The organism is Serratia nevei (genome assembly GCF_037948395.1).
GTDB classification, from domain to species: Bacteria; Pseudomonadota; Gammaproteobacteria; order Enterobacterales; family Enterobacteriaceae; genus Serratia; species Serratia nevei.
Genome location: NZ_CP149940.1, coordinates 3,797,959 through 3,909,072, shown reverse-complemented (window position 1 = coordinate 3,909,072; position 111,114 = coordinate 3,797,959). Strand labels below are relative to the sequence as shown.

The 111,114-nt window shown below is 60.5% G+C and carries 109 protein-coding genes (2 of these 109 cut by a window edge); 54 read left to right on the top strand and 55 right to left on the bottom strand.

All coding sequences use genetic code 11. The annotated features are described in order from the left end of the window. Together V8N38_RS18815 and V8N38_RS18810 are read left to right on the top strand one after the other, a co-directional pair. Window positions 1–29, top strand: the 3' end of a protein-coding gene (locus V8N38_RS18815) for an aldo/keto reductase (protein ID WP_060441154.1). It extends 925 nt beyond the left edge of the window; only the last 29 of its 954 coding nucleotides appear in the window; the start codon falls outside the window, past its left edge; its stop codon occupies window positions 27–29. A gap of 68 nt (window positions 30–97) precedes the next feature. Beyond that, entirely contained in the window at window positions 98–715 is a 618-nt protein-coding gene (locus tag V8N38_RS18810) for a pyridoxamine 5'-phosphate oxidase family protein (protein ID WP_060424858.1), read from the top strand. Here V8N38_RS18810 and V8N38_RS18805 read toward each other — a convergent pair. After that, window positions 712–1,278 (bottom strand): GNAT family N-acetyltransferase, encoded by a 567-nt coding sequence (locus V8N38_RS18805; protein WP_060441155.1) that lies wholly within the window; start codon window positions 1,276–1,278, stop codon window positions 712–714. The two genes, V8N38_RS18810 and V8N38_RS18805, sit on opposite strands and share 4 nt — an antisense overlap. Before the next feature lie 51 nt (window positions 1,279–1,329). Continuing rightward, the gene (gene yegD, locus V8N38_RS18800) at window positions 1,330–2,682 is read right to left on the bottom strand and encodes a molecular chaperone (protein WP_048234531.1); all 1,353 of its coding nucleotides are present in this window, start codon (window positions 2,680–2,682) and stop codon (window positions 1,330–1,332) included. 164 nt (window positions 2,683–2,846) lie between these two features. On the opposite strand from yegD, the gene alkA reads away from it, so the two are divergent. After that, entirely contained in the window at window positions 2,847–4,337 is a 1,491-nt protein-coding gene (gene alkA / locus V8N38_RS18795; RefSeq protein ID WP_100396705.1) for a DNA-3-methyladenine glycosylase 2, read from the top strand. A 12-nt stretch (window positions 4,338–4,349) separates the two neighbouring features. Here alkA and V8N38_RS18790 read toward each other — a convergent pair whose 3' ends face one another. The 6 genes from V8N38_RS18790 to ppk1 form a co-directional block, all read right to left on the bottom strand. After that, on the bottom strand, window positions 4,350–4,703 hold the full coding sequence (locus tag V8N38_RS18790; RefSeq protein WP_049200678.1) for a DNA-binding protein: 354 nt from the start codon (window positions 4,701–4,703) through the stop codon (window positions 4,350–4,352). A 192-nt stretch (window positions 4,704–4,895) separates the two neighbouring features. Then, on the bottom strand, window positions 4,896–8,222 hold the full coding sequence (locus V8N38_RS18785; RefSeq protein WP_147840172.1) for a diguanylate cyclase: 3,327 nt from the start codon (window positions 8,220–8,222) through the stop codon (window positions 4,896–4,898). Window positions 8,223–8,407: 185 nt separating this feature from the next. Further along, window positions 8,408–9,841, bottom strand: a complete 1,434-nt coding sequence (mgtE, locus tag V8N38_RS18780; protein ID WP_015378729.1) for a magnesium transporter — start codon at window positions 9,839–9,841, stop codon at window positions 8,408–8,410. 103 nt (window positions 9,842–9,944) lie between these two features. Beyond that, complete coding sequence (locus V8N38_RS18775) at window positions 9,945–10,127, bottom strand: YfgG family protein (RefSeq protein ID WP_004941600.1); 183 nt, start codon at window positions 10,125–10,127, stop codon at window positions 9,945–9,947. A 182-nt stretch (window positions 10,128–10,309) separates the two neighbouring features. Continuing rightward, window positions 10,310–11,860: an exopolyphosphatase gene (gene ppx, locus V8N38_RS18770; RefSeq protein ID WP_049200673.1), complete on the bottom strand. Its 1,551-nt coding sequence runs from the start codon at window positions 11,858–11,860 to the stop codon at window positions 10,310–10,312. 10 nt (window positions 11,861–11,870) lie between these two features. Then, window positions 11,871–13,934: a polyphosphate kinase 1 gene (ppk1, locus tag V8N38_RS18765; RefSeq protein WP_033648827.1), complete on the bottom strand. Its 2,064-nt coding sequence runs from the start codon at window positions 13,932–13,934 to the stop codon at window positions 11,871–11,873. A gap of 395 nt (window positions 13,935–14,329) precedes the next feature. Here ppk1 and V8N38_RS18760 point away from each other — a divergent pair, with 395 nt between their 5' ends. From V8N38_RS18760 to V8N38_RS18745, 4 genes are all read left to right on the top strand, one after another. Beyond that, the gene (locus V8N38_RS18760) at window positions 14,330–16,501 is read left to right on the top strand and encodes an ABC transporter permease subunit (RefSeq protein WP_147840171.1); all 2,172 of its coding nucleotides are present in this window, start codon (window positions 14,330–14,332) and stop codon (window positions 16,499–16,501) included. Next, entirely contained in the window at window positions 16,498–18,147 is a 1,650-nt protein-coding gene (gene pstA, locus V8N38_RS18755; protein ID WP_147840170.1) for a phosphate ABC transporter permease PstA, read from the top strand. The genes V8N38_RS18760 and pstA overlap by 4 nt, the downstream gene beginning before the upstream one ends. A 28-nt stretch (window positions 18,148–18,175) precedes the next feature. Continuing rightward, window positions 18,176–18,988 carry a phosphate ABC transporter ATP-binding protein PstB gene (gene pstB / locus V8N38_RS18750; RefSeq protein ID WP_004941613.1) on the top strand — a complete coding sequence of 271 codons (813 nt, stop codon included), beginning with the start codon at window positions 18,176–18,178 and terminating at the stop codon, window positions 18,986–18,988. Between the two features lie 242 nt (window positions 18,989–19,230). Continuing rightward, window positions 19,231–20,055 (top strand): hypothetical protein, encoded by an 825-nt coding sequence (locus V8N38_RS18745; RefSeq protein WP_147840169.1) that lies wholly within the window; start codon window positions 19,231–19,233, stop codon window positions 20,053–20,055. A gap of 53 nt (window positions 20,056–20,108) precedes the next feature. On the opposite strand, the gene V8N38_RS18740 is transcribed toward V8N38_RS18745, so the two are convergent. The 6 genes from V8N38_RS18740 to purM all read right to left on the bottom strand — a co-directional run bounded on the left by V8N38_RS18740 (window position 20,109) and on the right by purM (window position 25,210). After that, window positions 20,109–20,600, bottom strand: a complete 492-nt coding sequence (locus V8N38_RS18740; RefSeq protein WP_060424839.1) for a TIR domain-containing protein — start codon at window positions 20,598–20,600, stop codon at window positions 20,109–20,111. Next, window positions 20,597–22,051, bottom strand: a complete 1,455-nt coding sequence (locus V8N38_RS18735) for an SIR2 family protein (RefSeq protein ID WP_147840168.1) — start codon at window positions 22,049–22,051, stop codon at window positions 20,597–20,599. The genes V8N38_RS18740 and V8N38_RS18735 overlap by 4 nt, the downstream gene beginning before the upstream one ends. A 400-nt stretch (window positions 22,052–22,451) precedes the next feature. Then, the gene (locus V8N38_RS18730; protein WP_060424836.1) at window positions 22,452–22,667 is read right to left on the bottom strand and encodes a hypothetical protein; all 216 of its coding nucleotides are present in this window, start codon (window positions 22,665–22,667) and stop codon (window positions 22,452–22,454) included. Window positions 22,668–22,869: 202 nt separating this feature from the next. Then, on the bottom strand, window positions 22,870–23,421 hold the full coding sequence (gene speG, locus V8N38_RS18725) for a spermidine N1-acetyltransferase (RefSeq protein WP_004941631.1): 552 nt from the start codon (window positions 23,419–23,421) through the stop codon (window positions 22,870–22,872). Window positions 23,422–23,534: 113 nt separating this feature from the next. Next, window positions 23,535–24,173, bottom strand: a complete 639-nt coding sequence (gene purN / locus V8N38_RS18720; protein WP_070913892.1) for a phosphoribosylglycinamide formyltransferase — start codon at window positions 24,171–24,173, stop codon at window positions 23,535–23,537. Continuing rightward, window positions 24,173–25,210 (bottom strand): phosphoribosylformylglycinamidine cyclo-ligase, encoded by a 1,038-nt coding sequence (gene purM / locus V8N38_RS18715; RefSeq protein ID WP_025303843.1) that lies wholly within the window; start codon window positions 25,208–25,210, stop codon window positions 24,173–24,175. The genes purN and purM overlap by 1 nt, the downstream gene beginning before the upstream one ends. 255 nt (window positions 25,211–25,465) lie before the next feature. Between purM and upp the strand changes: the two genes are divergently transcribed. The 3 genes from upp (at window position 25,466) to V8N38_RS18700 (ending at window position 28,220) form a co-directional block, all read left to right on the top strand. Further along, a complete protein-coding gene (gene upp, locus V8N38_RS18710; protein ID WP_004941642.1) occupies window positions 25,466–26,092 on the top strand; it encodes a uracil phosphoribosyltransferase in 627 nt (208 codons plus the stop codon). Window positions 26,093–26,168: 76 nt separating this feature from the next. Beyond that, complete coding sequence (uraA, locus tag V8N38_RS18705) at window positions 26,169–27,458, top strand: uracil permease (RefSeq protein ID WP_021504398.1); 1,290 nt, start codon at window positions 26,169–26,171, stop codon at window positions 27,456–27,458. Between the two features lie 108 nt (window positions 27,459–27,566). Next, a complete protein-coding gene (locus V8N38_RS18700) occupies window positions 27,567–28,220 on the top strand; it encodes a DUF421 domain-containing protein (protein WP_060424830.1) in 654 nt (217 codons plus the stop codon). A gap of 31 nt (window positions 28,221–28,251) precedes the next feature. Here V8N38_RS18700 and V8N38_RS18695 read toward each other — a convergent pair whose 3' ends face one another. Together V8N38_RS18695 and V8N38_RS18690 are read right to left on the bottom strand one after the other, a co-directional pair. Continuing rightward, window positions 28,252–28,500: a GlsB/YeaQ/YmgE family stress response membrane protein gene (locus V8N38_RS18695; protein ID WP_016926728.1), complete on the bottom strand. Its 249-nt coding sequence runs from the start codon at window positions 28,498–28,500 to the stop codon at window positions 28,252–28,254. Window positions 28,501–28,532: 32 nt separating this feature from the next. Then, on the bottom strand, window positions 28,533–29,048 hold the full coding sequence (locus tag V8N38_RS18690; RefSeq protein ID WP_019452428.1) for a hypothetical protein: 516 nt from the start codon (window positions 29,046–29,048) through the stop codon (window positions 28,533–28,535). A 272-nt stretch (window positions 29,049–29,320) separates the two neighbouring features. Here V8N38_RS18690 and hda point away from each other — a divergent pair, with 272 nt between their 5' ends. Continuing rightward, on the top strand, window positions 29,321–30,022 hold the full coding sequence (gene hda / locus V8N38_RS18685) for a DnaA inactivator Hda (protein WP_048325292.1): 702 nt from the start codon (window positions 29,321–29,323) through the stop codon (window positions 30,020–30,022). Between the two features lie 48 nt (window positions 30,023–30,070). Here the strand turns inward: hda and arsC are convergent, their stop codons facing one another. Continuing rightward, on the bottom strand, window positions 30,071–30,424 hold the full coding sequence (gene arsC / locus V8N38_RS18680) for an arsenate reductase (glutaredoxin) (protein ID WP_033648817.1): 354 nt from the start codon (window positions 30,422–30,424) through the stop codon (window positions 30,071–30,073). Window positions 30,425–30,444: 20 nt separating this feature from the next. Continuing rightward, window positions 30,445–31,914 (bottom strand): tetratricopeptide repeat protein, encoded by a 1,470-nt coding sequence (locus V8N38_RS18675; RefSeq protein WP_038873698.1) that lies wholly within the window; start codon window positions 31,912–31,914, stop codon window positions 30,445–30,447. A 339-nt stretch (window positions 31,915–32,253) separates the two neighbouring features. Between V8N38_RS18675 and V8N38_RS18670 the strand changes: the two genes are divergently transcribed. Together V8N38_RS18670 and V8N38_RS18665 are read left to right on the top strand one after the other, a co-directional pair. Then, a complete protein-coding gene (locus V8N38_RS18670) occupies window positions 32,254–32,793 on the top strand; it encodes an RrF2 family transcriptional regulator (protein ID WP_038873797.1) in 540 nt (179 codons plus the stop codon). 160 nt (window positions 32,794–32,953) lie between these two features. Then, window positions 32,954–34,162, top strand: coding sequence for an NAD(P)/FAD-dependent oxidoreductase (locus V8N38_RS18665; RefSeq protein WP_060441166.1), 1,209 nt, complete (start codon window positions 32,954–32,956; stop codon window positions 34,160–34,162). Window positions 34,163–34,196: 34 nt separating this feature from the next. Here the strand turns inward: V8N38_RS18665 and V8N38_RS18660 are convergent, their stop codons facing one another. Then, window positions 34,197–34,658 carry an Lrp/AsnC family transcriptional regulator gene (locus V8N38_RS18660; RefSeq protein WP_033635506.1) on the bottom strand — a complete coding sequence of 154 codons (462 nt, stop codon included), beginning with the start codon at window positions 34,656–34,658 and terminating at the stop codon, window positions 34,197–34,199. A gap of 194 nt (window positions 34,659–34,852) precedes the next feature. On the opposite strand from V8N38_RS18660, the gene V8N38_RS18655 reads away from it, so the two are divergent. Further along, window positions 34,853–35,470 carry a LysE family translocator gene (locus V8N38_RS18655; protein WP_004941674.1) on the top strand — a complete coding sequence of 206 codons (618 nt, stop codon included), beginning with the start codon at window positions 34,853–34,855 and terminating at the stop codon, window positions 35,468–35,470. A gap of 36 nt (window positions 35,471–35,506) precedes the next feature. Here the strand turns inward: V8N38_RS18655 and V8N38_RS18650 are convergent, their stop codons facing one another. The 3 genes from V8N38_RS18650 to V8N38_RS18640 all read right to left on the bottom strand — a co-directional run bounded on the left by V8N38_RS18650 (window position 35,507) and on the right by V8N38_RS18640 (window position 37,148). Further along, the gene (locus tag V8N38_RS18650) at window positions 35,507–35,935 is read right to left on the bottom strand and encodes a TOBE domain-containing protein (RefSeq protein WP_038873689.1); all 429 of its coding nucleotides are present in this window, start codon (window positions 35,933–35,935) and stop codon (window positions 35,507–35,509) included. Window positions 35,936–36,049: 114 nt separating this feature from the next. Then, entirely contained in the window at window positions 36,050–36,502 is a 453-nt protein-coding gene (locus V8N38_RS18645) for a GNAT family N-acetyltransferase (RefSeq protein ID WP_060424825.1), read from the bottom strand. Between the two features lie 43 nt (window positions 36,503–36,545). Continuing rightward, entirely contained in the window at window positions 36,546–37,148 is a 603-nt protein-coding gene (locus V8N38_RS18640) for an XRE family transcriptional regulator (protein WP_100396715.1), read from the bottom strand. 43 nt (window positions 37,149–37,191) lie between these two features. On the opposite strand from V8N38_RS18640, the gene V8N38_RS18635 reads away from it, so the two are divergent. Next, on the top strand, window positions 37,192–37,884 hold the full coding sequence (locus tag V8N38_RS18635) for a B3/4 domain-containing protein (RefSeq protein ID WP_147840167.1): 693 nt from the start codon (window positions 37,192–37,194) through the stop codon (window positions 37,882–37,884). Between the two features lie 6 nt (window positions 37,885–37,890). On the opposite strand, the gene V8N38_RS18630 is transcribed toward V8N38_RS18635, so the two are convergent. Then, window positions 37,891–38,106 (bottom strand): hypothetical protein, encoded by a 216-nt coding sequence (locus tag V8N38_RS18630; protein ID WP_049200497.1) that lies wholly within the window; start codon window positions 38,104–38,106, stop codon window positions 37,891–37,893. 854 nt (window positions 38,107–38,960) lie between these two features. Between V8N38_RS18630 and V8N38_RS18625 the strand changes: the two genes are divergently transcribed. Next, window positions 38,961–40,037, top strand: coding sequence for an AI-2E family transporter (locus V8N38_RS18625; RefSeq protein ID WP_004941690.1), 1,077 nt, complete (start codon window positions 38,961–38,963; stop codon window positions 40,035–40,037). Between the two features lie 44 nt (window positions 40,038–40,081). Here the strand turns inward: V8N38_RS18625 and bcp are convergent, their stop codons facing one another. Then, window positions 40,082–40,546, bottom strand: coding sequence for a thioredoxin-dependent thiol peroxidase (gene bcp, locus V8N38_RS18620; protein WP_147840166.1), 465 nt, complete (start codon window positions 40,544–40,546; stop codon window positions 40,082–40,084). A 2-nt stretch (window positions 40,547–40,548) separates the two neighbouring features. Further along, the gene (locus tag V8N38_RS18615; protein ID WP_369783268.1) at window positions 40,549–41,154 is read right to left on the bottom strand and encodes a glycine cleavage system transcriptional repressor; all 606 of its coding nucleotides are present in this window, start codon (window positions 41,152–41,154) and stop codon (window positions 40,549–40,551) included. A gap of 110 nt (window positions 41,155–41,264) precedes the next feature. On the opposite strand from V8N38_RS18615, the gene dapA reads away from it, so the two are divergent. The 6 genes from dapA to ypfH all read left to right on the top strand — a co-directional run bounded on the left by dapA (window position 41,265) and on the right by ypfH (window position 48,057). Then, entirely contained in the window at window positions 41,265–42,146 is an 882-nt protein-coding gene (dapA, locus tag V8N38_RS18610; protein WP_004941701.1) for a 4-hydroxy-tetrahydrodipicolinate synthase, read from the top strand. Window positions 42,147–42,162: 16 nt separating this feature from the next. Next, the gene (gene bamC, locus V8N38_RS18605; protein ID WP_019453890.1) at window positions 42,163–43,215 is read left to right on the top strand and encodes an outer membrane protein assembly factor BamC; all 1,053 of its coding nucleotides are present in this window, start codon (window positions 42,163–42,165) and stop codon (window positions 43,213–43,215) included. A gap of 170 nt (window positions 43,216–43,385) precedes the next feature. Next, window positions 43,386–44,099, top strand: coding sequence for a phosphoribosylaminoimidazolesuccinocarboxamide synthase (gene purC, locus V8N38_RS18600; protein WP_004941708.1), 714 nt, complete (start codon window positions 43,386–43,388; stop codon window positions 44,097–44,099). 209 nt (window positions 44,100–44,308) lie between these two features. Further along, on the top strand, window positions 44,309–45,178 hold the full coding sequence (locus tag V8N38_RS18595) for a neutral zinc metallopeptidase (protein WP_047730119.1): 870 nt from the start codon (window positions 44,309–44,311) through the stop codon (window positions 45,176–45,178). Between the two features lie 56 nt (window positions 45,179–45,234). Then, entirely contained in the window at window positions 45,235–47,247 is a 2,013-nt protein-coding gene (locus tag V8N38_RS18590) for a tRNA(Met) cytidine acetyltransferase TmcA (RefSeq protein WP_060424821.1), read from the top strand. Between the two features lie 120 nt (window positions 47,248–47,367). Beyond that, entirely contained in the window at window positions 47,368–48,057 is a 690-nt protein-coding gene (gene ypfH / locus V8N38_RS18585; RefSeq protein WP_147840165.1) for an esterase, read from the top strand. 30 nt (window positions 48,058–48,087) lie between these two features. Here the strand turns inward: ypfH and V8N38_RS18580 are convergent, their stop codons facing one another. From V8N38_RS18580 to V8N38_RS18560, 5 genes are all read right to left on the bottom strand, one after another. Further along, complete coding sequence (locus V8N38_RS18580) at window positions 48,088–48,273, bottom strand: YpfN family protein (RefSeq protein WP_004941720.1); 186 nt, start codon at window positions 48,271–48,273, stop codon at window positions 48,088–48,090. Between the two features lie 2 nt (window positions 48,274–48,275). Next, window positions 48,276–48,950, bottom strand: a complete 675-nt coding sequence (locus V8N38_RS18575) for a M15 family metallopeptidase (RefSeq protein WP_060424817.1) — start codon at window positions 48,948–48,950, stop codon at window positions 48,276–48,278. Further along, on the bottom strand, window positions 48,947–50,074 hold the full coding sequence (gene dapE, locus V8N38_RS18570; protein WP_089186282.1) for a succinyl-diaminopimelate desuccinylase: 1,128 nt from the start codon (window positions 50,072–50,074) through the stop codon (window positions 48,947–48,949). Before dapE ends, V8N38_RS18575 begins: the two co-directional genes overlap by 4 nt. Then, a complete protein-coding gene (locus tag V8N38_RS18565) occupies window positions 50,071–50,457 on the bottom strand; it encodes an ArsC family reductase (RefSeq protein ID WP_038873652.1) in 387 nt (128 codons plus the stop codon). Before V8N38_RS18565 ends, dapE begins: the two co-directional genes overlap by 4 nt. A 255-nt stretch (window positions 50,458–50,712) precedes the next feature. Beyond that, the gene (locus tag V8N38_RS18560; protein ID WP_060424811.1) at window positions 50,713–51,264 is read right to left on the bottom strand and encodes a helix-turn-helix transcriptional regulator; all 552 of its coding nucleotides are present in this window, start codon (window positions 51,262–51,264) and stop codon (window positions 50,713–50,715) included. Between the two features lie 529 nt (window positions 51,265–51,793). Between V8N38_RS18560 and V8N38_RS18555 the strand changes: the two genes are divergently transcribed. Beyond that, window positions 51,794–52,219 (top strand): GNAT family N-acetyltransferase, encoded by a 426-nt coding sequence (locus V8N38_RS18555; RefSeq protein ID WP_060424809.1) that lies wholly within the window; start codon window positions 51,794–51,796, stop codon window positions 52,217–52,219. Window positions 52,220–52,226: 7 nt separating this feature from the next. On the opposite strand, the gene V8N38_RS18550 is transcribed toward V8N38_RS18555, so the two are convergent. Then, window positions 52,227–52,658: a GNAT family N-acetyltransferase gene (locus V8N38_RS18550; RefSeq protein ID WP_060441177.1), complete on the bottom strand. Its 432-nt coding sequence runs from the start codon at window positions 52,656–52,658 to the stop codon at window positions 52,227–52,229. Between the two features lie 9 nt (window positions 52,659–52,667). Continuing rightward, the gene (locus V8N38_RS18545) at window positions 52,668–53,147 is read right to left on the bottom strand and encodes a tetratricopeptide repeat protein (protein WP_147840164.1); all 480 of its coding nucleotides are present in this window, start codon (window positions 53,145–53,147) and stop codon (window positions 52,668–52,670) included. Window positions 53,148–53,363: 216 nt separating this feature from the next. Between V8N38_RS18545 and ypfM the strand changes: the two genes are divergently transcribed. Then, window positions 53,364–53,423: a protein YpfM gene (gene ypfM, locus V8N38_RS26095; protein WP_100396732.1), complete on the top strand. Its 60-nt coding sequence runs from the start codon at window positions 53,364–53,366 to the stop codon at window positions 53,421–53,423. Between the two features lie 127 nt (window positions 53,424–53,550). On the opposite strand, the gene acrD is transcribed toward ypfM, so the two are convergent. Further along, the gene (gene acrD, locus V8N38_RS18540; protein WP_060441179.1) at window positions 53,551–56,688 is read right to left on the bottom strand and encodes a multidrug efflux RND transporter permease AcrD; all 3,138 of its coding nucleotides are present in this window, start codon (window positions 56,686–56,688) and stop codon (window positions 53,551–53,553) included. A 293-nt stretch (window positions 56,689–56,981) separates the two neighbouring features. Here acrD and V8N38_RS18535 point away from each other — a divergent pair, with 293 nt between their 5' ends. Beyond that, window positions 56,982–57,260, top strand: coding sequence for a winged helix-turn-helix domain-containing protein (locus V8N38_RS18535; RefSeq protein WP_004941750.1), 279 nt, complete (start codon window positions 56,982–56,984; stop codon window positions 57,258–57,260). A gap of 32 nt (window positions 57,261–57,292) precedes the next feature. On the opposite strand, the gene V8N38_RS18530 is transcribed toward V8N38_RS18535, so the two are convergent. From V8N38_RS18530 to V8N38_RS18520, 3 genes are all read right to left on the bottom strand, one after another. Next, window positions 57,293–57,925, bottom strand: a complete 633-nt coding sequence (locus tag V8N38_RS18530) for a response regulator (RefSeq protein ID WP_049197963.1) — start codon at window positions 57,923–57,925, stop codon at window positions 57,293–57,295. Window positions 57,926–58,086: 161 nt separating this feature from the next. Continuing rightward, window positions 58,087–59,763 (bottom strand): nitrate/nitrite two-component system sensor histidine kinase NarQ, encoded by a 1,677-nt coding sequence (gene narQ / locus V8N38_RS18525; RefSeq protein ID WP_060452039.1) that lies wholly within the window; start codon window positions 59,761–59,763, stop codon window positions 58,087–58,089. Between the two features lie 253 nt (window positions 59,764–60,016). After that, the gene (locus V8N38_RS18520; protein ID WP_147840163.1) at window positions 60,017–61,663 is read right to left on the bottom strand and encodes a M60 family metallopeptidase; all 1,647 of its coding nucleotides are present in this window, start codon (window positions 61,661–61,663) and stop codon (window positions 60,017–60,019) included. Window positions 61,664–61,897: 234 nt separating this feature from the next. Here V8N38_RS18520 and nudK point away from each other — a divergent pair, with 234 nt between their 5' ends. Continuing rightward, window positions 61,898–62,473 carry a GDP-mannose pyrophosphatase NudK gene (gene nudK / locus V8N38_RS18515; protein ID WP_025303814.1) on the top strand — a complete coding sequence of 192 codons (576 nt, stop codon included), beginning with the start codon at window positions 61,898–61,900 and terminating at the stop codon, window positions 62,471–62,473. A gap of 50 nt (window positions 62,474–62,523) precedes the next feature. Here nudK and tkt read toward each other — a convergent pair whose 3' ends face one another. The 3 genes from tkt to V8N38_RS18500 form a co-directional block, all read right to left on the bottom strand. Then, complete coding sequence (tkt, locus tag V8N38_RS18510) at window positions 62,524–64,518, bottom strand: transketolase (protein WP_049274185.1); 1,995 nt, start codon at window positions 64,516–64,518, stop codon at window positions 62,524–62,526. A gap of 18 nt (window positions 64,519–64,536) precedes the next feature. Next, on the bottom strand, window positions 64,537–65,487 hold the full coding sequence (gene tal, locus V8N38_RS18505; protein WP_060419797.1) for a transaldolase: 951 nt from the start codon (window positions 65,485–65,487) through the stop codon (window positions 64,537–64,539). Between the two features lie 258 nt (window positions 65,488–65,745). Further along, window positions 65,746–66,339, bottom strand: coding sequence for a lytic polysaccharide monooxygenase (locus tag V8N38_RS18500; RefSeq protein WP_004936574.1), 594 nt, complete (start codon window positions 66,337–66,339; stop codon window positions 65,746–65,748). Between the two features lie 404 nt (window positions 66,340–66,743). On the opposite strand from V8N38_RS18500, the gene V8N38_RS18495 reads away from it, so the two are divergent. Then, window positions 66,744–67,685, top strand: coding sequence for a LysR family transcriptional regulator (locus tag V8N38_RS18495; RefSeq protein WP_038881234.1), 942 nt, complete (start codon window positions 66,744–66,746; stop codon window positions 67,683–67,685). A gap of 85 nt (window positions 67,686–67,770) precedes the next feature. Here V8N38_RS18495 and V8N38_RS18490 read toward each other — a convergent pair whose 3' ends face one another. Next, window positions 67,771–69,270 carry a glycosyl hydrolase family 18 protein gene (locus V8N38_RS18490; protein WP_060439255.1) on the bottom strand — a complete coding sequence of 500 codons (1,500 nt, stop codon included), beginning with the start codon at window positions 69,268–69,270 and terminating at the stop codon, window positions 67,771–67,773. A 293-nt stretch (window positions 69,271–69,563) separates the two neighbouring features. Between V8N38_RS18490 and V8N38_RS18485 the strand changes: the two genes are divergently transcribed. From V8N38_RS18485 to maeB, 5 genes are all read left to right on the top strand, one after another. Further along, the gene (locus V8N38_RS18485) at window positions 69,564–69,890 is read left to right on the top strand and encodes a phage holin, lambda family (protein ID WP_004936551.1); all 327 of its coding nucleotides are present in this window, start codon (window positions 69,564–69,566) and stop codon (window positions 69,888–69,890) included. After that, window positions 69,880–70,281: a M15 family metallopeptidase gene (locus V8N38_RS18480; protein WP_019453868.1), complete on the top strand. Its 402-nt coding sequence runs from the start codon at window positions 69,880–69,882 to the stop codon at window positions 70,279–70,281. Before V8N38_RS18485 ends, V8N38_RS18480 begins: the two co-directional genes overlap by 11 nt. Next, window positions 70,278–70,658 (top strand): DUF2570 family protein, encoded by a 381-nt coding sequence (locus V8N38_RS18475; RefSeq protein WP_033635477.1) that lies wholly within the window; start codon window positions 70,278–70,280, stop codon window positions 70,656–70,658. The genes V8N38_RS18480 and V8N38_RS18475 overlap by 4 nt, the downstream gene beginning before the upstream one ends. Beyond that, window positions 70,639–70,812 carry a hypothetical protein gene (locus tag V8N38_RS18470; RefSeq protein WP_180547555.1) on the top strand — a complete coding sequence of 58 codons (174 nt, stop codon included), beginning with the start codon at window positions 70,639–70,641 and terminating at the stop codon, window positions 70,810–70,812. The genes V8N38_RS18475 and V8N38_RS18470 overlap by 20 nt, the downstream gene beginning before the upstream one ends. 212 nt (window positions 70,813–71,024) lie before the next feature. Continuing rightward, window positions 71,025–73,304, top strand: coding sequence for an NADP-dependent oxaloacetate-decarboxylating malate dehydrogenase (gene maeB, locus V8N38_RS18465; protein ID WP_038881248.1), 2,280 nt, complete (start codon window positions 71,025–71,027; stop codon window positions 73,302–73,304). Between the two features lie 50 nt (window positions 73,305–73,354). Here the strand turns inward: maeB and mmuM are convergent, their stop codons facing one another. Then, window positions 73,355–74,293 carry a homocysteine S-methyltransferase gene (mmuM, locus tag V8N38_RS18460; RefSeq protein ID WP_142110322.1) on the bottom strand — a complete coding sequence of 313 codons (939 nt, stop codon included), beginning with the start codon at window positions 74,291–74,293 and terminating at the stop codon, window positions 73,355–73,357. Beyond that, entirely contained in the window at window positions 74,283–75,692 is a 1,410-nt protein-coding gene (gene mmuP / locus V8N38_RS18455; RefSeq protein ID WP_047730133.1) for an S-methylmethionine permease, read from the bottom strand. Before mmuP ends, mmuM begins: the two co-directional genes overlap by 11 nt. 177 nt (window positions 75,693–75,869) lie before the next feature. Between mmuP and V8N38_RS18450 the strand changes: the two genes are divergently transcribed. The 4 genes from V8N38_RS18450 to V8N38_RS18435 all read left to right on the top strand — a co-directional run bounded on the left by V8N38_RS18450 (window position 75,870) and on the right by V8N38_RS18435 (window position 82,152). Next, window positions 75,870–76,709 (top strand): ChaN family lipoprotein, encoded by an 840-nt coding sequence (locus tag V8N38_RS18450; protein WP_047571061.1) that lies wholly within the window; start codon window positions 75,870–75,872, stop codon window positions 76,707–76,709. Between the two features lie 102 nt (window positions 76,710–76,811). Next, complete coding sequence (locus tag V8N38_RS18445; RefSeq protein WP_070914519.1) at window positions 76,812–77,609, top strand: energy transducer TonB; 798 nt, start codon at window positions 76,812–76,814, stop codon at window positions 77,607–77,609. Between the two features lie 54 nt (window positions 77,610–77,663). Beyond that, a complete protein-coding gene (locus tag V8N38_RS18440; RefSeq protein WP_147840457.1) occupies window positions 77,664–79,790 on the top strand; it encodes a S9 family peptidase in 2,127 nt (708 codons plus the stop codon). A 121-nt stretch (window positions 79,791–79,911) separates the two neighbouring features. Beyond that, window positions 79,912–82,152, top strand: a complete 2,241-nt coding sequence (locus tag V8N38_RS18435; protein ID WP_060419815.1) for a TonB-dependent receptor domain-containing protein — start codon at window positions 79,912–79,914, stop codon at window positions 82,150–82,152. Window positions 82,153–82,174: 22 nt separating this feature from the next. Here V8N38_RS18435 and V8N38_RS18430 read toward each other — a convergent pair whose 3' ends face one another. From V8N38_RS18430 to amiA, 3 genes are all read right to left on the bottom strand, one after another. Then, window positions 82,175–82,630, bottom strand: a complete 456-nt coding sequence (locus tag V8N38_RS18430; protein ID WP_004936514.1) for a YaiI/YqxD family protein — start codon at window positions 82,628–82,630, stop codon at window positions 82,175–82,177. Beyond that, window positions 82,630–83,550, bottom strand: coding sequence for an oxygen-dependent coproporphyrinogen oxidase (hemF, locus tag V8N38_RS18425; RefSeq protein ID WP_060419818.1), 921 nt, complete (start codon window positions 83,548–83,550; stop codon window positions 82,630–82,632). The genes V8N38_RS18430 and hemF overlap by 1 nt, the downstream gene beginning before the upstream one ends. 65 nt (window positions 83,551–83,615) lie before the next feature. Beyond that, window positions 83,616–84,497, bottom strand: coding sequence for an N-acetylmuramoyl-L-alanine amidase AmiA (amiA, locus tag V8N38_RS18420; RefSeq protein ID WP_070914520.1), 882 nt, complete (start codon window positions 84,495–84,497; stop codon window positions 83,616–83,618). Window positions 84,498–84,701: 204 nt separating this feature from the next. On the opposite strand from amiA, the gene V8N38_RS18415 reads away from it, so the two are divergent. Next, entirely contained in the window at window positions 84,702–85,127 is a 426-nt protein-coding gene (locus V8N38_RS18415) for a GNAT family acetyltransferase (protein WP_004936504.1), read from the top strand. Window positions 85,128–85,169: 42 nt separating this feature from the next. Here the strand turns inward: V8N38_RS18415 and V8N38_RS18410 are convergent, their stop codons facing one another. After that, window positions 85,170–85,568, bottom strand: coding sequence for a YgiW/YdeI family stress tolerance OB fold protein (locus V8N38_RS18410; RefSeq protein ID WP_147840456.1), 399 nt, complete (start codon window positions 85,566–85,568; stop codon window positions 85,170–85,172). A 175-nt stretch (window positions 85,569–85,743) separates the two neighbouring features. Here V8N38_RS18410 and V8N38_RS18405 point away from each other — a divergent pair, with 175 nt between their 5' ends. From V8N38_RS18405 to V8N38_RS18360, 10 genes are all read left to right on the top strand, one after another. Then, window positions 85,744–86,208, top strand: a complete 465-nt coding sequence (locus V8N38_RS18405; protein WP_060439267.1) for a DUF2919 domain-containing protein — start codon at window positions 85,744–85,746, stop codon at window positions 86,206–86,208. A 156-nt stretch (window positions 86,209–86,364) separates the two neighbouring features. Continuing rightward, window positions 86,365–86,952, top strand: coding sequence for an RpoE-regulated lipoprotein (locus V8N38_RS18400; RefSeq protein ID WP_038881279.1), 588 nt, complete (start codon window positions 86,365–86,367; stop codon window positions 86,950–86,952). A 182-nt stretch (window positions 86,953–87,134) separates the two neighbouring features. Next, window positions 87,135–88,034: a Dyp-type peroxidase gene (locus V8N38_RS18395; RefSeq protein WP_147840455.1), complete on the top strand. Its 900-nt coding sequence runs from the start codon at window positions 87,135–87,137 to the stop codon at window positions 88,032–88,034. 201 nt (window positions 88,035–88,235) lie between these two features. After that, window positions 88,236–89,258 carry a sulfate ABC transporter substrate-binding protein gene (locus tag V8N38_RS18390; protein WP_047730138.1) on the top strand — a complete coding sequence of 341 codons (1,023 nt, stop codon included), beginning with the start codon at window positions 88,236–88,238 and terminating at the stop codon, window positions 89,256–89,258. Next, window positions 89,259–90,098: a sulfate/thiosulfate ABC transporter permease CysT gene (cysT, locus tag V8N38_RS18385; protein ID WP_019453852.1), complete on the top strand. Its 840-nt coding sequence runs from the start codon at window positions 89,259–89,261 to the stop codon at window positions 90,096–90,098. Further along, window positions 90,098–90,973: a sulfate/thiosulfate ABC transporter permease CysW gene (cysW, locus tag V8N38_RS18380; RefSeq protein ID WP_025303787.1), complete on the top strand. Its 876-nt coding sequence runs from the start codon at window positions 90,098–90,100 to the stop codon at window positions 90,971–90,973. Before cysT ends, cysW begins: the two co-directional genes overlap by 1 nt. Then, window positions 90,963–92,051, top strand: a complete 1,089-nt coding sequence (gene cysA, locus V8N38_RS18375) for a sulfate/thiosulfate ABC transporter ATP-binding protein CysA (RefSeq protein ID WP_049198410.1) — start codon at window positions 90,963–90,965, stop codon at window positions 92,049–92,051. Before cysW ends, cysA begins: the two co-directional genes overlap by 11 nt. 79 nt (window positions 92,052–92,130) lie before the next feature. After that, the gene (gene cysM, locus V8N38_RS18370) at window positions 92,131–93,012 is read left to right on the top strand and encodes a cysteine synthase CysM (protein WP_033638551.1); all 882 of its coding nucleotides are present in this window, start codon (window positions 92,131–92,133) and stop codon (window positions 93,010–93,012) included. A 257-nt stretch (window positions 93,013–93,269) separates the two neighbouring features. Beyond that, window positions 93,270–93,950 carry a response regulator transcription factor gene (locus V8N38_RS18365; protein WP_038881296.1) on the top strand — a complete coding sequence of 227 codons (681 nt, stop codon included), beginning with the start codon at window positions 93,270–93,272 and terminating at the stop codon, window positions 93,948–93,950. A 6-nt stretch (window positions 93,951–93,956) separates the two neighbouring features. Next, on the top strand, window positions 93,957–95,282 hold the full coding sequence (locus V8N38_RS18360) for an ATP-binding protein (protein WP_060419835.1): 1,326 nt from the start codon (window positions 93,957–93,959) through the stop codon (window positions 95,280–95,282). Window positions 95,283–95,359: 77 nt separating this feature from the next. Here the strand turns inward: V8N38_RS18360 and crr are convergent, their stop codons facing one another. The 5 genes from crr to cysZ form a co-directional block, all read right to left on the bottom strand. Beyond that, window positions 95,360–95,869, bottom strand: coding sequence for a PTS glucose transporter subunit IIA (gene crr / locus V8N38_RS18355; protein WP_004936467.1), 510 nt, complete (start codon window positions 95,867–95,869; stop codon window positions 95,360–95,362). A 49-nt stretch (window positions 95,870–95,918) separates the two neighbouring features. Continuing rightward, window positions 95,919–97,646, bottom strand: coding sequence for a phosphoenolpyruvate-protein phosphotransferase PtsI (ptsI, locus tag V8N38_RS18350; RefSeq protein WP_015378671.1), 1,728 nt, complete (start codon window positions 97,644–97,646; stop codon window positions 95,919–95,921). Window positions 97,647–97,692: 46 nt separating this feature from the next. Next, window positions 97,693–97,950, bottom strand: coding sequence for a phosphocarrier protein Hpr (gene ptsH, locus V8N38_RS18345; RefSeq protein WP_004936458.1), 258 nt, complete (start codon window positions 97,948–97,950; stop codon window positions 97,693–97,695). Between the two features lie 399 nt (window positions 97,951–98,349). Further along, the gene (gene cysK / locus V8N38_RS18340) at window positions 98,350–99,318 is read right to left on the bottom strand and encodes a cysteine synthase A (protein ID WP_038881303.1); all 969 of its coding nucleotides are present in this window, start codon (window positions 99,316–99,318) and stop codon (window positions 98,350–98,352) included. 185 nt (window positions 99,319–99,503) lie between these two features. Continuing rightward, window positions 99,504–100,262 (bottom strand): sulfate transporter CysZ, encoded by a 759-nt coding sequence (gene cysZ, locus V8N38_RS18335; protein WP_049198406.1) that lies wholly within the window; start codon window positions 100,260–100,262, stop codon window positions 99,504–99,506. A gap of 221 nt (window positions 100,263–100,483) precedes the next feature. Here cysZ and zipA point away from each other — a divergent pair, with 221 nt between their 5' ends. From zipA to V8N38_RS18320, 3 genes are all read left to right on the top strand, one after another. Further along, complete coding sequence (gene zipA / locus V8N38_RS18330) at window positions 100,484–101,509, top strand: cell division protein ZipA (RefSeq protein ID WP_147840454.1); 1,026 nt, start codon at window positions 100,484–100,486, stop codon at window positions 101,507–101,509. Between the two features lie 79 nt (window positions 101,510–101,588). Next, the gene (gene ligA, locus V8N38_RS18325; protein ID WP_060419842.1) at window positions 101,589–103,610 is read left to right on the top strand and encodes an NAD-dependent DNA ligase LigA; all 2,022 of its coding nucleotides are present in this window, start codon (window positions 101,589–101,591) and stop codon (window positions 103,608–103,610) included. After that, window positions 103,610–103,825 carry a DUF3820 family protein gene (locus V8N38_RS18320; protein WP_004936441.1) on the top strand — a complete coding sequence of 72 codons (216 nt, stop codon included), beginning with the start codon at window positions 103,610–103,612 and terminating at the stop codon, window positions 103,823–103,825. The genes ligA and V8N38_RS18320 overlap by 1 nt, the downstream gene beginning before the upstream one ends. Before the next feature lie 26 nt (window positions 103,826–103,851). Here the strand turns inward: V8N38_RS18320 and V8N38_RS18315 are convergent, their stop codons facing one another. Continuing rightward, on the bottom strand, window positions 103,852–104,850 hold the full coding sequence (locus tag V8N38_RS18315; protein WP_147840453.1) for a bile acid:sodium symporter family protein: 999 nt from the start codon (window positions 104,848–104,850) through the stop codon (window positions 103,852–103,854). A gap of 96 nt (window positions 104,851–104,946) precedes the next feature. Here V8N38_RS18315 and V8N38_RS18310 point away from each other — a divergent pair, with 96 nt between their 5' ends. Continuing rightward, entirely contained in the window at window positions 104,947–105,867 is a 921-nt protein-coding gene (locus V8N38_RS18310; protein WP_060419848.1) for a LysR family transcriptional regulator, read from the top strand. Between the two features lies 1 nt (window position 105,868). On the opposite strand, the gene V8N38_RS18305 is transcribed toward V8N38_RS18310, so the two are convergent. Both V8N38_RS18305 and V8N38_RS18300 read right to left on the bottom strand, forming a co-directional pair. Beyond that, window positions 105,869–106,336, bottom strand: coding sequence for a FlxA-like family protein (locus V8N38_RS18305; RefSeq protein WP_147840452.1), 468 nt, complete (start codon window positions 106,334–106,336; stop codon window positions 105,869–105,871). A 52-nt stretch (window positions 106,337–106,388) separates the two neighbouring features. Then, window positions 106,389–106,937, bottom strand: coding sequence for a nucleotidyltransferase family protein (locus V8N38_RS18300; protein WP_147840451.1), 549 nt, complete (start codon window positions 106,935–106,937; stop codon window positions 106,389–106,391). Window positions 106,938–107,096: 159 nt separating this feature from the next. On the opposite strand from V8N38_RS18300, the gene V8N38_RS18295 reads away from it, so the two are divergent. Beyond that, entirely contained in the window at window positions 107,097–108,482 is a 1,386-nt protein-coding gene (locus V8N38_RS18295) for an ethanolamine ammonia-lyase subunit EutB (protein WP_147840450.1), read from the top strand. After that, window positions 108,479–109,270 carry an ethanolamine ammonia-lyase subunit EutC gene (gene eutC / locus V8N38_RS18290; protein WP_084827315.1) on the top strand — a complete coding sequence of 264 codons (792 nt, stop codon included), beginning with the start codon at window positions 108,479–108,481 and terminating at the stop codon, window positions 109,268–109,270. Before V8N38_RS18295 ends, eutC begins: the two co-directional genes overlap by 4 nt. On the opposite strand, the gene V8N38_RS18285 is transcribed toward eutC, so the two are convergent. Further along, entirely contained in the window at window positions 109,249–110,151 is a 903-nt protein-coding gene (locus V8N38_RS18285; RefSeq protein WP_060439281.1) for a LysR family transcriptional regulator, read from the bottom strand. The two genes, eutC and V8N38_RS18285, sit on opposite strands and share 22 nt — an antisense overlap. Window positions 110,152–110,602: 451 nt before the next feature. Here V8N38_RS18285 and budA point away from each other — a divergent pair, with 451 nt between their 5' ends. Then, window positions 110,603–111,114 carry the 5' portion of an acetolactate decarboxylase gene (gene budA / locus V8N38_RS18280; protein WP_033643951.1) on the top strand. Its footprint extends 268 nt past the window's final position, so only the first 512 of its 780 coding nucleotides appear in the window; the start codon lies at window positions 110,603–110,605; its stop codon lies beyond the right edge, outside the window.

Here is a 111,114-nt window from a genome sequence, read left to right as displayed (position 1 = left end):
AGGCGCTGAACCACGCCAGCGCCGGGTAAGATGCGTTACCCGGCGGCGATTTTGCTCTATGCTGAAGGGGTCAACATGGCCCATTCAGGAAACCGCAATGTCTGGTGATACCATCAACGACCTCGCGACGCTGGAACAGCTGTACGGCAAACCCGGCGCCCCCTCGGTTTTTAAAGAAGTCAGCTATATCCACCCGGCGTACCGCCCGTTTATCGAGGCGGCGCCGTTTGCCGCCCTCTCGACGGTCGGGCCGGACGGCATGGATGTCTCGCCGCGCGGCGATCCGGCCGGTTTTCTCCACATCGAAGACGAGAAAACCCTGCTGCTGCCGGATAGGCGCGGCAATAACCGCATCGATAGCCTGCGCAATATTCTGCACGACAACCGGGTGGCGCTGCTGCTGCTGATCCCTGGCATCGGCGAAACGCTGCGGATTAACGGGCGGGCGGAGATCGTGGTGGCGCCGGCGGTGCTGCAGCGCTTCGCCCACCGCAATCAGCTGCCGCGTTCGGTGTTGCGCATTCGGGTGGAGGCGGTGTTCTTCCAGTGCAGCCGGGCGATCTTGCGTTCGGGACTTTGGGAAGAGGGCAGCCGCCTCGAACGTTCGGCGCTGCCCAGCCCCGGCCATATTTTGGCCGCGGTGAGCCAAACGCGCTTCGACGGTGAGGAGTACGACCAGGCGCTGCCGCAGCGGCTGAAGGATACGCTGTATTAATCGCCGCGGCGTTCGCGCCACGTTTGCCGGTTCAGCCGGTACAAGACATGTTTTTGCAGCGGGTGCCCCGCCGGCAGGCGTGGGTGCAGGAAGGTTTCGCCGTCAAAGTGCATGCCGATGCGCTCCATCACCCGGCGTGACGGCTGGTTATCTTCGGCGGTGAAGGACACCACTTCCGGCAAGTGCAGCGTGTCGAAGGCACACGCCAGCGCAGCGCGTGCCGCTTCAGCGGCGTAGCCGTTGCCCCAGTGGGCCGCCGCCAGCCGCCAACCGATCTCCACGCAGGGGGAGCAAGGCAGATCGTCGCCCGGCCGCGCCAGCCCGACAAAACCGATAAAGGGCGCGCCGCCTTTCACTTCCACCGCCCATAGCCCCCAGCCATGTTGCTGCATGAAGGCGCGGATGCGTTCGGCCTGCGCGTGGCTTTCTTCGGCCGTCATCGTCGCCGGGAAATAGCGCATCACCTGCGGATCGGCGTTAAGCGCGGCGAAGGCCGGCAGATCGTCGTCGCGCCAGGGGCGCAGCCGCAGCCTGTCGCTGTCGAGGGTAAGGATGGTTGACATGATGCATAGCCTCCAATGAGCAAGGGCGCGGCGAGCCGCGCCCTTGGGCCGTCAACGGAACAGCGTTTGCGCCCAGCGCGCCAGCCCGGCGGTGACCGAGCCGAAGTCGTTGCCGCCGACGATCGGAATGCCCGGCAGCTGCTGTTGCAGCGCGGCGCGCAGCAGCGGCGAACGCGCGCTGCCGCCGGTCAGGTAGATCACCTGCGGCGCGGTCTGGCTGCTGGCCAACGCGGCGCTGACCTGCTCCTGGATGCGCATCAACGGCTGTGAGATGGCGTCGGCGAGCTGATCCTGGCTGATGCTTTCCGCCAGATCGGCCTGGACGAAGCTGAGCGGCGCGCTGATGGCGGTTTGGCCTGACAGGGCTATCTTACTCTCTTCGGCCGCGCGTACCAGCCGGTAACTCAGGCGCTGCTGGTACACTTTCAGCAGGCGTTTGACCTTTTCCGGCTCCGCCGCGTCGAGGATCAGATCGCGCAGCACGCGGCCATTGGCGGCGCTGTAGAAGTCGTTTTGCGCCGGTACGTCGTTGGTCGCCACCGCGTTCCAGTAAGGCAGCGCCGGCAGGGCGATGCCTTTCCCGGTTTCGCCGCCCAGGCCGAACAGCGGCATCAGCTGTTTGAAGGCCAACATGATGTCCAGATCGTTACCGCCGACCCGGCAGCCGCTGTGGCCCAGCAGGCTCTGCTGACGATCGGCGCGGTCGCGCCACTGCGGGCCCATCAGCAGCACCGAGCAGTCGGTGGTGCCGCCGCCGATGTCCACCACCAGCACGGTTTGCTCTTCGCTCAGCGTCGCCTCGAAGTCCAGCCCTGCCGCCACCGGCTCGAACTGGAATTCAATCTCTTTGAAACCGGCGCGTTCGGCGGCGCGCTGCAAAATGCCCTGCGCCTGCCGGTTGGCCTCTTCGCCGCCGATGCCCTGGAAGTTGATCGGTCGGCCGATCACCGCTTGATCGATACCGGCCTGCAGCACGTTTTCCGCCTGGCGTTTGATGTGGAACATCATGGCGCAGACCAGGTCTTCGAACAGGGCGATCTGCTGCGGCTTCAGGCCGTTGGCGCCGAGGAAGGACTTCGGCGAGCGCACGAAGTACACCTCTTCCGGATCTTCCATGTAGTGCGCCAGCGCCTGCAGGCCGAACAGCACGCTGTCGCCGCCGACCGGAATGTCTTCTTCGCGGTTGTAACTGATGGCGCGGCGCAGCAGCTGCTGGTTTTCTTCGCTGCCGGTCGGTACCTGCCAGTGGCGGTGCAGGCACTCGCTCACCGCTTCGCGGGTCGGCGCGCACAGCATCGAAGGCAGATACGGCTCGTTGTTTTCCAGCGTCAGCAGCTCGGGGCCGTGGTCGCGCATCACCGCGACGGAACAGTTGGCTGTCCCATAGTCGAATCCAATAAACATCTCTTTTTTGTCCCCATGCCAATGAAGGGGGGCGACTTTACCCGAGACGGGGCCGGTGGGCAATGCGCTGATGCGCGAGTGTCGAAAAATTTAGCGGGCGCGGCATCGGCATGCTTAACTTAATGTCCGAATTCCGCACGTCAGCGCGCCAGCCGAGCCCCATAATGCAGAAAAAACCGAACCCGAGCGTTGCCATGAATACCCAACAGCAAGCGTTGTACGACGCGCTGCGCGCGCGTGACCGCAAATTCGACGGCCGCTTTTTCGTCGGCGTCTCTTCCACCGGCATTTATTGCCGCCCGGTGTGCAGCGCCCGCACGCCGAAGCTGGAAAATTGCACCTTCTATCCGAGCGCGGCGGCGGCCGAGCTGGCGGGCTTTCGCCCCTGTCTTAAATGCCGGCCGGAACTGGCGCCCGGTCTGGCGCTGATCGATCTGGGCAACCGCTATGCACAGGTGGCGGTGCAGCTCATCGAGCAGGGCTATCTGTCCGAACACAGCTGCGAAGCGCTGGCGGCGCGGCTCGGCATTTCCGATCGCCACCTGCGGCGTATCTTCGCCGAGCAGTTTGGCGCTTCGCCGATCGATTACGCGCAGTCGCACCGGCTGCTGCAGGCCAAACGCCTGTTGGCGGATACCGATCTGCCGCTCAGCGAAGTGGCATTCGCCGCCGGTTTCGGCAGCCTGCGGCGTTTCAACGAGCTGTTCAAGGCGCGCTATCGCCTGATTCCGTCGGCGCTGCGCAGCGGCGGCGCGCGCGGTGAACGGGCCGCCGCCAGCGGCCTGGTGTTCCACCTGGGCTATCGGCCGCCCTATGACTGGGATCGCATGCTGAACTTCTTGCAGGCGCGCGCCGTGCAGGGCGTAGAGCGGGTCGAGGGCCGCCGCTATCTGCGTTCGATCTCAGTCAGCCAGGGCGGTACGGAGTATTGCGGCTGGCTCAGCGTGCAGCCGGAAGAAGCGCGCAACCGGGTCAGGGTAGAGATCGCGCCGGCGCTCAGTTTGGTGACGACGGAGGTGCTGCGCCGCGTACGCTTGCTGTTCGATTTGGACGCCGCGCCGGATCGCATCAATGAGGCGCTGGGTTCGCTGGCGGCCGATGCGCCGGGGCTGCGCTTGCCGGGCTGCGTAAACAGCTTCGAGCAGGCGGCGCGTGCGGTGCTGGGGCAATTGGTCAGCGTGAAAATGGCGGCAACCTTCGCCGGGCGGATGGCCGAACGTTGGGGAGAACCGCTGGCGGCGCCGCACGAGGGCATCACCCACGTTTTCCCTAGCGCTGAACGGGTGGCGCAGCTGCAGCCCGAAGCACTGCGCCCGCTCGGGGTACAGCTGAAGCGCGCGGCGGCGCTGATCGAGATCGCCCGCGCGCTGGGCGAAGGGCGGCTGCAGCTCGATAACGTGCTGGATATCGAACAGGGCATCAAGGCGCTGACCGCGCTGCCGGGCATCGGCAGCTGGACCGCCAGCTATATCGCCATGCGCGCCTGGTCGTGGCCGGACGTGTTCCTGGCCGGCGATTACCTGATCAAACAGCGTTTCCCCGGCATGACGCCGCGCCAGATCGAACGCTATGCCGAACGTTGGCGCCCGTGGCGTTCTTACGCCACGCTGCACCTGTGGCACAACGACGGTTGGGCACCGGAAGGGGAGGAGTGAGGCGCATTCGGGCTAGCGCGGGGCGTCGATCAGCTGCAGCAGGCGGCTCATGCCTTCGCGCATCAGGAACGCCAGCAGCTTTTCCCGCTCGGCCGGCGTCAGATGGTAGTAATACTCGATCCAGACCCGAATAGGATCCTGGCGTTTGATGTCGTAGTCCGGATGGTCGGCCTCGCGTAAGGCCGACAGGCTGCGCGCGCCGAACGGCAGGCTGTCGATATGGTATTCCAGCGCTTTACCCTGCACGCCGCTGCGGCGGCGGCTGACCCAGCCTTCGCGTCGGGCCATCAGATTGACCCCTTGCGGGGTCGAGGGCAACCCCGCCTTCCCCATCAGTTCCCTGGCGGAAAACCATTTCTTTTCCATAGTCCCTTATCCCTGAGCTATCACATGTCGAGGAAAATCAACGGATACGTCGATGTCCGCATGGGAGGTTCATCTTACTTAATCGTTTAAGCTTCAGGTGTTATTTATATCACTAATCTCGTATTGGTTAACATAATGTGAAAGACGAGAGGTGCGGCGCCGCCCGTGAGACGACGCCGGCGAGGGAAGGCGTTAGCGGATGCCGAAGTAGCCGTCGCTGAGCAGAACCGCTAACGGCTGCTCCAGCGCCACCTGGTCGCCGTCTGCCAGATCGACGCCGACATCGCGCAGCGCCTGCAGCGTCACCGGCTGGTGGGCCGGCCCGGCGAGCGTTTGCGCCTTGATCCGATGCGCCGCGCCGTTGAGCATCGAGACCATCAGCTCATCCATCTGGTTGCAGTGCACGTTGGTGATAAAGCGTTCATCGATGCGAATGATGTCTATCTTCTGATCGCCCAGCTCATCGAAGGCATTGATGTTATGCCCAAAACCATTGACGATCAGTCGGCAGCCCAGCTGCTGCAGTTCGCGCAGACACGCTCGGCACTGCGCGGCGTGTTCCAGCACCACGGCTTCATCAACGCTGAACAGCAGTGCCCGCGGCGGCAGCGAGGAAGCGCGCACCGTTTCCGTCAGGAAGCGTTGGAAGTCGGTGTTCAGCAGGCTGTCGGTGGCCAGCGGCAACGCGAGCGACAGCCCCTTGCGCTTGATGTCGTCGGCGTACGATACCAGCAGCTGCGTCACCGCCCAGCGGTCGATGTCCGGCATCAGGCCGTACAGCTGCGCCGCGGCGATGAACGCCTCGTGCGGCAGCGGCCGATCGTCCGGTGCCATCACCTGCAGTTTCACCTGGTGGAACGCGGCCGACAGCGGCGTTGCCGGTGGCGCGACCGCGCGGGTCAGCAGCCGCAGCTGCCCCTCGCTGATGATCGTCTGTACCTCCTGTGGGTTCAGCAATTCATGCTGCCGTTCCAGCAGCTGTTTTTGCCGCGTTTCGTACAGATAAACCTGGCCGCGGCCGTGGTGCTTGGCGGTGTAGCAGGCGATGTCGGCCTGGGCCAGCAGTTCGCTGCTTTTGGCGTCGCCGCCGATGCGCGTGATGCCGGCGCTGGCGCCGACGCGATAAATTTTCCCTTCCCAGTAGAACGGATGCTGGCTGATTTGGTTGACTACCTGCTGCATCAGCGATTTCGCCTGCTCCAGCCGGCAGTCGAACAGGATCAAACCGAACTCGTCGCCGCCCAGCCGAGCCAGGCAGTCGCTGTTGCGCAGCTGATGCCGCATCAGCTGGGCGATGTCCCGCAGTAAGGCATCACCCGCCGCGTGGCCGGCGGTGTCGTTTACCGCTTTGAACCGATCCAGATCGAGGAACACCAGCGAATGCGGCGACGACGGTTCCCCGCCGGCGGCGATCGCCGCCTTCAGCTGCTTCTCGAATCGGGTGCGGTTCGGCAGGCCGGTCAGCGCGTCGTGCGAGGCGCTGTAGCTGAGTTTTTTCATCAGTTCGCGCGAGGCGGTGACGTCCTGCAGCACCATCACCGCGCCCATGGTTTCGCCATCGAGGGTTTTCAGCGGTGAGACCGACTGCTGCACGTCGAAATAACGTCCGTCGCGGCTGTGCAGCACCAGCGCGTAATCTGCCGGCCACTGCCGCGGGTATTGCGTGAGGTTTTCGATTTCCGGGCCGTCTTTGCCGTTGGTCAGGCGCACCACGCCGGCGACCGGCATACCGATCGCCAGGTCGAGCGGCCAGCCGCACATCTGCTCGGCCACCGGGTTCATAAAGGTGATGCGCAGGTGGCTGTCGGTGGAGATCACCCCTTCGCCGATGGCGTCGAGGGTGATGTGCAGGCGCTCTTTTTCTTCGTGCAGCGCCTCGGCGAGGATCTTGAGCTCGGTCATGTCGATATTGGTGCCGATCATGCGCAGTGGCTGGCCCTGGTCGTCGAGGATCACGTTGCCCTGGCCGCGAATATGGCGCAATTTGCCGCCGCGCGTGGTAATGCGAAATTCCATGACGAAAGGCTTGGGATCGGCCAGCAGCGCAGCCAGCTCGCGATCGGTGCGCTCGCGATCTTCCGGCACCAGCAGGGTGCGCCACAGCGCCAGCGTCGGCGTTTGGTCGGGATTGAGATCGTAGAGTTCGAACATGCGCTGATCCCAGGTGAAGTTTTCCTGGCTCATCACCCATTCCCAAATGCCGACGCCGCCCACCTGGTTGGCCAGCGTAATGCGCTCCACCAGCCGGTTGTTCTCCGCCTCGCTGCGTTTGAGGCCGCTGATGTCCTCGACCTGAGAGATGAAGTACAGCGGTTGCCCTTCGGCGTCGCGCACCAGCGAGACGGCCAACAGCGCCCAAACTGTCTGGCCGTCGCTGCGGATATAGCGTTTCTCCATGGTGTAGCTGCTGATGTGGCCGTCGAGCAGATCGTGCAGCTGGCTGAGATCGGCGTTGAGGTCGTCCGGGTGGGTGATCGCCTGGAACGTCAGGCGGTGCAACCCTTCCGGCGTATAGCCGAGCAGTTTGCACAGTGCCTGATTGACCTGCAGCCATTTGCCCTCCGGCGACACCAGCGCCATGCCGATGGCGGAATACTCCAGCGCGCTGCGAAAGCGGCTTTCGCTCTCGACGATGTGCTGTTTCTCCACCCGGAAGGTGTGCATCACCATCGCCATCGCGTGTGCCGGGATCAGGATCAGCAGCATCGGCAAGTACAGGCCAAGCTCACCGAAGACGTGTGCAGAGGCCTGCAGGTGCAGCACGCCCAGCGAGATCAGCACCGTGATCAGTAGCAGGGTGCAGAAACAGACGGCGAAGGCTTCGAAGCGCGGCAGCGCGATGGCGGCCCACAGCAGCGGCAGGATGACGAAGGTGAACGGGAACGGCAGATAGGTCAGCGCCAGGTAGCTGAAGGCCAGGGAGCCCATCAGCGTGAGCAGCAGCGGGTAGGGGTTCAGCGCCGCCAAGGTGCGGCGGTGATAGGTGAGGCCGAGCGGCGCCAGCGACAGCACCCCTATTGCTTCGGAGATGAACCAGATGCCGAACGATTGCCAGAACGTTTGATCCGGCGTGGGCGAGAGCCCGGCGGCCAGCAGCGCGCTGAACAGCGGGGTGAAGATCACGGCGCACACCACAAAGCGCAGCCAGCAGCCCAGATCGCTCAGCGGATCGTTCGCCGGCAGCGTGCGGCGCAGCAGCAGGGCGCAAACCGCCGCTTCCAGCAGGTTGATGGCGGCCAGCTTGACGGGAGTGGCGCTGACGCCGAACAGCAAGAAGCTGGCGAGCACGATGCCGAGGCCGCTGGCCAGCAGCGGCAGGCCCCAGTGGCGCGGGGCGTGGCGGTACAGCACGGCGATCGCGGCGGCGGTCGGGAACCACAGCGGCGTGAAGTGGCGGGCTTCGCTGGACAGCGACAGGCTCAGCAAGGCGAGCAGAAACGTCGCCAACGCCACTAACAGGGAATGCGTCAGCATGACGCCTTTGTGGGTGCCGAACGTGTTCGGCGCGCTGATCTCCATAGACACCCTTACCGATGGCCTCTGTCAGTGATTGGATTCATGACGTGGATGAATTAAGACGATTTATTGGCAAAGGGTAGTACAGCGCGAGAGGAAAACCTACCGGGAAGGCCGACTTTGCTGCGTTAACGCAAACCCGGCGACAGAATGACGAAAAAGCCGGCGCGGGGCCGGCTTTTGGCGTATTACAGCAGGAACAGGGTGGCGAGGCCGAGGAAGATGAAAAAGCCGCCGGTGTCGGTCAGCGCGGTGATGAGCACGCTCGAGCCGACCGCCGGATCGCGGCCCAGTTTGAGCATGGTCATCGGGATCACCACGCCCATCAGCGCCGCCAGCAGCAGGTTGAGCAGCATCGCCAGCGTCATCACGCCGCCCATCGCCGCGTCGCCGTACAGCAGCCAGGTGATCACGCCCATGATGCCGCCCCACACCACGCCGTTGATGATGGCCACCCCCAGCTCTCTGAGCATCAGGCGTGAGATGTTGCCGACTTCGATCTGGTGCAGCGCCAGCGCGCGCACGATCATGGTGATGGTCTGGTTGCCGGTGTTGCCGCCGATGCCGGCGACGATCGGCATCAGCGCCGCCAGCGCCACCAGCTGGGAAATGGTGTGTTCGAACAGGCCGATCACGCGCGAGGCGACGAATGCGGTGCAGAGGTTGATCGCCAGCCAGGCCCAGCGGGTCTTGACCGCCTTGCTGACCGGGGCGAACACGTCTTCTTCCGGGCTTAAACCGCCCATGCGGCGCAGGTTGGTGTCGCTCTCTTCGTTGACGGCGTCGACGATCTCTTCGATGGTCAGGCGGCCCATCAGTTTGCCCTTGGCGTCAACCACCGGGGCGCTGATCAGGTCGTAACGCTCGAACGCGCCGGCCGCTTCATCGGCCTTGTCTTCGGGCTGAAAGGTGGCGGGATCGCTGTCCATCACTTCGCGCACCGGGATCTCCGGATCGTTCAGCAGCACCGCGGTCAGCGGCAGCTCGCCCAGCAGAGTGTTTTTGCGGTCGGTGACGAACAGTTTATCGGTGGCGTCGGGAATGGTTTTGCGCATGCGCAAAAAGCGGTGCACCGCGCCGAGCGTGACGTCCGGCCGCACCGTCACCAGTTCAAAATCCATCATCCAGCCGACGCTGTCTTTGGCGTACTGGCTCATCTCGCGCACCTGGGCGCGCTGCTCCGGCTCCAGCGAGGTCAGCAACCGGCCCATCAGGTTACGCGGCAGGTATTGCGCCAGGTAGGCCTGTTCGTCGACGTCCAGCGTTTTGATCGCTTTGAGCAGGTCTTTGTCGCTCATTTCCTCGATCAGGCTGTCCCAGACCGGCTCGGCGACCTCCACCAGCGTCTGGCCGCGCTTGCTGTTGCCCACCAGCCGCCACAGCGCCATACGTTCATCCTGCGGCAGCGCTTCCAGCAGGTCCGCCAGGTCGGCGGCGTGCATGTCGTCCAACAGGCCGGTGATTTCCGCCGTCTGGTTCAGCAGTTCGCTTTGGCTGAGGGCGTGCTCATCCCCTGGCCGGCCGAGAATGCCGTCGACCAATTCCTTATTGTTCAACAACAGAGTGAGAATGCGCTGGCGGTGTTCAGCGACTTTTTTGACGTTATGGGTTGCGGCTGACATGGTGTTCCTTAACGGGCGCTCGGCGTTCCTGACGCAGGCTCATTAAAAGATAGAGCATAGCGAGTGCCGGAGTCATTTTTATGAAACGGACGGGGCTCGGCGGTTATTCAGAGGAGGCGTCCTGTTGCGGCGCGCTGACTTCGGCGGCGTTTTGCGCAGCGGCCTGCTTTTTTTCCTGATGATGAGGCACCGCCACCACGGCGGCGTACAGCAGTCGGCCGACTAAAATGATAAAGCTGATAAACAACACTATCTTCGTCATCTGTCCGGTGGTTTTCTTGCGCATATATCACCCGGTATGCCGGTATCCTGTGTTATTCGCTCGAGAATTTGTAACCGGATTTTAGGCGCTGATGACAAAAGTTGTCCATTTTTTTCCGGCGTGCGGCACGGCGCATTAGGGTTTCGTTTAGGTTGTCGGGGCGAGGGCGGAAAGAAAAACCCCCTGTCTGGCAGGGGGCGGGGGGATCAGGCGGAGCGCTGTTCGTCTTGCGAGCCTTCTTCGTCGATCAGCAGCTTCCAGCCGACGACGTCGTTCCAGTAGGCCTGCTCGCGTTCGAAATCGAGCTGCACCAGGTTGTTCTGCGCCAGGTAGCCGGCCGGGAAGCGCAGCGTCCAGTGGTTGTCGTCGGTGGTCAGGCGCAGCGTTTCCGGCGTGGTGGTCGACTGACGCTGGTTGTTGAGCAGGGTGCTCAGACGCAGCAGCTGGATCAGCGGCAGGTAGTGTTTCTTCTTGAACAGGTTGAGGCGCGGCAACTCTTCCAGCTTGATCGCCTTGCGGTGGAAGCGCACCAGCGCCGCCAGCAGCAACTGCTGTTCCTGGTTGAAGCCAGGCAGGTTGGAGTTTTGCAGAATGTAGGCCGAATGGCGATGCATGCCGCTGTGGTTGATGCTCAGCCCCACCTCGTGCAGCATGGCGGCCCATTTCAGCAGGGCCTCCAGCTGCGGGTGCGCCAGCTTGGTGTTTTGCGCCATCCACTGCGAGTAGAGCAGCTCGGTGGTTTCCAGCACCCGCTTGGCCTGTTCGCGGTCGATGTTGTAGTGATCGGCCAGGCTCTTGGCGGTGCGGCTGCGGATGTCCTGGTGGCGGAAACGGCCTTCCATTTCATACAGCACGCCTTCGCGCAGCGCGCCATCGGACAGGCGCAGATCGCGGATCGCCAGCGCATCGAACACGCCGCACAGAATAGCCAGCCCCGGCACGAACACCGATTGGCGGTCTTCCGACAGCCCCGGCAGGCTCAGCGAGCTGAAGCTTTTGAACTGCAGCACCTGCTCGGCGAGCATTTCCAGGCGATCCAGGGTGATGAGACCGTCTTTTTCCCCCATCGCCACCAGCACTTCGTGGGCGGCCTTGATGGTGCCCGAAGCGCCCAGCGCATACTGCCAGCCCTGAATGCGGTACTGCCAGGCCAGCGTTTCCAGCTTCTGCGCCGCCGCCAGCCGCGCGCGGCGGAAGTTGTTTTTGCTGATCTCGCCGCCCGGGAAGAACAGCTGGGCGAAGCTGACGCAGCCCATGCGGCGGCTTTCCGCCAGCAGCGGCTCGAAGTCTTCGCCGATCACCAGCTCGGTGGAGCCGCCGCCGATGTCGATCACCAGCTTGCGGCCTTTCTCCGGCTGAGTGTGCTCCACGCCCATGAAGATCAAACGTGCTTCTTCCTGACCGGCGATGATTTCTATCGGGTAGGGGATCACTTTGGCGGCGCGCTTGAGGAACACTTCGGCGTTCACCGCCTGACGCAGGGTGTGCGTCCCGACGATGGTGACGTTATCCGCCGGGAAGCCCTGCAGCCGTTCGGCAAACAGGGCCAGACAGGCCAGGCCGCGTTCTATCGCCTCTTCACTGAGTACGTTGTTGCTGTCCAATCCGTCGGCGAGATGCACCCGCTGTTTTAAACGGCCCAATACCTGTAAGGCGCCGTTGACGACGCGGGCGATCACCATATGGAAACTGTTCGACCCGAGGTCGATGGCGGCGATTTCCTGCGGTTTGTTCGTTGCAGTGTTTTTTAGCGGCATAGTTGCTGGCCTACTGTCCTGGTTGTTCCAGAGCTTTTAAATACTCGTAAATAGCCACCTGGGCACGCACTTTGCGGCGGTTGCCGCGCGGCACGTACTGGTTGCTCAGTTCTTTATCCACATAACGGGCCTTGACCGTATCGCTGAACAGGATCTCCAGGATGTCCAGAACGCGCTGTTTCAGCGCCGGATCCAGCAGCGATACCGCCACTTCGATACGGTAATCTATGTTGCGGGTCATCCAGTCGGCGGAGGACAGATACACCCGTTTGTCACCTTTATTGTCGAAAACGTACACCCGATCGTGTTCCAAAAAGCGATCGACGATGCTGATCACCTGAATATTGTCGCTGATCCCCGGCAGGTTGGGAATCAGGGAACACATGCCCCGCACCAGCAGGCGGATCTTCACGCCGGCGCCGGACGCGGTATATAACCGATCTACCAGCCCTTTATCCACCAGATTATTTATTTTCAACATAATGCCGGCCTGTTCCCCGGCCTGGGCGTTGGCGATTTCGTTGTCAATCAGCTCATACAGTTTCAGGCGCGAGTTCTGCGGCGACACCATCAGGTTGTCGAAGGTGACCGGCCGGTAGGGGTTCTCGATAAAGTTGAATACCCGGCGTACCTCGTTGGTGATGCGTGAGTCGGCGGTCAACAGCGAATAGTCGGTGTAGATGCGCGCGGTTTTTTCGTTAAAGTTGCCGGTACCGATATGAGCATAGCGCACAATTTCATCACCTTCACGGCGCGAAATCAGGAACAGCTTGGCGTGGATTTTCAGGCCCGGCGCCGAGAAGATCACGTGTACGCCGGCTTCGGTCAGGCGCTTCGCCCAGTGAATGTTGGCCTCTTCGTCGAAGCGCGCCTGCAGCTCGACCACCACCGTGACCTTTTTGCCGTTGTGCGCGGCGTGGATCATCGATTCGATGATGCGCGAATCTTTCGCCACCCGGTAGATGTTGATCTTGATAGCCAACACGCTCGGATCGAACGACGCCTGGCGCAGCAGCTCCAGCACGTGCTCGAAGGTATGGTACGGGTAGTAGAGCAGCACGTCTTTTTCGCGAATGGCGTCGAAGCCGTTGCGGAAACCGTCGAACCAGATGTGGCGCAGGCGCGGCAGCGGCTTGTTGACCAGGTTGGCCTTGCCGACGTTCGGGAAACTGATGAAATCTTTGAAATTGTGGTAGCGGCCGCCGGCGATCACCGAATCATAGTTGGAGATGCCCAGCTTGCCGCGCAGCAGCTCCACCATTTCGTTCGGCATGTCGCGCTGATACACGAAGCGCACCGGCTCGGCGGTCAGGCGCTGTTTCAGGCTGGAGGACATCAGTTCCAGCAGGCTGGATTCCATTTCGGTGACCAGATCGTACTCCGCGTCGCGGGTCATTTTCATCGAGTAGGCGTTGAGCGCGTCGTAGTCGAAGAAGCCCTTGAAGATATCGTCCAGGCAGTAGCGCAGAATGTTGTCCAGCAGGATCATCGGCTTACGGCGGCGCGGCGCTTCCGGCGGCAGATTGACGAAGCGCGGCACCTTGTCGGACGGGATCTCCAGCAGCGCATAGTCGATGCGCGCGCCGCGAATGATCTCCACCGCCAGGTAGGTGTAATCGTCTTTCAGGAACTGCACCAGGTTGGTGTCGTGGTTGATCAGGATCGGCGTGATGTGCTGGCGCAGATGCTGTTTGAAATATTGCCGCAGCCAGATTTGCTGGTTCTCGGACACCTGGCGTTCGTTGATCAGGAAGATCTGATTGCGCGCCATTTCCAGCAGCAGATCGTTGTACAGGCCGTCGAACTCCTGATCGGTTTTCAGCACCTTGGCCTGGATCTTTTTCAGCAGGTGGCGCGAGGCGCCGGCGGAGCCTTGCTCTTCGCTGATCAGGATGCGCCGTTTGAGATCGGCGAAGCGGACTTTATAGAACTCGTCGAGGTTGTTGGAGTAAATGCCCAGAAAACGCATACGTTCAATCAGGGGATTGCTCTTATCTGCGGCTTCCTGCAACACGCGTTCATTAAAGGATAACCAGCTTAGTTCTTTTTCGATGTAGAGCTTTTCCTGACCCATTGCCACTCCAGTTCAAATTTAGAATAGGATCCGGGACGCAGCGCCCGGATGCCGCTCTAGTGTCCTTCATCATTATTGCGAGAGATTGACAGGAAAGTCCAACATATCCATTGCGTTGGCGCGCGGCGTTTTTTGGCGGCAATAAATTTTCGCCGATGCAGGGCGCAGGGGGGGGAATGAGCAGCATGAAATGAAGGTTAGCAGGCTTATTCTTGGTGATATTAAGCGTGTTTGCGTTCATTTTTCAGCAATATATCAACGCCATATTGTCTGTTTGCAGTGTAAAAAACCTGGGTTATGGTGGGTAACTTTGTCATGCAAACGTCATAAAACTGACATAAGATGCCCGGTTATCTTACGGCGCAAGCCCGATTACATCAGCGACAGCGAGACACATGACACAGACGACGGCCAATCAACATCCCCGAGATCGCATGCGCGGGCGCATCGACCGCGGCGTGCAGGCGGCAGTAACCGCCAGCGGGCTGATGGTGCTGATGACGTTGATGCTGATCTTCGTCTATTTGCTGTTTGCCGTGCTGCCGCTGTTTAAACCGGCCTCGCTCGGCCAGGCGCAGCCACTGCCGATCGCGGCGTCGGCCCCGGCGCTGGCGCTGGGCATGGATGTGCAGCAGCGCGTCGGTTACCGCATCGACGCGCAGGGCGCGGGGCAGTTTTATCGCCTGACCCCGGCACCGAACGGCCAGCCCCAGGCGCCGCTGGCGCAGCAGACGCTGCTGGCCAAACCGGCGCTGCTTGCCCAGGCCGCCGGAGAGCGCGATCTGTTTGCGCTGGCGCAGGCCGACGGCCGGTTAGTGGTGACGCGCGCGGATTTCGCGACGGCGGAAAACGGCCGGCCGCAGTGGTTGTTCCCGCTCGGGCAGCAGCCGTTGGCGCTGGATCCGCAGCGCAAGCCGCTGAAACTGCTGTCGCTGGCGGATGCCCATCGCGGGCAGTATCTGCTGGCTGGGGTGACCGACGATCGGCGGCTGGTGTTCGGCCGTTTCAGCCCTGACCGGCCGCCGCAGTTCAGCGAGCGGCCGCTGGAACAGGATGCAGAACAACTGGTGCTGACGCCGGATGGCCGCCAGCTTTACCTGCTGACCGGCAACCGGCTGGCGCGTTATCAGATCGACGGCGCGCAGCTGCAGCTGCGTGAAACGCGCACCCTTGGCGAACATGCCCCGTATCAGATGACGGCGCTGCCCGGCGGCAGCGCGCTGCTGATCAAGGGCGCCGACGGCAATCTGCGCGAGTGGTTCGAAGTAGAAAAAGAGCAGCGCTGGCGCCTGACGCCGGTGCAGCATTTCGACCATGGCGCCGACGGGCAGGAGCTGACGGTGGCTGAGCCCTATCGCCGGGTGTTCGCCACCCTGCGGCCCGATGGCGGCTTCTCGCTGTTCTCCACCATTCAACCGCAGCCGCTGCTGAATACCCGTTTGGGCGCCGAGGTGCAGCAGATGGCGTTTGCGCCGCGCGGCGATGGCCTGCTGCTGGAGAGCGCGCAGGGCTGGCAGCGCTATGCGCTCGACAACCCGTATCCGGACGTTACCTGGCGTTCGCTGTGGGGCAAGGTGTGGTATGAGAACTACCCGCAGCCGGCCTATGTTTGGCAGTCCACCTCCGGCGAAGACAGTTACCAACCCAAATTCAGCCTGATGCCGGTGATCTTCGGCACCTTCAAGGCGGCGGCTTACGCGATGCTGTTCGCTATTCCCCTGGCGCTGGCCGGCGCCATCTATACCGCTTACTTTATGACGCCGGGGCTGCGGCGGGTGATCAAACCGGCTATCGAAGTGATGGGCGCGCTGCCGACGGTGGTGATCGGGCTGGTGGCCGGCATTTGGCTGGCGCCGATCATCGAGCAGTATCTGTTGGCGGTGCTGGCGTTGCCGCTGCTGCTGGCGGCGGCGGTACTGCTGTGCGGCGCGTTGACCCATCGCTTTATGCCGCGTTGCCGGCCGGGTGTCGATCTGCTGTTGCTGTTGCCGCTGCTGGCGTTGACGGTGTGGCTGGCGCTCAGCCTGGGGCCGCGGCTGGAGGTGGCGCTGTTCGGTGAGCCGCTGCATTTCTGGCTGGGGGATAATTACGACCAGCGCAATGCGCTGGTGGTGGGCGTGGCGATGGGCTTCGCGCTGGTGCCGATCATCTTCTCGCTGGCGGAGGACGCGTTGTTCAGCGTGCCGGCCACCCTGAGCCAGGGCTCTTTGGCGCTGGGCGCCACCCAATGGCAGACGGTGATCAAGGTGGTGCTGCCTTCCGCCAGCGCCGGCATTTTCTCCGCGCTGATGATCGGCTTTGGCCGCGCGGTGGGGGAAACCATGATCGTGCTGATGGCCACCGGCAATACGCCGATTATCGACGGCAGCCTGTTCCAGGGGCTGCGGGCGCTGGCGGCCAACATCGCCATCGAGATGCCGGAGGCGGTCTCCGGCAGTAGCCATTACCGCGTGCTGTTCCTGACCGCGCTGGTGCTGTTTGTCTTCACCTTCGTGTTCAACACGCTGGCGGAGGCGGTGCGCCTGCGGCTGCGCAAGCGCTACACGCCGAATCAGGAGGCACCATGAAGAACTGGGTGAAGAGCGGCTCGCCGTGGATTTGGCTGACCGCCGGTTCGGTGGCCGTCAGCCTGTTGGCGCTGATCGGCATTCTGTTGCTGCTGGCTGGGCAAGGGATGCGTTATTTCTGGCCGAGCCCGGTTTATCAGTTTGAGCTGAATCAGAACGGCGCCGGGCCGGTGACGGTGATCGGCGAGCTGTATCAGCAGCAAAGCATTTCGCGCCGCCAGCTGACGGAAGCGGGCGTGACGCCGCCGGGCGAGGCGCAAAACGTCGAACGCTATCTGATCAAGGTCGGTAACCGCGAGCGCGAGGGGCAGGATTTTCGCACGCTGCTGGCCAGCGACATCCGCAGCCAAAGCACGCCGCGCGGCCTGCTGGTACTGGAGCGCGACAGCCACGGTACCGCCTACGGCTATCTGGCGGGGCTGCTGGAGGATGGGCAACCGCTGACCGGCCGCAATCTGGGGCAGGCGTTGCAGCAGCGGCTGCCGCAAATCGCCGCGCTCTCGCGTCAGGCGCACGATATTCAATTCCGCGATATGGCGCGCATCAATCAGCAGTTTGACGCGCTGCGGCTGCGGGAAAAGCGCCTGCAGCGCGACGATAAGCTGGACGCCCGTGCGCAGGACGCCATCAAGGCCGAGCGGCTGGAGTTACAGCGGCAATACCAGCTGCTGTCCGAACGCCTGACGGGGCTGAACCGCGATCGCCAGCGCGATGCGCTGCTGCTGCGCGACATGCACGGCCAGACGTTGACCATTCCGCTCAGCCAGGTGCGCGATGCCTGGTACCCGAACGCCATGAACACCACCGAGAAGCTGGCGCACTGGGGCGAGCAGGTGAAGAAGTTCCTCACCGACAGCCCGCGTGAGGCGAACACCGAAGGCGGGGTGTTCCCGGCCATTTTTGGCACGGTGTTGATGGTGATCCTGATGTCGATCGTAGTGATGCCGTTTGGCGTGATCGCGGCGGTATATCTGCACGAGTATGCCGGCAACAATCTGCTGACGCGGGTGATCCGCATTGCGGTGGTCAACCTGGCCGGCGTGCCCTCGATCGTCTATGGCGTCTTCGGCCTCGGCTTTTTCGTTTATATGATAGGCGGCACGCTCGACCAGCTGTTCTATCCTGAATCCTTGCCCAACCCGACCTTCGGCACGCCCGGCGTGCTGTGGGCGGCGCTGACGCTGGCGCTGCTGACGCTGCCGGTGGTGATAGTCGCCACCGAGGAAGGGCTGTCGCGCATTCCCACCTCGCTGCGGCAGGGCTCGATGGCGCTGGGTGCCAGCCGGGCCGAGACGCTGTGGCGCATCGTGCTGCCGATGGCGGCGCCGGCGATGATGACCGGCCTGATTCTGGCGGTGGCGCGCGCCGCCGGGGAGACCGCGCCGCTGATGCTGGTGGGGGTAGTGAAATCGGTGCCGGTGCTGCCGGTGGACGAGATTTTCCCGTATCTGCACCTGGAGCGGAAGTTTATGCATTTGAGCTTCCAGATCTACGATATGGCATTCCAGAGCCCGAGCGTAGAGGCGGCGCGGCCGCTGGTGTTCGCCACCGCCTTCCTGCTGGTGACGATCGTGGTGAGTTTGAATCTGGCGGCGATGGGTATCCGCCATTCGTTGAGGGAGCGGTACCGAGCATGGTCGCAGTAACAATGACGCTATTTTTGGGGAGTGCGTAATGGGTTTGATGACGCCAGGCAGTTTGCCCCGGCTGGATGTCCAGCATCTCGACGATGAACAGACCGCGCTGGCGGTCAACGGCCTGAACCTGTTTTATGGCGATAAACAGGTGCTGCACGATATTTCGCTGCGTATCCCGAAGCACCGGGTGACGGCCCTGATCGGTCCCTCGGGCTGCGGTAAATCGACGCTGCTGCGCTGTTTCAACCGCATGAACGATCTGGTGGACAACTGCCGCATCGAGGGCGAGCTGCAGCTGAACGGCGCGGCGATCTCCGGGGCACAGATCGACGTGGCGGCGCTGCGGCGGCGGGTGGGCATGGTGTTCCAGCGGCCGAACCCGTTCCCGAAATCGATCTATGAAAACGTGGTGTACGGCCTCCGGCTGCAGGGCGTGCGCGACCGGCGCTTGCTGGATGAGGCGGTGGAGCGTTCGCTGCGCGCCGCCGCGCTGTGGCATGAGGTGAAGGATCGGCTGCGTGAAAATGCGTTCCGCTTGTCCAGCGGCCAGCAGCAGCGCCTGGTGATCGCGCGCGCCATCGCCATCGAGCCGGAGGTATTGCTGCTCGACGAGCCGACCTCGGCGCTGGATCCGATCTCCACGCTGACCATCGAAGAGCTGATTTCCGCGCTGAAACAGCGTTACAGCGTGGTGCTGGTGACGCACAACATGCAGCAGGCGGCGCGAGTCTCCGACTACACCGCCTTTATTCATCAGGGCCGGCTGGTGGAGTATAACGACACCGACGCCATCTTCACCTCGCCGCGCCAGCGGCGCACCGAGGATTATATTACCGGGCGGTATGGGTGAGGAGAAAGTAACGGAAGTCTCAGGCTTCCGTCATATTGTGAAGTGAAAAATCAAAAATGGTATCGACAACCAATATCTTTTATCGATTTCATGCCGATTAATGCTATATAAATGAGAATAGCCGAACGTTTACTGATTGCCTGAGTAACGTTATTACGTTGCAGAGCAATACCATTTGCATTCAACCATAAATATCAGGCTGATAACGATTTTATAATACTGTTAATATAAGGGTGTTACGCATGAATATTGACGATAATTATATTAAAGAAATTATTATTCCTCTGATGACTTTATTATTGCCGGTATTGATATCGGTAATAAAATGGTGGTTCTCGCGCTGGTCAAAGGGGCAAGACAACCGACGTAATCACCGATTTGATGCTGTCAGTGCAGATAAACGGATCTCCGTGTTGGCACATATTGAGAGATTGCGAGCCAAGCCGCAGGAAGGCATCACGCAATTGCAAATCAAGGCGCTGTATGAAAGCATCGGCATTCGCCTGCCGGTCTGGATCGCGCATCAACTCACGGAGTATCTGGGTAAGGCGCCTTTGCCGTTAACCAGCCCCATTCTTAACAGCTTTTTACGTCATGTTTTGCTCTGTGTAGTGAAAAACGGTGTTTTCTCTTTCAGTGCCGAACGGTGGAAGCGTCAGCGCCGGGGACTGCTGGGATTCCTGATACTGAGTTTAGCTGCCATCGCTTATGGTTTCTTTGTTACCGTGCCGCCTTTAGGCATGAGTGCACCCAGCGCCGGCAACACGTTCTGGTTTTTCTTTTTCCTCTTAACCTATCTCGCCATGGCGATTTTTGTTGTGGCCTGGTCGATCGACGAATGGGTTTCGCTTAACGGCGCCAAAGCTTTCTGGTTGATATGGCAACCGAATCTGTGCCAACAGGAAGAGGAATATCAGGCGCGTTGCCGGCATCAGCAGGAGCAAGCGGTGAAAGAACATGTGGATTCAGCCTTTATTCCGCTGAGTGAAAGCGATGTGTGCGAAAAACCGCTGCGTAGTTGGCTGTTGCGGCGATTGGGAGGGCGTAAGGCGGCTGTGAATATATGATATCCTAAAAAAGGGGCATATATGCCCCTGTATTCATTGTAATTGCCCATGTGTCAGTAGTTTTTGCGAATGCGGATCGCTTCTTCTACCCACTCAGCCAGGTTTTCTTTGATGTGGTTATAGACATTGGTGCTGGTTGAATAAGGCGGATCATAGGCTTTGGCGATTGTGGAAAGCTTTGCGTCACCCAGCTTGATGTGATCCAACGGGTTGTTGCCTTTTTGGGTTTTTTCGCCGGCGCTGTCTTTCAGGTTATGGATATATATCACCAGCACGCCCATGCCTTTCTTCCAGGCCTCGCAGATTTCGAAGTTGATCCACTTACGATTGGCGGTATCTTTACCGGCGAGAATTACGGCGCAGCTGCGATTGTCCAACTGGCCTTTGATCCAATCAGCGATGGCGTCGTTACCGCCCTTTTTAACTTCCTCCCAATCATTATCCGTGGCCGGCCGATTACCTTCCAGCGTGCCCATTTCACGTATCTGAGAAGCGCGCCAGTTGTCCGGCTCATAATGGAAACTGTAAAAACATTTTCTGGTCATCGGGGGTTATCCTTAGTAATGATATCGATAAGTGCCAACAGGCATTTTTTCTTCTCCGCCAGGCTGCCCGGTTCGTTAAGCTGATCCAGCAGATTCATGGCGGTGGGGTTGCGGTGGTAGAGGGTTTCTTTCATCTCCTCCTTGATTTTTCTGTAGATCTCGGCGGATGCGCTGCCGGTACAACCGATAGGAATGCAGACGCAGCCTTGTTCCGTGGCGATTTGGAACTCTTTCAATAAACCGTCGGCCAGCACGTATTTGTCCTCGGCGTTACGTTTGTTGCCGAACAAAAAGATCGCGATGCCGCTGAGCGAAATCATGTTCTGACGGTATTCGTGCCAAAGCTCCGGCAGCGTTATGCTGCCGCTGGCGAATTGGGGGAAAGGACGCAGCACCAGCTGGCTTTCGCTGATTTTTCCTTGGCTGTCGTAAATGGCTTCCAATGCGCCGTTGATCACCGCCGTGCCTATACCCCAGCCAAAGCCATTGACGATGCGGTACTGTTTGCGGATAAGCTGGCGCGCCAGACGATGTATGAACTGGATGGATTCTTCACGGGAATAGGGCTGGTAGTTGTCGGCGCTGCCGGAGATAAACACCGTGCTTTTCTTGAACTGCGTTTCGATGGCATACAGCAGGTCGGTGATTTCGCGATAGTCGTTTACCAACAGCGTTTGAATGCCGTAGCGGCGAAGATCGTTGATCATCAAGCCTTGTTTGCGGCTGTTGTAATCGCAAGACGCCTGCTCTTCGCTGCCGCTGTCGCCAAGCTGGACGCGCCGCATGATGCAGTAGTGGTTTCTTTTCCCTTCGCCGTACTGCGCATAGAGCCGACTCAATACATATTGCAGGTTAGGGTCTTCGAAACTGAAACCGATAAACAGGAAGGTTTTGGCAGTCAGCTCCGCCATCAGCATATTGACAAAAGGCTGGTGTGAGCGGGAATAGGTTTCGTATTGCTCTCGGGTGATAACCGCTTGGTTGGGGGTTTTATAGTCACCATGCATTTTATATAAAACCACATCACGTTTATGAATGTTATTAGTCAGGCTTTCCGGCGTGGTTTTGACGTCGCAGACGCGATTATAACGGGCATAGGTTTTTTCAATCAGATCGTCGTAGTTGGTAGTCCAAAGTGACGCTATCGGCAATCTGGCAATGATTCGATGGTTTTCTGTTTCTTCCGCTTGCTCAGCGAATTCTGTAATTATTTTTTGATTTATCTTATGCCGGTTGCCTTTTTCATTGAGATGATATTGTGCCAGAGAAATAAGGTCGCTCTCTTTTTCTATGTCCAACCCCAGTTCATAAGCGATATCGCTTATGAGCTCTTTCCAGCTGACGAAGCCGGCGGGTATGGACAGCCCAGCGCCGGCAAAGAGCGCAGCGCTGCCGCTTTTAATATCATTAACATAGTCACGAATAAATAGTTCTATATCACGTTCGGGCATGAGGGGATATCCTGATATTATCTGGTATTTATATTTGATTTATTTTTATTCATTTCATGAATATATAACTCAATGCAATCAATCATTACATTAATTTGATAAGCTGACTTTGTAAACTCTATTTTGTTTCTTGCTTGATGTCGGTTCTATATTTTTATTTTGGTGTTCGATTTCTTAATTTAAAATTAAATTCCTGAAGAATAATAAGTGAGATAATGTTGGTATGCCGAGCCCATTATATACTCCCCTGACAGGGGTACCTTTCGAGCGTTGTCATCAAGCTTTGCGGCTCAGCGGCGTAAGAGGGAGCCTTTCAGGCCGTGCGGACACGGCGTAGATACAATACTTGTTGGATAACAACGCAAGAAACCGTATGAAAAGAAAACTGTGCCCGTGGCCTTCAGTGTGTTCTGGCCGAAATTCGCAACACCACCCCCACCAACAGCAACGCGGCCCCCGAGGCATAGAGCGGGAACCAGCGCGTCCACCAGAGCGGGGAAAATAGCGGGGTGCTATTGGGATCTGCAGGCGCGTAGCCGCTATAGGTATTCAGACCGGCGGCGATGGCGAGCATCGCCAGGCCGATAAAAAGCAGCAGGTTTGAGACGGTTGTCATGGCATTTTTCCTTTGTAGAGGCAGAGGGTAACTCTTACTATCACTATTAATTATTGTTCGATTAATTATCTCGTCTGAATATTATTTATTTCCGCATTCATCAGGCTATTTCCTGACGATAAAATAGCATCCATTAATACTAGTCGCTTATTTTCCAATAAAAAACCCGCTTTCGCGGGTTTTCTCTTTTTCTTGCTAAGCGTCACTTCACCAGCGGCTTATCATTGGGCGTTTTGAACTTCGCCAGATATTGCGGCTGGAAGATGCACATGCGCAGCACGGTGCGGTATTCGCCGTTGACGAAGAACTCGTCGATCAGCTCGCCTTCCACGTTGAATCCCAGCTTGCTGTAGATGTGGATCGCTTTCGGGTTCTCCTTGTCGACGATCAGGTACAGCTTGTACAGGTTCAGCACCGAGAAGCCATAGTCCATCGCCAAGCGGGCGGCGGTGCTGGCGTAGCCTTTGCCCTGGTGGGCGGGATCGATGATGATCTGGAACTCTGCGCGGCGGTGGATGTGATCGATCTCCACCAGCTCCACCAGGCCGACCTTGGCGCCTTCGTGCTCGATGATAAAGCGGCGCTCGCTCTGATCGTGGATGTGTTTATCGTAGAGATCGGAAAGCTCGACAAAGGCTTCGTAGGGTTCTTCAAACCAATAGCGCATGACGCTGGCGTTGTTGTCCATCTGGTGGACGAACGACAGATCGTCCCGTTCCAATGGGCGTAACCTGACGCTGGCAGTGCTGGACATGTGGGCTCCTCTGTGCCGTGAAATTGTGCAAAGTATAACTTCACAGAATGGATGAAGGCGAAAAAAAACGGCGCCGCATGGGCACCGTTTAGGCAAGGTTCAGGCTGCGCGCCTCAGTCGGCGGCGTGACCCTGCTCAGGCAGGCGTTCGCCGTCCAGCCAGGCGGCGCCATCGCGCATTGCCAGGCGGCCATCGACGAACCAGCTCACCACCAGCGGATAGATCGTGTGTTCCTGGGTTTGCACCCGTTCAACCACGTCATCCTCCTCGTCGTCAGCGAAAATCGGCACCTTGGCCTGCAAAATCACCGGGCCGCCGTCGAGCTGTTCGGTCACGAAGTGCACCGAGGTGCCGTGTTCGCTGTCGCCGTTGTCGATGGCCTGACGGTGAGTATGCAGCCCCGGGTATTTCGGCAGCAGGGAAGGGTGGATGTTCAGCAGGCGGCCGGCATAACGCTGCACGAACTGCGGGCTGAGGATGCGCATGTAGCCGGCCAGCACCACCAGATCGGGCTGGTACTGGTCGATAGCGTCCGCCAACGCGGCGTCGAACGCCGCGCGATCGGCGTAAGCCTTGGCATCCAGCGCCTGAGCGGCGATGCCCGCCGCCTCGGCGCGCTGCAGGCCATAAGCCAGCGCCTTGTTGCTGAACACCGCCACGATCTCGGCGGCGATGCGGCCCTGCTGGCAGGCGTCAATCAGCGCCTGGAGATTGCTCCCCTGGCCGGAGACCAACACCACGATCTTTTTCATCAGTTGATGACCACTTGTTGTTCGTCGGAAGAGGCGGTCAGTTTACCGATTTTCCACGCTTTTTCACCTGCCGCGGTCAGCAGCGCGATGGCCGCTTCCACTTCGGCTTCCGGCAGGGCGATGACCATGCCTACGCCGCAGTTGAAGGTGCGGTACATTTCATGACGGCTGACGTTACCGGCCTGCTGCAGCCAGGTGAACACCGCTGGCCACTGCCAGCTGGCTTCGTCGATCACCGCCTGCATGCCTTCCGGCAGCACGCGTGGAATGTTTTCCCAGAAGCCGCCGCCGGTGAGGTGAGCGATGGCGTGGACGTCCGCCTTCTCGATCAGCTCCAGCACGGACTTCACGTAAATCTTGGTCGGCGCCAGCAGGTGGTCGGCCAGCGGTTTGCCTTCCAGCTGGGTGGCGGTCGGATCGGTGTTGCTCACTTCCAGGATTTTGCGCACCAGCGAGTAGCCGTTGGAGTGCGGGCCGGAAGCGCCCAGGGCGATCAGCGCGTCGCCGGACTGCACTTTGCTGCCGTCGATGATCTCGGATTTTTCGACCACGCCGACGCAGAAACCGGCCACGTCGTAATCTTCGCCGTGGTACATGCCCGGCATTTCAGCGGTTTCGCCGCCCACCAGCGCACAGCCGGACTGTTTGCAGCCTTCGGCGATGCCGGTGATCACGCTGGCCGCGGTGTCCACATCCAGCTTGCCGGTCGCGTAGTAGTCGAGGAAGAACAGCGGCTCGGCGCCCTGAACCACCAGATCGTTGACGCACATCGCCACCAGATCGATGCCGATGGTGTCGTGGCGTTTCAGATCCATCGCCAGACGCAGCTTGGTGCCCACGCCGTCGGTACCGGAAACCAGCACCGGCTCGCGGTATTTCTGCGGCAACGCACAAAGGGCGCCAAACCCGCCCAGACCGCCCATCACTTCCGGGCGACGGGTCTGTTTAACTACACCTTTGATGCGGTCTACCAATGCGTTGCCTGCATCGATATCGACACCTGCGTCTTTATAGCTGAGAGAGGTTTTGTCGGTCACTGCGCGATTCCCCACGACGGTTTGCGGTTTGAAAACTGTGCTTCCGATGTTGATTCCGGAATAAGGCGCGGCAATTCTAACAGCGCAGGCAAACGTTTGCGAGCGGCTTGTGAACCGGCTCCGCTTTTTCGTCATCTATACTGATATTCAAACTTTTGTTGATCCCGATCGGGCTATTGTGGGTGGCGCGGCGAAAAAAAGGAGGTATAATCCCGCGATTTTTTTGGCCGCAACCACCTTAATAGGAGAAAAATGATGAAGATCGTTGAGGTGAAACACCCGCTGGTAAAACACAAGCTTGGCCTGATGCGCGAAAATGACATCAGCACCAAACGCTTCCGTGAGCTGGCCTCAGAAGTGGGTAGTTTACTGACCTATGAAGCGACCGCCGATCTGGAGACGGAAAAAGTCACCATCGAAGGCTGGTGCGGGCCAGTTGAAGTGGATCAGATCAAAGGGAAAAAGATTACCGTAGTGCCGATCCTGCGCGCAGGCCTGGGCATGATGGAAGGGGTGCTGGAGCACGTGCCGAGCGCGCGCATCAGCGTGGTGGGCGTTTACCGCGACGAAGAAACCCTGGAGCCGGTGCCGTACTTCCAGAAGCTGGTTTCCAACATCGAAGAACGCATGGCGCTGGTCGTCGACCCGATGCTGGCCACCGGCGGTTCGATGATCGCCACTATCGATCTGCTGAAGAAAGCTGGCTGCCACAGCATCAAGGTGCTGGTCCTGGTGGCGGCGCCGGAAGGCATCGCCGCGCTGGAGAAAGCGCACCCGGACGTTGAGCTGTACACCGCCTCCATCGATCAGTGCCTGAACGACAAGGGCTACATCGTGCCTGGCCTGGGCGATGCGGGCGACAAGATATTTGGTACCAAGTAAACATTTGAGCCGACTTAACGAGTCGGCTTTTTTTTGACTAAAACCTATAAAACCAATAAACCGAGGAAAAGCACACATGACCCGTCGCGCCATCGGCGTCAGCGAGCGCCCGCCGCTGCTCCAGACCATTCCGCTCAGCTTCCAGCACCTGTTCGCCATGTTCGGCGCCACCGTACTGGTGCCTATCCTGTTCAAGATCAACCCGGCGACCGTGCTGCTGTTCAACGGCATCGGCACGCTGCTGTATCTGTTCATCTGTAAAGGCAAGATCCCGGCCTACCTCGGTTCCAGCTTCGCGTTTATCTCGCCGGTGCTGCTGCTGTTGCCGCTCGGTTATGAAGTAGCGTTGGGCGGTTTCATCATGTGCGGCGTGCTGTTCTGCCTGGTGGCGCTGATCGTGAAAAAGGCCGGCACCGGCTGGCTGGACGTGATGTTCCCGCCGGCGGCGATGGGGGCGATCGTCGCCGTCATCGGGCTGGAGCTGGCGGGCGTGGCGGCCAACATGGCGGGGCTGCTACCGGCGGAAGGTACCAGCGCCGACTCGACCACCATCACCATTTCGCTGGTGACGCTGGCGGTCACGGTGCTCGGCTCGGTGCTGTTCCGCGGCTTCCTGGCGATTATCCCGATCCTGATCGGCGTGCTGGTGGGCTATGCGCTGTCGTTCTTCATGGGCGTGGTGGATTTGACCCCGATCCGCGAGGCGCACTGGTTCGCGCTGCCGACCTTCTACACCCCGCGCTTTGAGTGGTTCGCCATCTTCACCATTCTGCCGGCGGCGCTGGTGGTGATCGCCGAGCACGTCGGCCACTTGGTGGTGACCGCCAACATCGTGAAAAAAGACCTGATCCGCGATCCGGGGCTGCACCGTTCGATGTTCGCCAACGGTATCTCGACGGTGTTCTCCGGCTTCTTCGGTTCCACGCCGAACACCACCTACGGCGAGAACATCGGCGTGATGGCCATCACCAAGGTCTACAGCACCTGGGTGATCGGTGGCGCGGCGGTGCTGGCTATCCTGCTGTCCTGCATCGGCAAGCTGGCGGCGGCGATCCAGGCGGTGCCGGTGCCGGTGATGGGCGGCGTTTCGCTGCTGCTGTACGGCGTGATCGGCGCCTCGGGCATTCGCGTGCTGATCGAGTCCAAAGTGGATTACAACAAGGCGCAAAACCTGATTCTGACCTCGGTGATCCTGATCATCGGCGTGAGCGGCGCCAAGGTGCATATCGGCGCGGCGGAGCTGAAAGGCATGGCGCTGGCGACCATCGTCGGCATTGGTCTGAGCCTGCTGTTCAAGGTCATCAGCCTGTTCCGCAAGGAAGAAGAGGTGCTCGACGCGCCGGACGAACCGGCGGAGCAGAAGTAACGAAAAGGGCAGCCCAGGGGCTGCCCTTTTTATTCGTGTTTCTGCATTATATCCGTTGGGATAAAGTAGCTGATAGCATTAACAACATCGGTTAAAAGGAAAGAGGGTATGGAGTACTACGGCTATATTTTGCTCAAATTTGTGATTGGCTTTGTCATTGTTATCACCCACCTGAACCTGTCGGGAAAGACACAGCTATCGCAGATGACCCCAGTGGATTTTATCGGTAACTTTGTGCTCGGGGGCATTATTGGGGGCGTTATCTATAGCGACAGCATCCCCTTGTACCAGTATGTCGTTGTATTACTTATCGGTGTAGGACTAATTTCTCTGTTGAATGCAATCAGTAAACACTGCAACTTCTTTCGTTCGGTCACTATCGGCAACCCGATACCAATTATAAAAAACGGCCGCTTTTTGATGGAAAATATTTTAGCCAAGAAAAATAAAATCGACATCTTGAACGTTTCCTCACAGCTGCATGCGCAGGGGATTCACGCCTTTCAGGAGATTGTCTATGCGCAAATTGAGCCGGGCGGTCAGATAACTGCGGTATGCGAGGGAAATGAACTGCCTTCAGTTATCATTATGAAAAATGGCAGGGCCAGGCCTTATGAGCTGCAGGAGATTAGTAAAGATGAGGAGTGGTTGAACCAAACTATCCGTGAACATGGCATAGAACCGAAAGATATTTTTATTGCTGAGTTTTGGGACGGTAGGACAGCATTCATTCTTAATGACGGACGTATAGTTAAAGAGTGAAAAAGGGGAGCCTCAGCTCCCCAATGTCATATTAGCTGCGAATTTTGCGGTACACGAACAGCACCACGATGGCGCCGATAACCGCTACCACGAAGCTGCCGAAGTTGAAGCCGTCAACCTTGCCGTAGCCGAAGAAGGTGCTGATATAGCCGCCGACTACGGCGCCGATGATCCCCAGCACAACGGTCAGGATAAAGCCGCCGCCGTCTTTGCCGGGCATGATCCACTTAGCCAAAATACCGGCGATCAGGCCGAAGATAATCCAGGAAATAATCCCCATTTACTGCTCCTCTCTTGGTGGCTGAGTATGGCTTACTGCTGGGTGGCCGGCTGCGTATTGCCGTTCACCGCCGCATCGGTCTCTTGTTTCAACTCTTGCGCTTTGTTTTCGGCGCTGTTCTTGATGGCTTCGGTCTTCGCCTTGGCCTGCTCGGTCAGATCGTTAGCGCCGTTGATGGCGTCGTTTTTGATGGCCTTGGCCTGATCCACCAGCTGCTGGCTTTGTTTGCCGGCGTCATCCTTGATCGCGGCGGCCTTGGCCTTGGCGTCGTTGGTGATGGCGTCCGCCTGTTTGGCGGCTTCATCTTTAATCGCCGAGGCTTTGTCCTTCAGCTGGTCAGCCTGCGTGGCGGCCTCTTTTTTGATTTCATCCGCCGTCGCTTTCGCCTTGTCCGTCAGATCGTCCGCTTTTTTCTGGGCGGCGTCTTTCATCTGCTCGGCGCTGTCTTTGGCTTTATCCAGGTTGGCGTCAACCTTGGAAGAGTCATCACAGCCGGCAACCAACAACCCGATAAAGGAGGCTAACAGCACTTTATTCCATACTTTCATCGTCTATATCCTTGCAGAAACCTTGTTGATGGTGATTGCGTTTTGCCTACCTATACTAGGTCAGGTTTTACTTAAATTACAAATTTAACCTGCGTAGGCATGAGGTTAGGGTTTGATATCAGACTATTCTTGCCGGTGAGGGAGCCGCAATCGATTAAACGGCGCTAAGGCATTGCTCACTATTGCGGCATAAGATCCTGCCGGTTCAACAGCGCCCGTTTTCTGTGTTAAACTGCCCGCGTTTTTCTGCCAGTTTTGGTTGAGGTGCTTCTCTGAATACGCCGGCACAGCTTTCACTGCCACTTTATCTTCCCGATGATGAAACTTTCGCCAGTTTTTATCCGGGCGAGAACCCATCCCTATTAGCCGCGATCCAATCCGCCGTCCGTCAGGAACATGGCAGCTATATCTATTTTTGGTCGCGTGAAGGCGGCGGGCGCAGCCATCTGCTGCATGCGGCCTGCGCCGAGCTTTCGCAGCAGGGGGAAGCGGTGGGCTATGTGCCGCTCGACAAACGCGCTTACTTCGTGCCCGAAGTGTTGGACGGCATGGAGCAGCTGGCGCTGGTTTGCATCGACAATATCGAATGCATCGCCGGCGACGAAGAGTGGGAGATGGCGATCTTCAACCTCTACAACCGCATCCTGGAAACCGGCCGCACCCGTTTGTTCATCACCGGGGATCGCCCGCCGCGCCAGCTGAACCTGCGTTTACCGGATCTGGCTTCGCGCCTGGACTGGGGGCAGATCTACAAGCTGCAGCCGCTGTCGGACGAAGAGAAACTGCTGGCGCTGCAGCTGCGCGGCAAACTGCGCGGCTTTGAGCTGCCGGAAGACGTGGGCCGCTTCCTGTTGAAACGGCTGGATCGCGAGATGCGCACGCTGTTTATGACCCTCGATCAGCTCGATCGTGCCTCGATCACCGCCCAGCGCAAGCTGACCATCCCGTTCGTTAAAGAGATCCTGGGGCTGTAGCGGCTACCGCAAAAGAAAGGGCGCGACAGTCCGCGCCCGAATTCGAATTTATAAAATCTCCAGCACCTGCTCCGGCGGCCGGCCGATACGCGCCTTGCTGCCTTTCACCACGATCGGGCGTTCGATCAGTTTCGGGTTCGCCGTCATCGCCGCCAGCAGCTGTTCTTCGCTCAGACTGTCGTCCGCCAGCTTCAATTCTTTGTACAGATCTTCTTTTTTGCGCATCAGATCGCGCGCGGATGTGAAGCCTAATTCTTTCAACAGCTTTTTCAGCTCATCGGCCGACGGGGGCGTTTCAAGATACAGCACCACCTTGGGATCGACACCGTGCTGCTCCAGCAGCGCCAGGGTTTCACGGCTCTTGGAGCAGCGCGGGTTGTGGTAAATCGTGACGTTTTTCATGGCGTTCATTCCTTGTTGAATCAGCTGCGCTGGTATTGGCGGAAGCGCTGTTGCAGTTGGCGCAGCTGGTCGATGCGCGCATCGTAGCGCGCCTGTTTCAGGCTGCCGAGTTTCTGCAGCGAGCTGGCATTGCTGAGCAGGCCGATGGCCTGATCGAGCCGGCCGGTCAGCGCCAGGCTTTCGGCGCGGGCCGACAGCTCTTCATCGCGCAGCCCCTGGGCGGCGCTGGCCTGCGCCAGCAGATCCCAGCCGTTCGGATCGTCCGGATGGGCAAAGGTATAGCGGTTCAGGATCTTCGAGGCCTGCGCCGGCTGGTTGCCTTCGACATAGGCATTGGCCAGGTTGAGCTGCAGCACCGGGTTGTTGTTCTGGGCGGCGTTGGCCGCCTGCAGGCGGGCGATGGCCTGTGGCGCGCGTTTCTGGCCGAGATCGATGTCGGTCATCAGGTCGATCAGCCAGACGTTTTTCGCATCCTGCGCCAGCATTGGTTGAATGATGTTGCGTGCGTCGTCGTATTTTTTCGCTTCATAGAACAGGATGGCGCGGCCGTATTTGGCGGCCGCCTGTTCGCGCACGTTGCCCTTGCTGAGTGAGCCGAGCAGCTCTTCGTTCAGGCCATAGCCTTCCGAGCTGTACATGCCCAGTGCGCGCACCTTGGCCATCAGGTAGTCCTGCGAAGACTGCACGATGTGTTTCGGCATCTGGTTGGCGCGGTTGCGCGCGTCGGAAAGGCGGCTGTCCGGCAAGGGGTGCGTCAGCAGCATTTCCGGCGGCTTGGAGGCATAGCGCGACTGATCCGAGAGTTTTTGCAGGAAGTCGGGCATCGCTTCGGGATCGAAACCGGCGCGCTGCAGCACCTGAATGCCGATGCGGTCGGCTTCCTGTTCGTTCGACTGGGTAAAACTGATCATGCCCTGCTGGGTGCCGGCCAGGGTACCGCTCAGCGCCGCCATGCCCATGGTCGGGTTGGCCATCGCCAGCAGGATGGAGCCGAGTGCGCCCACCCAGGTCAGCGGGGCGTTGCGCTGCTGGTCTTCCATTGCGCGCGCCAGGTGGCGCTGGGTGACGTGCGAGATTTCGTGCGCCAGCACCGAAGCCAGTTGGCTTTCGTTGTCGCTGACGCGAAACAACGCGGAATGCAGCACCACGTTGCCGCCGAAGAAGGCGAAGGCGTTGATCTCGTCGTTGCGCACCAGATAGAAATGGAACGGCGTGCGCACCGAATAAGCGCTGGCCACCAGCCGGTTGCCCAGCTGGTTGATGTACTGGCTCAGCAGCGGATCGTTGATCAGCGGGGCGCTGGCGCGCAGTTGGCGCACGTAGAAATCGCCCATCGCCAGCTCTTGTCCGATGCTCAGGGTGCCGCCGGCGGAGGTGCCCATATCCGGCAACTGGTCTTGGCTTTCCGCCTGTGCTGGCGCCAGGGCGGTGGCGTTCAGCGTGCCGAGCAGCAGCACCGCTAACGCGGTTTTGGTCAACCGGTTGGTCATAGTCAGGCGTTTCCCTTAAATAATCATTTCTAAGACGTCAGCAGCAGACAAGAGTTCTTTATTCCCACGGCGCAATCCGCGCGAAAGTGCGGCGGCTCACAAACCGCGGCGGCGGCACCCATCACATCATAGTCAGCCGCAGCCGACAAGGAAACGTTAGCCGGGCGCGAATCGGGCAAAAAGTTTTATTTTTCATTTTGAAGGGCGCTTTCTACGTCGCCGGCGGCGTGCATTGTCAATAAAACGCGGACAAAGTTGATCCGTGTTTTGTTGACAAGATAAACGCAGACTCATATAGTCTGCGTTATTGAAGGTTCATTGACGGTCGAAAACGGACATATGGCGTACATCACAACCAGCGTTGAATATGGCATCCACTGCCTGCTGTGGCTGGTCGGCGATAACCAGCGCGCGCTCAGCAGCCGCGAACTCGCCGAGCTGCAGGGCATCTCCCCCAGCTTTCTGGCCAAGATTTTCCCCAAGCTGGAAAAGGCGGGGATCGTCGTCGCCAGCGAAGGGGTGCGCGGCGGCTACCGGCTGGCGCGCCCAGCGGATGAGATCAGTTTTCTGGCGATCATCGACGCCATCGAAGGGCACAAGCCGCTGTTCGATTGCCAGGAGGTGCGCGGGCGCTGCGCGGTGTTCGACGATTCCCCGCCGGATTGGGCGGTCTCCGGCAAATGCGCCATCCACGCGGTGATGCTGCAGGCGGAGAAGGCGATGCGCGATGCGCTGGCGGCGCAGACCCTCGGCGCCGTCGCGGCCCGCTTTGGCCGCAAGGCGCCGCAGGGCTTCTTCGGTGAGGTCAACCTCTGGCTCGATGAGCGCATGACGGAACGCACCGCGCGCAGCGGCAAAACGGCGCGGGCCAAAACCTAACCACCGCCTTTCCTTAAAGCCAAACACACTTTTTCCCGCCTCTTCGGAAGGGGCGGGCGGGCCTTCTGCACCCTGCTACGGGAGCGGAACGGCATCGTTCATCCGAAAAAACTGCGGGCAGCCTTATCGCCCGGTTAACCCTGTATGAAGGAGTCATCCCATGACGCAGAAAATAGTGATTGCCGGTTCCGGTTTTGCCGGTTTTTGGGCCGCCGTGTCCGCCATGCGCGCCATTACCCTCGCCGGTAAGCATGACGATATCGAGGTGCTCATGGTTTCGCCGACGCCAACGGTCACCATCCGGCCGCGCCTGTATGAAGCGGTGTTGGAAAACATGAATCCGGACATTTCCGCTCAGCTCGCCGCCGTCGGCGTGCACCACCTGGCCGGGGCGGTAGAGCGCATCGATGCCGCCGCCAAGACGCTCACGGTGGCGCAGGCGACAGGGGGATCCCTTGAGCTGGCCTACGACCGCCTGGTGTGGGCCACCGGCAGTCGGCTCTCCGTGCCTGCGGTGCCGGGCTTTGCCGAATACGGTTTCAACGTCGATACGCTGGAAAGCGCGCAGCGTTTGGATGCCCATATCAAAGCGCTGGCGGCCAAGCCGTCTACGCCGGCGCGCAACACCGCCGTGGTGGTGGGCGCGGGGCTGACCGGGCTGGAGAGTGCGGCGGAGATGCCGCAGCGGCTGCGGGATGCGCTGGGCAAAGACGAGAACGTGCGCGTGGTGATCGTCGATAGCGCCCCGGAAGTGGGCGCCGGAATGGGCGCGGAGCCGGGGGCGGTGATTCGCCAGGCGCTGGCGGAGTGCGGCGTGGAAGCGCGAGCCGGCCTGCGCGTCTCGGCTATCGACGCTGAGGGGGTGATGCTGTCGAACGGTGAGCGTATCGCCGCCAACACGGTGATCCTGGCAGCGGGCGTGCGGGCGCATCCGCTGACCGAGCAGATCCCCGGCGAGCGCGACGGCAGCGGCCGGGTGATCGGCGACGCCTTCCTGCGCGCGCCGGCGGCGGCGGGCATTTTCGTGACCGGCGATACGGTGAAGGCGGCGACCGACGATCTCGGCAATCACAACCTGATGACCTGCCAGCATGCGATGAGCCTTGGCCGGGTGGCCGGCCACAATGCGGCGGCGGAGCTGGCGGGGTTGCCGACTCACCCGTACAGCCAGCCGAAGTATGTGACCTGCCTGGATCTGGGGCCCTGGGGCGCGCTGTATACCGAAGGCTGGGAGCGCCAGGTGCGCTTTACCCGTCAGGAAGGCAAAAAGATTAAGCAGGAGATCAATACGCAGTGGATTTATCCACCGGCGGCGGATCGCGAGGCGCTGTTTGCCGTCGCCAATCCGGATTTCGTGATTGTGCCTTAAGGAAGTCAAAACGGGAGCGGCAACGCTCCCGTCGTCATTTTCCCAGCGGCAGGAACGAGCGCTCCGGCACCACGGTTTTCATCACCAGCGTGGAGCTCAGGCGCTGCACGCCCGGCAGAGCGGAGAGTTTCTCGTCGTAAAGCTGTTGGAAAGCGGGCAGATCGCGGGCGATCACGTGCAGTAGATAGTCCGGATCGCCAAACAGCCGCTGCGCCTGCACCACCTGTGGAATGTCCATCATGGCGTTTTCGAAGGTTTCAACGGCGCGGCGATCGCCTTCGCGCATGGTGACGAACACCAGGGCGGAAAAGTTATAGCCCAGGCTGCCGGGATCGAGCTGGGCGCGGTAACCCCTGATCACCCCGGACTCCTCTAACGCCCGCACCCGGCGGTGGCAGGGAGAGACGCTCAACCCGATCCGCTCGGCCAGCTCGGTCACCGACAAACGCCCGTCGGCCTGCAGTTCAGCAAGAATCTTGCGATCAATCTTATCCATTTGGAAAAGTTTCCCTGCTTATGCCGGTTTCAGGCAAGTAATTGAAAGCACATTTTAACGCCTTGAGGATATTCTTGCCATCTATTGAACGGTTTTGACGGCCGCCGCGGTAGGCGGAGGCCGTTCTTCTTCCAAGAGGAAAGCGCAATGGTTCTTTGTTCGGAATGGCGCGGCGCGTTTGAGAGGGGGCCGGCATGACGCTCGCTCTGTTCGCCGCTTTTTGGGCGGTGTCGATTTTGTTAGTGATCACGCCGGGTATGGATTGGGCCTATGTGATCTCGGCGGGCATTCGCGGGCGGGTAGTGGTGCCCGCCGTCGCCGGCTTGCTGTTTGGCCACCTGCTGATGATTGCGATCGTGGTGGCAGGCGTCGGCGCGCTGCTGGTCGGCAACCCGCTGGCGCTGACGGCGCTTACCTTGCTGGGGGCGGCTTATCTGTTGTGGATCGGTTTCAACATGCTGCTGCACCCGCCGGTGCCCGGCGCCGGTGAAGATCAGCGTTCCGATTCCTGGCTGCGCTGGGCCGGCAAGGGCGTGTGCGTCAGCGGGCTGAACCCCAAGGTGTTTCTGCTGTTTCTGGCGCTGCTGCCGCAGTTTACCGACGCCCGGGCCGAATGGTCGGTGCCGATGCAGATGCTGGCGTTGGGCGTGGTGCATTTGATCAGCTGCGGCCTGGTGTACCTGCTGGTGGGATTCGGTTCGCAGTCGGTGCTGCGCACGCGCCCGCAGGCTGCGAAGGTGGTGGGGCGCATCTCCGGCGCGGCGATGATCGTCATCGCCCTCGGGCTGCTGGCCGAGCAGGCGCTGAAATAGCGCCTTGAAAGGCCCGCTTGTGCGGGCCTGGCGGTATCAGGCTTTGACGGCGAGCAGCACCGATGAGGCTTTGATCAGGGCGATGGCGCGCGAACCGTTCTTCAGCGCCATCTCCTGCAGGCTTTCATTGGTGATCACCGACGTCAGCACAAAACCGGCATCCGCTTTGAGGTGCACGGTGCTGTTGACCGCGCCGTGCTCAACCGCAATCACTTCCCCGGCAAACTGGTTGCGGGCGGAAAAACGCAAACCGCAATCCTCCGTCGCCAGGATCACCCACGGCGCTTTAATCAGCGCGACGGCCTCTTTACCGATGGTTAATCCCAGCGACTGTTGGCTTTGTACCGTGACGATGGCCACCAGTTTTTCACCGCCCTGCAGGGTGATCTCCACTTCGTCATTGACGGCGCCTTTGGCGACGGCGGACACGGTACCGGCTAACTGGTTACGGGCTGAAACGGGCATAGATTCTCCTTGAAAGGGGCAAACGGTAAAATTTGTCGCCAGCATGGGCCCTAACCGCCGCGATTGCCAATGTCGCGGGGGAAGAGTGTGAACTGGGGCGGCCTTGCTGAAAAATTAACGTCGGTAGATGTCCGGTCGGGCGATCTGCCACACAAAATCGGGACAGTTGATGGCGGTATAGCCCACTTTTTCATAGAGCCAAGGGGCGGTGCTGGTGACCAGCATGATTCGCCGCAGCGTCGCCATCAGCGGATGGGCCTGGCAGCATTCCGCCAGCCACAGGCCCAACCCGCCTTTTTGATGCGCCTCCAGCACGTAAACGTCGCACAGATAGCCGAAGGTGGCGTAATCGGTGACCAGCCGGGCGAAACCGATTTGTCTGGTGCCGTGATACAAGCCGAAGCACAGGCTGTGGGAGAGGGACTGGCGAACGGTCTCTTTATCAATGCCCTCCGCCCATGACGAACGGGTCAGAAATGCATGAATGGCGTCAATATCCAGCAGGCTGGGCTCGGTGCTGACGAGATAGTCAGCACGCCGCCACTCCAGTGGGGCAGGGATTGTCATGAGGGCTCTTCTCCTGTGCAAGCGTTAAGGTCTGGGCCGCCGTTCAGGCGTGCAGTTCGGCGACCGTCATGGTGAAAATCAGCGTGTCTTCGCCCTCGTTGGCGTAACGGTGCGGGCTGTCCGTTCTGGCGACCGCCGAATAGCCTGGCGTAATCCTGAGCTCGGTTTGTTCGACGGCAAGGCTCAAGACGCCTTGTTCAACGTGCAGCAGCTCGAAGGTGCCCACCGGATGGCCGCCCGATGCATAGGCTTCCCCCGGCGCCATTTCCCAGCGCCACAGTTCTATCATGTTTGGGCCGCGGGTGCCTGCCAGCAAGCGGGCCGAGCCGCCGCGATCGCCGTGCCACAGCGTGGGAATGTCTTGGCTTTCAATCAGGTAGGCGGCGGGGGCGCGGGTCACGTTGACGATGTCCGCCACCGACAGGCCCAGCGCTGCCGCGAGTTTGCACAGGATGGCGATGCTGGGATTGGCGCTGCCTTTCTCGATCTCCACCAGCATGCCCTTGCTGACGCCCGCCCGGCGCGACAGTTCGTCCAGCGACAGTTTTTGGCTTTTTCGCTGCTGTTTGATGCGGTGCGACACCGCTTCGCTGACGGTTTGCACGTCGGCGCCGAACTCGGTCGGTCTGTTGACTTTTTCGCTCATCGGTCAATATTATGAAATAAAATGGTCAATATAGGATTATTCAATGATTTTAGTCGATCCGTCAATCGATCCGGCCGTCTCTGCGCTGGCGCCCGGATTCCGGGCGTTAAGCATTACCGTGGCTGCGGCTCCCATAACCAACCCGGACGTGGGGGCGCTGGCGTTGGCGCAGGCCTGTCGCGCCCTCGGCGAGGAGGACGCGCCCTGGGCTGAGGCGCATCTCTCGGCCTGGCGCGATGTCTTCATGCGGTTTGGCGCCAAACCCAAGCGTACGCCCTGTTCCGCCGATGCCTTGCGCAAGCGCGCGCTGCGCGACGGCACGATGCCCAGCATCGATCCGGTGGTCGATCTCTACAACGCCGTCAGCATTCGTTATGCGGTGCCGGTGGGGGGCGAGAATATCGCGGCTTATGTCGGCGAGCCGCGGCTGATCGTCGCGGAAGGCAGCGAGCTGTTCGATACCGTCAAGGAGGGTGCGGTGATCCATGAATCGCCGGAGGCGGGGGAGGTGGTCTGGCGCGACGATCGCGGCGTGACCTGCCGCCGCTGGAACTGGCGTCAGGGCGTCAGAACCCGGCTGAGCGCCGAGGCCGAACGGATGTGGTTCATCCTGGAGAGCCTGCCGGCAATGCCGTTGGCGGCGCTGCATGCGGCGGGCGACGAATTGATTGCCGGTTTACGACAAATGATGCCCGGCGTTGCGATAGAGCAACGGCTCATCGGCTGCACCTCGTAACCGGCCTCAGCACTGGCGGCGGACCAAACCGGTGATCAGATCCAGCGCGTCGTCCGCCGCCGCGACTTCGCTCTCGCTGAGCGCCTGCCGTTCGATAAAGCTCTCGATGGCTTCCAGCAGGGAGAAAACGCTGATTTCGTCTCCTATCTTCACGACTTCGCAGACGCCGCGCCCAATGGCCAGGCAGATGGCTTCATCAAATTCAAACGGCTTGTTGTTCATCTCTCCCCCTACGGCGTTTGGGATTATGCCGGTTATGCTACCGGTTTTTGTCCGGCGACGGTCTGACGAAAATCCCATTTCTTCTCGTTGATGCTTACGGGCGTACGATCGCGTGTATTGGGGAAATTCTGATTTCCTTACGGCAGTCAGATTTCCCTTGTGACCGCCGTGGCGGCGCGGTATTGTCGCCAAATGACGACAATACCGCCTCATTGTCCGCATAAAAAATTTATGACGTTATCATCCCTTCATCCCGCTGCCGTGCGGGATTTTTTTATGAGGTTTATCTCAAAGTGCGGATAACCTCGACGCGATCGCTTGCCATGTTCTGGGAATAATCCTAGCTTGAAATAGTCATTTAGGGTTAGCAATCCCTCATGACCTCCTTGTAATACTTGATGCACCAGAACGTCTTCTCCCCCGCCCTGGCGGGGGTTTTTAATGACGTGCATCGGCAAAGGCCGTCAACGTAGAACCGACAGAGTTCGTGACGATAATCACTTTAAGCATCAGGGGACGGGACAATGAAAAATGATTTGGCGGCGGCAATCGCGATTGGCTGTGTGCTGTTGTTCGCACTGGCGGTCGGTTCGCCCCTCTCCATCAGCGCCTCGCTGTAATCTGCCACGGCCCCGTTCGGGGCCGTTCACCCAGTCTGTCGCCGCGTCTGCGGATTTTTGCGCCAATCGTTCGCCGGCGCGATAAATTCAGCCAAATCGCTGTTGATGTATGGCCAACTTTGAGTACTCTGAGTGCTTTGCACACCCCGCGTGCGCCCGTTCTATCTATGCTTTAATCAGGCCCATCACAGGAATCGCCATGCCCGCCCGCCAAATCTCGAGGAGCCCGCTCTGATGCTGGAGATGTTATTACAGTGGTACCGCCGCCGCTTCACCGATCCGCAGGCTATCGCGCTGCTGGTGATCCTGGTCGCCGGCTTCCTCATTCTCTATTTTCTGCACGGCATTCTGACCCCGTTGCTGGTCGCCATCGTGCTGGCCTATCTGCTGGAGTGGCCGACCGCGCGCCTGCAGCGCATCGGCTGTTCGCGCACCTGGGCGGCGAGCATCATGCTGCTGGTGTTCGCGGGCGTCGCCATGCTGCTGGTGTTCGTCGTCGCGCCAACCGCCTGGCAGCAGGGCATCAATCTGATGAGCGATCTGCCGGGCATGCTCAATCAGTTCTATAACTTTGCCGCGACGCTGCCGAAGCGTTACCCGGCGCTGGTGGATGCCGGCATCATCGACATGATGGCGGAAAACCTGCGCAGCCGGCTGTCCGGCATGGGCGAGTCGGTGGTGAAATTCTCGCTGGCGTCGCTGGTCGGCCTGCTGACGCTGGCTATCTACCTGATCCTGGTGCCGATGATGATGTTCTTCCTGTTGAAGGACAAAGAACAGCTGCTGAACGCGGTGCGCCGCGTGCTGCCGCGCAATCGCGGCCTGGCGGGGCAGGTCTGGAACGAGATGAATCAGCAGATCACCAACTACATTCGCGGCAAGGTGCTGGAGATGGTGATTGTCGGCGTGGCGACCTACCTGGTGTTCGCCGTGCTGGACATGCGCTACTCGCTGTTGCTGGCGGTGCTGGTGGGCTTCTCGGTGTTGATCCCCTACATCGGCGCGGTGCTGGTCACCATTCCGGTGGTGGTGGTGGCGCTGTTCCAGTGGGGCGTAGGCGCCGATTTTTGGACGCTGATCGTCGCCTATCTGGTGGTGCAGGGGCTGGATGGCAACCTGCTGGTGCCCATTTTGTTCTCCGAAGCGGTCAACCTGCATCCGCTGGTGATTATCCTGTCGGTGATCGTGTTCGGCGGAATGTGGGGCTTTTGGGGCGTGTTTTTCGCCATACCGCTGGCGACGCTGGTGAAGGCGGTGATCCATGCCTGGCCGGATGAACTGCGGGTCGAAGTGGAAGACAAGGCCGACTGACAGGGAAGAAACGAAGCGCAGCAGGCCGCTGCGCTTCGTGAGAATTACTGCTGCAGGTAGTTCAGAACGATGTCATGGTGATTGGTGGTTTTGAAATCATCAAACACTTTCTCAATCTTGCCTTTGCCATCGATCAGGAAACTGATGCGGTGAATACCGTCGTAGGTCTTGCCCATGAAGGTTTTCTCGCCCCATACGCCAAACTGTTGCGCTACCTGATGATCTTCATCAGACAACAGCGTGAAGTTGAGCAGCTCCTTTTCAGCGAAGCGCGACAGTTTTTCCGGTTTGTCGGTGCTGATGCCCAGCACTTCGACGCCGACCTTTTTCAATTCGTCCATGTTGTCCCGCAGGCCGCAGGCTTGCACGGTGCAGCCCGGCGTCATCGCCTTCGGATAGAAATAGACCAATACTCGCTGTCCCTGGAAGTCGGCCAAATTAATTTCCTCACCGTCCTGGTCAGGCAAACTAAATTTCGGCGCTGTGTCACCGGCTTTCAATGGGCTCATCACTACTCTCCATCTTTCTCGTCATGCTGTGGATAGTTCACCACGCTAATACTGCCTTGCGCGTTCAATTCTGTACATAGGCGATGGAAGGCTTGCTCAATATTTGAGGCGTCCCGATCGCCGGAGCTGTGGGCGGTGATTTGGATATACAGCTGCGGCGGCAGATCGCCGTCCGCCGGCTGCGTGCGCGAGACCAGTTCGGCGATATTCATCTGGCTGGAGTCGAACAGATCGGTAAAGCGTTCGATGATGTGCGGCGAGTCCTTCACTTCCACCTGCACCCACACCGTGGCCGGCATCGGCGGCCTTTCGTGCGAGTTTGTGCGCTTCATCACGATCAGCAGATCCAGCTCCGCGCCTTTTTGCGGCAGGGTGGATTCGATCAGGGTGATGGCGTTCCAGCTGCCGGACAGCAGCATGATGAACGTGAACTCCTCTCCCAGCATGGCCAGACGGCTATCTTCGATATTGCATCCGCAACTGCTGACGTGGCGGGTGATGGTATTGACGATTCCGGGGCGGTCGGCGCCGAGCGCGGTAATCACGAGATAGTGTTCGTCTGACTGAGGCAAAATAGCGCTTCCTGTCGTGCTTAATGGGGTTACCATGGTAAACATAAAAAAAACCGCCTGCCAAGCGCTTACAACGCGGTTGTGCGCTTGCTTTTGGATAGGCAGCAAAAGTACCATGAGTGACTTGTTTGTGGAGGGGACGGCCAATGTTTACGGGAAGTATTGTTGCACTGGTTACGCCGATGGACGACAAAGGTGCTGTCGATCGCGCGAGCCTAAAAAAATTGATCGATTATCATGTAGCCAGTGGCACCGCGGCGATCGTTTCCGTAGGGACCACCGGCGAGTCCGCAACGCTTGCCCATGACGAGCACGTTGACGTGGTGCTGCAGACGCTGGAGCTGGCCGACGGCCGCATCCCGGTGATCGCCGGCACCGGCGCCAACGCCACCGCCGAAGCCATCGCGCTCACCACCCGCTTCGCCAATACCGGCGTAGTGGGCTGCCTGACGGTGACGCCGTACTACAATAAGCCGACGCAGGAAGGGCTGTACCAGCACTTCAAGGCGATCGCCGAGAGCACCGAGCTGCCGCAGATCCTGTATAACGTGCCATCGCGCACCGGCTGCGACATGCTGCCGCCGACCATCGCTCGGCTGGCGAAAATCAAGAATATTGTTGCTGTAAAAGAAGCGACGGGGAACTTAAGTCGCGTTAGTCAGATCCAAGTGCTGGTTGACGATGAAGACTTCATTTTGCTGAGCGGCGACGACGCCAGCGGGCTGGACTTCATGCAACTGGGCGGCAAAGGGGTGATTTCCGTGACGGCCAACGTGGCCGCGCGCGAGATGGCGGAACTTTGCGCGCTGGCGGCGCAGGGCAAATTTGCCGAAGCGCGCCGCTTAAATCAGCGCTTGATGCCGTTGCATCAGGATCTATTTGTAGAAGCAAACCCAATTCCGGTGAAGTGGGCCTGTAAGGCGTTGGGATTGATGGCAACCGATACGCTGCGTCTGCCGATGACGCCGTTGAGCGAAGCCGCCCGCCCGGTGGTGGAGCGCGCGCTGAAAAGCGTCGGTTTGCTGTAACTCTAAGGGAAATTTGATGGCTTATTCATTGCAAAAGTCGACGGTAGCAAAAGTAGTGGGCATCTCTTTGGTGATGATGCTGGCAGCCTGCAGCAGCGATCAGCGCTACAAGCGCCAGGTCAGCGGCGACGAGGCTTACCTCGACGCGGCTCCGCTCAAGGCGCTGAACGCGCCGTCCGGCATGATCCTGCCGGTGCAGAGCGGCAACTATGACGTTCCCGCCACGACGCTGCAAGGCAACGTCGGCAAGCAACTGGACATTCGTCCGCCGGTGCAGCCGTTGGCGCTGCTGAGCGGTTCACGCGCGCAATACGCCGGCGACAGCGGCACGCTGCTGCTGGAAAACAGCCCGCAGAACCAGAACCTGTGGTCGCGCGTGGTCAGCCTGCTGCAGGCGAAGAACATCGCGATCGCTTCCCGCCAGGACGCCGGTCAGACCCTGACCACCGACTGGGTGAAGTGGAACCGTCTGGACGAAGACAACCAGTACGAAGGCCGTTATCAGATCAGCGTGCAGCAGCAGGGCTACCAGCAGGCGCTGGTGGTGAAAAGCGTTGGCCTGCAGCAGCAGGGCAAGACCGAGCAGGTGACCGACCAGTCTGAGATTCAGCGCTACAACGGCATGATGATCAACACCCTGATCGAAGGCCTGGACAAGCAGGATAACCTGGCGAGCAGCCAGACCGCCAGCCGCTTCGGCGCGCTGGACGTGCAGAGCGGCGCCGATGACACCGGCCTGCCGATGCTGGTGGTGCGCGGCCCTTACACCGTGGTGTGGGATCGCCTGCCGGCGGCGCTCGAAAAACTGGGGATGAAAGTGGGTGACCGCAGCCGTCCGCAGGGCACCGTCGCCGTGACCTACAAGTCCCTGAGCAGCAGCGATTGGGATGCGTTGGGCGTCAAGGATCCTGAACTGGCGGAAGGCGATTACAAACTGCAGGTCGGCGATCTCAACAACCGCACCAGCCTGCAATTCATCGATCCGAAAGGCAAACCGCTGACCCAGTCGAAAAACGACGCACTGGTGGCGGCATTCCAGTCTGCCTTCAGTAAAACCAGCGTTAAATAATCAAAAAGGGGCTTCGGCCCCTTTTTGTTTTGTCGATACGGTATCGTTTGCGTCGCAGGTTTGGCACAATAGTGTCCGGCACGCCAAAGAATTCATTAGGTCAATTCTATACCCCCTAATTTCGGGCCGCGCTCGGGAGACAACGGGGATACATCACTGGAGTAAGTAAGATGCAAAAGCTAGCTGAGCTGTATCGCGGAAAGGCAAAAACCGTTTACACCACCGAGAATCCCGATCTGTTGGTGTTGGAGTTCCGCAACGATACGTCAGCACTGGATGGTCAGCGCATTGAGCAGTTCGATCGCAAAGGCATGGTGAACAACAAGTTCAACCATTTCATCATGAGCAAACTGGAAGAAGCCGGCATCCCGACCCAGATGGAGCGTCTGCTGTCCGACAACGAAGTGCTGGTGAAGAAGCTGGACATGGTGCCGGTGGAGTGCGTGATCCGCAACCGCGCTGCCGGTTCGCTGGTGAAGCGTCTGGGCATCGAAGAAGGCCTGGTGCTGAATCCGCCGCTGTTCGATCTGTTCCTGAAAAACGACGCCATGCACGATCCGATGGTCAACGAATCCTACTGCGAAACCTTTGGCTGGGTGAGCAAAGAGCATCTGGCGCGCATGCGCGAGCTGAGCTACCGCGCCAACGACGTGTTGACCCAGCTGTTCGACGACGCGGGCCTGATCCTGGTCGACTTCAAGCTGGAGTTCGGCCTGTTCAACGGTGAAGTGGTGCTGGGCGATGAGTTCTCGCCGGACGGCAGCCGCCTGTGGGACAAAAACACCCTGGACAAGATGGACAAAGACCGTTTCCGTCAAAGCCTGGGCGGCCTGATCGAAGCCTATGAAGAAGTGGCGCGCCGCATCGGCGTGAAGCTCGACTAAGCATTGGCACCGCCATTCGGGGCGATCCGGCCGGATCGTCCCGCTATTCTGCGTTTTTCCAGAAAATTTCTACATTTCCTCCGCGGCAGACCATTTATAATGATGGATGCGAGATGACTAAAACCTATCCCACTCAGGCTTGAAGCTGCCTTTGCGCTTACGATCGCGGCGCAACTTCAACGAGCAGGGGAAATATCTGGAGTATATTTATGCGTTGGCAAGGGCGTCGGGAAAGTGACAATGTTGAGGATCGTCGCGGGCAGTCTTCAGGTTTGGGCGGCGGTGGCGGCGGTTTCCGCGTGCCGGTGCGCGGCAAGGGCGGCATCGTCATTTTGGTGGTGGTGCTGGTGGCCGGCTATTACGGCATCGATCTGTCGCCGCTGTTGAACGGCGGTAACGTCGCACCGCAGGGTCAACAGCAGAGCGCCAACATCAGTCCGAAAGACGATGAGCTGGCCAAATTCACTTCGGTGGTACTGGCCTCCACCGAGGATAACTGGAAAGAGATTTTCCAGCGCATGGGCAAAACCTATCAACCGCCGAAGCTGGTGATGTATCGCGGCGTCACGCGCACCAGCTGCGGCACCGGCCAGGCGGCGATGGGGCCGTTCTACTGTCCGGGCGACAGAACGGTGTATATCGATCTGTCTTTCTATCAGGACATGAAAACCAAGCTGGGCGCCGGCGGTGATTTTGCCCAGGCCTATGTGGTGGCGCACGAAGTCGGCCACCACGTGCAGAACCTGCTGGGCATCGAGCCCAAGGTGCGCCAGATGCAGCAGGGCGCCAGCCAGGCGGAAGTGAACCGTCTGTCGGTGAAAATGGAGCTGCAGGCGGACTGCTTCGCCGGCGTGTGGGGTAAATACGCCGAGAAGCAGCAGATGCTGGAAGAGGGCGACCTGCAGGCGGCGCTGAATGCCGCGCAGGCGATTGGCGACGATCGGTTGCAGCAGCAGAGCCAGGGCCGCGTCGTGCCGGACAGCTTCACCCACGGCACCTCGCAGCAGCGCTATACCTGGTTTAAACAGGGCTTCGACAGCGGCGATCCCAATACCTGCAACACCTTCGCATCCCGTTAACGCCTCAAGTGCCGGAGCCTGACTCCGGCATTTTTTTCGGATTGAGATACAGCCTTATGTTACAGGCAGCGCAACAACTCATGCGGCGACAGGGCATCCGGCGCCTGCTGGTGCTCAGCGGTGAGACCGACTGGTGTCGCGAACAGGCGCAGCGGCTGGCGGCGACGCTGCCGGGCGACTGGCCGTGGGTGGGGGAAAACCCGCCGCCCGGCCTGTCGGCGTTGGCGAGCGGCGCAGTGCGCCAACTGCTGGGGCAGGAACGGCTGCACGCGGTGTTCGACGCCGGTCAGTCGCTGGACGTTGAGGCGTTGGCGGCGCTGTGCGGCGCACTGCGTGCCGGCAGCTGGCTGCTGTTGCTGACGCCGCCCTGGCGGCAATGGCCGCAGCAGCCGGACGGCGACAGCCTGCGCTGGAGCGATTGCCCGCAGCCAATTACCACCCCGCATTTCATCCACCACCTGCAGCAGCATCTGGCCGACGACCGCGAAGTGACGATCTGGCGGCAGGATGAGCCCCTGACGTTGGCCGCGCTGCCGGCGCGTGAAGGATGGCAGCCGCCGGACGGCCGGCCGACCGAGGAACAACAGGCGATCTTGACGACGCTGCTGCAGGCCGAATCCGGCGTGTGGGTGTTGACCGCCGCCCGCGGCCGCGGCAAATCGACGCTGGCCGGCATGCTGGTGGCGCAGTCGCCGCTGACCTGTTGGATAACCGGGCCGAGCCGCGCCGCCACTGAGGTGGCCGGGGAATGGGCGCAGGGGCGCGCGCAGTTTTGGGCGCCCGATGCCCTGCTGGCGCAGTGCCGGGAGGGGGACGTCAGCGCCGTGGGGTGGCTGCTGGTGGATGAAGCGGCGGCGATCCCCGCGCCGTTGTTGCAGCAGCTGATCGGTTATTTCCCGCGCGTGCTGCTGACCACCACGGTGCAGGGCTATGAGGGCACCGGCCGTGGTTTTCTGCTGAAGTTTTGCGCCGGGCTGCCTTCCTATCAGGCGTTGAGCCTGCAACAGCCGATGCGCTGGGCGCAGGGGGATGCGCTGGAACGGATAACGGACAATGCGCTGTTGTTCAACGAGCTGCCCGCCTGGCCGGCGGATGGCCAGACGATCGATTACAGCCAGGCGGACCAGCGCGAACTGTGCGCCGATCCGCAGCGGCTGGCGCGTTTCTATGCTCTGCTGAGCAGCGCGCATTACCGCACTTCGCCGCTGGATTTGCGCAGGCTGATGGATGCACCCGGCATGCACTTCGGGCTGGCACAGGCCGGGCAGGAGGTGGTCGGCGCCGTGTGGCTGGTGGACGAAGGCGGCTTGAGCGCCGAGTTGGCGCACGATGTGTGGGCTGGCCGCCGCCGGCCGCGCGGCAACCTGGTGGCACAGTCGCTGGCGGCGCATGGCGGCCAGTGGTGGGCGCCGACGCTGCGGTCACGGCGTATTACCCGCATCGCGACGCTGCCGGCGTTGCGGCGGCAGGGTATCGCGCGTCAGCTGGTCGAGCGGCAACGCCGCCAGGCGCAGGGGCTGGATTTTCTGTCGGTCAGCTTTGGCTATACCGAGCCGCTGTGGCGCTTTTGGCAATCCTGCGGTTTCGAGCTGGTGCGCATCGGCAGCAAGCCGGAGGCCAGCAGCGGCTGCTATACCGCGATGGCTATCTTGCCCCTGAGCGAGCAAGGAGAGGCGCTGCGGCACGCTGCGCACAAGCATCTGGCGCGCGACTGGCCCTGGCTACGGCAGCGCATTGAACTCGCGCTGGCGATCCCGGGCGACGACGGCGACACGCCGCTGGGCGAAGAGGATTGGCGCGAGCTGGCCGGGTTCGCTTTCGCCCATCGGCCGCTGGAGGCCAGCCTGGGGGCACTGCAGCGTTTGCTGTTGGCCAGCAATCTGCCGCTGCCCGCGCTGCGCGGCCATCTGCAACGGCGGCAATCCCCGGCGGCCTGCGCGGAGCTGGCGGGCGTCAGCGGCCAGAAAGCCTTGCTGCGCCACTGGCGGCACGAAGCGGCGCAGGCGCTGGAACAGCTGAATGCGCAGCACTGCCGCTACTGGCGCGACTGGACGCAGTCGTTGCAATAAATTGAATAACTCGCTCAATAAAACCCGATTTTCCCGATTTCTCAACGGCGTATAGTCACTGTCAGCGGTGAGGCGACGACTGTCGCCGCACCAGGTTGGGTTACTATTAAGGAGTCATCGATGAAACATGAGCATTTCGTTGTCCAAAGCCCGGCGACCCCGGCGGCGCAGCTGATCTTGCTGTTTCACGGTGTCGGCGACAACCCGGTGGCGATGGGGGAGATCGGCAGCTACTTCGCCAAAGACTTTCCTCAGGCACAGGTGGTGAGCATCGGAGGTCCCGAAGCGTTCGGCAACGGCGCCGGGCGCCAGTGGTTTTCGGTGCAGGACGTGACCGAAGAGAACCGCGCGGCCCGCATCGCAGAAGTAATGCCGCAGTTTGTGGCGGTGGTGCGCCATTGGCAGCAGCTGAGCGGCGTAGGCTATGCCGGCACGGCGCTGGTGGGGTTCTCGCAGGGGGCGATCATGGCGCTTGAGGCGTTAAAAGCGGAAACCCGGCTGGCCGGGCGCGTGGTCGCGTTCAGCGGGCGTTTCGCCCAGCTGCCTGAGCAGGCTTTCGGCGACAGCGTGGTGCATTTGATCCACGGTGAAGAGGACGCGGTGATCGCGGTGCAACACGCTCACGCGGCGGCAGAAGCGCTACGGGCCGGCGGCGCCGATTTTACGCTGGACGTGGAGGAAAACGTCGGGCACGCAATCAACCAGGGCATGATGAACGCCGCGCTGGAAAGGCTGCATTATTATGTGCCGCAGCGCTACTGGGACGAGGCATTGTCCGGCAAGCGCGGCGAGCTGATCGCCTTTCGCTAAAAATTCAGGGCGCCGATGAGCGCCCTGATGTCATTTCTTTTTCGGCCAGTCGTCTTCGTCATCCCACTGGGCGTTGTTGTCGCGGTGCGGCGGTATCTCCGGCTTGTTGGCCAGATAGCTTTTCACGTCGACGCGGCGCAGTTCCTTAATGCCGCTGACGACCATTCCCACCAGAACCAGCAGGATAATCCACCAGTAATCAGCTAACCATTGCATAGCTACTCCTTTCCTTCACTGCGTATAAAACGCGAAAAAATCGATGGCAGATGGCGTTCGAGCCATTCGGCACCGGCGACCTCCCTATCTTGCCAGGCCGCCAGCAACAGCGCCGGGGTCAGTAAATGCTCGGCTTCTTGCGCCAGCGGCCGGTAGCTCAGATGCCACGGCTCTACCGCCACGCCGCCGCTGTCTTCGGTAAAGGGGCGATAGAAACCGAACTCGGCCATATGCGCCGTCAGCCACTGGTTGAGCGGCGCAAAGTAACCGCCTTCTTCATATTCCCACGGCTCCAGCTGCAGCTTTTGCCCTTCCGGCAGCAGCGACGGGTCATACACGTCGAGATCGCTGCCCCAGTGATGGCGGCTGGCGCCCGGCAGGGCCGACCAGCGCAGGATCGCCTCACAGCGCTCGGCGGCGGACAGCGGCGCAACGTCTATCGGGCGGCTGTCCTTATCTAATACTGGCCGCTGGCCGCAGAATTTGCCATTCCAGATAGCCAACTGCCGGTCGAAATCGCGGAAGGTGCTGGCGGGCTGGAGATCGAATCCCGCCTCACGCGCCGCCTGCTGCATCGCCAGAAAGGCGTTGACCGCCTGCGGCTGCAACCGGTGGTTCCCGCTCAGCGGCGCCAGGTGTTCGGTTGAGCGGCCGGTGAGCATCTCTGCGTTGATCATGCGACCAATTGCTCCATGATGCGTTGATACATGCGGCTCAGCAGCTGCAGATCCGCGGCGTTGACACATTCGTTGACCTTGTGGATGGTGGCGTTGACCGGCCCCAGTTCCACCACCTGCGCGCCCATCTGCGCGATGAAGCGGCCGTCGGAGGTGCCGCCGGTGGTCAGCAGCTGCGGCGTCAGTTCAGAATAGTGCTCGACGGCGTTGACCACCGCATCCACCAGCGCGCCGCGCGAGGTGAGGAACGGTTGGCCGGACAGCCGCCACTCGATGCTGTAATTCAACTGGTGGCGTTCCAGCAGCTCTTCCACGCGCTGCTTGATCATCGCATCGGTGAGTTCGGTGCTGAAACGGAAGTTGAACTGCACGTAAAGATCGCCTGGGATCACGTTGTTGCTGCCGGTACCGGCCTGCACGTTGGCGATCTGCATGCTGGTCGGCGGGAAGAACTCGTTGCCGCGATCCCATTCGATCGCCACCAGTTCATTCAGCGCCGGCATGGCACGGTGCACCGGGTTGTCGGCCAGGTGCGGATAGGCGACGTGCCCCTGCACGCCGTGAATGTGCAGGTTGGCGGTGATGGAGCCGCGTCGGCCGTTTTTCACCACGTCGCCGACGCGCTCGGTGCTGGACGGCTCGCCGACCAGGCAGTAATCCAGGCGCTCATTGCGCGCCATCAGCGTTTCGACCACTTTAACCGTGCCGTGGGTGGCGCTGGCCTCTTCGTCGGAGGTGATCAGAAAAGCCAGGCGGCCCTGGTGATTCGGGTTGGCGGCGACAAAGCGCTCTGCGGCCACCACCATCGCGGCCAACGAGCCTTTCATGTCTGCCGCACCTCGGCCATACAGCATGCCGTCGCGGATCGCCGGTTCAAACGGCGGGTTATCCCAACGCTTTTCATCGCCGGTCGGCACCACGTCGGTATGCCCGGCAAACGCCAGGGTTTGCCCTTCGCCGCGCCAGGCCCAGAAGTTTTGGGTGTCTTCGAAGTCCATCGCCTCGACGGTGAAACCGATCGCCAGCAGGCGATCGATCATCAGCTGCTGGCAGCCTTCGTCATTTGGGCTGAGGGAAGGGCGTTTAATCAGCTGCTGGGCCAGTTCGATAACCGGGCAAGTCATACGGCGACCTCGGCGATAAATTGCTGGTAAGCGTCGGCGTTGAAACCGAGCAGGGCGTGGCCGTTGCCGTCGTCCAGCAGCGGGCGTTTGATGATCGCCGGCTGCGCCAGCATCAGCGCGATGGCGGCGTCGGCGTTATCGCAGGCGTTGCGTTGCGCTTCATCCAGCTTGCGCCAGGTGGTGCCACGAGTATTGAGCAGCGGCTCCCAACCCAGTTGCGCGATAAAACCGCGCAGCTGCTGTTCGGTCAGGCCGTCGGCGCGGTAGTCGTGAAAATGATAGGCCACGCCCTGATCTTCCAGCCAGCGGCGGGCTTTTTTGATGGTGTCGCAGTTTTTGATGCCGTACATCGTCAGCGTTGTCTGTTGCGGTTTGTTTGCCATGGCGTAAAGCTACCTGTCTCGTCGAGTCGATACTGAGCGGCGGGCGCGATCTTTGGCCCTCTCGCCGCCCGGCGATAGCAGAGATAATGCCAGTAAAGCGGCGGCGAGATCCAGACAACGATGCGGGCGAGGTGCGATTGGGTGCCTGGGAGAGGGAGAGGCAACGTGGCGGAGCGGCGGCCTTCGCCGGCGGTGCTCTCGAAGAGATGCCGGCGAAGGCGTTCAGCCGCAAATGCGAATCTGAAGAAGAGGGCGTTACTCTTTATTTATTCTTATGTTTAAACGATCGGTTAAACAGCGCACGCGGGTAATGTGCAATAGCGGTTTTATCCGGCTGGCGCCGAGTTTTTTCATTATTCGTGACTTGTAATGATTGGCGGTTTTATTTCTGATATTCATGGCACTGCTGATATCGGCCAGCGATTTTCCCGTCGACCATTCCGAGAGGAAAAGTGACTCACGCTGGGACAGTTGCGGCGGCTCGGTATAGTGGCTGTAACGTTTATATAAGTCGCCGATCAGGTGGCTAAAACGGCTCAATGATATAAGGTTTGATAATATAATGGTCTTTCTGTCGACAATCACCATTTCATGCGGGCAGTCAGTGATAATGACTATTTTGTAGGTGTTGGGGTTGGCATATTCATCGCGGTAACGCGCTTCAAAATTGGCGATGGTGACATCGATGAAGCAGACTCTTTTGCGGCTAAAGCCGGCCGGTGCGCGTTTTTCCGCCCAGGTTTGCTTAATGAGTTGTCGGATGCCGACGCTGGTATAGGCACAATCGCTGAAAATATCAATTTCCATTTTATTATAGTCCTTTACTTTCTATTTCCCGGTGAGGATCGATATCTTAAAACATAAAAAAAGAAACAATCTAAATAATTTCACATTGAACTTATCTTGTCGCGTAGGCAGAAGCCCTCTCTCGGCGGCGGCAAATAAGGAAAGTCTCATATACTAACATGATTTATAAAGAGTAAATCTGCTTTTTAGCCGGCCCTTTGGCCGGAGACGGTTTAATAGAATAGAAATCCTCTATTAATACTCAGGTTATTAAAAGGAATTAACATAGATATCACCTATCACAAAAGTAAATTCGATCGTTTTTATCGATACTTGTAGCGTGGCTGATTTCGTTAATGGGTTAATAACTAAGATATTTCTTGTTTTCTTGCCGCGATGGCGATTTTATTTTGAACGGTGGAAAGACAGTCTATGAGTTTATGCGGAAATTCGGTTTAAAATTGAGATAAAGATAAATCTAAACAAAGAAAATGCGATGTTTTGAGCGACGAACAGCGCGTAATGTGGGCGGTTGATACGGAGAGCTGGCGTGAAAGAATGTCATATCGAAATTTCCGATCGGGTAACGCCGGAAATAACGTCTTGTATTGCGGAGGGGTTGGACCGCTTTAATGATCAACAGATCGGCTACGGCGATCGTCTGCCGCTGGCGGTGGTGGTAAAAGATCCCGACAGTGGGGAGGTTCTGGGGGGAATTACCGGGCGTTCATCGTTAGGGCTGCTGTTTCTCGATCTCTTTTATCTGCCGGAAGCGCTGCGCGGCGCGGGGCTGGGCAGCGAACTGTTGCGCCGCTTCGAACAGGAAGGTCGCCGGCGCGGTTGCCTTTCCGCCGTGTTGTACACCATCAGCTTTCAGGCGCCGGACTTTTATCAACGGCATGGCTGGCAACGTATGGGCGAAGTGCCTTGCTTGCCGCCGGGGACTAGCCGTATCTTTATGAGCAAAACCCTGTGAAGCGCGTTTAACGCACGTAGCCTCCCTGTTGCAGGCGCTGCAGGGAGGCGCCGTCCGCATACACCATGCCGGTGGTCAAATCGTGAAAGCCGTACTTTTTATAAAAGGCCAGCTTTTCCGGGACGGAATAGATGAAAATCTTGCCGAGCGGCGCCAGGTCTTGCATCACCCGATCCATCAACCGGCGCCCCAATCCCTGTCCCTGAAAGCGCGGATCGATCGCCACGTCGGCCAGGTAGGCGACCGAGGTCAGATCGCTGATGGCGTGCGCGGTGGCGATCAGCTCGTCGCCGATAAACCCCCAATAGCAAAACTGGCTGTGTTGGTAAACGCGCCGCAGGGTGTGCGGATCGCGCTTGCCCAGTCCGGCTGCCTCCAGCAATTCGCACAGCCGCTGCCAGTCGATGGCGCGGCGGTTCAGATCGGTGACAATTTCCATCGTTTTCCTCTAACCAATAAGATTGAGATCGGCGGCATAGTGCCGAATGGCGCGCTGATAGCCGCGGATGTTGGGGTCTGACGAGGTGTCCGCCAACAGCAACAACAGATCGGCCACGGCCCGTTTATTTTCGCCCAGGTTGTACAGCGCCATAGCGCGAAACAGCATCAGCTCGTTGGCCTGCGGGAACTCGGTCAGGCCATCGTCGAAAGCCCGTAGCGAAGCCGGGTATTCTCCCAGGGCGCGGTAGGTGCTGCCGAGGCCCAGCCAGGCCTCGCGGCGCTGGGCGGACGGCAAATCGCGGGCCAGCGCCGCGAGATAGCAGGGAATGGCCTGTTGCTCCAGACCCTGTACGTCATACAGGCAGGCCAGCTGAAAGTGCAGCATCGCCGCTTCCGGTTCTGCTGCCAGCTGCCGTAGCGCCAGTGCAGTGGCTTCCTGATAGCGGCCCTGCGTTTTCAGCTGTGAAAGAGACAAAGAGGTGGACATGATCGGCGCTCCATTGGCGTATTTTTATACCTTTTACACGCTATCGTGGAGAAATTGATATCACAAGGGAATAGCTGCACTGAGTATTGATCAGATAAATACGAAAATGTGCGCTAACCCCGGTTTCCGGGCCCGGCATCGTTCCCGTTTCCCTTCACATGGTCAAAAAACAGGCGTAGAATCCGCTTCGTCAAATAATTGAGGTTGTAAAGTATTATGGTTGATCGTGAATTAGGAAACTGGAAAGACTTCATTGATGAGATGTTGGGCAACTGACACAGCGTTGAAGCAGATGGCAAGGTTGAGTCATTGGAGCGTCACTGAAACACCTTGGGAACGAGATTATCGTTCGAAATAAAGCAGCATCGGTTCACCCGACGCTGCTTTTTTTATATCCCGCGGGTCAGTCCCCGGCGGCCGTCGTATTGCCTGCCGGATGCGCTTTACCCGGGAAACGGCGGCGCACCAGTACGAAGAACAGCGGCACGAAGAAAATGGCCAGCAGGGTGGCGGAGATCATGCCGCCCATGACCCCGGTGCCGACCGCATGCTGGCTGCCGGAACCGGCGCCGCTGCTGGTGGCCATCGGCAGCACGCCGAAGATAAACGCCAGCGAGGTCATCAGGATCGGCCGCAGACGCATGCGTGACGCATCGAGCGTGGCGGACATCAGATCCTGCCCTTTATGGTTCAGCTCATTGGCGAACTCGACGATCAGAATGGCGTTTTTCGCCGACAGCCCAATGATGGTCAGCAGGCCAACCTGGAAATAAACGTCGTTCTCCAGGCCGCGCAGCCAGGTGGCGGCGACCGCGCCGATCACCCCCAGCGGCACCACCAGCATCACCGAGAACGGGATCGACCAGCTCTCATACAGCGCCGCCAGGCACAGGAACACCACCAGCAGCGAGATGGCGTACAGCGCCGGCGCCTGCGAGCCGGACAGCCGTTCCTGATAGGACATCGCGGTCCATTCCAGGCCAAAGCCGGTCGGCAGTTGGCTGACCAGTTTCTCCATTTCCGCCATGGCAGTGCCGGTGCTGACACCGTTGGCCGCCTCGCCGACGATCTCCAGCGCCGAGCTGCCGTTATAGCGCTCCAGCCGCGGCGAGCCGTACTCCCAGTGTGAGGTGGCGAAGGCCGAGAACGGCACCATGCCGCCTGCGCTGTTGCGTACATACCATTTGTTGATGTCATCCGGCAGCATGCGGAACGGCGCCGCGGCCTGCACGTAGACTTTTTTCACCCGGCCGCGGTCGACGAAGTCGTTGACGTAGGTCGAGCCCCAAGCGGTGGAGAGGGTGTTGTTGATGTCGTCGATAGACACGCCCAGCGCCTGGGCCTTGCGCTGATCGATATCGATTTGCAGCTGCGGGCTGTCGTCCAGGCCGTTGTGGCGCACGCGCGACAGCAGCGGGTTTTGCCCGGCCAGCTGCAGCAGCTGATCGCGCGCCGCCATCAGCTTGGCGTGGCCGAGCCCGGCGTGGTCTTCCAACTCCATATCGAAGCCGGAGGAGTTGCCGAGGCCGGTGATCGCCGGCGGGCTGCTGGCGATCACCCGCGCTTCGTTAATCTTGTTGAATGCCAGCGTGGCGCGATCGATGATGTCGAACGAACTGTTGGCGCCCGAGGTGCGCAGATCCCAGTCTTTCAATCGCACGAACAGGCGCGCCACGTTCTGGCCGTTGCCGCCCGGGCCGGAGCCGATGATGGCGAACACCGACACCACATCCTGTTTCTCTTCGGTCAGGAAGTACTGCTCGACCTTTTCCACCACCTTAGAGGTTTGCTGCAGGGTGGAGCCCGCCGGCAGTTGCACCTGTACGGTGAAGATACCGCGGTCTTCCTGCGGCAGAAACGAGGTCGGCAGCTTGATGAACAGCAGCGCCATGCCGCCGAGCAACAGCAGATAAATCACCATGTAGCGGCCGCTGGCGTGCAGGATCCGCCCCACGCCGCGCTCATAGCGTTCGGCGTTGCGGTTGAACATGCGGTTGAACCAGCCGAAGAAGCCGCGCTTGCCGTGATGGTGCCCCTTGGCGATCGGTTTGAGCAGCGTGGCGCACAGGGCCGGGGTCAGGATCATCGCCACCAGCACTGACAATACCATGGCGGAGACGATGGTAATGGAGAACTGGCGATAGATGGCGCCGGTGGTGCCACCGAAGAACGCCATCGGCACAAATACCGCCGACAGCACCAGCGCGATGCCGACCAGCGCGCTCTGGATTTGCCCCATGGATTTGCGCGTGGCCTCACGCGGTGGCAGGCCTTCCTCGCTCATCACGCGTTCGACGTTTTCCACCACCACGATGGCGTCGTCCACCAGCAGGCCGATCGCCAGCACCATGGCGAACATGGTGAGGGTATTGATACTGAAGCCGCAGGCGGAAAGGATGGCGAAGGTGCCCATCAGCACGACCGGCACGGCGATGGTGGGGATCAGCGTGGCGCGGAAGTTCTGCAGGAACAGGTACATCACCAGGAACACCAGCAGGATGGCTTCCAGCAGCGTTTTCACCACGTCCTTGATCGAGGCTTTGACGAACGGGGTGGTTTCATAGGCCACCTTGGCCTCCAGCCCGTGTGGGAAGTACTGCGACAGCTCGGCGATCTTGTCCTTCACCAGCTGGTCGGTCTGCAGTTCGTTGGCGCCGGAGGCCAGCTTGATGTTCATGCCAGCGGCCTGCATGCCGTTGTAGCGGCTGAGGTAGTTGTAATTCTCGCCGCCCAGTTCGACGGTGGCGACGTTGCCCAGCGTCACCAGCGAGCCGTCCTGATTGACCCGCAGCGTGATCTGGCGGAACTGTTCCGGCGTCTGGAGCTGCGACTGGGCGTTGATGGTGGCGTTCAGCGCCTGTTTGTCGACCGACGGCGTGCCGCCCAGCTGGCCGACTGCCACCTGGGCGTTCTGCGACTGAATGGCCTTGACCACGTCCTGGGTCGTGAGCTGGTAGCTGTTGAGCTTGTTGGGATCGAGCCAGATGCGCATGGCGTATTGCGAGCCGTACACGTCCATGCTGCCGACGCCGTTGATGCGGCTGAGCGGATCCTGCAGGTTGGAGACGATGTAATCGGCGATGTCCTGCTTGTCCATGCTGTTGTCGGTGGAGACGAACGCCACCATCATCAGCGTGGTGTCGCCGGATTTCGACACCGTGACTCCCTGATTCTGCACCGCCTGCGGCAGACGTTTGATCGCCGCCTGCAGCTGGTTTTGCACCTGCTGCATCGCCTCGTTGGGATCGGTGCCGGCTTCGAACGTCAGCGTGACGGTGGCCTGGCCGGTATTGGTGCTCTGCGACGACATATACATCATGTTGTCGAGGCCGGTCATATTCTGTTCAATGATTTGGGTAACGGTGTTTTCCAGCGTTTGCGCCGAAGCACCTGGGTAAGTTGCGCTGATGCGCACGTTCGGCGGCGCCAAATTCGGGTATTGTTCTACCGGTAGGGAAGAAATCGCCAACGCCCCGGTCAGGCAAAGAATAATTGCCAGCACCCAGGCAAAAATCGGGCGATCAATAAAAAAATTGGCCATGCAGCGCGAACCTCGTTATGACTTGTTCTATCTTTAAAACGCATCAGAATTATGCATTTCAGCGGCAGGGAAGGATTCCGGCGCTATTGCACTTTACTCGGGATAGCCGAGGAAAGCGTGGAGAAAAAAAGGAGATAGTGTAAATAACGGTAGCGGAAAACGGCGTGGGTGTACTGGCGTCGGTAATTGTACGCTATTAAGACATTTTTATTACTATCAAAGGCCTTGCGCATCTCTTCGCCGCAGGGAACCGGAAAGTAAAAACTGGACTTACCTTACAGCAGGAGCTTGGCATGGGAATTAACCCGGTATTTGCCCGTCGGCTTTATTTGTGCTGGCTGATCAGCCACAGTGAGCGGCCCAATGTGCCGCGGTTGATGGCGCTGACCGGCTGGCCGCGCCGCACGTTGCAGGATGTGCTGAAGGCGCTGCCCGGCATGGGCGTCGAGCTGCAGTTCGTGCAGCAGGGCGTGCGCAACAACGACGGTTTTTATCAGTTGGAAAGCTGGGGGCCGTTCAACAAGAGCTGGGTGCACCAGCATCATCAGGCGCTGCTCAGCGCCATCGAGTAAGCTGCCCCGGCGCATTGGCCGGGGCGGGGCGATCATTGACTTTTGTGCTCCAGGTACATCACCGTCGCCGCCACGCGAGAACGCACGTCCAGCTTGCGCAGTATGTTGCGGATGTGCACCTTCACGGTTTCTTCAGAGATATGCAACTGCGCCGCCACCTGCTTGTTGGACAGGCCGCGCGCCACCTCTTGCAAGACGTCCAGCTCGCGTTCGGTCAAGGCGGCGAAGGGATCGCGTTGCTCGCCGCGCGCCAACAAATAGTCGGCCATGGCGTCGCTGATCACGTTCTGCCCTTCGGCGGCGGCGCTGATGTGTTCCAGCAGCTGTTCCGGCTCGCTGTCCTTCAGCAGGTAGCCGTCTGCGCCGGCGTCGATCAGCGCATACAGATCGCTGCGCGCGTCGGAAACCGTCAGCACGATGATGCGCGCATCCACGCCTTCGTCGCGCAGGGCCCGCAGCGTGTCCAGCCCGGACATGCCTTTCATGTTCAGATCCAACAAGATCACGTCCGGCGTGTGCTGCAGTGCCAGCGCAACCGCCTCACTGCCGTTGCCGGCCTCTGCCACCACGCCAAATCGCGCATCCAGTCCCAGCAGTTGTTTGATGCCGCGCCGCATCAACGGATGATCGTCAACGATCATGACTCGGTATTGCTTCATCACCATGAAATATGCTCCCTGTAGCAAGTAAAGCCACTCAAACGCGCCCTGGGGCGTGCTTCACAGTGGGACTGTCTCTTCAAAAATAGCGGCAATCTTCGCCGCAAACCTCCCCGGGCGGCCTTCTGCCCGGCGGCAGCCGTAACGCAAAGTGAACAGCGGCGAGGTCAGGGCGGGAATGTCAGGCAGACCGCCGTGCCGCCGCCGTTTCTGCGCCGAATGTGCAGCGTTCCTCCCAATCGCGCCGCGCGTTCGCTCATGATGGTCAAGCCGTAGTGCCCTTCCGGTTCCTCCAGACTGGCGATGCCGCAACCGTCGTCGATAATGCTGAATACGTTGTCGCCTGCGGCGTTGACTTCGCAACACAGGGTGATTTCATTCGCCCCGGCGTGCTTGACGGCATTGAGCACCGCCTCGCGCACGATCTGCAGCGCGTGCACCTGCTGCTGGGCATTGAGCGCCTGCGAAGGTAGCCGACAGTGTAACTGAATCCGCGCGGGGGTTAGAGCCTTTAATGGCTGCAACAGCTGCTCCAGCGCGGCGTTCAGGTCCGCCTCCTGAATATTGAGACGGAAGGTGGCCAGTAATTCTCTCAGTTGGCGATAGGCATCGGCCAGTGTGCGATCGAAATCGTCGATAATCACCTGCGCCGCCGGCGCATCGGTGGCGCGCCTGAGCAGCGTAAGCTGAATGCGCAGGAACGACAGCGTCTGCGCCAGCGAATCGTGCAGCTCGCGGGCGATGGTCGCGCGCTCTTCCATCAACAGCAAATATTGGTGCTGCTTTTGCGCCCGGTTGAAGTAGACGCCGCGGCCCAGCATGTTGGCCAGGCTCTGCATCAGATGAGGATGCGGCGGGTGCGCCTCGGGCTGCCAACGCAGCTCGCCCAGCGGTTTGTCGCTCTGGGTGATCGGCAGCGTGTTCCAGGCTTGCGTCGGCGCCGGTTCCCCTTCATTCAGTTGCCACTGGCCGTGGTCGTCCGCCACGTTCAGCCGGATGCAGCGCAGCCGTTCGCTTTGGCGCACGATGCGCAGCACATTCTCGAACGCCTGCTGATCGATCTGGCGCACGCTCAGCGCCTGCGAACAGCGATACAGTACCTCCAGCGTTTCGTTGGCCTGCTGCAGGCGCCGGGTCTTTTCCTGCACTTTCAGCTCCAGCGACTGATAGAGCCGGGCCAGCTCGTCCGACATGGCGCTGAAGGTTTGCGACAGCACGCCGAGCTCGTTCGGCAGCGCCACGTCCAGCTGCGGGTGGCTGAAGTCGCGCTGCTGCACGCGCTGGCTGGCGTCGACCAGATGCTGCAGCGGCGTGACCACCTGGCGGCGCATAAAGCGAATGCAGAACAGCACCAGGCCAATGATGGCGGTGTAACCGATCACGCTGACGGCGGCCACCAGGGTGAGTTTCAGCTCGGAATAGCGCTGCAGGGCAGAAACGAAATGATCGACGCGGTTGACGTAGCCGGCGACCTCCGCCCGGTAGGCGGCCGCCTGCCCGCCGCGGATCTGGCGCTCCATCGTTTGCCATGCCCGTTGCAGCGCCAGATAGTGATTCCGCACCTCGGCCGGTACGTAAAACCGCGCCAGCTTTTGCAGCGCCGGCGCCTGTAAAGATTGCCGGTACTGCTGCAGGTGCAGCTCCAGCTCCGGGCTCTGCTGGTCGAGATCGAAGGCCAGCCGGTAGCTTTGCATGCGCAGCGAACCGGCGATATTGATCGCTTCGGCGTCGCTCTGGCTGCCGGCGACGGTGGTCAACGCCAACCCGGTGGCGAGCACCGACAGTATCACGATGCCGAACAGCGCTCTGGCCAGGCTGCCGGTCACGGAACGTTTAACAAGCAATCACGGATCCTTCTCTCAGGTGAGGCGCTTCGCCAGTTTCATTCGAAAGCAAAACTATAACTTTTGCAACTAAAATGCACCGCGATTTGTATCAAGTTGTCAACAAAACGGGAACAATTGTCGTCGTATAATCAAATGAATAGCGAAATGCCCGCCGATGTTCAGCGGCGGGCTGGTTTCCTCCGGCGATTTGTCTTTAGCGTGGATCAAATCTTGCGCAAGGCTCCTCGTCGGCGGTTTTTGTCACTGCCGGTCAAGGCGTCGGCAGATGCATCGCGGCAACCTGTTTCGCCGCAGCATCGCTGAAGCGCAACCCCCAGCGGGTAAAGTACTCGCGCAGATCCTGCCCCGCCTCCCGGCTGTAGACGACCACGCTGAAGTCGATGACCTTCTGCGGCGTGCCGAAGACGTATTTATATTTATCCTGCATGGTGTTACCCGGTGCCGCGAAGGCCTGCTTCAACCGTTCCTGATTGATGCGCGGGAAGAAGGATTCATCATAAGCGTGCAGCAGATGGGTAAAGAATCCCAGTGCGAGATCGTGCTGCTGCTTCGGGAACTCGTCGTAGCGCACTTCCGAAGCGAGGAACTTACGCACCGCATCCCGATCCCACTCTTTGTCTGCCCCCAGTTTGCAGGTCGGGCCATAGTCAAAATCGTTACGTTCCGACAGCATGCGGCAGGCCAGTACCGAATAGCGGTTGACCTGCACTTCGGGGAACACGTTGTATTCCCACTGCGGCTCGTTCTCGTGCCCCAGTTCGTGCCAGAGCCCCCAGTGAGCGGCATTGGCGCGGGTGGTCTTGTCGGCGAAGAAACCTACGTTGACCGCGCCCTCGCGGTATTCCGCGCTGCAGCATTTGCTGTAGTTGAGGAACAGGGAGCCCTGTGACGCCGTGAACATCTCGTGGGTACCATCCATGCCGTTCACCGCTTCATACAGCGCGGCAATGCTGAGGCTTTCCCCCAGCGATTTATTGATGATCTCCTGCGTTTTGTCGGTGATTTTCTTCGGTACGAAGTGATTGGATTTACCGTCATACAACACGACGCCGCCCAGGATGCTGGCGCCGGCCTTCTGTTGCTCCCAGTCGCCTTGCGTATTTTGACCGAGAATGTGCAGGTTGCTGTCGCCCCCGCCGCTCACCTCAAACCGGACCAATTCGCCGTTTTGCTGTTTTTGCGGATGGCTGCAGCCTAAGGCCAGTACGCCGGTTTGCGCGAAGGTATAAGTGGTCTCCTTGTTGGCATCAAGCTTTCGTTTTTCCGAGTAGATGCTGTCGACATTATCGAAACGGGCGCTGGTCGCCGCAAAACATGAGCTGCCTGCCGGAATGGCCCCGGTCTTGATCGTGACGCTGTCGCCCTGATTCCCCAGCGTACGGGTGTAGAAGAAAATTCCGCGCGCCATGCTGCCATACAAGGAGTTGTACCAACTTGCGGCGTGAACGATCGGCAGCCGGTAGACATTTGGCGTGTCTGACGGGTACATCTGCATGGTGCGCTTGAGCCAATACAGCGGCGTGCGGGCATCTTGCGAGTCCGCCAGCGCCTGTTCGGCGTCTTGATTCAGCGCGTCCAGGCTGGTGCCGATGTAACGCAGCGCATCGTTGAATCCCTCCTGCTCGGCGTAGGCTTGCCACCAGGGGGCTTCCTGGGCGGTACACTGGCCGAGGTTTTGCCAGGGTTCGCCGACCCAACCGGCTACGCCGGGGATATGGTGCTTTTCTGCCCACCATTTATTGGCGAACAGCGCATTGTCCTTGATGACCTGTGTGCCTTTGATGGCGCAGGTTTTAGCCGTCCATTCCGGCACGTTGGCGCAGTCCGCCGCGTGGGCGCCGGCGCTGGCCATCAATAAAAGGCTTAACGGTAACAAACAGCGATGAGTCAGTTTCACGTTGGTTTTCCCTAAAGAGGCGTTGAAAAATAAAGTAGGCGCGTGTTATTAGGATGATATTGGCGCTCTTCCTTATGGTTTTTTTTCAGGTTTTCCGCTACTTAGATGTACTTACTTTAAGATGATTTCAGGTTGGGGTACCGTTGGGAGCGATGATGTTTTGTTGCAAATCGTCTGCCGCGGCGCGGCGCAATCGCGGTATGATCTTCAGGTTGCTACTCAAGGGAAAAGGGCATGTCGTCGAAAATTGAGAATGTGAAGAAAGAGCTGCTGTCGGACAACTGGTATGTGCTGCACAAGTACACGTTCGATCTGAAACGCAAAAACGGCGGTTCGGTGCAACAGGTGCGTGAGGTCTACGATCGCGGCAACGGCGCCACCATTTTGCTGTACAACCGCGCCAAGGGCACGGTGGTGCTGACCAACCAGTTCCGCATGCCGACCTATGTCAACGGCAACGAAAGCGGCATGTTGCTCGAGGCCTGCGCCGGCCTGCTGGACGCCGATTCGCCGGAGCAGTGCGCGCGCCGCGAAGCGGTGGAGGAAACCGGCTTCCAGGTGAGCGAGGTCAAGAAAATCTTCGAAGCCTACATGTCGCCGGGCGGCGTGACCGAGATCGTGCACTTCTTTATCGCCGAATACCATGACGATGAGCGGCGCGCGGCCGGCGGCGGCATTGAAGATGAAGATATCGAAGTGATCGAACTGCCGTTCAGCGAAGCGGTGGCGATGATCGCCGACGGCCGCATTAAAGACGGCAAGACCATCATGCTGCTGCAATATTTGCAGATTCATCGGGTGATGGCATAAAAAAAGCCGGTCACGATGACCGGCTTTTTTATCGGCTTGCGCCAGGCCGCTTACTTCAGCAGCGCCTGCGCCTTGGCCACCACGTTGTCCACGGTGAAGCCGAACTCGGCGAACAGCTGCTCCGCCGGCGCCGACTCACCGAAGGTGGTCATGCCCACGATGGCGCCGTTCAGGCCCACGTACTTGTACCAGTAGTCCGCAATACCCGCTTCCACCGCCACGCGCGCCGTTACCGCCGCCGGCAACACCGACTCGCGGTACGCCGCATCCTGCTTGTCGAACGCGTCGGTCGACGGCATCGACACCACGCGCACCTTGCGGCCCGCCGCGGTCAGCTTGTCCGCCGCTTCCACCGTGATGCCCACTTCGGAGCCGGTGGCAATCAGGATGACGTCCGGCGTGCCCGCGCAGTCTTTCAGCACGTAGCCGCCGCGGTACACGTTCGCCAGCTGCTCTGCGGTGCGCGGCTGCTGGGTCAGGTTCTGACGCGAGAACACCAGGGTGGTCGGGCCGTCGTTGCGCTCGATGCCGTACTGCCACGCCACCGCCGACTCCACCTGGTCGCACGGGCGCCAGGTGCTCATGTTCGGGGTCACGCGCAGGCTCGCCAGCTGCTCCACCGGCTGGTGGGTCGGGCCGTCTTCGCCCAGACCGATGGAGTCGTGGGTGTAGACGAACACGTTGCGCAGCTTCATCAGCGCCGCCATGCGCACCGCGTTGCGGGCGTATTCCACGAACATCAGGAAGGTCGCCGAGTACGGCAGGAAGCCGCCGTGCAGCGCGATGCCGTTGGTGATGGCGGTCATGCCGAACTCGCGCACGCCGTAATGAATGTAGTTGCCCGCCGGGTCAACGTTCAGCGCTTTCGAGCCGGACCACATGGTCAGGTTGCTCGGCGCCAGGTCGGCAGAGCCGCCCAGGAACTCCGGCAGCACCTTGCCGAACGCTTCCAGCGCGTTCTGCGATGCCTTGCGGCTGGCGATGTTGGCCGGGTTGGCCTGCAGTTTTTCCACAAACGCCTTGGCGTCGGCTTTCCAGTCGGCCGGCAGCTCGCCGTTCATGCGGCGCTTGAACTCGGCAGCCTGCTCCGGGAAGGCCTTGGCGTAGGCGGCGAACTTGTCGTTCCAGGCCGCTTCTTTGGCCTGACCGGCTTCCTTGGCGTCCCACTGGGCGTAGATGTCCTGCGGGATTTCAAAGGCGGCGTATTTCCAGCCCAGCGCTTCGCGGGTGGCGGCCACTTCGGCGGCGCCCAGCGCGGCGCCGTGCACGTCATGGGTGCCGGCCTTGTTCGGCGAACCGAAGCCGATAACGGTCTTGCACATCAGCAGCGACGGCTTGTCGGTCACCTTGCGGGCTTCTTCAATCGCGGCCTTGATGGCGTCCGGGTTGTGGCCGTCAACGTTGCGCACCACGTGCCAGCCGTAGGCTTCGAAACGCAGGGCGGTGTCGTCGGTGAACCAGCCGTCGACGTGGCCGTCGATGGAGATGCCGTTGTCATCGTAGAAAGCGGTCAGCTTGCCGAGCTTGAGGGTACCGGCCAGAGAGCAGACTTCGTGCGAGATGCCTTCCATCATGCAGCCGTCGCCCATGAAGGCGTAGGTGTGGTGGTCAACGATGTCGTGGCCCGGGCGGTTGAACTGCGCCGCCAGGGTGCGTTCGGCGATGGCGAAGCCGACGGCGTTGGCGATGCCCTGGCCCAGCGGGCCGGTGGTGGTTTCAACGCCTGGGGTGTAGCCGTACTCCGGGTGCCCTGGGGTTTTGGAGTGCAGCTGACGGAAGTTTTCCAGCTCGCGCATCGGCAGGTCGTAGCCGGTGAGGTGCAGGAGGCTGTAAATCAACATGGAGCCGTGGCCGTTGGAGAGCACGAAACGGTCGCGGTCAGCCCAGTGCGGGTTAGTCGGGTTGTGGTTGAGGTAGTCACGCCACAGGACTTCGGCGATGTCCGCCATGCCCATAGGGGCACCCGGGTGGCCGGAATTTGCTTTTTGTACGGCGTCCATGCTGAGTGCGCGGATGGCGTTGGCAAGCTCTTTACGAGAAGACATAACGAAACTCCAGTACGGTTACAGTTGAGCGACCAACATGTCTTCCAGCTTCTGCTGGTCGACGGCGAACAGGCGAATGCCTTCGGCGAGTTTTTCCACCGCCATGGCGTCCTGATTGTGCAGCCAGCGGAATTCCGCTTCGGCCAGCGGGGCAGGTTGGTGGAAGCCCTCGGTAGACGGGGTCAGCTTGCGCTCGACCGGCTGGTCGCTGTTTTTCAGCTGTTCAAGCAGGTTCGGCGCGATGGTCAGGCGATCGCAGCCGGCCAGCGCCAAAATCTGCTCAACCTTACGGAAGCTGGCGCCCATGATCACCGTCTGGTAACGATGACGCTTGTAGTATTCATAGATGGTACGCACCGACTTCACGCCCGGATCCTGATCGGCATCGTAGTCGGCGGCAGGCTGTTTGGCCTGGTACCAGTCATAGATGCGGCCGACGAACGGCGAGATCAGATACACGCCGGCTTCGGCGCAGGCGCGGGCCTGGGCGAAGGAGAACAGCAGCGTCAGGTTGGTGTTGATGCCTTCTTTTTCCAGCTCTTCGGCGGCTTTGATGCCTTCCCAGGTGGAAGCCAGTTTGATCAGGATGCGCGATTTGTCGATGCCCTGTTCCTGATACATGGCGATCAGCTTGCGCGCTTTGGCGACGCACATGCCGCGATCGAACGACAGGCGGGCGTCCACTTCGGTGGAGATGCGGCCCGGCACGCTTTTGAGGATCTCGACGCCGATATTGACCGCCAGCTTATCGCTGGCGTTGATCAGTTGGGTTTCCTTGCTGCCGCCCTGACGACGGGCGTAATCCAGCGCTTCGGCGATCAGCGCCTTGTACTGCGGCAGCGCGGCGGCTTTCAGGATCAGCGAAGGGTTGGTGGTGGCGTCCTGGGGTTCGAACTGGCGGATGGATTCGATATCGCCGCTGTCGGCGACCACCGTGGTCAACTGCTTGAGTGCGTCTAATTGATTCATTAATAAGCTCCTTGACCAAGCTCAACGTAGGGAAATGAGAACCTTTTTCATCATAGGGGGAACACACTGCATCATCGGGTCGGGAATGAAAATGCGCTTTTTCTGATTGTTGCGATGGATAATAACAATGAATGCCGAATAAACCCAGGCGGGGCGCGGCTTACGGCGGTGGCAGGCGAAGGGGGCGGTAGCGCAAGAGCCAAAAAAAGAAGGGTTCAGCGCCAGGCTGAACCCTCAAAGATCGTCTCATTTGGCCGATTATTTGCTCAGGTTGACATCGATCGCCTGGTAGAAGGCGTTGGCGGTGTCGGCTATATCCCACACGGCAAGGATCACGTGCGAACCGCTGCGGTCTGCCGGTATATTGCACTGGTGGGTTACCTGTGCGGCTGGGATGGCGCCGCCGTCGTTGAACTGGCAGAACGGCGTCAGGTCAAAGGAGGCGCGGGTCAGCGGCTGGGAAGCGTCCCAGTTCGGTTTGGTGATGAAATAGCGCCAACTGGTGGTGCTGTGACGCGCGGTCAGCTTCCAGGTAAAGGAGTTTGGGCCGGTTTTCAGGTTGAGCTTGTTCCAGCGCGTCGGCGTTTGCTGATCCAGTTCGAAGAAGGTGGACTTGTCGGCGCTGGCGATATGGCCGTCAGCCGGGCCGGCCTGCGGGAAGCCTTTCAGGCCTTCGACGCTCTGCGGTTCATACTGCACGCTGCCGCACTGGGTGTTGAGCTGCAGTTTGCACTGATAGGCACGGCTGGCCGGCGATTCGACGTAACCGTGGGCATTCGCCTGTTGCGAAACGCCGAACATGGCCGCGCTCAGCAGGCCCAGAGAAAGCAGGGTACGGGAAGTTTTGTTCATAAGTCACTCCTGACTGAAATTATGTTGTAAGTTGAGCGTATTTCACCGACAAAATGAGAGGCTAATAACGCAATTAGAAATAACCCTGTTTGTCGGCTTGTTTTATTTTTATCATTCTGGTTGTGCAGCAGAGCGGAATGTTTTAGCGGCTATTAACGAAAATTATTATGATGACGATCTTTGATCGTTAGGCTGAATTTATTTAACTGTCACAGTGTAAAAGCACGGCGCTATGATGAAATTTATATCATGTAGTGATGAATAGTATTTAAGATAGCGCTCTCATTTATGAAGTATATTGCTTGTTGCCTTGAGTACCCTTGTTCGACTTGATCGATTTTTGTGCGCCACCACCTCGGGAATTTAGTGTCATTTTTCTTATTTTATTTTAAAGAGGAATTTGTATGACTAGATTATCCCTGGACGCGATTAAAATAATCAGCACCATCAAGAGCACCGGCTCTTTCTCTATGGCGGCGGAGGCGCTGCATAAAACGCCTTCGGCGATCTCTTATCGGGTTTCCAATATTGAAAGCAAACTCTGCGTGAAACTTTTTCATCGCAATGGCCCCATGATTACCCTGACGGATGAAGGGGAATTTCTCCTGCAGGAGGGCAGCTGGATATTAAATGCGGTGCAGGATTTGGAAAGTCGGGTAAGAAACATCCCCAAGCTGGACAATAATATCCGCCTGGCGGTGGACACCTTCTTCCCGCTGGAGACCCTGACGCAGGATATCCGCGACTATATTCAGCATTGCCCGAACGCCAATATCTCGGTGCAGCGGGAAGCGCTGAACGGCACCTGGGATGCGCTGAAGAACAACCGGGCGGACCTGATCATCGCCATCGGCCAAATTCCCGACAGCGTACAGGCCAAAACCCTGATGCTCGGCAAGCTCAACTTCGTGCTGTGTGTGTCGCCTTCGCACCCGTTCGCGGCGCAGAGAAAGCCGGTGTGCAAGAAGCAGCGCTTGAACGACATCGTGGTGGTGATCGCCGACAGCAGCCATGAACTGCCTAAACGCAATCACGGCACGCTGCCTCTGCAGCGCCAGCTGGTGGTGTGCGACGTGGAAAGCAACCTGGCGCTGCTCAAACGCGGCATCGGCCACGCTTTTCTGCCGCCTGCGCTGATCGAAAAGGAATTGGCCAGCGGCGAACTGGTGACGGTGCCGGTGGAGATGCAAAAGGGCGACGAAATGATTTGGCTGGCGTGGCATCCGGCCAGCAAGGGCGCCGGGTTTAGCTGGTGGCATGAGCGGCTGACGCGCAAAAGCGATGTTTACAGCCTGATGGGCCGGGAAGTGGTGCGGGATGGCGGCTATCCTTGGTGCCACAACTGAAGGAATAGAGACGAAGGGACGCGAAAATCAAACGGTTAACTCAATGAAAACCCCGCAGCGTTCGGCTACGGGGTTTTTTTATGGCTTACGCCACGCGGCCTACCTTCAGCCAGGCGCTGTCGGAGCCGGGCGCCGAGGTGATATAGCCCCACTTGGTCTGCCAGACGTAACCCTGATAGGACACCAGCGCGCCCTGCGCGTAAATGGTGCCCGGCACGTAGGCCGGCGCGGTCATGATCGGCAGGTTGCCGGGGCCGACGCCGGTGTAGCGCAGGCCGGTGCCCATATCCAACTGGCTGTCGTCGTAGTCCGCGGCGTTGAAATAGCGATCCAGCGCGGCCAGCAGATCGCCGTTGCGGTTGTCTTGCCCCAGATGCCAGAACATCACGCCGCCCAGCTGCTGCTGCTTGATGTACTTCGCTTTGTATTTGAAGCTTTCGGCATCGTCATAGGTGACGAACAGCCCGTTCTGCGCATGATACAGGTAAGGGGTTTTGGTCTTGTCGTTCCACAACCGCTGATAGCCGTAGTTGCCCTGCAGCATCTGTTCCAGCTGGCGATAGGAGGCGATGCGCGGATCTTTGTCGCGCACGCACTCTTCGCAGCCCACCAGCCAGTAGTCGGTGCTCGGATACGGATCTTCGCCCGGCGTGCTGTGGCTGCTGTACTGGCCGCCGTTGCTGCCGCTGACGCCTTTGAAGGCGCGGCCGTAGAAGGGAACGCCCATCACGATCTTGGCGCTCGGCACGCCTTCCATCATCAGGTGTTGCTGCACCGCGGCGTCGACCGTCAGGCTGAACGGGCTGGGGAAGGCGCGGGTCAGCTCTTCCCAGCTCCAGCCCAGATTGGCTTCGCGCAGCGCGTTGTAGAAGGTCGGCCCGGCCGCGTCGCCGAACAGCGCCGCCTGGTGGTTGGTGATCTTCTCCCAGGGGCCGGCCAGATCGTAGGTCATCAGGTTGATGTAATCGAGCGGCGCGACGATCTGCGCCAGCTTGCTGTAATAGCGCGACAGGAAGAAGGCGCCGCCGGCGCCGGCGATGGTCAACTGATACGGCAGCGCCTGGCGGCCGTCGGCGACGGTTTGCTGATTCAGCAGGGTGCGGATCTCTTGCAGCGCGGCGATGAAACCCTCCACTTCTGAGGCCTGCGGGTACTCCCAGTCGATGTCCACGCCGTCGAAGCCGTAATCCTTCATGATGCGCACGCAGGATTGGGCAAACTTGGTGCGCGACGCCGGGGTTTTCACCGCGTTGACGTAGTTGGCGTGCGACACGCCCAGATCGTTGGAGTAGTACCAGCCGCCGATGGAGAACATGATGCGCAGGCTGGGGTTGTGCGCTTTGAGCGCGGTCAGGCGATTGACCACATCACGCGCCTTGGCGTCGTTGGTGGCCGGATCCCAGGCGCATTCCAGATTGCTGTTGATGTCCAGGAACGAGAAGTTGATGTGCGTCAGCTGTTTGGCTTTGGCCGGCGTGATGTTGGAAACCGGGAACGGCACGACGGACGTATCGGACTCGGTGTAATTATTGATTTGGTTGGTTGGAATAAAATAATACCCAATAACGGCTTTGCGTGTGGACATGATATTTCTCCAGAGTGGATGTTTTTATGATGGGGAACTATTTCCCGTAGCCATTAATGTTTATTTTTGATGAAAACAAAAGTCGAAATAAATCACGATAACAATGAATTTTTATTCACTGCCGTACACATTGGCGGTTATGCGTTGTGCCAGCGCTCAGCATGAATGAATTCGACCATAGGGTCTGTATTTATTCATTTGCTTTGTCATAGCATCCTTAACTAGATTCTGATTATCCGATGTCCCACCGGCCGTGATTGGCATTTAATTAAAAATAAAAAAGGAGATGAGCTATGTCCAGCATAGAGCCTGACGCTGTTGGCTTAATAGTCCAGCGAGTATGTGAATATCTTCAGCCGGTATTAAACGCCATTTTGGCCGGCGTAATGGCGTTATTGCACGGCGCCTATCGCAACGTGGGTATTCGGCGGCGTTTATTGAATGCGGCGATGTGTGCGTTATTGGCCTGGACGGTGCGCGATGCGCTGGCGCTGATGGGCCTGGAATTAAAGTGGGCGAATTTAGCCAGCGTGCTGATTGGCTTTATGGGGGCGGATTACATCAACGCCTTAATTAAGAAATTCATTGGCAAAAAAACGGGGTTTAAAAATGTTAAATGACATCGAAGATATTCGTTTTACCGCCCGCAGCGAAGAGAACCTGCGCGGCGTACACCCGGATCTGGTGCGCGTTATTCGTTTGGCGCTGCGTTATTCGCTGGTGCCGTTCTCCGTCAGTGAGGGGCTGCGCAGCATGGCGCGCCAGCGGGAAATGGTGCGCGCCGGCAGCAGCCAGACATTACGCAGCCGCCATCTGACCGGCCACGCGGTGGACGTGGTGGCGATGCCGGCGGGCGTGGTCTCCTGGGAGTGGGATTACTACGCGCAGATTGCGGTGGCGGTGCGGCGCGCGGCGCGTGAATGCGGCATCAACGTTGAATGGGGCGGCGAGTGGAAAACCCTCAAGGATGGCCCGCACTTCCAACTGCCTTTCCGGGACTATCCGGCATGAGCGGTTGGCTGCAAAAACTGATGCAGGGCGGCTTGCTGCTGCTGTTGCTGGCGGCTATCTGCCTGGGTGGCTACAGCTCGCTGCTGTCGCACCAGTTGGCGTCTGCGCGGCAACAGGCGGCAGAGCTGCAGAAAAGCCTGGCGCAGCAGGCCGGGCTAATCGCCACCCTGCAGACTCAGGATGCGCAAAACCGTGCGCTGATGGCGGCGCAGCAGCGGCAGGAACGGCAGCTGCGCCAACAACACGAGGCTTATCAGAGGAAATACCGTGAAGCGATTAAAAACGATCCCTGTGCCGCTCAGCCTCTGCCTGGCGCTGTGCTTGAGCTCCTGCGCCCGGCCGCCGGCGCCGCAGGCCGTGCCGCTGTTGCCCCCTGAGTCGGTATTCGCGCCCTGTGAGCAACCGCAGCTGCAAGGGGAGACCTGGGGCGATGCGGTAAGCTACACCCTGGCGTTACAAACCTCGTTACACATTTGCGCCGGCCAGGTGGAGACGCTCAACGCCTGGCGCGCCACGCTGCCGCCATACTGATGGCGGCACTTCTGCGACTCGTCTTGCGATCCTTTTTTTACTTTTAAAACGGTCTTTCGGCCAAGGTTATGGCCCGCTTCAAAGTTTGTGATGTTTCTCTCACTATACTTCAAGGCTGCGCCCTGTCATTGTACCTGGGCGCCATGGCCCACGGCAGGGCGCAGCCTCAAAGTCTTACCTCAACATAAAAGCAAAAAACAAAGGAATCCATAATGGACGAACAACTCAAACAGAGTGCCCTTGATTTCCATCAGTTTCCTGTCCCAGGGAAGATCCAGGTTTCCCCCACCAAACCGTTGGCGACCCAGCGCGATCTGGCGCTGGCCTATTCGCCGGGCGTCGCCGCGCCTTGCCTCGAGATCGCCGAAGATCCGTTGGCAGCCTACAAATACACCGCGCGCGGCAACCTGGTGGCGGTGATTTCCAACGGCACGGCGGTACTGGGTCTGGGCAATATCGGCGCGTTGGCCGGTAAGCCGGTGATGGAAGGCAAGGGCGTTTTGTTCAAGAAGTTTTCCGGTATTGATGTGTTTGATATCGAAGTGGATGAGCATAACCCTGACAAGTTAATCGACATTATCGCCGCGCTGGAACCGACCTTCGGCGGCATCAACCTGGAAGACATCAAGGCGCCGGAGTGTTTCTACATCGAACAGAAACTGCGCGAGCGCATGAAGATCCCGGTGTTCCACGACGACCAGCACGGCACGGCGATCATCACCACTGCGGCGGTGCTCAACGGCCTGCGCGTGGTGAAGAAGAATATCTCCGACGTACGCCTGGTGGTGTCCGGCGCCGGCGCGGCCTCCATCGCCTGCCTGAACCTGCTGGTGGCGCTGGGGCTGCGGCAACAGAACATCACCGTTTGCGACTCCAAGGGCGTCATCTATAAAGGCCGCGACGCCAATATGGAGCAGACCAAAGCCGCCTACGCCATCGAGGATAACGGCCAGCGCACGCTGGGCGACGCCATCCCGAATGCCGACATCTTCCTCGGCTGCTCCGGCCCGGGCGTTCTGACGCAGGATATGGTGAAAACCATGGCGCGCGATCCGCTGATCATGGCGCTGGCCAACCCGGAACCGGAAATTTTACCGCCGCTGGCCAAAGCGGTGCGCCCGGACGCCATCATCTGCACCGGCCGCTCCGATTACCCGAATCAGGTGAACAACGTCCTGTGTTTCCCGTTCATTTTCCGCGGCGCGCTGGACGTGGGCGCCACCACCATCAACGAAGAGATGAAGCTGGCCTGCGTGCATGCCATCGCCGATCTGGCGCTGGCGGAGCAGAGCGACGTGGTGGCTTCCGCCTATGACGACCAGGATCTCTCCTTCGGGCCGGAATACATCATTCCGAAACCGTTCGATCCGCGTCTGATCGTCAAGATCGCGCCGGCGGTCGCCAAGGCGGCGATGGAGTCCGGCGTAGCGACGCGCCCGATCGAAGACTTCGACGCCTACGTCGAGAAGCTGGCGGAGTTCGTCTACAAAACCAACCTGTTCATGAAGCCGATCTTCTCGCAGGCGCGCAAAGAGGTGAAGCGGGTGGTGCTGGCGGAAGGCGAGGAAGAGCGCGTGCTGCACGCCACGCAGGAGCTGGTGTCGCAGGGGCTGGCCTTCCCGATCCTGGTCGGCCGCCCGAGCGTGATCGAGATGCGCCTGAAAAAATTGGGCCTGCAGCTGACGCCGGGCAAAGATTTCGAAGTGGTGAACAACGAGTCGGATCCGCGCTTTAACGAATACTGGGGCGAGTACTACCAGATTATGAAGCGTCGCGGCGTCTCGCAGGAACAGGCGCGCCGTGCGGTGATCGGTAACCCGACGCTGATCGCCGCCATCATGCTGCACCGCGGCGAAGCGGATGCGATGATCTGCGGCACCATCGGCAGCTACCATGAGCATTACGACGTGGTGAAGAACGTGTTCGGCTTCCGTGAAGGCGCGCACGTCGCCGGCGCGATGAACGCGCTGCTGCTGCCAAGCGGCAACACCTTTATCGCCGACACCTACGTCAACGACGATCCGACGCCGGAACAGCTGGCGGAGATCACCCTGATGGCGGCGGAAACCGTGCGCCGCTTTGGTATCGAGCCGAAGGTGGCGCTGCTGTCTCACTCCAGCTTCGGCTCTTCCGACTGCCCGGCGGCGCGCAAGATGCGCAAAACGCTGGAGCTGGTGAACGAGCTGGCGCCGGAGCTGGAGATCGACGGCGAAATGCACGGTGACGCCGCATTGGTGGAAAGCATCCGTCACGATCTGATGCCGGACAGCCCGCTGAAAGGCTCGGCCAACCTGCTGATCATGCCGAACATGGAAGCGGCGCGCATCAGCTACAACCTGCTGCGCGTCTCCTGCTCGGAAGGGGTGACCGTCGGGCCGGTGCTGATGGGGGTCGCCAAGCCGGTGCACATCCTGACGCCGATCGCCTCGGTGCGCCGCATCGTCAACATGGTGGCGCTGGCGGTGGTAGAAGCCCAGACCGAACCGCTGTAAGTCCGGGTTGAGTGACTGGCCCCCTACGCCGTTGGCGCCGGGGGCTTTTTTTATGCCTTGCAGCGTGCGGCGATGGCGCGGATATCCTGCGGGGTGGTGCGGCAACAGCCGCCGATCAATTGCGCGCCGAGCGTGCGCCACTCCGTCGCCTGATCGGCCAGGCTGCCGTGCTCGCCGCCGCAGGCGTGCCAGGTTTTGCTCACCGCATCGTAGTGCTCGCCGGAGTTGGGGTAGACCAGCAGCGGTTTGTCGGCCAGCGCGCCCAGTTGGCGCAGCGCCGGGGCGACCTTGTCCAGCGCGATGCAGTTGATGCCGATGGCCAGCACCTGCGGGTTGCCGCGCAGCGCGGACAGGACCTCCGTCAGCGGCGTGCCGTCGCTGAGGTGTTGGCTGTCGCGCAGGGTGAAGGCGAACCAGGCGCCGAGCGTCGGGAATTCCTGCAGCAGCGTCAGCAGCGCCTGCAGTTCGGCGAACGACGGCAGCGTTTCGCAGGCCAGCAGATCGACGCCGGCGGCGGCCAGTGCGGCGAGGCGCGGGCGGTGGAAGGCGATCATGTCATCCTGCGCCAGCCGGTAGTCGCCGCGGTATTCCGAGCCGTCGGCCAGATAGGCGCCGTACGGGCCCACCGAACCGGCGATCAGCAGCGGTGCGGCCTGCGGGTGCGCGGCCAGATAATCGCGGCGCGCGCGTTGCGCCAGCTGCACGCTTTTGGCGATCAGCGCCAGCGATTGCTCCTGATCCAGGCCGCGGCGCAAGAAGCCCTGCGGCGTGGCCTGATAGCTGGCGGTGATGGCGCAGTGGGCGCCGGCGTTGAAATAATCGAGATGCACCTGATAGATAAGCTCGGGATTTTCAATCAGCACCTTGGCCGACCACAGCGGATCGGTCAGATCGCAGCCGCGCGCTTCCAGCTCGGTGGCCAGCGCGCCGTCCAGGATCAGAGTGGGGTGTTCGGCCAGCAGGCGGGCGACGGGGTTATTAACCGACATGTTGTTCTCCCAAAGCGGTTTTTTGCCCGGCGCGCCGGGTCAGGAAATAGGTGAGGTAGCACAAGGCGACGAACGGCAGCCCGCAGTAGAGCGCAATGCGCTGCTCCGGATCGAACGCCAGCCCGATGCAGGCCAGCAGGCACAGCGCAAAGCCGAGGATCGGCGTCAGCGGGTAGCCGGGCGCGCGGTATTTCAGGCCGCTTATCGGCTGGCCGCTGCGCAGGTAGGCGCGGCGGAAAGCAAAGTGGGCCGCGCAGATGCTCAGCCACACCGCTACTACCGCAAAACCGGAGATCGCCGACAGGGCGACGAACACCGTGTCCGGTGCGATCACGCTGGTCAGCAGCGCCAGCACGCCGCCGAGCATGCTGAAGGTCAGGGCGTTGATCGGAATGCCGCGCGCATTGACGCGCGCAAAGTAGGCCGGCAGGGTGCGCTGGTGGGCCAGCGACCACAGCATGCGCCCCGAGGCGTACAGGCCGGAGTTGGCCGCCGACAGGATGGCGGTCAGGATCACGAAGTTGAAGATATCGGCGGCGTAAGGCACGCCGATGCGTTCAAACACCAGCACGAACGGGCTTTTGACGATCCCCGCCTGATCCATCGGGATCAACGCCGCCAGCACGAAGACCGTACCGATAAAGAACAGCATCAGGCGGATCACCGTAGTGCGGATCGCCAGCGGCACGACTTTTTCCGGGTTCTCGGTTTCACCGGCGGCGATGCCGATCAGCTCCGTACCGGAGAAGGCGAAGTTCACCGCCACCATGGTCATCAGGATCGGCAGCGTGCCGTGCGGCAGCCAGCCGGAAGCGGTCAGGTTATGCAGGAACGGCGCCGGCGTGCCGTCTTTCATCGGCAGCAGGCCGAACATGGCGGCGCCGCCCAGAATGATAAACGCCAGAATGGTCACCACTTTGATCAGCGAAAACCAGAATTCGCTTTCGGCGAAAAAGCGGGTGGTCACCACGTTGAGCAGGAAAATGGCCGCGCAGAAGATCAGGCACCACAGCCACACCGGCGACTGCGGGAACCAGTACTGCATGCAGAATCCGGCGGCGGTCAGGCTGGAGCCGAGCGCCACCGTCCAGGTGAGCCAATACAGCCAGGCGACGGCATAGCCGGTGGCCGGCCCCAGATAGCGCGAAGCATAGACGTGAAAAGCGCCAGTTTCCGGCATCGCCACCGACAGCTCGCCCAGGCACAGCATCACCAGATACACCACCAGCGCACCGATCAGGTAGGCCAGCAGCGTGCCGAGCGCCCCGGTGGTGGAGATGATGTAGCCGGTGTTGAAAAACAGTCCGGTGCCGATCACGCCGCCCAGCGACAGCATCACCAGGTGCCGGGCCTTCATGCTGCGTTTGAACTGTCCTGCGGCGGGTGCCGATGGTTGCATAATAATCTATCCGTATAGACGTCTAAATATCTGAATGGCTATTGGTTATACCCGCAATGCTTTTTCAACGCAATGCGCAGCCGGCGATCGGTGCGTAAAAAAATCGTTAAGTCGGATCTATATGCAAATGATAATTATTATCTATAATGTCGCCATTTTCGATAATGGGGCAACATGATGAGATACCTGATTTTATTGGCGGCGTTGGCGCTCGGCGCCTGCAGCCAGGCGCCGGTGAAGGCGCCGGCCAACGACGTCGCGAGTTTGGGGAGCATCACCGATCTGCACAGCGGCGCGACCCTGACGCCTGAGCAGCTGTTGACGCGGCTGGCGCAGCAGCCGCGGGTGATCCTGGGGGAGAAGCATGATAATCCTTACCACCATCAGATTGAGCAATGGCTGGTGCAGCAGCTGCCGCTGCGGCGGCCGCAGGGCAGCGTGCTGATGGAGATGATCAACCCGAACCAACAGGCGCAGGTCGACAAGGTCAAGCAGTGGTTGCAGAGCGATCCCACGGTGCGTGACGGCCGCGTAGCGGAGCTGATCGCCTGGCAGCCGGGCTGGAAGTGGGAGCTGTATGGCGGGGTGACGATGGCGGCGATGCGCGCGCCTTACCCGCTGTGGTCGGCCAACCTGGATCGCAGCGAGATTACGGCGTTCTATCAGCAGCCACAGTTCCCGGCGGGGCAGCTATCGGCGCAGCCGGCGGTGCGCAAGGCGCTGGAAGAGACCATCCGCACTTCGCACGGCGGCCAGATTGAGGCCGACCAGCTGCAGGCGATGTTGGCGATCCAGCAGCAGCGCGACCGGCGCATGGCGGAACGTCTGCTGGCGGCGCCGACGCCCGCGCTGCTGATCGCCGGTGGCTATCACGCCGCCAAATCGGTGGGGGTGCCGCTGCACGTGCGGGATCTGCAACCGGCGGCGGCGCCGACGGTGCTGATGTTGGCGGAGCCGGGCGTACAGGTCGATGCGAACACCGCAGACTACCTGTGGATCACACCATCAGTGAAATGAATACGTTAAGACAGTGAAAAGGGGTGTTAATTATAGTTGCAAATGATTATCATTAGTAAATGTGATCTGCAATCATTCGCAATTAAGCAAGCTAATGCCCCTATGTTAAGTCAGTCTTACTCCCTCCCGGCCTTTGAACTGCCGCAGCCGCGCTGGGCGCGCGGCCTGCTGCTCGCCCTGGCGGCGCACGCGGCGTTGGTGCTGCTGTTTTACTGGCCGCAGACGGCGCTGGAGCCGGTGGTACTGCCACCGCCGGCGGTGATGATGAGCTGGGCGGCGCAGATTGAAGCGCCGGAAAGCAAGCCGCTGCCGCTGGGCGTGCAGCAGGCGGAATCCGCCGCGGCGCAGCCTGCGGAGCAGCAGCAACAGCCGGATCTGCCCAAGCTGGCGCGCGCCGAGAATGCGAAAATCGTGACGGCGCAGAAGAAGCGCGCCGAACACCGCCCCCCGCAAAAATCGCAGCCGAAGCCGCAGGAACAGGCCAAAGAGACGCGCAATGCCGCCGCGTCCAGCGCCGCCGCGCCGCAGGCGCAGACGCTTTCCCATCAGACCGCCGCACCGATCAACAGCGACGCCAACAGCAACGCGCAGGCCAAACTGTCGTGGGAGAGCCTGGTGAAAGGCAAACTGAACCGCATCAAGGATTATCCTTTGGATGCCCGCAGCCGCCGGCGCAGCGGCATGCCGCAGGTCAGCTTCAGCGTCGACGCGCAGGGGCGGGTCTCGAACGTCATGCTGCAGGTGCGTTCCGGCACCGCGTCGCTGGATCGGGAAGCGGTGGCGGTGGTGTCACGCGCCCAGCCGTTGCCGCCGCCGCCGCCGGAGATGCTGCAGCAGGGAGCCGTCAAGGTGACGATGCCGATCGATTTCAATCTGGCGGAGCTGAATGCCCGCCGTTAATGCCCGCAGGCGCCGCATCGCCGTCGTGCGCCTCTTCAAACTTCGTGAGGGATTATGAATCCGCTGTTATTCACCCCGCGCCGTCGCATCGCGGCCGCGCTCTGGCTTTCTTTAGGTATCGCCGGCGCCGCGCTGGCGCAACCGCAGCCGCCATTGGCGGAACGCGCGCCGAAAGCGCTGACGGCGCACGGCGAGACGCGCACCGACGATTACTACTGGCTGCGCGACGACAGCCGAAAAGAGCCGAAGGTGCTGGACTACCTGAAGGCGGAGAACCGCTACACCGAGCAGATGATGGCGCCGTACCAGAAGCTGCGCGCCACGCTGTATCAGGAGATGCTGGGCCGCATGAACCCTGACGATCGTTCGGTGCCGTATCAACTCAACGGCTATCGCTATCAGGAAAGCTACGCCGCCGGTAAAGATTTCGCGCTGTATCAGCGCCAGGCGCTCACCGCCGACGCGCCGTGGCAAACCTTGCTGGACGCCAATCAGCGCGCGGCCGGCCACGCCTACTATCGCCTGGGGGCGATGGACGTCAGCCAGGACAACCGCCGGCTGGCGGTGGCCGAAGATCTGCAGGGCCGCCGCCAATACCGCATCTCCCTGCGTGAGATAGGCAGCGAACGCTGGTCGCCGGAAACGCTGGAAAACACCTCCGGCAACATGGTGTGGGCCAACGACAACCAAACCCTGTTCTACGTGCGCAACCACCCGCAAACGCTGTTGCCATACCAGGTTTATCGCCATCAGTACGGTACGCCGACGGCGGAAGATAAGCTGGTGTACCAGGAAAACGATCCGGCGTTCTACCTCAGCCTCGGCCGCTCGTCCTCGCGCGATTACCTGATTCTGACCATCAGCGGTAACACCACCTCCGAGGTGCGCCTGATCGACGCCAACCAGCCGCAGCGCGAGCCGCAGCTGTTCGCCGCCCGGCAGAACGGCCGCGAGTATTACCTCGATCACTACCGCGGCGAGTTCTACCTGCGTTCTAACCATCAGGATCCGAACTTTGGCCTGTACCGCACGGCGGCGGCGGGCAAACCCTGGCAGACGCTGATCGCGCCGCAGGCGCAGCACGAGGTGGAGAGCTTCAGCCTGTTCCGCGACTGGCTGGTGGTGCAGGAGCGCGCCAACGGGCTGGTGCAGCTGCGGCAAATCAGCTGGGACGGTAAAACCGAGCGCACCATCCCGTTCGATGACGCCAGCTACATGGCCTGGCTGGGCTATAACCCGGAGCCGGACAGCGATCGGTTGCGCTACGGCTATTCGGCGATGACCACGCCGACCCGCACCTATGAGTGGGATCTGGACAAGGGCGAGCGCACCCTGCTGAAGCAGCAGGAGGTGAAAGGCGTCGATCCGAGCCTGTATCACAGCGAGCGCATCTGGGTCACGGCGCGCGACGGCGTGAAGGTGCCGGTCTCGCTGGTGTACCGCACATCGCTGTTCAAAAACGGGCATAACCCGCTGCTGGTGTACGGCTACGGCGCTTACGGCATGAGCATGGATCCGGCGTTCAGCGCCAACCGCATCAGCCTGCTGGATCGCGGCTTCGTCTATGCGCTGATCCACGTGCGCGGCGGCGGCGAGCTGGGGCAGAGCTGGTACAAACAGGGCAAGCTGACGCATAAACCGAACAGCTTCAACGACTTCATCGATGCCACCCAGGCGCTGATCAAAGACGGCTACGGCCAGCCGGGGCGCATCTACGCCATGGGCGGCAGCGCCGGCGGCTTGCTGATGGGGGCGGTGATCAATCAGGCGCCGCAGCTGTACAACGCGGTGGTGGCGCAGGTGCCGTTCGTCGACGTGGTGACCACCATGCTGGACGACAGCATTCCGCTGACCACCGGGGAATACGAGGAGTGGGGCAACCCGCACCAGCCGGCCGCCTATGCGCTGATGAAGTCCTACAGCCCGTACGACAACGTGCGCAAGCAGCGTTACCCGAACCTGCTGGTTACCAGCGGCTTGTACGACTCCCAGGTGCAGTATTGGGAGCCGGCCAAATGGGTGGCGAAGCTGCGGCGCTTCAAGCAGGGCGATTCGCTGCTGCTGCTCTCCACCGACATGACCGCCGGCCACGGCGGCAAATCGGGCCGCCTGGCGCGGCTGGAAAACGGCGCGCTGGAGTACGCCTTTATTCTGGCGGCGGACCGGCAGGCGCAGAAATAACCTTTAGCGCCGCAGCACGCTGCGGCGCAATAAAACAATAACAACCTTTTACCGCGCTTTCAGCGGGCTTTTTGCTGGGCATTGTCGGCCATCAAACCTTATTGGCTATTTCTGGGGATATATGAAAATCAAAATGATAGCGAGCCTGATCGGCGCGGGACTGGCGCTGTACGGGCCGGCTGCGGCCGCGCAGGAACAGGCGGAAAATAATAAAGGCAGCGTGGCGTTCAGCCCGCTCAACGTCTCGGCCGCCGACAGCGGCAAAAGCAGCGAAAAAGACGCGTTGGCGAGGCCAGGCGCGTTCAGCTCGCGCGATGAAAACAAGAATCTGGAGTCGGTGGACAGCATTCTGCGCAGTATGCCGGGCACCTATACCCAGATCGATCCCGGCCAGGGTTCGGTCAGCGTCAATATCCGCGGCCTGAGCGGCTTTGGCCGGGTCAACACCATGGTCGACGGCATCACGCAAAACTACTACGGCAACTCGCCGAGCGACGCAGCGCACGGGGGATTGCCCACCAGCCAGTTCGGGGCGCTGATCGATCCTAACTTTATCGTCGGCGTCGACGTGGCGCGCGGCAATGCCACCGGCTCCGCTGGGGTGAACGCTCTGGCGGGTAGCGCCAACTTCCGCACTATCGGCGTGGACGACGTGGTGTTTTCCGATAACCCGTTCGGCGTGCGCACCAAATTCTCGGTGGGCAATAACGGCATCGGCCGCAGCGGCATGATCGCCGTGGGCGCCAAAACCGCCGCCTTTGCCGACGGCGGCAGCCTGGGGGCGATGGCGGCGATCAGCGGCAGTTCCATCACCTCCAACTACAAAAACGGCGCCGGTTTCGACAGCGAGGTGTTCAACGTCGATAAAACCTACCGCCAGAACCCGAAATCCCAGCTGTTCAAGGTGGACATCAAGCCGGATGCCTTTAACAGCATCGAACTGTCGGCGCGCAGCTACCAGAATAAAATCACCCGCCGCCACATCGACAGCGACGATTTTTACCTTAAGTATCACTACGCGCCGTTCTCGGAACTGATCGATTTCAACCTGACCGCCAGCACCAGCCGGGGTGAGCAGAAATTCATGTCCAACAACATGGCGGGCTTTAGCGACAGCACGGCGAAAAACATCTCTGATGCGCTGGATATCAACAACACCAGCCGTTTCAGCCTGCAGGATGTCGATTTCGCCTTCAGCTACGGCGGTAAACTGGTGCGCAACGAGTATAAGAAAAAGGCCTCCGGTTTGGTGACGGATGACAATCAGGCGGAAAGCATGCCGGTGGGAATGTCGGGCAAGCAAGATATTTCCAGCCTGTATAGCGGGTTGCAGGCCAACTACGGCATCTGGCAGGGGAATTTCGATCTGAACTACACCGCCTATCGCCTCTCCGGCTATAAGCCAGCCTGTGACGAGCGCGTGGAGTGCTTCCCGCAGGGTGCCGGCAATATCAACCGCAACGAACACGGCTTCAACCCGTCGGTCATGCTGTCGGCGCAGGTGACGCCGTGGCTGCAGCCGTTCGTCAGCTACAGCAAGTCGATGCGCGGGCCGAATATCCAGGAGGTGTTCTTCGCCAACAGCGGCGGCCAGTCGATGAACCCGTTCCTGAAGGGCGAAAAAGCGGAGACCTGGCAGGGCGGTTTCAATGCCAATGCCCACGATCTGTTGTTCAAGCAGGACAGTTTCCAGCTGAAAGCGGTCTATTTCGAAACCAGAATCAAAAACTACATATCCAGCCAAACCTACCTGGTGTGTAAAAACCGCCAGAAGTGCAACCGCTCGCAGGCGACGCAGGAAGAGTGGGATAACGCGGACGTCAACGTCAGCATGACCATGTACAGTAACGCCCCCGAACCGGTCAAAATGCGCGGGGTGGAGCTCGAAGCGCTGTACGACGCCGGTTTCGCCTTCACCAAGCTGTCGTTAAGCAAGGAGCATACCTCCCAGCCGACCAACCAGGCTAGCAACGTGTTCGGCGCGGGCGATGTCAGCGAACTGCCGGAATTCTACTTCACGCTGGACAGCGGGGTACGCTTGCTGGACGAGAAACTGACGCTGGGCGGGGTAGTGAAATACACCGGCAAATCGGTGCGCCTGTCGCCGGACTCTGATTACGATGAGAATGAGCAGTTGCTGAAAGAGCCGGCGCCGCATATTCCGACCATTATCGATCTGTACGGCACCTATCAGGTGAATCGCAATCTGCTGCTAAAGCTCAGCGTGCAAAACCTGATGGACAAAGACTACTCGGACGCGCTGAACAAGATGAACTCGCTGCCGTCGCAGTCGCAGTATGAGACGCCGACCAACACTGCCCGTGGACGCACCTATATCTTCGGCGGGGAGGTGCGCTTCTAAACCGCAGCGGAGCAGGGCGCAGTCACTGCGCCCGTTTCGCCTGCAGCAGCCATTTGTCCAGCTCGTTGGCGAACTGTTGGCGGTCGCGCTGGTTCAGGGCGTTCGGGCCGCCGGTCTGAATGCCGCTGGCGCGCAGGGTATCCATAAAATCGCGCATGTTGAGGCGCTCGCGGATGGTGTCCGGCGTATAGCGTTCGCCGCGCGGGTTCAGCGCCACCGCGCCTTTCTCTATCACCTCCGCCGCCAGCGGGATATCGGCGGTGATCACCAGATCGCCCGCTTCGCAGCGGCGCACGATCTCGTTGTCGGCCACGTCGAAGCCGGCCGCGACTTGCAATGAACGAATGTACTTCGACGGCGGTGTGCGCAATGGCTGGTTCGCCACCAGCGTCACGGTGATGGCGGTACGATCGGCGGCGCGGAACAGCACCTCTTTGATCACGTTCGGACAGGCGTCCGCATCGACCCAAATCTGCATCATTTCGGCTCCTGCAGCCAGTCGCGCACCGGCAGGAAATCGCGCGCCAGCGCCGCTTCCGGGCTGTCGCCTTCCGGCTGGTAGTTATATTCCCAACGCACCAGCGGCGGCATCGACATCAGAATGGACTCGGTGCGCCCGCCGGTTTGCAGCCCGAACAGCGTGCCGCGATCCCACACCAGGTTGAACTCCACGTAGCGGCCGCGACGGTACAGCTGGAACTGGCGCTCGCGCTCGCCCCAGCTCAAGGCCTTGCGTTTTTCGACGATCGGCAGATAGGCGTCGAGGAAGCCCTGGCCCACCGCGCGGGTGAAAGCGAAGCAGTGGTCGAAGTCCGGGGTGTTCAGATCGTCGTAGAACAGGCCGCCGATGCCGCGTGCTTCGTTGCGATGCTTGATGAAGAAGTAATCGTCGCACCATTGCTTGTATTTCGGGTAGACCTCGTCGCCGAACGGCGCACACAGTTCGGCCGCGGTGCGGTGCCAGTGCACGGCATCCTCTTCGAAGCCGTAGAACGGCGTCAGATCAAAGCCGCCGCCGAACCACCACACCGGCGCTTCGCCCGGCTTTTCGGCGATGAAGAAACGCACGTTGGCGTGGCTGGTGGGCACATAAGGGCTGAGCGGATGGATAACCAACGAGACGCCCATCGCCTGGAAGCTGCGCCCGGCCAGTTCCGGACGGTGCGCGGTGGCCGAGGCCGGCAGGGTGGCGCCGGAGACGTGCGAGAAGTTGACCCCCGCCTGTTCGAACACCGCGCCGTTGGTCAGCACGCGGCTGCGGCCACCGCCGCCTTCTTCACGCGTCCATTGGTCTTCGGTGAACACGGCGCCGCCGTCGGCCTGGGCGAGCTGCGCGCAGATATGATCCTGCAGCGCCAGCAGGAAGGATTTTACTTCAGCGATGTTAGGTAAACTCATGCGGGGTCTTTATAGCGTCTGGCTGAACAAGGCGCTGAGTATACTCTTATTCGCCGCCCGCGGCATCAGCGGGGTTTGCGTTGGTGGGCGTCGAAGTAGTCGAAGAAGTTGACGATGCCGTCCGCGATGGCGCGGGCTATTTTCTCGCGAAACGCGGTGGTGCCCAGCAGCCGCTCTTCGTTCGGGTTGGTGATGAACGAGGTTTCCACCAGCACCGAGGGAATGGACGGGGATTTTAACACCGCGAACGCCGCCTGTTCGGTGCTGTCGCTGTGCAGGTGGTGTACCGGGCGGATCTGGCCGAGCACGTGGCGGCCGAGCGTCAGGCTGTTGTTGATGGTGTCGGTTTGCACCAGATCGAACAGCACCTGTTGCAGGTAGTTGTCCTGATCCTTGTACTTGCCGCCCGCCACGTCGTCGGCGGCGTTTTCGCGGTTGGACAGGTAGCGCGCCATGGCGCTGCTGGCGCCGCGGTTGGAGAGGGCGAACACCGAAGCGCCGGAGGCCGATGGGCTGGTAAAGCCGTCGGCGTGAATCGAAATGAACAGGTCGGCCTGGTGCTGGTGGGCGATCTCCACCCGCTGGAACAGCGGAATGAATTCGTCTTCTTCGCGCGTCAGGCGCGCCTCGACGTGGTCATGCTCATGCAGAAAACGGCGCACGTGGTTGGCGATTTCCAGCACGATGTGTTTTTCCTGCGAGCCTTCGTGGCCGACCGCGCCGGAGTCGATGCCGCCGTGGCCGGGATCGATCATCACCAGCTTTTTGCCGCCGGCCGGTTTCGCCGCCGGTTTGCTGTGCTGATTGCGCAGCAGGCCTTCCGCCCTGGCGCTATGGTTTTTCACGCCGAACAGCGCTACCGCCAGGCCGGAAAGCAAAAGTTGGCGTCGCGTCGGAGAAACGGCAAGCGGCTTAAAATTGAGGAATTGTTTACCCTGCTTTTTCATTACGCAACGCTCCATCGACGTTTCTATTTTGCGACGTTATATCGTATTGATAATCATTAATCGACCCGATAACTATTTCCATTTATTACGCCTGTTACCGGCGATTTCTGGGCAAATAGCGCGGTAAATCGCAGTTTGATATTGCGTAAGTGAATAATCACGCGATAATCAGATAAACACCTTAATTAACAGCGGCCAACATCGATGGAAATTCGCGTATTTCGACAAGACGACTTTGAAGAGGTCATTACCCTGTGGGAGCGCTGCGATCTGCTGCGGCCCTGGAACGATCCGGAAATGGACATCGAGCGCAAGCTGAACCACGATCCGGAGCTGTTCCTGGTGGCGGAAGTCGGCGGCGAAGTGGTCGGTTCGGTGATGGGCGGTTATGACGGCCACCGCGGCTCGGCGTATTACCTCGGGGTGCATCCCGACTATCGCGGGCGTGGCATCGCCAATGCGTTGATCAATCGTCTGGAGAAGAAGTTGATCGCCCGCGGCTGCCCGAAGATCCAGATTATGGTGCGCGAAGACAACGACACGGTGGTCGAGATGTACGAGAAGCTCGGCTACGAGATCCAGGGTATCACCAGCCTGGGCAAGCGGCTGATCGAAGATCAGGAATATTGATCGAGCGGCGGGCGGCGGCGTTGCACCGCCCGCCGCAGTGCATTACGGCAGCTTTTTGACGGTTTTCACGTCCACTTCGACGCTGCTCCAGTCTTTATCCACTTTGCCTTCCAACTGCACCTTGTCTTTCGGCGTAACGGTTTGGCCGTTCCAGCGTTTGCGGTCGATATCGACCGTCAGGGTGCCGGTGGTGTCGCGGAAGGTATAGGTTTCGTCGCCGATGCGCTGCTCGATGTTGCCCTGCAGCATCACCCAGGTGTCGTCGCTCATCGATTTCACCTTGTCCACGGTGGTCAGCGCCGCGCTGGGGCCGGAGAAACCGCCTTGTGCGGTGGTTTGCGTTTGGGCCTGCGGCGCGGCCGGATCGAGGAACCCGCCTTGTTGCGCCAGTACCGGTGCGCTGCACAGCGCGATCAGAGCGGCCAGAGTCAGTTTTTTCATGTTGCGCTTCCTTATCGTTATCGAAAATCACATCCCGCTGATATCGGGTTGCTTGCTCAGTGATAAGGATTAAAACACGCCGATCTTAAGAGCTTCTTAAGCCGACGCATTGAAATTCCCATCGCCGGCGCCCATCTGTAGCCATAGTCTTTATTCTGTTGGCAAGGAACGATCGTTGAAGCCATTCTCACCCCGGTTTTCCCCGGACGATTACGACCAGCACGGCGCGCTGCGGCTGCCGCTGGGATTTTGGGCCGTGCTGATACTGCAGGCGCGCACCTGGCTGCTGTTCGTGATGGCCGGCGCTTCGCGTGAGCAGGGTGAAAGCTTGCTGGCGCTGTTTTATCCGGATACCCAACGCTTTTGGTACGGCATGCTGCTCGGCCTGCCGGCGGCGCTGGCGTTTTTGCTGAGCGGCCGCCGTCACCAATGGCCGCGGCTGTGGCGCGGCTGGCGTTGGGGGCTGATTATCTCCGTGCTGGCGTCGCTCGGCGGCTCGCTGTTCAGCCTGTGGCGCCAGGACGGCGATGCGCCGGGGCTGGAGCTGGCGTTGGCGCTGCTCGATGCGCTGGCGCTGAGCTATCTGCTGTTGAATGCGCGCCTGAAAGCCTGTTTTGCGCCGGCGGAGCACGCCGACTAATTGCCGAGAAGTGCGGCACTTTTCGCATTTTCCGCACTCCAAGCTGGCAACCGTTGGCGTAGTGCGGGCCGTTGTGAGAGGCTGGCACGCAGCAAAACGCCGAGTGCGGCAGGGGCGGATTACCGCCCCGTGCCATTGATGTTTAAGGAGCTAGAGATGAATATTCGCCCCCTGTTGTTAGGGCTTCCGCTGTTACTGACCGGCTGTTCGAGCATGTCCAATTTCTCCTGGTCCAGCCTGTCGCCGTTCAACTGGTTCGGCAGCAGTCTGGAGGTCGGCGCCAAGGGCGTCGGCAAGCTCAACGCCGGCACGCCGATGTCGGAAAGCGCCATCAACGACGGGCTGGACGGCAACTACCGCCTGCGCGGCGGCATGGCGACCAGCAACGGCCAGATCGTCTCTTATTACCAGGCGCTGTCCGGCGACGAAGTGAAGCTGGTGATCACCGGCGAGCCGAAAGGGCACGTGCAGCGGGTAGACGTAATGGATCAGAAAGTGGCGACGGAGTGGGGCAACAAGCTCGGCACGCCGTTCGGCGATATGTACAGCAAGGCGTTTGGCTCCTGTAAACCGGGCAGCGGCGAAGACGCCGGCAAAGTGGAGTGCGTGGCGGAGCAGAGCAAGTACGTTACCTATATCTTCAGCGGCAAGTGGGCCGGTGCGCAGGATATCATTCCGCCGGACGACACCCTGAAAAGCTGGACGGTCAGCAAAATCATCTGGCACGCCAAGCCGCAGCAGTAATATGTTCAACGGGCGCCGGTTCACGGCGCCTGCCTTTTCAAGCCATTACCCCTATTTTCTTTGCGCTGCTGCAAGGCAATCGACCGTGCTTGCGGTATGATAGCGCGCGTTTGTAACAGGGAACCCGCGCGTCAACCGCCATACCTTACCTGTTGCCGGATTCTGGTATTGAGGATAACAACATGACACAGGTTCAGAGCGGCATTCTGCTGGAGCACTGCCGTTTCGCCATTTTTATGGAAGCCACCGTACAGGGCGAATTCGCCGACTTGCGCCAGGGCTGCAAACAGTTTTGTCAGACGCTGAGCGAGCTGCAGCAGCAGTTTCCCGATGCGCGCCTCGGCGCGGTGATCGCTTTCGGCTATGACGTTTGGCACGATCTTTCCAACGGCCAGGGCGCGAAAGAGCTGAAGCCGTTCACGCCGCTCGGCAAAGGGCTGGCACCGGCCACCCAGCGCGATATGCTGCTCCACATTCAGTCGCTGCGTCACGACGTCAACTTCACGCTGGCGCAGGCGGCACTGGCGGCGTTCGGCAACGCCATCAAGATTGAAGAAGAAACCCACGGTTTCCGCTGGGTGGAAGAGCGCGATCTGAGCGGTTTCATCGACGGTACCGAAAACCCGCAGGGCGAGCAGCGCCCGGCAGTGGCGACGATCGCCGAAGGCGAAGAGGACGCAGGCGGCAGCTACGTGCTGGTGCAGCGCTACGAGCACAACCTGCGCCAGTGGCAGCGTTTTACCACCGAACAGCAGGAGCAGATCATCGGTCGCACCAAGCGCGACAGCGAAGAGCTGCCGGCCGATCAGCGCCCGGATACCTCGCACGTCAGCCGCGTCGATCTGAAAGAGAACGGCAAGGGCCTGAAAATTCTGCGCCAGAGCCTGCCTTATGGCACCGCCAGCGGCAAGCATGGCCTGTTCTTCATCGCCTATTGCGCACGCCTGCACAATATCGAGCAGCAGCTGCTGAGCATGTTCGGCGATCTGGACGGCAAACGCGACGCGATGCTGCGTTTCAGCCGTGCGGTTACCGGCAGCTACTACTTTGCGCCATCGCTGACGCGCCTGCTGTCACTTTGACGCCGTTGCCGAAGCCGGCGCGCCCGGCTTCGGCCCGTTTTCCCGCCCCGAAAACGCCTCGCATTCCCTGCCTTATAGCGTTTGATGCTTGTAAATCACTAAACGGTATATAAAAGCGTTACAGCTCCGCACCGAGTTATAAATACACTGGTCGTCAATAAGGCGAAAGCCTGAAGGAATGACTCAGTGATAAGGTGCAGAATGAAACAAAACCGGGTTAAAAATCTCGTGCTGAAAGGTTGGCTGGCGGCTGCGCTGTTGGCGAGCGGCGCCGCGTCGGCGGCGGAATTGCTGAACAGCTCTTATGACGTTTCCCGTGAATTGTTCGTCGCGCTGAATCCCGGCTTTGAACAGCAGTGGAATCAACAGCATCCGAACGACAAGCTGACCATCAAACAATCGCACGCCGGTTCCTCCAAGCAGGCGCTGGCGATCCTGCAGGGCCTGCGCGCCGACGTGGTGACGTACAACCAGGTGACCGACGTGCAGATCCTGCACGATCGCGGGCAGCTGATCCCGGCGGACTGGCAGGCGCGCCTGCCGAACAACAGCTCGCCGTTCTATTCCACCATGGCGTTTCTGGTGCGCAAGGACAACCCGAAGGGCATCCACACCTGGAACGATCTGGTGCGCGACGACGTGAAGCTGGTGTTCCCGAACCCGAAAACCTCCGGTAACGGCCGTTACACCTATCTGGCCGCCTGGGGCGCCGCCAATCAGGCCGACGGCAACGATCCGGCCAAGACCCGCGCTTTCATGACCCGCTTCCTGAAAAACGTGCTGGTGTTTGATACCGGCGGCCGCGGCGCGACCACCACCTTCGTCGAGCGCGGCTTGGGCGACGTGCTGATCAGCTTCGAGTCCGAAGTGAACAACATCCGCAAGCAGTACGGTGAGGACAAGTACGAAGTGATCGTGCCGCCGGTCGATATTCTGGCGGAGTTCCCGGTGGCCTGGGTCGACAAAAACGTCGAGCGCAACGGTACCGAACAGGCGGCCAAAGCCTATCTGAACTATCTCTACAGCCCGGCGGCGCAGCAGGTGATCACCAGCTTCTACTACCGCGTGTATGACCAGAAAGCGATGGCGGCGGCGAAGGGGCAATTCCCGGACACCCAACTGTTCCGCGTGGAAGACCAGTTCGGCGGCTGGCCGCAGGTGATGAAAACCCACTTCGCCACCGGCGGCGAGCTGGATCAGCTGTTAGCGGCAGGGCGCAAGTAAATGTTGGCGTTGTCGTCCAGTAAGCGGGTGCTGCCCGGATTTGGCCTCAGCCTCGGCAGCAGCCTGTTTTATACCTGTTTGATCCTGCTGTTGCCGCTCACCGCGCTGGTGATGCAGCTGGCACAGATGAGCCTGGCGCAATACTGGGAAGTGATTTCCAACCCGCAGGTGGTGGCGGCGTATAAAGTGACGCTGCTGGCGGCCGGCGTCGCCAGCCTGTTCAACGCGGTGTTCGGCATGCTGATGGCCTGGATCCTGACGCGCTACCGTTTTCCCGGCCGTTCGCTGCTGGACGGCCTGATCGATCTGCCGTTCGCACTGCCGACCGCAGTGGCCGGCCTGACGCTGGCGGGGCTGTTTTCCACCACTGGCTGGTACGGTCAGTGGCTGGCGCACTTCGACATCAAGGTCACCTTTACCTGGCTTGGGATCGCGGTAGCGATGGCGTTCACCAGCCTGCCGTTTGTGGTGCGCACCGTGCAGCCGGTTCTGGAAGAGCTGGGGCCGGAATACGAAGAGGCGGCCGAGACGCTGGGCGCTACGCGCTGGCAGAGTTTCCGCCGCGTGGTGTTGCCCGAGGTGGCACCGGCATTGCTGGCCGGCACCGCCATCTCCTTTACCCGCAGCCTGGGCGAGTTCGGCGCGGTGATTTTCATCGCCGGCAACATCGCCTGGAAGACGGAAGTGACCTCGCTGATGATTTTCGTGCGTTTGCAGGAGTTCGATTATCCGGCGGCCAGCGCCATCGCCTCGGTGATCCTGGCGGCGTCGCTGCTGCTGCTGTTCAGCATTAACGTATTGCAAAGCCGCTTCGGCAGACGTTTGGGAGGAGGGCACTGATGGCCGATGTTTCCGCCTTCAACGGCGCCGAGCGCCCGCGCGTCAACTGGGGCAAGTGGACGCTGATCGCCATCGGCACGCTGTTCTCGGTGCTGCTGCTGGTGGTGCCGATGATGTCGATTTTCGCCGAGGCCTTTTCCAAAGGGTTCGGCGCGATGTGGAGCAACTTGCTCGATCCGGACATGCTGCACGCCATTTGGCTGACGGTCTTGATCGCGCTGATCACCGTGCCGTTCAACCTGGTGTTCGGCACGTTGCTGGCGTGGCTGGTGACGCGCTTCACCTTCCCCGGCCGCCAGCTGCTGCTGACGCTGATCGATATCCCGTTCGCCGTTTCACCGGTGGTGGCGGGGCTGATTTACCTGCTGTTTTACGGCAGCAATGGCCTGCTGGGCGGCTGGCTGGATGCGCATAACATCCAGATCATGTTCTCCTGGCCGGGCATGGTGCTGGTGACCATTTTCGTTACCTGCCCCTTCGTGGTGCGCGAGCTGGTGCCGATGATGCTCAGCCAGGGCAGCCAGGAAGACGAGGCCGCGATTCTGCTGGGGGCGTCCGGCTGGCAAATGTTCCGCCGCGTGACGCTGCCCAACATTCGCTGGGCGCTGCTGTACGGCGTGGTGCTGACCAACGCGCGCGCCATCGGCGAGTTCGGCGCAGTGTCGGTGGTGTCCGGTTCGATTCGCGGCGAAACCTACAGCCTGCCGCTGCAGGTCGAGCTGTTGCAGCAGGATTACAACACCGTCGGCTCCTTTACCGCCGCCGCCCTGTTGACCCTGATGGCGATCGTTACCCTATTTTTGAAGAGTGCGCTGCAGTGGCGTCTGGAACGTCAAAACGCGCGTCTCGAGCGGGAGGAAAATCATGAGCATTGAGATTAACGGCATCAACAAGTACTTCGGTCGCACCAAGGTATTGAACGATATCTCGCTCGATATTGCTTCCGGCGAGATGGTGGCGCTGCTCGGGCCGTCCGGTTCCGGCAAGACCACGCTGCTGCGGATCATCGCCGGGCTGGAAAGCCAGAGCGGCGGCAAGCTGGGCTTCCACGGCACCGACGTCAGCCACATGCATGCGCGAGACAGGCGCGTGGGCTTCGTGTTTCAGCACTATGCGCTGTTCCGCCACATGACGGTGTTCGACAACATCGCCTTCGGCCTGACCGTGCTGCCGCGCCGCGAGCGGCCGAACGCCGCGGCGATCAAACAGAAAGTCACCCAGCTGCTGGAAATGGTGCAGCTGGGCCACCTGGCCAACCGCTATCCGTCTCAGCTGTCCGGCGGCCAGAAACAGCGCGTGGCGTTGGCGCGCGCCCTGGCGGTGGAGCCGCAAATTCTGCTGCTGGACGAACCGTTCGGCGCGCTGGATGCGCAGGTGCGCAAAGAGCTGCGCCGCTGGCTGCGTCAGCTGCACGAAGAGCTGAAGTTCACCAGCGTGTTCGTCACCCACGATCAGGAAGAGGCGATGGAAGTGGCCGACCGCATCGTGGTGATGAGCCAGGGCAATATCGAACAGGTCGGGTCGCCGGAAGAGATTATGCGCGAACCGGCCAGCCGCTTCGTGCTGGAATTCATGGGGGAAGTGAACCGCCTGAACGGCGAAATTCGCGGCTCCCAGCTGTTCGTCGGCGCGCACCAGTGGCCGCTGTCGTTCCAGCCGATGCACCAGGGCAGCGTCGATCTGTTCCTGCGTCCGTGGGAAATGGAAGTGGCGACCGAAAGCAGCGAGCGTTGCCCGCTGCCGGTGCAGGTGTTGGAAGTCAGCCCGCGTGGCCACTTCTGGCAGCTGACGGTGCAGCCGATCGGCTGGCATCAGGAACCGATCGGCGTGGTGTTGCCGGAAGGCAATCCAACCCCGGTGCGCGGCGGCCGTTATTACGTCGGCAGCCTCAATGCGCGGCTGTATGCCGGCGATCAACTGCTGCAACCTGTTGCGTTAGCCAAAAGCGCCTGATAGGTTTTAGCTGCCCTTTTCTTCAAGGCAACCCCCGGGTTGCCTTTTTACTTTACGCACACCAACACAGGCAAAGATCGTGACAACGCTCGAACAATGCATCGGGAACACCCCGCTGGTACAACTGCAACGGCTGGCCGCCCAGGCGGGCAGCGAGGTATGGGTCAAACTGGAAGGCAATAACCCGGCGGGATCGGTGAAGGATCGCGCTGCGTTGGCGATGATCCAGCAGGCGGAGCTGCGCGGCGAGATCAAGCCCGGCGACGTGCTGATCGAGGCCACCAGCGGCAATACCGGCATTGCGCTGGCGATGATCGCCGCGCTCAAAGGCTATACGCTGAAGCTGTTGATGCCGGAGAACATGAGCCTGGAGCGGCAGGCGGCGATGCGCGCGTACGGCGCCGAGCTGATCCTGGTCAGCCGTGAGCAGGGGATGGAAGGGGCGCGCGATCTGGCGCTGGAGATGCAGCGTCAGGGGCAGGGCAAGGTGCTGGATCAGTTCAACAATCTCGACAATCCCTACGCCCATTTCACCACCACCGGCCCGGAGATTTGGCGCCAGACCGAAGGACGCATCACGCACTTCGTTTCCAGCATGGGCACCACCGGTACCATTACCGGCGTGGGCGGTTACCTGAAGAGCCAGAATCCGCAGGTGCAGATCATCGGCCTGCAGCCGGCAGAAGGCAGCAGCATCCCCGGCATTCGCCGTTGGGCGCCCGCTTACCTGCCGGGCATTTTCCGCCCGGAGCTGGTGGATCAGGTGCTGGATATCGAGCAGCGCGATGCTGAGCAGACCATGCGCCAGCTGGCGCAGCGTGAAGGCATTTTCTGCGGCGTCAGCTCCGGCGGCGCGGTAGCCGGCGCCCTGCGCGTCGCGGCGGCCCACCCCGGCAGCGTCGTGGTGGCGATCGTCTGCGATCGCGGTGACCGTTACCTCTCCACCGGCGTGTTCGACTGAATGTGCCCTCCCGGCGGCGCGTTTCGCCGGGAAACTCCCTCTCACTTCCCTTTTGACCGACCGCATAGCCGGCCCGCCTGCGCGATGGCCGGCGCCTGTCTGCACGCCAATACCCTGACAGAAGTAGAGAAATCGCGCGACAGCAGCCACAATAACGGTGGCGAGACGCGAACCGCGATGTGTAAGGATTGAGTAAAACCGGCTGCGGGCCGGCGGAATTGGCGGGAAAATAACGAAAATCGGTGAAGGAGCAAGGCATGAAAATTTTACTGGTCGACGATGACCTGGAGCTTGGCACCATGCTGAGCGAATACCTGACGGGCGAAGGCTTCGACGCCACGCTGGTGCTGACCGGCAAGGCGGGGGTAGAGGGCGCGCTGTCGGGCGACTATACCGCGATGATCCTCGATATCATGCTGCCGGACATGAGCGGCATCGACGTGCTGCGCGACGTGCGTAAAAAGAGCCGGCTGCCGATCATCATGCTGACCGCCAAAGGCGACAACATCGATCGGGTGATTGGCCTGGAGATGGGCGCCGACGATTACATGCCCAAACCTTGCTACCCGCGCGAATTGGTGGCGCGTCTGCGCGCGGTGCTGCGCCGTTTCGAAGAGCGGCCGCAGGAGGCGGACGACGAAGCCGCCATCAGCTTCGGCGAGCTGACGCTGAACCCTTCAACCCGCAGCAGCGAATGGCGCGGTAAGGCGTTTGATCTGACCGCTTCGGAATTCAATCTGCTGGAGCTGTTGCTGCGCGCGCCGGATCGCGTGGTGTCGAAGGATGAATTGTCCGAGAAGGGGCTGGGGCGCCCGCGCGAGGCCTATGATCGCAGCGTGGACGTGCATATCAGCAATATCCGCCAGAAGCTGAGCGCGCTGGCCGGTAATACGCTGAGCATCGAGACGGTGCGCAGCATCGGCTATCGCATTCGATAACCTGACATGCGCGGAAGACTGTTCTGGAAAATTTTGCTCGGCTTTTGGCTGACCTTCCTCATCATGACGCAGGCCCTGTGGGTGGCGTTTTCTTTGTATGGCGACCGCTATGTGCCGCCGGAGAACGCTATGGCGCGGCGGGTCATCGGCCTGCAGCTGACCTCGGCGGCTACCCAGTTGCGCAGCGGCGGCATGCCGGCGCTGGAAGCCCTGATGCGCGATTGGCCCGAGGACGACAGGCGTTTGCTGTCGGTGACGCCGATGACCCAACCGCCGCCGCCCGCGCCGGAAGAACCGGTATTTGAAGGGCGGCGGATGCCGAAGGAAATCTCTGCCTGGGTGCAGACCGGGGAAGGGCAGGGATACTGGCTGAGCTATAACGTGCGCGGGCTGCGGGAAGAGTATCGGCCGGAGCGGCGTTCCCATTTCTTCAACATTCCTGCGCCGATGCTGTGGGTCGGCGGGCTGGGCGGTTTGCTGTTCAGCGCCGTGCTGGCCTGGAACCTGACCCGGCCGATGCGTCAGCTGCGCGGTGGCCTGGATCGGGTGGCGCAGGGCGATCTGTCGGTGCGGCTGTTCCCGAAAATGCGCCGCCGTCATGACGAGCTGTCCGACGTGGCGCGCGATTTCGACACCATGGCTGAGCGGCTGGAGCTGCTGGTCAGCGCCCGCGAGCAGTTACTTCATGACGTTTCGCACGAGCTGCGTTCGCCGCTGGCGCGCCTGCAGCTGGCGATCGGCCTGGCGCGGCAGAATGCCGGCAACGTCGAAACCTCGCTCAAGCGCATCGAACACGAGTCGGGGCGGCTGGATAAGATGATCGGCGAGCTGCTGGCGCTGTCGCGCGCCGAACACAGCAGCCTGCCGGACGAGGAGTATTTCGATCTGTACGGCCTGGTGGATGCGGTGGTGAGCGATGCACGCTACGAGGCGCAGGTGCCCGGCGTGGATATCGTGCTGCAGGCCGAGTCGGACGTGGAGTACACCGTCAAGGGCAATGCGGAGCTGATGCGGCGAGCGGTGGATAACATCGTGCGTAATGCGCTGCGCTTTTCCAGCCACGGCCAGCGGGTGACGGTGGCGCTGACGCGCGTTGATAACCAGTTCCAGATCGCGGTCAGCGATCAGGGGCCGGGAGTCGAGGAGGCGAAGCTGTCGAGCATTTTCGATCCGTTCGTGCGCGTGAAGTCAGCGCTGTCGGGCAAGGGGTACGGCCTGGGGCTGGCGATCACCCGCAAGGTGGTGCTGGCGCACGGCGGCCAGGTTGAGGCGCGCAACGGCGATAAAGAGGGGCTGGTCATTACCCTGCGTATCCCGCGCTGGCCGTCATAACGTAGCGAAATCGGGATACGACGAAGGAGATAAAAAAAAACGGCGCCGAGGGCGCCGTTTTTCTTGCTCATTCGCGATTACTTCTTGATGCGGATGATCGGGGTTTCACCAACGGTCACGCTGCCGGACAGTTTGATCAGCTCTTTGATCTCGTCCATGTTGGAGATAACGACCGGCGTCAGGGTAGACTTGGCTTTCTCTTCCAGCAGAGGCAGGTTGAACTCGATAACCACGTCACCTTTCTTGACGCGCTGACCTTCTTCGGCGATGCGTTTGAAGCCTTCGCCTTTCAGTTCTACGGTATCGATGCCGAAGTGGACGAACAGCTCAATGCCGCTGTCGGATTCGATAGAGAATGCATGGTTGGTTTCGAAAATCTTACCGATGGTGCCGTCAACCGGAGCAACCATTTTGTTGCCGGCCGGTTTGATGGCGATACCGTCGCCAACGATTTTTTCAGCGAACACTACGTCCGGCACATCTTCGATATTGACGATTTCGCCAGAAAGGGGAGCGACGATCTCGATAGTGCCCGTGTCTTTCTTGTCATCAGAAACCAGAGATTTCAGTTTATCGAACAAACCCATGATCTTCTCCTAAGCATTAAATTGGGCGGCGTTCCAGTGTCGTGGAAGTTTAGCAGAGCGTTTTTTCTTCGATGAATTTATTGACGCAATTCATCAGGTCTTGTGCCGTTGGCTGTGCCAAGGCCTGCGCTGCCAACGCCTTCACATCTTCGAAATTCGTGTTACGAATAATTTTCTTGATGCGCGGGATTGAAATCGCACTCATGCTGAACTCATCCAGCCCCATGCCCAATAACAACAGTGTAGCACGCTCATCGCCAGCTAGTTCGCCGCACATGCCGGTCCACTTGCCTTCCGCGTGAGATGCATCAATAACCTGTTTGATCAGGCCAAGCACTGATGGGGACATCGGGTTATAGAGATGAGAAATCAGCTCGTTGCCGCGATCTACCGCCAGAGTATACTGGGTTAGATCGTTTGTCCCAATACTAAAGAAGTCGACTTCTTTCGCCAGGTGGTGAGCAATGACCGCCGCAGCCGGTGTTTCCACCATCACGCCCACTTCGATGCTCTCGTCAAACGCCTTGCCTTCTTCGCGCAGCTGCGCTTTCAGCGTCTCGATTTCGCCTTTCAGATCGCGCACTTCTTCCACGGAGATGATCATCGGGAACATGATGCGCAGTTTGCCGAACGCCGAGGCGCGCAGGATGGCGCGCAGCTGGGCGTGCAGGATTTCACGGCGGTCCATCGCGATGCGGATGGCGCGCCAGCCGAGGAACGGGTTCTCTTCCTTCGGCAGGTTCATGTACGGCAGGTCTTTGTCGCCGCCGATGTCCATGGTACGGACGATCACGGCCTGCGAGCCCATGGCTTCCGCCACGGCTTTATAAGCCTGGAACTGCTCGTCTTCGGTCGGCAGCGAGTCGCGGTCCATGAACAGGAACTCGGTACGATACAGGCCGACGCCTTCCGCGCCGTTGCGCTCTGCACCCGCGACGTCGCGCACGGTGCCGATGTTGGCGCAGACTTCAACCTGATGGCCGTCCAGCGTAATCGCCGGCAGGTCCTTCAGCTTGGCCAGATCGTTTTTCTCGGTGATGTATTGGTTCTGGGCGGCTTTCAGCTGATCGATAACGTCAGCGGTCGGGTTAACGTAAATTTTGTTGTTAACCGCATCCAGAATCAGGTAGTCGTCGTTTTTCACCTGCTTGGTCACGTCGCTGGTACCGACGATCGCCGGCAGCTCCAGGGAGCGCGCCATGATAGAGGTGTGGGAAGTCCGGCCGCCGAGATCGGTAATGAAGCCCAGCACTTTGTCCAGGTTCAGCTGCGCGGTCTCTGACGGGGTCAGATCGGTGGCCACCAGGATCACTTCGTCCTGAATGGAGCCCAGATCGACGATCGGCATGCCCAGAATGTTCTGCAGCAGGCGCTTACCGATGTCGCGCACGTCGGCGGCGCGCTCTTTGAGGTATTCGTCGTCCAGCTCTTCCAGCGCTTTCGCCTGACCTTCGATCACGGTGTAGGCGGCGGCGTCTGCGGAGGCCAGATCGTCTTTGATTAGGGCTATGATTTCCTGCTCAAGCTCTTCGTCTTCCAGCAACATGATGTGGCCTTCGAAGATAGCTTCCTTCTCTTCGCCGAAGGTTTCGCCAGCTTTGGTCTTGATCGCTTCCAGCTGTTCGGACGCTTTCGCGCGGCCGGCCAGAAAACGCGAGACTTCCTGCTCTACTTGATCAGCAGAGATTTTTTTCCGGTTGATGACAATGTCGTCTTCTTTCAGCAAGAGAGCCTTACCAAAAGCGATGCCCGGTGATACTAAAATGCCTGAAATCATAACCCTACCTTACTCTTGACTGGTGTTAACTAAAAAGACGGGCCGATTACTCAAGCTCTGCCATCAGTTTTACCAAGTGCTCAACGGCTTTCTGCTCGTCTTCACCTTCAGCGGAGATGGTCACTACGGTCCCTTGAGTCAGCCCCAGAGTTTGCAGTTTGAACAGGCTTTTAGCGCTGGCGCTTTTGCCGTTGGAGGTCACGGTGATGTCAGACGTGAAGCCTTTGGCTTCTTTAACGAACTGAGCGGCAGGGCGAGTATGCAGACCATTCGGAGCGGTAATAGTAACTTCTTGCTGGAACATTGATGTTTCCCCAACTTATTGGATTAATGTTGTGGAGCTAAAGTTTAGCCCAGGGGCCTGACTTTAGCTTGTCTGGTTATAGCGCCTGACTATGGACAGGGGCGAACGTTGATGCAACAGAAAACGACGCGTTAGGCACTTCAGATCAAAAAACTCGGCTTTAGACGTCGTTCCAATCCGCTCCCCATTATGCCCGATTCGACGCGTCGGCGACAGATGAGTAAATCGATTCAGCCTTGACCGGGCTCGGGGGGTGATTAATTTTGCGCATCGAAATAATGCACCGTTAAATACTAAAGCCGACGGGCAAAAGCAATCTTGGACTGCTATAAAGTTTGATCCAGTCCACAAAAAAGCACCCCGCAGGGTGCTTTTTTAGCGATTTGTGCAGTGGTGGAATTACTGCTGCAATTCCTGCTCGGTGAACAGATCGGCAAACAGCGCGGTGCTCAGATAACGTTCGCCGGAAGAGGGCAGGATCACCACGATGGTCTTGTCGGCGAACGCCGGTTCTTCGGCCAGTTTCACCGCCGCCACGACCGCTGCGCCCGAGGAAATGCCCGCCAGGATGCCTTCTTCGTCCATCAGGCGACGCGCCATGCTGATGGCTTCGTCGTTGGAGACCTTCTCGACGCGATCCACCAGGTCCAGATCGAGGTTGCCTGGAATGAAGCCGGCGCCGATGCCCTGGATCTTGTGCGGGCCCGGTTTCAGCTCTTCACCGGCCAGCGCCTGGCTGATGACCGGCGAGTCGGTCGGCTCGACCGCCACGGTAGTGATGGCCTTGCCTTTGGTGTTCTTGATGTAGCGGCTGACGCCGGTCAGCGTGCCGCCGGTGCCGACGCCGGAGATGAACACGTCGACTTCACCGTCGGTGTCTTCCCAGATTTCCGGGCCGGTGGTTTTTTCATGGATGGCCGGGTTGGCCGGGTTGCTGAACTGTTGCAGGATCAGGTAACGGTTCGGATCGGTGGCGACGATCTCTTCGGCCTTGGCGATAGCGCCTTTCATGCCTTTCGCCCCTTCGGTCAGCACCAGATTGGCGCCGAGCGCCTTGAGCAGCTTGCGGCGCTCGATGCTCATGGTTTCCGGCATGGTCAGCGTCAGCTTGTAACCGCGCGCGGCGGCGACGAAGGCCAGCGCGATGCCGGTGTTGCCGCTGGTCGGCTCCACCAGCTCTTTACCGGCGGTCAGCACGCCACGTTGTTCCGCATCCCAAATCATATTGGCACCGATGCGGCATTTGACGCTGAAGCTCGGGTTGCGTGATTCAACCTTGGCCAGAATGCGTCCGTTGCCGATACGGTTCAGACGAACCAGCGGCGTATGGCCGATTGTTAATGAGTTGTCTTCATATATCTTGCTCATAGCCCGTCCTTTAACTCTATGAAAATGTGGGGAACATCGAAAGCATACGCTAACAGTACCGGCAGGGAAGTAAAGAATTGGTATATCTATATGTTATTAGGAAATAAGTTTTAAGCACAATGATAAGGGCGCGAAATGCGCGCCCTGTCGAAAATTCCCGCGCTATCGGCGGTAAAAAGCGGCGGTTATCGGACGAATTGCGAGCGGTAGCGATCGACCCACATCGCGGTGGCGCCGCAGACGGCGACCGGCAGGATCACCAGGTTGAGGATCGGGATCATGGTGAACAGGCTGACCAGCGCGCCGAACTGCAGGTTGTCGGTTTTGTGCTGGCGTAAGGCGCGGCGCATGTCGGCAAAGCTCACCTTGTGGTTGTCAAACGGATAGTCGCAATACTGGATCGCCAGCATCCAGGCGCTGAACAGGAACCATAGCACCGGCGCCACCGTCTGGCCGATGCCGGGCACGAAGTACAACGCCAGCAGCAGCAGCGCGCGCGGCAGGTAATACATCAGCTTGCGCCATTCGCGCGCCATGATGCGTGGCAGATCTTTGGCGATGCCGAGCAGGCCGGTGTCCGGCAGCGGTTTGCCGGTCAGGCTGCCTTCGAGCTGCTCGGCCAGCAGGCCGCAGAACGGCGCCGCAATCAGATTGGTGATGGTGCTGAACAGATAGCTGAACACCAGCAGCACCGAAATGACCGCCAGCGGCCACAGCAGGTAGCTCAACCATTGCAGCCAGTCGGGAACGTGGCTCATCATCGCCGGGATCCAGTCGCCGAGCCGGCTGAACAGCCACCAGAAAGCGGAGCCCATCAGCAGCACGTTGACCAGCAACGGCAGGACCACATAGCGTTTAATCCCCGGGCGCGAAATCAGGCGCCAGCCTTCGGCGAAATAGTGAATGCCGCTGGTTGAGCGGGCAGGGGGCTGCGTATAGGACATATCTTAAGTTATCTCGTTGTCTGAACAGGCATCATTATCATATAGGGATGATTTTCCACTGGCTAGGGTAGGGTTGGCTGAAAAACCAGCAGAAAAAGGCAGTATAATCATCTTTATTGGCATAAAGTTCAGCACGGACTTGCACTTGTGTGCGCGGGCAAATAGAGTTAAAGAGTGAATGTTTGCCGCGGTGGCAATGTATTGGAACAACAGAGATAGCAATGATGCAGGATTTGCGTCTGATATTAATCGTTGTTGGCGCGATCGCCATAATAGCGCTGTTATTGCACGGTCTGTGGACCAGTCGCAAAGAACGGTCAGCGCTCTTCCGCGATCGCCCAGCCAAACGTTCCCAAAAGGAACGTGAACAAACTCCGATCGACGATCTCGAAGAAGGCGTCGGTGAGGTGCGCGTACGCGCCGCTCACCCGCAAGACGAGCCGTCATTTGGCCATTTCGATGCCGCACGCGAAGAACCCGTGGCCGCGCCGAAGCCCGCTCCGGCGGCTGCGCCTGCGCCCCGCGCCGTTCAGCCGGCTGCCCATCAGACGCCGCCTCCGCTGTCTCAGCGGCCGGAGTATGATGACATCCTGCTGAACAACTACGCGCCGGACGAAGAACAGGCCGAGCCGCAGCAACCGCAACCGGCCGCGCGCCGTGAGCCGCGCGTCGACGATCTGCCGCATGAACATGAGGCGCCGCAGGGGGCGGAACCGGCATTCCACGCCGAGCCGGCCCCTGTGCAGCAAGCGCCGGAAGTGAAGCCGGCGCAGCAGCCTGTGCCACAGCCACAACAGCCGGCGGCTGCGCCCATTCAGGCCAAGCTGAAAGAGACCGTGCTGGTGCTGCACGTCGCGGCCCATCAGGGCGGCGTAATCGGCGGCGAAGTGCTGCTGCAGAGCGTGTTGCAGGCGGGCTTCCAGTTTGGCGAGATGGGCATCTTCCACCGCCATATCAGCCCGGCCGGCAGCGGCCCGGTGCTGTTCAGCCTGGCGAACATGGTCAAGCCGGGGTCGTTCGATCCTGACATGATGTCCGATTTCTCCACGCCGGGCGTGTCGATGTTCATGATGGTGCCGTCTTACGGCGACGCCAATCAGAACTTCAAGCTGATGCTGCAGTCGGCACAGCGCATCGCCGACGACGTGGGCGGCGTGGTGCTGGACGACGAGCGCCGCATGATGACGCCGCAGAAGCTGGAAACCTACAAAGCGCGTATCCGTGAAGTGTTGGAAAACAACGCCTGACCGGGTTGCCGCGCGCACTGAACATCCGTAACAACAAAGCCCCCGCTAGCCGGGGGTTTTTTATCTTTGATGGTGAGCCATGGAATCGATAATCCAACAAATCAATCAACTACGAGCCACACTGCGCCATCATGAATACCAGTATCATGTGCTGGATGCGCCGGAAGTGCCGGATGCGGAATATGACCGCCTGATGCGCGAACTGCGCGAACTGGAGAGCGCGCATCCGGAGTGGGTCACCGCCGATTCACCGACCCAGCGTGTGGGCGCCGCGCCGCTGGCGGCGTTCGACCAGGTGCGTCACGAAGTGCCGATGCTGTCGCTGGACAACGTGTTCGACGAAGAAAGCTTCCTGGCGTTTTACAAGCGCGTGCAGGATAGGCTCAAAAGCAGCGATCCGCTGACCTTCTGCTGCGAGCTGAAGCTGGACGGCCTGGCGGTCAGCCTGCTGTACGAAGACGGTGAGCTGGTGCGCGCGGCGACGCGCGGCGACGGCACCACCGGCGAGAACATCACCACCAACGTGCGCACCATTCGCGCCATCCCGCTGCGCCTGACCGGCGACAACATCCCGCGCCGGCTGGAAGTGCGCGGCGAGGTGTTCATGCCGCAGGCCGGTTTTGAACAGATGAACGAAGAGGCGAGGCGCAAAGACGGCAAGGTGTTCGCCAACCCGCGCAACGCCGCCGCCGGTTCGCTGCGCCAGCTCGATCCGCGCATTACCGCCAAACGCCCGCTGACCTTCTTCTGCTACGGCGTCGGCCTGCTGGAAGGCGGCGAGCTGCCGCGCAGCCACTTTGAGCGCCTGATGCAGTTCAAGGCCTGGGGCCTGCCGGTCAGCGATCGCGCCCAACGCCGCACCGGCAGCGAGGAAGTGCTGGCGTTTTATCGCCAGGTCGAGCAGGACCGCGCGCAGCTCGGTTTCGACATCGACGGCGTGGTGATCAAGATTGACGATATCGATCTGCAGGAAACGCTGGGCTTCGTGGCGCGTGCGCCGCGCTGGGCGACGGCGTTCAAATTCCCGGCGCAGGAGCAGATCACCGTGGTGCGCGAAGTGGAGTTTCAGGTTGGCCGCACCGGCGCGATTACGCCGGTGGCGCGCCTTGAGCCGGTGCTGGTAGCCGGGGTGACCGTCAGCAACGCCACCTTGCACAACGCCGATGAAATTGAGCGTCTGGGGCTGCGCATCGGCGATACGGTGATCGTGCGCCGCGCCGGCGACGTCATCCCGCAGGTGGTGGGGGTGCTGGAAGATCGTCGGCCACAGGATGCGCGCGAAGTGGTGTTCCCGCTGCACTGCCCGGTGTGCGGCTCCGACGTTGAGCGCGTGGAAGGCGAGGCGGTAGCGCGCTGCACCGGCGGTCTTATCTGCGGCGCGCAGCGCAAAGAGGCGTTGAAGCACTTCGTTTCCCGCCGCGCGCTGGACGTTGAAGGCATGGGCGACAAGATCATCGAGCAGCTGGTGGACAAAGAGTACGTGAAGAACCCGGCCGATCTGTTCCGTCTGTCCGCCGGCATTCTGACCGGCCTGGATCGCATGGGGCCGAAATCGGCGCAGAACCTGGTCAATGCGCTGGAGAAATCCAAACAGACCACCTTCGCTCGCTTCCTGTATGCGCTGGGCATTCGCGAGGTCGGCGAGGCGACCGCCGCCAACCTGGCGGCGCATTTCGGATCGCTCGAGAAGCTGTTCGCCGCCGATATCGAGGCGCTGAAAGAGGTGCCGGACGTCGGCGAAGTGGTGGCCAAACACACCCGCAATTTCCTCGATGAAGCGCTCAATCAGCAGGTGATCGACGAGCTGGTGGGCGCCGAGATCGGCATCCACTGGCCGGCGCCGGTGGTGGTGGTCGCGGAAGAGATAGACAGCCCGTTCGCCGGCAAAACCGTGGTACTGACCGGCTCGCTGAGCCAGCTGTCGCGCGACGAGGCCAAAGATCGCCTGACGGCGCTGGGCGCCAAGGTCAGCGGCAGCGTGTCGAAGAAAACCGATTTGGTGATCGCCGGCGAAGCGGCCGGCTCCAAGCTGGCGAAGGCGCAGGAGCTGGGTATCGCCGTGATCGACGAAGCGGAAATGATCCGCCTGCTGGGTGACTGATGGAAAAGGAAAACCTGCTGGAGATCGCCAATACCGTGATGCCGTTCGGCAAGTACCAGGGGCGGGTGCTGATCGACCTGCCCGAAGAGTACCTGCTGTGGTTCGCCCGCAAGGGCGAATTCCCCAAAGGCAAGCTCGGCATGCTGATGGAGATGACGTTGGCGATTAAAATCGAAGGGCTTGACCACTTGGTCAAGCCGCTGAAAAAAAGCTGAACTGACGGGCCTCGGCCCGTCTTTTTTTACCCGCGCGATGCCTGCACGTTGGCGTTGGGCACCGCCTGCTGTGCCCGCTGCTTGCGCTGATACCTTTTCGCCAGCACCGCACAGGTCATCAGCTGCACCTGATGGAACACCATCAGCGGCAGCACCATGATCCCCACCGTCGCCGCCGGGAACAGGATATTGGCCATCGGAATGCCGTTCGCCAGGCTTTTCTTCGAACCGCAGAACACGATGGTGATCTCGTCCGCCTTGCTGAACCCGAGCCAGCGCGCCATGTAGGTGTTCACCACCAGCACGATCGCCAGCAGCACGATGCTGCCGCCGACGATAAACGCCAGCGAACCGATCCCCACCTGATGCCAGATGCCGTGCGTGACCGCCTCGCTGAAGGCGGCGTACACCACCAGCAGAATCGAGGTCTGGTCGGTTTTGCCGATCAGCGGGCGATGGCGCTCGATCCAGCCGCCGATCAGCGGCCGCAGCAGGTGGCCGGCGACGAACGGCACCAGCAGCTGCAGCACGATCGAGCCCACCTGCCGCAGGCTGCCGGTATCGCCGTGCACGTTCATCAGCAGGCCGACCAACAGCGGCGATACGAAGATCCCCAGCAGGCTGGAGGCGGAGGCGCTGCACACCGCCGCCGCCACGTTACCGCCCGCCAGCGAGGTGAAGGCGATGGCCGACTGCACGGTGGCGGGCAGGATGCACAGGTAGATGAAACCGGCGTACAGCTCGGGGCTGACGTCGATCGGCGCCCACCAGGCGAACAGCATCCCCAGCGCCGGAAAAATGATGAAGGTGCTGAACATCACCCACAGATGCAGCCGCCAGTTATTGCTGCCGGCCAGGATGGCCTCGCGCGACAGCTTGGCGCCGTGCATGAAGAACAGCAGGGCGATGGCGGCGATGGTCAGGGCGTTGAGCCAGCCGACGAACTCGCCGCGCGCCGGCAGGAAAGAAGCCAGCAGCACGGTGGCGATCAGCGTCAGGGTAAAACGATCGGGCAGGAATCTCATGGCGATGCGCTCGGGTAGAAAATCGATGGGGCTATTCTCCCGCGTGGGTATATAATAATTAAATTGATTTATTTAATTCATCTATGAATAAAACACATGAATTACTCACTCAAACAGCTGCGGGTGTTCGTCGCTGTCGCCCGCCACGGCAGCTTCAGCCGCGCCGGTGAGGCGATCGGCCTGACGCAATCGGCGGTCAGCCACAGCGTGAAAGAGTTGGAGGCGGAGGTCGGCGTGCGCCTGCTGGATCGCACCACGCGTGAAGTGGTGTTGACCGACGCCGGCCTGCGGCTGGCCAACCGGGTCGAACGGCTGCTGGACGAACTGCAGGCCGCGTTGCTGGATGCGCGCAGCTTTGGCGTACAGCGCAGCGGCACGGTGCGGGTGGCGACCAGCCAGACCATTTCCGCCCATCTGATGCCGCAGTGCATCGCCGCCGGCGAGCGCCAATACCCGGAGATCCGCATCATGCTGCGCGATCAGGCGCAGCAGCAGGTGCTGCACAGCGTGCGCAATGCCGAGGTGGATTTCGGCATCGTGGTCGATCCGGTGCAGGCGGTGGATTTGGAGTGCGAAGCGGTGCTGCATGAACCGTTCCTGCTGCTGTGCCGCGACGATCACCCGTTTGCTGCGCGTCAAGAGGTGCGTTGGTCGGCGTTAAACGGCTGCCGCCTGGTGTTGCAGGATTACGCGTCGGGCAGCCGGCCGTTGATCGACAGCGCGCTGAGGCAGCAGGGCGTCGAGGCGCAGGTGGTGCAGGAAATCGGTCATCCGGCTACGCTGTTCCCGATGGTGGCGGAAGGGATTGGCATCAGTATCTTCCCGGCGTTGGCGCTGCCGCTGCCGGAAGGGGGGCGGCTCCGGGTACGGCGGCTGGTGCCGGAGATCAATCGCGCGTTGATGCTGGTGCGGCGCAAGAACCGCTCGCTGACGCCAGCGGCGGAGGCCATCTGGCAGGTGGCGCGTCAGCAGGCGGCGCTGCTGCACCAGCGCCGGCAGGAAAACGCCGAATATTGATTCAGATATAGACGTCCACCGCGTTGAGCTGCGTCGGGCGGTTTACGCCGTCGCCGGATTGCGCCGCGGCTTTTTCCATTTGCTCCTGTTGCTGCTTTTCCATTTCTTCTTTCTGGATGCGCGCGATCTCGGCCTGCAACATCTTGATCTGTGCTTCAATCAGCTGCTTTTGCTTCTCGATCTCTTTGGGATCGGCGCTGGAGTCCTTCAGCTCCACCAGCTTTTGCTGCAGAGCCTGAATCTGCCGGTTCAGCGCCTTGATGCGTGCCGAGGCGCGGCTTTCGTTGAGATTTTCCGGTTCGTCATTGCCGCTGGCGCCTTCGCTTTTCTTCGCCTTGCCGCCTTCCGGCTGGTTGTTGACCGGTTTGGCCATCAGCAATTCGCCCTGATGGCCCGGCGCGCTGAAGACGTTGCTGACGCCGGGAACGGTATTTTTGATCGGTACGATCATGGTGATGGTGGTCGACATGGGTGCTCTCCCTGAGTCTGGCTATCGCTGTTCAGGGTATCGGCAGCGGCGATTAAATCTTTACCTGCCGCAGGTGCGGCCAGCGCTGCAGCCAGCCTTTGTCGAGCACGCGCTGGGCATAGGCCGCGCGATCGCCGTTTTTCACGTTGAAGGTGATGGTGTCGTCGAACAGCGCCGCGAGCCCGAAGGGGGCCACCAGCGTGATGCTGTCGTCGGCGTTCAGGCGCGCGCCGATCGCCGTTTCCACTTCGGTCCAAAAGCTGATGGCCTCTTCGCTGTCGCGGTAAGGCGCCCGGCCGCCGCGCAGGTGCATGCGCGCCTGATTCTTGACCGACCACGGCTGCGGCAGCCATTGGTGCAGCCGCGCCTCCAGCATGCGATCGCGCTCGGCGTCCGCACGCTGCGCATCGAAGTGGATCACGTCGATATCGTTGAGCGGCGTGGCGTCCACGTAGCCGTGGCGCCGATCCCACACCAGATTGCGTACGAAGCCGGCGCCGAGGCACCAGTCATTCAGGCCGAGCCGGCGCACGGTGCGCAGGGCGGCCATGCGAGCGTCATCTTGTTGCAGCCAGTCGATAATTTGCCGTTGCGGATCCATCACCCCTCCTTTTTTCGCGGCTACTGTAACCCGAAGCGGCGGCGGGTGAAATGGGGGAAAGCGCGACGGCGGCGATCGCGTGCAAAATAATTTTCTTTTCCCACTGACTACACTTGGTGCAGGGCTTTTATCTCGTCACTCGGGGCAAGGGAGGGGGCTATGTATCAGGCAACGGTGGGCCAACGCGGCTATCGCTTTGGCGATCTGCGTCAGCTGATGGCGAAGGCTTCGCCGGCGCGTTCCGGCGATTATCTGGCAGAGGTGGCGGCGCAAAGCGCCGAAGAGCGTATGGCGGCGCGCATTGCGCTGGCGGACTTGCCGCTCAAGGCGTTCCTGCAGCAGGCGCTGGTGCCGTACGAAGAGGACGAGGTGACGCGCCTGATTATCGACGGCCACGATGCCGCCGCCTTTGAGCCCATCTCGCACCTCACGGTCGGTGATTTTCGCGATTGGCTGCTGAGCGAGCAGGCGGACAGCGCCATGCTGGCGCAGGTGGCGGCCGGCATCACGCCGGAGATGGCGGCGGCGGTGAGCAAGATCATGCGCAATCAGGATCTGATCCTGGTGGCGAAGAAGTGCCGGGTGGTGACGCGCTTTCGCAATACGATCGGCCTGCCGGGCCACCTCAGCGTGCGGCTGCAGCCCAATCACCCGACCGACAGCCTGCAGGGCATCGCCGCCAGCATGCTGGACGGCCTGTTGTACGGCAGCGGCGACGCGGTGGTCGGCATCAATCCGGCCAGCGACAGCCTGCCGCTGCTGGAAAAGCTCAACTACATGCTGGACGACGTGATCCAGCGCTTCGCCATTCCCACCCAATCCTGCGTGCTGACCCACGTGACCAACACGCTGCGGCTGATAGAGCGCGGCGCGCCGGTGGATCTGGTGTTTCAGTCGATCGCCGGTACCGAAGCGGCCAATCGCGGCTTCGGCATCAGTTTGGCGCTGCTGGCGGAAGCGCAGCAGGCGGCGCTGAGCCTCAGGCGCGGCACGCTGGGCGACAACGTGATGTATTTCGAAACCGGGCAGGGCAGCTGCCTGTCGGCCAACGCCCATCACGGCGTCGATCAGCAAACTTGCGAGGCGCGCGCCTATGCGGTGGCGCGCCATTTCTCGCCGCTGCTGATCAACACCGTGGTAGGGTTTATCGGCCCCGAATACCTGTATGACGGCAAGCAAATTATCCGCGCCGGGCTGGAGGACCACTTCTGCGGCAAGCTGCTCGGCCTGCCGCTGGGCTGCGACGTCTGCTACACCAACCATGCCGAAGCCGATCAGGACGACATGGACACGCTGCTGACGCTGTTGGCCGCCGCCGGGTTAACGTTCCTGATCGGCGTGCCGGGCGCGGACGACATCATGCTCAACTACCAAAGCACATCGTTCCATGACGCGCTCTATATCCGCGAACTGCTGGGGCTGAAGCACGCGCCGGAGTTCGCCGCTTGGCTGGCGGCGATGAACATTACCGACGAACGCGGACGGCTGCGCGACGCCGCCGCCAATCATCCGCTGTTGCTGGCGCTGCAGGGAGAACGCACATGAGCAAACCGGTTCACGCCAACAGCTGGGACGCGCTGCGCGCCTTTACCGATGCGCGCATCGCGCTGGGGCGCACCGGCGCCAGCCTGCCGACCGACGAGCTGCTGCGCTTCGGGCTGGCCCATGCCCAGGCGCGCGACGCGGTGCATCAACCTTTCGACAGCGAACGGCTGGCGGCGGATCTGCACGATGCCGGTTGGCCCACGCTGGCGGTGCACAGCCAGGCCGCCGATCGCGCCGCCTATCTGCGCCGACCGGATCTGGGGCGGCGGTTGGCGTCGGACAGCCGCAGCCTGTTGCTCGGTTCGCCATCGCGCCGCGTCGATCTGCTGCTGATAGTGGCGGACGGCCTCTCCTCCAAGGCGGTGCACCGCCAGGCGCTGCCGCTGCTGCAGGCGCTGCGGCCCTATCTCGATTCGCTGGGGCTGACCGTCGCGCCGGTGGTGCTGGCGCATCAGGCGCGGGTGGCGCTGGGGGATGAGATCGGCGAATGCCTGCAGGCCCGGGCGGTGGCGGTTCTGATCGGCGAACGGCCGGGGCTGTCGTCGCCGGACAGCCTGGGCGTCTATTTGACCTGGGGGCCGAACGCGCGCAGAACGGACGCCGAGCGCAACTGTATCTCCAACGTGCGGCCCGAGGGGTTGGATTATCCGCAGGCGGCGTTCCGCCTGGCCTGGCTGCTGGAGCAGGCGTTCCTGCGGCGGCTGAGCGGCATCGAGCTGAAGGACGAGAGCGACAACCCGGCTTTGCACGGCCGGGTGACGCCGCTTTACCCCCAGCTGGGCGGTTGACCGATGGTTTGCTGCAGCAGGGCGGTGAAGGCCGCCAGCCGGGCGGACACCTTCGCCATCGGGCGCAGCAGATAGATGCCTTGCTGCTCATGGCGCGGATCTTCCAGCATTTGCACCAGCTGCCCGTGCTGCACGTCCGGCCCCACCACCCAGTTGGGCAGAAAGGCGATGCCGAGCCCGAGCAGCGCGGCCTGGCGCTGCGCGGTGAAGTCGTCGCAGCGCAGCGCCATGGTGCAGCGGCTCATCAGCGCCGCGTCGAGGATCTGCGCCCAGCAGGCCGGCTGCTGCTTGTGGTAGCGGGCGATCAGCCGATGCTGCGGCAGCGCCTCCAGATCGGCCGGCAGGCCATAGCGGGCGACGTAGGCGGGGCTGGCGCACATCACCCAGCGTTGGGTGGCGATGCGGCTGGCATACAGCGCGCTGTCCTTCTGTTCGCCGATGCGGATGGCGGCGTCGAGCCGTTCCTGCGTCGGATCGGTCAGACGTTCGGTCAGATCGAGGTCGACCGACAGCTGCGGGTAGCGTTCCGCCAGCGTCGGCAGCAGCGGCAGCACATAGGTTTTGCCGAAGGTCGGCAGGCAGCTGATGCGCAGCGTGCCCTGCGGCGTTTCGTTCAGCGCGCTCAGCTCGGCGCGAAGGCCGGTAATGTCCGTCATCAGCGCGGTGGCGCGCGTCAGCAGCAGCTCGCCGGCGTCGGTCAGCAGCAGGCCGCGGGTGGAGCGCACGAACAGCGCGGCGCCGAGCGCGCTTTCCAGGGCATCGATGTGGCGCACCAGCGAGGAGGGCACCATGCCCAGCCGGCGCGCGGCGGCGGAAAAGCTGCCCAGGCGGGCCACGTCGAGAAAAATTGGCAGATGTTCTACATAGCGGGCGTCATTCATTTTTGCATTATATGCAAAAGCGTTTCTTATGAATACCCGCTTCTCTGCCGACGGCGAGGCGGCTACTCTGGCTGCGGGTTGACGACGGGCTTCAACGCCGCCTTATCCCGGCCGTATAGAGAGAAAACGTATAAACCTCGCGGCGCTTAGCACTAAATAGCAGATGTTTTTCCCAGGCTGCGCGAGCCGCCTGCGGAGTTGATTGTCGCTCCAACACCAGATTAACCGTTCAATTTGATAACCGGTTCAGTCTCAATGATTAGTAAGCCTTTACTTTATCTCATTCTGATCTGATACCTGGTTATCGGCCGGCCAGCCGTGCCGGTTTTTTTGTCGCCTTAGGCTGAATCGTTCCAACTGATGAACGCGCTTTGGGAGGCATCTTGGCTCACCGTCGGTGGGCCTTTTGAACGCGCGGAACCGCGATCCCGCGCTGGTGGAGGAGTCAGTCATGAACGAAAAACACGGGTGTTCCTGTGCGCGCCATTTGGCGCAGGGTTTTGCCAGGCAGTCGATCAACGCCGGGGAGGGCGAAATCTATCAAATCTCGCTGATGAGCGCGCTCATCGACGGGGTTTACGAGGGGGAGACCACCATTGCCGAGCTGCTCAAGCACGGCGATTTCGGCCTTGGCACCTTCAATCACCTGGACGGCGAACTGATCGCCTTCGATCAGGAAATACACCAGCTGCGCGCCGACGGCAGCGCCCGGCCGGCCGGCCTGCAACAGAAAACCCCCTTCGCCGTCGTCACCTTTTTCCAGCCCAGCGTCAGCCAGCAATTCGACCGGCCAATCACCAAGGCGCAGCTGCACCAGTGCATCGACGAGCAGGTCGCCTCGCCGAACCTGTTTTGCGCGGTGCGGGTCGACGGCGAGTTCAGCCACGTGGAAACCCGTACCGTGCCGCGCCAGGAGCGGCCCTACCGCCCGATGCTGGAGGCGATAGAAGAGCAGCCGACCTT

Excerpts from the sequence above, each read along its gene's own strand:
- V8N38_RS18760 (WP_147840171.1), top strand. The coding sequence starts at position 14,330 with ATGACACAGACGACGGCCAATCAACATCCCCGAGATCGCATGCGCGGG.
- V8N38_RS18535 (WP_004941750.1), top strand. The coding sequence starts at position 56,982 with ATGGGAATTAACCCGGTATTTGCCCGTCGGCTTTATTTGTGCTGGCTG.
- mmuM (WP_142110322.1), bottom strand. The coding sequence starts at position 74,293 with ATGTCGGTTAATAACCCCGTCGCCCGCCTGCTGGCCGAACACCCCACT.
- ppx (WP_049200673.1), bottom strand. The coding sequence starts at position 11,860 with ATGCCGCTAAAAAACACTGCAACGAACAAACCGCAGGAAATCGCCGCC.
- dapA (WP_004941701.1), top strand. The coding sequence starts at position 41,265 with ATGTTTACGGGAAGTATTGTTGCACTGGTTACGCCGATGGACGACAAA.
- upp (WP_004941642.1), top strand. The coding sequence starts at position 25,466 with ATGAAGATCGTTGAGGTGAAACACCCGCTGGTAAAACACAAGCTTGGC.
- V8N38_RS18390 (WP_047730138.1), top strand. The coding sequence starts at position 88,236 with ATGAAACAAAACCGGGTTAAAAATCTCGTGCTGAAAGGTTGGCTGGCG.
- ypfH (WP_147840165.1), top strand. The coding sequence starts at position 47,368 with ATGAAACATGAGCATTTCGTTGTCCAAAGCCCGGCGACCCCGGCGGCG.
- V8N38_RS18560 (WP_060424811.1), bottom strand. The coding sequence starts at position 51,264 with ATGGAAATTGATATTTTCAGCGATTGTGCCTATACCAGCGTCGGCATC.
- V8N38_RS18315 (WP_147840453.1), bottom strand. The coding sequence starts at position 104,850 with ATGAGATTCCTGCCCGATCGTTTTACCCTGACGCTGATCGCCACCGTG.
- V8N38_RS18450 (WP_047571061.1), top strand. The coding sequence starts at position 75,870 with ATGAGATACCTGATTTTATTGGCGGCGTTGGCGCTCGGCGCCTGCAGC.
- V8N38_RS18695 (WP_016926728.1), bottom strand. The coding sequence starts at position 28,500 with ATGGGGATTATTTCCTGGATTATCTTCGGCCTGATCGCCGGTATTTTG.
- V8N38_RS18730 (WP_060424836.1), bottom strand. The coding sequence starts at position 22,667 with ATGACAACCGTCTCAAACCTGCTGCTTTTTATCGGCCTGGCGATGCTC.
- dapE (WP_089186282.1), bottom strand. The coding sequence starts at position 50,074 with ATGACTTGCCCGGTTATCGAACTGGCCCAGCAGCTGATTAAACGCCCT.
- V8N38_RS18775 (WP_004941600.1), bottom strand. The coding sequence starts at position 10,127 with ATGCGCAAGAAAACCACCGGACAGATGACGAAGATAGTGTTGTTTATC.
- V8N38_RS18785 (WP_147840172.1), bottom strand. The coding sequence starts at position 8,222 with ATGGAGATCAGCGCGCCGAACACGTTCGGCACCCACAAAGGCGTCATG.
- ptsI (WP_015378671.1), bottom strand. The coding sequence starts at position 97,646 with ATGATTTCAGGCATTTTAGTATCACCGGGCATCGCTTTTGGTAAGGCT.
- mgtE (WP_015378729.1), bottom strand. The coding sequence starts at position 9,841 with ATGTCAGCCGCAACCCATAACGTCAAAAAAGTCGCTGAACACCGCCAG.
- V8N38_RS18810 (WP_060424858.1), top strand. The coding sequence starts at position 98 with ATGTCTGGTGATACCATCAACGACCTCGCGACGCTGGAACAGCTGTAC.
- ptsH (WP_004936458.1), bottom strand. The coding sequence starts at position 97,950 with ATGTTCCAGCAAGAAGTTACTATTACCGCTCCGAATGGTCTGCATACT.
- V8N38_RS18495 (WP_038881234.1), top strand. The coding sequence starts at position 66,744 with ATGACTAGATTATCCCTGGACGCGATTAAAATAATCAGCACCATCAAG.
- alkA (WP_100396705.1), top strand. The coding sequence starts at position 2,847 with ATGCAGAAAAAACCGAACCCGAGCGTTGCCATGAATACCCAACAGCAA.
- V8N38_RS18440 (WP_147840457.1), top strand. The coding sequence starts at position 77,664 with ATGAATCCGCTGTTATTCACCCCGCGCCGTCGCATCGCGGCCGCGCTC.
- V8N38_RS18360 (WP_060419835.1), top strand. The coding sequence starts at position 93,957 with ATGCGCGGAAGACTGTTCTGGAAAATTTTGCTCGGCTTTTGGCTGACC.
- amiA (WP_070914520.1), bottom strand. The coding sequence starts at position 84,497 with ATGAAAAAGCAGGGTAAACAATTCCTCAATTTTAAGCCGCTTGCCGTT.
- V8N38_RS18480 (WP_019453868.1), top strand. The coding sequence starts at position 69,880 with ATGTTAAATGACATCGAAGATATTCGTTTTACCGCCCGCAGCGAAGAG.
- V8N38_RS18305 (WP_147840452.1), bottom strand. The coding sequence starts at position 106,336 with ATGTCGACCACCATCACCATGATCGTACCGATCAAAAATACCGTTCCC.
- V8N38_RS18320 (WP_004936441.1), top strand. The coding sequence starts at position 103,610 with ATGGAAAAGGAAAACCTGCTGGAGATCGCCAATACCGTGATGCCGTTC.
- bamC (WP_019453890.1), top strand. The coding sequence starts at position 42,163 with ATGGCTTATTCATTGCAAAAGTCGACGGTAGCAAAAGTAGTGGGCATC.
- crr (WP_004936467.1), bottom strand. The coding sequence starts at position 95,869 with ATGGGTTTGTTCGATAAACTGAAATCTCTGGTTTCTGATGACAAGAAA.
- hemF (WP_060419818.1), bottom strand. The coding sequence starts at position 83,550 with ATGAGTTTACCTAACATCGCTGAAGTAAAATCCTTCCTGCTGGCGCTG.
- V8N38_RS18640 (WP_100396715.1), bottom strand. The coding sequence starts at position 37,148 with ATGAGCGAAAAAGTCAACAGACCGACCGAGTTCGGCGCCGACGTGCAA.
- acrD (WP_060441179.1), bottom strand. The coding sequence starts at position 56,688 with ATGGCCAATTTTTTTATTGATCGCCCGATTTTTGCCTGGGTGCTGGCA.
- V8N38_RS18445 (WP_070914519.1), top strand. The coding sequence starts at position 76,812 with ATGTTAAGTCAGTCTTACTCCCTCCCGGCCTTTGAACTGCCGCAGCCG.
- V8N38_RS18500 (WP_004936574.1), bottom strand. The coding sequence starts at position 66,339 with ATGAACAAAACTTCCCGTACCCTGCTTTCTCTGGGCCTGCTGAGCGCG.
- V8N38_RS18635 (WP_147840167.1), top strand. The coding sequence starts at position 37,192 with ATGATTTTAGTCGATCCGTCAATCGATCCGGCCGTCTCTGCGCTGGCG.
- V8N38_RS18300 (WP_147840451.1), bottom strand. The coding sequence starts at position 106,937 with ATGGATCCGCAACGGCAAATTATCGACTGGCTGCAACAAGATGACGCT.
- V8N38_RS18395 (WP_147840455.1), top strand. The coding sequence starts at position 87,135 with ATGACACAGGTTCAGAGCGGCATTCTGCTGGAGCACTGCCGTTTCGCC.
- cysA (WP_049198410.1), top strand. The coding sequence starts at position 90,963 with ATGAGCATTGAGATTAACGGCATCAACAAGTACTTCGGTCGCACCAAG.
- V8N38_RS18645 (WP_060424825.1), bottom strand. The coding sequence starts at position 36,502 with ATGACAATCCCTGCCCCACTGGAGTGGCGGCGTGCTGACTATCTCGTC.
- V8N38_RS18690 (WP_019452428.1), bottom strand. The coding sequence starts at position 29,048 with ATGAAAGTATGGAATAAAGTGCTGTTAGCCTCCTTTATCGGGTTGTTG.
- V8N38_RS18490 (WP_060439255.1), bottom strand. The coding sequence starts at position 69,270 with ATGTCCACACGCAAAGCCGTTATTGGGTATTATTTTATTCCAACCAAC.
- tal (WP_060419797.1), bottom strand. The coding sequence starts at position 65,487 with ATGAATCAATTAGACGCACTCAAGCAGTTGACCACGGTGGTCGCCGAC.
- V8N38_RS18545 (WP_147840164.1), bottom strand. The coding sequence starts at position 53,147 with ATGTCCACCTCTTTGTCTCTTTCACAGCTGAAAACGCAGGGCCGCTAT.
- uraA (WP_021504398.1), top strand. The coding sequence starts at position 26,169 with ATGACCCGTCGCGCCATCGGCGTCAGCGAGCGCCCGCCGCTGCTCCAG.
- cysT (WP_019453852.1), top strand. The coding sequence starts at position 89,259 with ATGTTGGCGTTGTCGTCCAGTAAGCGGGTGCTGCCCGGATTTGGCCTC.
- bcp (WP_147840166.1), bottom strand. The coding sequence starts at position 40,546 with ATGAGCCCATTGAAAGCCGGTGACACAGCGCCGAAATTTAGTTTGCCT.
- ppk1 (WP_033648827.1), bottom strand. The coding sequence starts at position 13,934 with ATGGGTCAGGAAAAGCTCTACATCGAAAAAGAACTAAGCTGGTTATCC.
- V8N38_RS18740 (WP_060424839.1), bottom strand. The coding sequence starts at position 20,600 with ATGACCAGAAAATGTTTTTACAGTTTCCATTATGAGCCGGACAACTGG.
- V8N38_RS18670 (WP_038873797.1), top strand. The coding sequence starts at position 32,254 with ATGGCGTACATCACAACCAGCGTTGAATATGGCATCCACTGCCTGCTG.
- V8N38_RS18625 (WP_004941690.1), top strand. The coding sequence starts at position 38,961 with ATGCTGGAGATGTTATTACAGTGGTACCGCCGCCGCTTCACCGATCCG.
- tkt (WP_049274185.1), bottom strand. The coding sequence starts at position 64,518 with ATGTCTTCTCGTAAAGAGCTTGCCAACGCCATCCGCGCACTCAGCATG.
- yegD (WP_048234531.1), bottom strand. The coding sequence starts at position 2,682 with ATGTTTATTGGATTCGACTATGGGACAGCCAACTGTTCCGTCGCGGTG.
- eutC (WP_084827315.1), top strand. The coding sequence starts at position 108,479 with ATGAGCAAACCGGTTCACGCCAACAGCTGGGACGCGCTGCGCGCCTTT.
- nudK (WP_025303814.1), top strand. The coding sequence starts at position 61,898 with ATGTCGTCGAAAATTGAGAATGTGAAGAAAGAGCTGCTGTCGGACAAC.
- V8N38_RS18430 (WP_004936514.1), bottom strand. The coding sequence starts at position 82,630 with ATGCAGATTTGGGTCGATGCGGACGCCTGTCCGAACGTGATCAAAGAG.
- V8N38_RS18435 (WP_060419815.1), top strand. The coding sequence starts at position 79,912 with ATGAAAATCAAAATGATAGCGAGCCTGATCGGCGCGGGACTGGCGCTG.
- purC (WP_004941708.1), top strand. The coding sequence starts at position 43,386 with ATGCAAAAGCTAGCTGAGCTGTATCGCGGAAAGGCAAAAACCGTTTAC.
- zipA (WP_147840454.1), top strand. The coding sequence starts at position 100,484 with ATGATGCAGGATTTGCGTCTGATATTAATCGTTGTTGGCGCGATCGCC.
- V8N38_RS18805 (WP_060441155.1), bottom strand. The coding sequence starts at position 1,278 with ATGTCAACCATCCTTACCCTCGACAGCGACAGGCTGCGGCTGCGCCCC.
- V8N38_RS18310 (WP_060419848.1), top strand. The coding sequence starts at position 104,947 with ATGAATTACTCACTCAAACAGCTGCGGGTGTTCGTCGCTGTCGCCCGC.
- V8N38_RS18400 (WP_038881279.1), top strand. The coding sequence starts at position 86,365 with ATGAATATTCGCCCCCTGTTGTTAGGGCTTCCGCTGTTACTGACCGGC.
- V8N38_RS18590 (WP_060424821.1), top strand. The coding sequence starts at position 45,235 with ATGTTACAGGCAGCGCAACAACTCATGCGGCGACAGGGCATCCGGCGC.
- ligA (WP_060419842.1), top strand. The coding sequence starts at position 101,589 with ATGGAATCGATAATCCAACAAATCAATCAACTACGAGCCACACTGCGC.
- V8N38_RS18700 (WP_060424830.1), top strand. The coding sequence starts at position 27,567 with ATGGAGTACTACGGCTATATTTTGCTCAAATTTGTGATTGGCTTTGTC.
- V8N38_RS18285 (WP_060439281.1), bottom strand. The coding sequence starts at position 110,151 with ATGAATGACGCCCGCTATGTAGAACATCTGCCAATTTTTCTCGACGTG.
- V8N38_RS18660 (WP_033635506.1), bottom strand. The coding sequence starts at position 34,658 with ATGGATAAGATTGATCGCAAGATTCTTGCTGAACTGCAGGCCGACGGG.
- pstB (WP_004941613.1), top strand. The coding sequence starts at position 18,176 with ATGGGTTTGATGACGCCAGGCAGTTTGCCCCGGCTGGATGTCCAGCAT.
- V8N38_RS18410 (WP_147840456.1), bottom strand. The coding sequence starts at position 85,568 with ATGAAAAAACTGACTCTGGCCGCTCTGATCGCGCTGTGCAGCGCACCG.
- V8N38_RS18745 (WP_147840169.1), top strand. The coding sequence starts at position 19,231 with ATGAATATTGACGATAATTATATTAAAGAAATTATTATTCCTCTGATG.
- V8N38_RS18530 (WP_049197963.1), bottom strand. The coding sequence starts at position 57,925 with ATGGTGATGAAGCAATACCGAGTCATGATCGTTGACGATCATCCGTTG.
- V8N38_RS18655 (WP_004941674.1), top strand. The coding sequence starts at position 34,853 with ATGACGCTCGCTCTGTTCGCCGCTTTTTGGGCGGTGTCGATTTTGTTA.
- mmuP (WP_047730133.1), bottom strand. The coding sequence starts at position 75,692 with ATGCAACCATCGGCACCCGCCGCAGGACAGTTCAAACGCAGCATGAAG.
- V8N38_RS18485 (WP_004936551.1), top strand. The coding sequence starts at position 69,564 with ATGTCCAGCATAGAGCCTGACGCTGTTGGCTTAATAGTCCAGCGAGTA.
- cysW (WP_025303787.1), top strand. The coding sequence starts at position 90,098 with ATGGCCGATGTTTCCGCCTTCAACGGCGCCGAGCGCCCGCGCGTCAAC.
- purN (WP_070913892.1), bottom strand. The coding sequence starts at position 24,173 with ATGAAAAAGATCGTGGTGTTGGTCTCCGGCCAGGGGAGCAATCTCCAG.
- V8N38_RS18475 (WP_033635477.1), top strand. The coding sequence starts at position 70,278 with ATGAGCGGTTGGCTGCAAAAACTGATGCAGGGCGGCTTGCTGCTGCTG.
- V8N38_RS18580 (WP_004941720.1), bottom strand. The coding sequence starts at position 48,273 with ATGCAATGGTTAGCTGATTACTGGTGGATTATCCTGCTGGTTCTGGTG.
- V8N38_RS18575 (WP_060424817.1), bottom strand. The coding sequence starts at position 48,950 with ATGATCAACGCAGAGATGCTCACCGGCCGCTCAACCGAACACCTGGCG.
- V8N38_RS18415 (WP_004936504.1), top strand. The coding sequence starts at position 84,702 with ATGGAAATTCGCGTATTTCGACAAGACGACTTTGAAGAGGTCATTACC.
- V8N38_RS18675 (WP_038873698.1), bottom strand. The coding sequence starts at position 31,914 with ATGACCAACCGGTTGACCAAAACCGCGTTAGCGGTGCTGCTGCTCGGC.
- speG (WP_004941631.1), bottom strand. The coding sequence starts at position 23,421 with ATGTCCAGCACTGCCAGCGTCAGGTTACGCCCATTGGAACGGGACGAT.
- maeB (WP_038881248.1), top strand. The coding sequence starts at position 71,025 with ATGGACGAACAACTCAAACAGAGTGCCCTTGATTTCCATCAGTTTCCT.
- V8N38_RS18665 (WP_060441166.1), top strand. The coding sequence starts at position 32,954 with ATGACGCAGAAAATAGTGATTGCCGGTTCCGGTTTTGCCGGTTTTTGG.
- V8N38_RS18630 (WP_049200497.1), bottom strand. The coding sequence starts at position 38,106 with ATGAACAACAAGCCGTTTGAATTTGATGAAGCCATCTGCCTGGCCATT.
- V8N38_RS18595 (WP_047730119.1), top strand. The coding sequence starts at position 44,309 with ATGCGTTGGCAAGGGCGTCGGGAAAGTGACAATGTTGAGGATCGTCGC.
- pstA (WP_147840170.1), top strand. The coding sequence starts at position 16,498 with ATGAAGAACTGGGTGAAGAGCGGCTCGCCGTGGATTTGGCTGACCGCC.
- V8N38_RS18615 (WP_369783268.1), bottom strand. The coding sequence starts at position 41,154 with ATGGTAACCCCATTAAGCACGACAGGAAGCGCTATTTTGCCTCAGTCA.
- V8N38_RS18365 (WP_038881296.1), top strand. The coding sequence starts at position 93,270 with ATGAAAATTTTACTGGTCGACGATGACCTGGAGCTTGGCACCATGCTG.
- V8N38_RS18550 (WP_060441177.1), bottom strand. The coding sequence starts at position 52,658 with ATGGAAATTGTCACCGATCTGAACCGCCGCGCCATCGACTGGCAGCGG.
- V8N38_RS18790 (WP_049200678.1), bottom strand. The coding sequence starts at position 4,703 with ATGGAAAAGAAATGGTTTTCCGCCAGGGAACTGATGGGGAAGGCGGGG.
- V8N38_RS18295 (WP_147840450.1), top strand. The coding sequence starts at position 107,097 with ATGTATCAGGCAACGGTGGGCCAACGCGGCTATCGCTTTGGCGATCTG.
- arsC (WP_033648817.1), bottom strand. The coding sequence starts at position 30,424 with ATGAAAAACGTCACGATTTACCACAACCCGCGCTGCTCCAAGAGCCGT.
- V8N38_RS18565 (WP_038873652.1), bottom strand. The coding sequence starts at position 50,457 with ATGGCAAACAAACCGCAACAGACAACGCTGACGATGTACGGCATCAAA.
- cysK (WP_038881303.1), bottom strand. The coding sequence starts at position 99,318 with ATGAGCAAGATATATGAAGACAACTCATTAACAATCGGCCATACGCCG.
- V8N38_RS18735 (WP_147840168.1), bottom strand. The coding sequence starts at position 22,051 with ATGCCCGAACGTGATATAGAACTATTTATTCGTGACTATGTTAATGAT.
- cysZ (WP_049198406.1), bottom strand. The coding sequence starts at position 100,262 with ATGTCCTATACGCAGCCCCCTGCCCGCTCAACCAGCGGCATTCACTAT.
- V8N38_RS18650 (WP_038873689.1), bottom strand. The coding sequence starts at position 35,935 with ATGCCCGTTTCAGCCCGTAACCAGTTAGCCGGTACCGTGTCCGCCGTC.